This is a genomic window from Rhodococcus sp. AZ1 (assembly GCF_054979605.1).
Window position 1 is genome coordinate 1 of the sequence record NZ_JBUEQF010000004.1, and the last position, 115,343, is coordinate 115,343.

The 115,343-nt window shown below is 68.2% G+C and carries 93 protein-coding genes, 1 tRNA gene and 1 pseudogene (1 of these 95 running past the window's edge); 31 read left to right on the forward strand and 64 right to left on the reverse strand.

Annotated elements, in window-relative coordinates; translation table 11 throughout:
* The first annotated feature begins 271 nt into the window (after positions 1 to 271).
* The 3 genes from ACY48E_RS06140 (at position 272) to ACY48E_RS06150 (ending at position 1,885) form a co-directional block, all read left to right on the forward strand.
* Positions 272 to 832 carry a GrpB family protein gene (locus ACY48E_RS06140; RefSeq protein WP_462871244.1) on the forward strand — a complete coding sequence of 187 codons (561 nt, stop codon included), beginning with the start codon at positions 272 to 274 and terminating at the stop codon, positions 830 to 832.
* Positions 833 to 1,230: 398 nt separating this feature from the next.
* Complete coding sequence (locus tag ACY48E_RS06145; RefSeq protein ID WP_462871245.1) at positions 1,231 to 1,476, forward strand: hypothetical protein; 246 nt, start codon at positions 1,231 to 1,233, stop codon at positions 1,474 to 1,476.
* Positions 1,466 to 1,885: a TA system VapC family ribonuclease toxin gene (locus ACY48E_RS06150; RefSeq protein WP_462871246.1), complete on the forward strand. Its 420-nt coding sequence runs from the start codon at positions 1,466 to 1,468 to the stop codon at positions 1,883 to 1,885. Before ACY48E_RS06145 ends, ACY48E_RS06150 begins: the two co-directional genes overlap by 11 nt.
* Before the next feature lie 50 nt (positions 1,886 to 1,935).
* Here ACY48E_RS06150 and ACY48E_RS06155 read toward each other — a convergent pair whose 3' ends face one another.
* From ACY48E_RS06155 to ACY48E_RS06190, 8 genes are all read right to left on the reverse strand, one after another.
* Positions 1,936 to 3,108 (reverse strand): PucR family transcriptional regulator, encoded by a 1,173-nt coding sequence (locus ACY48E_RS06155; RefSeq protein WP_462871247.1) that lies wholly within the window; start codon positions 3,106 to 3,108, stop codon positions 1,936 to 1,938.
* An 11-nt stretch (positions 3,109 to 3,119) separates the two neighbouring features.
* Positions 3,120 to 3,974 (reverse strand): SDR family NAD(P)-dependent oxidoreductase, encoded by an 855-nt coding sequence (locus tag ACY48E_RS06160; protein WP_462871248.1) that lies wholly within the window; start codon positions 3,972 to 3,974, stop codon positions 3,120 to 3,122.
* Positions 3,971 to 5,734 (reverse strand): alpha/beta fold hydrolase, encoded by a 1,764-nt coding sequence (locus ACY48E_RS06165; RefSeq protein WP_462871249.1) that lies wholly within the window; start codon positions 5,732 to 5,734, stop codon positions 3,971 to 3,973. Before ACY48E_RS06165 ends, ACY48E_RS06160 begins: the two co-directional genes overlap by 4 nt.
* The gene (locus tag ACY48E_RS06170; protein ID WP_462871250.1) at positions 5,731 to 6,588 is read right to left on the reverse strand and encodes a short-chain dehydrogenase/reductase; all 858 of its coding nucleotides are present in this window, start codon (positions 6,586 to 6,588) and stop codon (positions 5,731 to 5,733) included. The genes ACY48E_RS06165 and ACY48E_RS06170 overlap by 4 nt, the downstream gene beginning before the upstream one ends.
* A gap of 5 nt (positions 6,589 to 6,593) precedes the next feature.
* Complete coding sequence (locus ACY48E_RS06175) at positions 6,594 to 8,114, reverse strand: flavin-containing monooxygenase (protein WP_462871251.1); 1,521 nt, start codon at positions 8,112 to 8,114, stop codon at positions 6,594 to 6,596.
* The gene (locus tag ACY48E_RS06180; protein WP_462871252.1) at positions 8,111 to 8,659 is read right to left on the reverse strand and encodes a thioesterase family protein; all 549 of its coding nucleotides are present in this window, start codon (positions 8,657 to 8,659) and stop codon (positions 8,111 to 8,113) included. Before ACY48E_RS06180 ends, ACY48E_RS06175 begins: the two co-directional genes overlap by 4 nt.
* 203 nt (positions 8,660 to 8,862) lie before the next feature.
* Positions 8,863 to 9,552: an ABC transporter ATP-binding protein gene (locus tag ACY48E_RS06185; RefSeq protein ID WP_462871253.1), complete on the reverse strand. Its 690-nt coding sequence runs from the start codon at positions 9,550 to 9,552 to the stop codon at positions 8,863 to 8,865.
* Entirely contained in the window at positions 9,549 to 10,619 is a 1,071-nt protein-coding gene (locus ACY48E_RS06190; RefSeq protein ID WP_462871254.1) for an ABC transporter permease, read from the reverse strand. Before ACY48E_RS06190 ends, ACY48E_RS06185 begins: the two co-directional genes overlap by 4 nt.
* A gap of 172 nt (positions 10,620 to 10,791) precedes the next feature.
* Here ACY48E_RS06190 and ACY48E_RS06195 point away from each other — a divergent pair, with 172 nt between their 5' ends.
* Both ACY48E_RS06195 and ACY48E_RS06200 read left to right on the forward strand, forming a co-directional pair.
* Positions 10,792 to 11,985, forward strand: coding sequence for a sensor histidine kinase (locus ACY48E_RS06195; protein ID WP_462871255.1), 1,194 nt, complete (start codon positions 10,792 to 10,794; stop codon positions 11,983 to 11,985).
* A complete protein-coding gene (locus tag ACY48E_RS06200; RefSeq protein ID WP_462871256.1) occupies positions 11,982 to 12,620 on the forward strand; it encodes a response regulator in 639 nt (212 codons plus the stop codon). The genes ACY48E_RS06195 and ACY48E_RS06200 overlap by 4 nt, the downstream gene beginning before the upstream one ends.
* Before the next feature lie 41 nt (positions 12,621 to 12,661).
* On the opposite strand, the gene ACY48E_RS06205 is transcribed toward ACY48E_RS06200, so the two are convergent.
* Positions 12,662 to 14,248: a DUF2207 family protein gene (locus tag ACY48E_RS06205; RefSeq protein WP_462871257.1), complete on the reverse strand. Its 1,587-nt coding sequence runs from the start codon at positions 14,246 to 14,248 to the stop codon at positions 12,662 to 12,664.
* Positions 14,249 to 14,320: 72 nt separating this feature from the next.
* Between ACY48E_RS06205 and ACY48E_RS06210 the strand changes: the two genes are divergently transcribed.
* Complete coding sequence (locus ACY48E_RS06210; protein WP_462871258.1) at positions 14,321 to 15,487, forward strand: THUMP-like domain-containing protein; 1,167 nt, start codon at positions 14,321 to 14,323, stop codon at positions 15,485 to 15,487.
* A 2-nt stretch (positions 15,488 to 15,489) separates the two neighbouring features.
* Here ACY48E_RS06210 and ACY48E_RS06215 read toward each other — a convergent pair.
* The 3 genes and pseudogenes from ACY48E_RS06215 to ACY48E_RS06225 all read right to left on the reverse strand — a co-directional run.
* Positions 15,490 to 16,401 (reverse strand): annotated as a pseudogene (locus ACY48E_RS06215) (aminotransferase class III-fold pyridoxal phosphate-dependent enzyme); the annotation flags it as partial.
* A 73-nt stretch (positions 16,402 to 16,474) separates the two neighbouring features.
* A complete protein-coding gene (locus ACY48E_RS06220; protein WP_462871259.1) occupies positions 16,475 to 17,905 on the reverse strand; it encodes an aminobutyraldehyde dehydrogenase in 1,431 nt (476 codons plus the stop codon).
* Positions 17,906 to 18,042: 137 nt separating this feature from the next.
* A complete protein-coding gene (locus tag ACY48E_RS06225; protein WP_462871519.1) occupies positions 18,043 to 19,416 on the reverse strand; it encodes a flavin monoamine oxidase family protein in 1,374 nt (457 codons plus the stop codon).
* A 204-nt stretch (positions 19,417 to 19,620) separates the two neighbouring features.
* Here ACY48E_RS06225 and ACY48E_RS06230 point away from each other — a divergent pair, with 204 nt between their 5' ends.
* Both ACY48E_RS06230 and ACY48E_RS06235 read left to right on the forward strand, forming a co-directional pair.
* Entirely contained in the window at positions 19,621 to 20,640 is a 1,020-nt protein-coding gene (locus ACY48E_RS06230; protein WP_462871260.1) for an SDR family NAD(P)-dependent oxidoreductase, read from the forward strand.
* Positions 20,641 to 20,826: 186 nt separating this feature from the next.
* Complete coding sequence (locus ACY48E_RS06235; protein WP_462871261.1) at positions 20,827 to 22,218, forward strand: dicarboxylate/amino acid:cation symporter; 1,392 nt, start codon at positions 20,827 to 20,829, stop codon at positions 22,216 to 22,218.
* Here ACY48E_RS06235 and ACY48E_RS06240 read toward each other — a convergent pair.
* The 3 genes from ACY48E_RS06240 to ACY48E_RS06250 form a co-directional block, all read right to left on the reverse strand.
* A complete protein-coding gene (locus ACY48E_RS06240) occupies positions 22,193 to 22,546 on the reverse strand; it encodes a hypothetical protein (RefSeq protein ID WP_462871262.1) in 354 nt (117 codons plus the stop codon). The two genes, ACY48E_RS06235 and ACY48E_RS06240, sit on opposite strands and share 26 nt — an antisense overlap.
* Positions 22,543 to 22,947, reverse strand: a complete 405-nt coding sequence (locus ACY48E_RS06245) for a helix-turn-helix domain-containing protein (protein ID WP_462871263.1) — start codon at positions 22,945 to 22,947, stop codon at positions 22,543 to 22,545. The genes ACY48E_RS06240 and ACY48E_RS06245 overlap by 4 nt, the downstream gene beginning before the upstream one ends.
* 64 nt (positions 22,948 to 23,011) lie before the next feature.
* Positions 23,012 to 23,341 carry a hypothetical protein gene (locus ACY48E_RS06250; RefSeq protein WP_462871264.1) on the reverse strand — a complete coding sequence of 110 codons (330 nt, stop codon included), beginning with the start codon at positions 23,339 to 23,341 and terminating at the stop codon, positions 23,012 to 23,014.
* A gap of 138 nt (positions 23,342 to 23,479) precedes the next feature.
* On the opposite strand from ACY48E_RS06250, the gene ACY48E_RS06255 reads away from it, so the two are divergent.
* On the forward strand, positions 23,480 to 23,824 hold the full coding sequence (locus ACY48E_RS06255; RefSeq protein WP_462871265.1) for an RNA polymerase-binding protein RbpA: 345 nt from the start codon (positions 23,480 to 23,482) through the stop codon (positions 23,822 to 23,824).
* 31 nt (positions 23,825 to 23,855) lie between these two features.
* Here ACY48E_RS06255 and ACY48E_RS06260 read toward each other — a convergent pair whose 3' ends face one another.
* The 5 genes from ACY48E_RS06260 to ACY48E_RS06280 all read right to left on the reverse strand — a co-directional run bounded on the left by ACY48E_RS06260 (position 23,856) and on the right by ACY48E_RS06280 (position 42,447).
* A complete protein-coding gene (locus ACY48E_RS06260) occupies positions 23,856 to 37,577 on the reverse strand; it encodes a non-ribosomal peptide synthetase (protein WP_462871266.1) in 13,722 nt (4,573 codons plus the stop codon).
* Positions 37,578 to 37,812: 235 nt separating this feature from the next.
* Positions 37,813 to 38,586: a polyprenol monophosphomannose synthase gene (locus ACY48E_RS06265; protein ID WP_462871267.1), complete on the reverse strand. Its 774-nt coding sequence runs from the start codon at positions 38,584 to 38,586 to the stop codon at positions 37,813 to 37,815.
* Complete coding sequence (lnt, locus tag ACY48E_RS06270; RefSeq protein WP_462871268.1) at positions 38,573 to 40,303, reverse strand: apolipoprotein N-acyltransferase; 1,731 nt, start codon at positions 40,301 to 40,303, stop codon at positions 38,573 to 38,575. The genes ACY48E_RS06265 and lnt overlap by 14 nt, the downstream gene beginning before the upstream one ends.
* Positions 40,300 to 41,907, reverse strand: coding sequence for an amidohydrolase (locus tag ACY48E_RS06275; protein ID WP_462871269.1), 1,608 nt, complete (start codon positions 41,905 to 41,907; stop codon positions 40,300 to 40,302). Before ACY48E_RS06275 ends, lnt begins: the two co-directional genes overlap by 4 nt.
* A 54-nt stretch (positions 41,908 to 41,961) precedes the next feature.
* Entirely contained in the window at positions 41,962 to 42,447 is a 486-nt protein-coding gene (locus ACY48E_RS06280; protein WP_462871270.1) for an FxsA family protein, read from the reverse strand.
* A gap of 141 nt (positions 42,448 to 42,588) precedes the next feature.
* Between ACY48E_RS06280 and ACY48E_RS06285 the strand changes: the two genes are divergently transcribed.
* Together ACY48E_RS06285 and ACY48E_RS06290 are read left to right on the forward strand one after the other, a co-directional pair.
* Positions 42,589 to 44,118 carry a TldD/PmbA family protein gene (locus ACY48E_RS06285; protein ID WP_462871271.1) on the forward strand — a complete coding sequence of 510 codons (1,530 nt, stop codon included), beginning with the start codon at positions 42,589 to 42,591 and terminating at the stop codon, positions 44,116 to 44,118.
* Positions 44,115 to 45,485, forward strand: coding sequence for a metallopeptidase TldD-related protein (locus tag ACY48E_RS06290; protein ID WP_462871273.1), 1,371 nt, complete (start codon positions 44,115 to 44,117; stop codon positions 45,483 to 45,485). The genes ACY48E_RS06285 and ACY48E_RS06290 overlap by 4 nt, the downstream gene beginning before the upstream one ends.
* Positions 45,486 to 45,490: 5 nt before the next feature.
* Here the strand turns inward: ACY48E_RS06290 and ACY48E_RS06295 are convergent, their stop codons facing one another.
* The 3 genes from ACY48E_RS06295 to ACY48E_RS06305 are packed head-to-tail and all read right to left on the reverse strand — an operon-like array spanning position 45,491 to position 50,526.
* Complete coding sequence (locus ACY48E_RS06295) at positions 45,491 to 45,871, reverse strand: PPOX class F420-dependent oxidoreductase (RefSeq protein WP_462871274.1); 381 nt, start codon at positions 45,869 to 45,871, stop codon at positions 45,491 to 45,493.
* 39 nt (positions 45,872 to 45,910) lie between these two features.
* Complete coding sequence (gene cobN, locus ACY48E_RS06300; RefSeq protein WP_462871275.1) at positions 45,911 to 49,519, reverse strand: cobaltochelatase subunit CobN; 3,609 nt, start codon at positions 49,517 to 49,519, stop codon at positions 45,911 to 45,913.
* A gap of 23 nt (positions 49,520 to 49,542) precedes the next feature.
* The gene (locus ACY48E_RS06305; RefSeq protein ID WP_462871276.1) at positions 49,543 to 50,526 is read right to left on the reverse strand and encodes an NAD-dependent epimerase/dehydratase family protein; all 984 of its coding nucleotides are present in this window, start codon (positions 50,524 to 50,526) and stop codon (positions 49,543 to 49,545) included.
* Positions 50,527 to 50,590: 64 nt separating this feature from the next.
* On the opposite strand from ACY48E_RS06305, the gene ACY48E_RS06310 reads away from it, so the two are divergent.
* From ACY48E_RS06310 to ACY48E_RS06320, 3 genes are read left to right on the forward strand one after another with little or no spacing between them, the layout of a single operon-like run.
* Positions 50,591 to 51,724 (forward strand): precorrin-3B synthase, encoded by a 1,134-nt coding sequence (locus ACY48E_RS06310; protein ID WP_462871278.1) that lies wholly within the window; start codon positions 50,591 to 50,593, stop codon positions 51,722 to 51,724.
* Between the two features lie 42 nt (positions 51,725 to 51,766).
* Complete coding sequence (locus ACY48E_RS06315; RefSeq protein ID WP_462871520.1) at positions 51,767 to 52,387, forward strand: precorrin-8X methylmutase; 621 nt, start codon at positions 51,767 to 51,769, stop codon at positions 52,385 to 52,387.
* The gene (locus ACY48E_RS06320) at positions 52,384 to 53,868 is read left to right on the forward strand and encodes a precorrin-2 C(20)-methyltransferase (protein WP_462871279.1); all 1,485 of its coding nucleotides are present in this window, start codon (positions 52,384 to 52,386) and stop codon (positions 53,866 to 53,868) included. The genes ACY48E_RS06315 and ACY48E_RS06320 overlap by 4 nt, the downstream gene beginning before the upstream one ends.
* Here ACY48E_RS06320 and ACY48E_RS06325 read toward each other — a convergent pair.
* From ACY48E_RS06325 to ACY48E_RS06340, 4 genes are read right to left on the reverse strand one after another with little or no spacing between them, the layout of a single operon-like run.
* Positions 53,843 to 54,604: a cobalt-precorrin-6A reductase gene (locus tag ACY48E_RS06325; RefSeq protein ID WP_462871280.1), complete on the reverse strand. Its 762-nt coding sequence runs from the start codon at positions 54,602 to 54,604 to the stop codon at positions 53,843 to 53,845. The two genes, ACY48E_RS06320 and ACY48E_RS06325, sit on opposite strands and share 26 nt — an antisense overlap.
* Before the next feature lie 5 nt (positions 54,605 to 54,609).
* Positions 54,610 to 55,359, reverse strand: coding sequence for a precorrin-4 C(11)-methyltransferase (gene cobM, locus ACY48E_RS06330; protein ID WP_462871281.1), 750 nt, complete (start codon positions 55,357 to 55,359; stop codon positions 54,610 to 54,612).
* Positions 55,356 to 56,609 carry a precorrin-6y C5,15-methyltransferase (decarboxylating) subunit CbiE gene (gene cbiE / locus ACY48E_RS06335; RefSeq protein ID WP_462871282.1) on the reverse strand — a complete coding sequence of 418 codons (1,254 nt, stop codon included), beginning with the start codon at positions 56,607 to 56,609 and terminating at the stop codon, positions 55,356 to 55,358. The genes cobM and cbiE overlap by 4 nt, the downstream gene beginning before the upstream one ends.
* Positions 56,606 to 57,367 (reverse strand): SDR family NAD(P)-dependent oxidoreductase, encoded by a 762-nt coding sequence (locus tag ACY48E_RS06340; RefSeq protein ID WP_462871283.1) that lies wholly within the window; start codon positions 57,365 to 57,367, stop codon positions 56,606 to 56,608. The genes cbiE and ACY48E_RS06340 overlap by 4 nt, the downstream gene beginning before the upstream one ends.
* 32 nt (positions 57,368 to 57,399) lie before the next feature.
* On the opposite strand from ACY48E_RS06340, the gene ACY48E_RS06345 reads away from it, so the two are divergent.
* Complete coding sequence (locus tag ACY48E_RS06345; protein ID WP_462871284.1) at positions 57,400 to 57,810, forward strand: PPOX class F420-dependent oxidoreductase; 411 nt, start codon at positions 57,400 to 57,402, stop codon at positions 57,808 to 57,810.
* A 30-nt stretch (positions 57,811 to 57,840) separates the two neighbouring features.
* Here the strand turns inward: ACY48E_RS06345 and ACY48E_RS06350 are convergent, their stop codons facing one another.
* Positions 57,841 to 58,992, reverse strand: coding sequence for a M24 family metallopeptidase (locus tag ACY48E_RS06350; protein ID WP_462871285.1), 1,152 nt, complete (start codon positions 58,990 to 58,992; stop codon positions 57,841 to 57,843).
* An 89-nt stretch (positions 58,993 to 59,081) separates the two neighbouring features.
* On the opposite strand from ACY48E_RS06350, the gene ACY48E_RS06355 reads away from it, so the two are divergent.
* Positions 59,082 to 60,098, forward strand: coding sequence for a 5'-3' exonuclease (locus ACY48E_RS06355; protein ID WP_462871286.1), 1,017 nt, complete (start codon positions 59,082 to 59,084; stop codon positions 60,096 to 60,098).
* Between the two features lie 38 nt (positions 60,099 to 60,136).
* Here the strand turns inward: ACY48E_RS06355 and ACY48E_RS06360 are convergent, their stop codons facing one another.
* From ACY48E_RS06360 to pafA, 7 genes are all read right to left on the reverse strand, one after another.
* Entirely contained in the window at positions 60,137 to 60,904 is a 768-nt protein-coding gene (locus ACY48E_RS06360; RefSeq protein WP_462871287.1) for a DUF4333 domain-containing protein, read from the reverse strand.
* A 36-nt stretch (positions 60,905 to 60,940) separates the two neighbouring features.
* Positions 60,941 to 63,706 carry a DEAD/DEAH box helicase gene (locus ACY48E_RS06365; RefSeq protein WP_462871521.1) on the reverse strand — a complete coding sequence of 922 codons (2,766 nt, stop codon included), beginning with the start codon at positions 63,704 to 63,706 and terminating at the stop codon, positions 60,941 to 60,943.
* Positions 63,707 to 63,792: 86 nt separating this feature from the next.
* Positions 63,793 to 64,776: a twin-arginine translocase subunit TatC gene (gene tatC / locus ACY48E_RS06370; RefSeq protein WP_462871289.1), complete on the reverse strand. Its 984-nt coding sequence runs from the start codon at positions 64,774 to 64,776 to the stop codon at positions 63,793 to 63,795.
* Between the two features lie 21 nt (positions 64,777 to 64,797).
* Positions 64,798 to 65,076, reverse strand: a complete 279-nt coding sequence (gene tatA / locus ACY48E_RS06375) for a Sec-independent protein translocase subunit TatA (protein WP_462871291.1) — start codon at positions 65,074 to 65,076, stop codon at positions 64,798 to 64,800.
* Between the two features lie 33 nt (positions 65,077 to 65,109).
* A complete protein-coding gene (locus tag ACY48E_RS06380; RefSeq protein WP_462871293.1) occupies positions 65,110 to 66,078 on the reverse strand; it encodes a helix-turn-helix transcriptional regulator in 969 nt (322 codons plus the stop codon).
* Complete coding sequence (locus ACY48E_RS06385) at positions 66,075 to 67,079, reverse strand: helix-turn-helix transcriptional regulator (protein WP_462871295.1); 1,005 nt, start codon at positions 67,077 to 67,079, stop codon at positions 66,075 to 66,077. The genes ACY48E_RS06380 and ACY48E_RS06385 overlap by 4 nt, the downstream gene beginning before the upstream one ends.
* Before the next feature lie 58 nt (positions 67,080 to 67,137).
* Positions 67,138 to 68,496: a Pup--protein ligase gene (pafA, locus tag ACY48E_RS06390; protein WP_462871296.1), complete on the reverse strand. Its 1,359-nt coding sequence runs from the start codon at positions 68,494 to 68,496 to the stop codon at positions 67,138 to 67,140.
* A gap of 144 nt (positions 68,497 to 68,640) precedes the next feature.
* Here pafA and ACY48E_RS06395 point away from each other — a divergent pair, with 144 nt between their 5' ends.
* On the forward strand, positions 68,641 to 70,173 hold the full coding sequence (locus ACY48E_RS06395) for a phosphatase PAP2 family protein (protein ID WP_462871297.1): 1,533 nt from the start codon (positions 68,641 to 68,643) through the stop codon (positions 70,171 to 70,173).
* Here the strand turns inward: ACY48E_RS06395 and prcA are convergent.
* The 10 genes from prcA to metH form a co-directional block, all read right to left on the reverse strand.
* A complete protein-coding gene (gene prcA, locus ACY48E_RS06400) occupies positions 70,155 to 70,895 on the reverse strand; it encodes a proteasome subunit alpha (RefSeq protein WP_462871298.1) in 741 nt (246 codons plus the stop codon). The two genes, ACY48E_RS06395 and prcA, sit on opposite strands and share 19 nt — an antisense overlap.
* Positions 70,892 to 71,704, reverse strand: a complete 813-nt coding sequence (gene prcB / locus ACY48E_RS06405; protein WP_462871522.1) for a proteasome subunit beta — start codon at positions 71,702 to 71,704, stop codon at positions 70,892 to 70,894. The genes prcA and prcB overlap by 4 nt, the downstream gene beginning before the upstream one ends.
* A gap of 62 nt (positions 71,705 to 71,766) precedes the next feature.
* Entirely contained in the window at positions 71,767 to 71,958 is a 192-nt protein-coding gene (locus tag ACY48E_RS06410; RefSeq protein ID WP_462871299.1) for a ubiquitin-like protein Pup, read from the reverse strand.
* 105 nt (positions 71,959 to 72,063) lie between these two features.
* The gene (gene dop / locus ACY48E_RS06415) at positions 72,064 to 73,563 is read right to left on the reverse strand and encodes a depupylase/deamidase Dop (RefSeq protein ID WP_462871300.1); all 1,500 of its coding nucleotides are present in this window, start codon (positions 73,561 to 73,563) and stop codon (positions 72,064 to 72,066) included.
* 30 nt (positions 73,564 to 73,593) lie between these two features.
* Complete coding sequence (arc, locus tag ACY48E_RS06420) at positions 73,594 to 75,354, reverse strand: proteasome ATPase (protein ID WP_462871301.1); 1,761 nt, start codon at positions 75,352 to 75,354, stop codon at positions 73,594 to 73,596.
* 231 nt (positions 75,355 to 75,585) lie between these two features.
* Positions 75,586 to 76,467 carry a tRNA (adenine-N1)-methyltransferase gene (locus ACY48E_RS06425; protein ID WP_462871302.1) on the reverse strand — a complete coding sequence of 294 codons (882 nt, stop codon included), beginning with the start codon at positions 76,465 to 76,467 and terminating at the stop codon, positions 75,586 to 75,588.
* Between the two features lie 78 nt (positions 76,468 to 76,545).
* The gene (gene hisG, locus ACY48E_RS06430; RefSeq protein ID WP_462871303.1) at positions 76,546 to 77,394 is read right to left on the reverse strand and encodes an ATP phosphoribosyltransferase; all 849 of its coding nucleotides are present in this window, start codon (positions 77,392 to 77,394) and stop codon (positions 76,546 to 76,548) included.
* A gap of 53 nt (positions 77,395 to 77,447) precedes the next feature.
* The gene (locus tag ACY48E_RS06435; protein WP_462871304.1) at positions 77,448 to 77,729 is read right to left on the reverse strand and encodes a phosphoribosyl-ATP diphosphatase; all 282 of its coding nucleotides are present in this window, start codon (positions 77,727 to 77,729) and stop codon (positions 77,448 to 77,450) included.
* Positions 77,708 to 78,460, reverse strand: coding sequence for an HAD family hydrolase (locus tag ACY48E_RS06440; protein ID WP_462871305.1), 753 nt, complete (start codon positions 78,458 to 78,460; stop codon positions 77,708 to 77,710). The genes ACY48E_RS06435 and ACY48E_RS06440 overlap by 22 nt, the downstream gene beginning before the upstream one ends.
* A gap of 41 nt (positions 78,461 to 78,501) precedes the next feature.
* Positions 78,502 to 82,086 carry a methionine synthase gene (gene metH, locus ACY48E_RS06445; RefSeq protein ID WP_462871307.1) on the reverse strand — a complete coding sequence of 1,195 codons (3,585 nt, stop codon included), beginning with the start codon at positions 82,084 to 82,086 and terminating at the stop codon, positions 78,502 to 78,504.
* 42 nt (positions 82,087 to 82,128) lie between these two features.
* Here metH and ACY48E_RS06450 point away from each other — a divergent pair, with 42 nt between their 5' ends.
* Together ACY48E_RS06450 and ACY48E_RS06455 are read left to right on the forward strand one after the other, a co-directional pair.
* Positions 82,129 to 83,031, forward strand: a complete 903-nt coding sequence (locus tag ACY48E_RS06450; RefSeq protein ID WP_462871309.1) for a PAC2 family protein — start codon at positions 82,129 to 82,131, stop codon at positions 83,029 to 83,031.
* Positions 83,028 to 84,188, forward strand: coding sequence for an MFS transporter (locus ACY48E_RS06455; protein ID WP_462871310.1), 1,161 nt, complete (start codon positions 83,028 to 83,030; stop codon positions 84,186 to 84,188). Before ACY48E_RS06450 ends, ACY48E_RS06455 begins: the two co-directional genes overlap by 4 nt.
* An 11-nt stretch (positions 84,189 to 84,199) precedes the next feature.
* Here ACY48E_RS06455 and mshC read toward each other — a convergent pair whose 3' ends face one another.
* The 5 genes from mshC to ACY48E_RS06480 all read right to left on the reverse strand — a co-directional run bounded on the left by mshC (position 84,200) and on the right by ACY48E_RS06480 (position 88,613).
* Positions 84,200 to 85,453, reverse strand: coding sequence for a cysteine--1-D-myo-inosityl 2-amino-2-deoxy-alpha-D-glucopyranoside ligase (mshC, locus tag ACY48E_RS06460; RefSeq protein WP_462871311.1), 1,254 nt, complete (start codon positions 85,451 to 85,453; stop codon positions 84,200 to 84,202).
* A 37-nt stretch (positions 85,454 to 85,490) separates the two neighbouring features.
* Complete coding sequence (locus ACY48E_RS06465) at positions 85,491 to 86,321, reverse strand: SCO1664 family protein (RefSeq protein WP_462871313.1); 831 nt, start codon at positions 86,319 to 86,321, stop codon at positions 85,491 to 85,493.
* A gap of 10 nt (positions 86,322 to 86,331) precedes the next feature.
* On the reverse strand, positions 86,332 to 86,925 hold the full coding sequence (locus ACY48E_RS06470; protein WP_462871314.1) for a DUF3090 domain-containing protein: 594 nt from the start codon (positions 86,923 to 86,925) through the stop codon (positions 86,332 to 86,334).
* 114 nt (positions 86,926 to 87,039) lie between these two features.
* Positions 87,040 to 87,756 carry a histidine phosphatase family protein gene (locus ACY48E_RS06475; RefSeq protein ID WP_462871315.1) on the reverse strand — a complete coding sequence of 239 codons (717 nt, stop codon included), beginning with the start codon at positions 87,754 to 87,756 and terminating at the stop codon, positions 87,040 to 87,042.
* An 11-nt stretch (positions 87,757 to 87,767) separates the two neighbouring features.
* Positions 87,768 to 88,613 (reverse strand): undecaprenyl-diphosphate phosphatase, encoded by an 846-nt coding sequence (locus tag ACY48E_RS06480; RefSeq protein WP_462871523.1) that lies wholly within the window; start codon positions 88,611 to 88,613, stop codon positions 87,768 to 87,770.
* A gap of 83 nt (positions 88,614 to 88,696) precedes the next feature.
* Between ACY48E_RS06480 and ACY48E_RS06485 the strand changes: the two genes are divergently transcribed.
* From ACY48E_RS06485 to ACY48E_RS06495, 3 genes are read left to right on the forward strand one after another with little or no spacing between them, the layout of a single operon-like run.
* Positions 88,697 to 89,755 (forward strand): YncE family protein, encoded by a 1,059-nt coding sequence (locus ACY48E_RS06485; RefSeq protein ID WP_462871316.1) that lies wholly within the window; start codon positions 88,697 to 88,699, stop codon positions 89,753 to 89,755.
* 54 nt (positions 89,756 to 89,809) lie between these two features.
* On the forward strand, positions 89,810 to 90,067 hold the full coding sequence (locus tag ACY48E_RS06490) for a DUF5703 family protein (RefSeq protein WP_462871317.1): 258 nt from the start codon (positions 89,810 to 89,812) through the stop codon (positions 90,065 to 90,067).
* On the forward strand, positions 90,067 to 91,146 hold the full coding sequence (locus ACY48E_RS06495; protein WP_462871318.1) for a quinone-dependent dihydroorotate dehydrogenase: 1,080 nt from the start codon (positions 90,067 to 90,069) through the stop codon (positions 91,144 to 91,146). Before ACY48E_RS06490 ends, ACY48E_RS06495 begins: the two co-directional genes overlap by 1 nt.
* Positions 91,147 to 91,155: 9 nt before the next feature.
* Here the strand turns inward: ACY48E_RS06495 and ACY48E_RS06500 are convergent, their stop codons facing one another.
* Entirely contained in the window at positions 91,156 to 92,505 is a 1,350-nt protein-coding gene (locus ACY48E_RS06500) for a M20/M25/M40 family metallo-hydrolase (RefSeq protein WP_462871319.1), read from the reverse strand.
* A 129-nt stretch (positions 92,506 to 92,634) separates the two neighbouring features.
* On the opposite strand from ACY48E_RS06500, the gene ACY48E_RS06505 reads away from it, so the two are divergent.
* From ACY48E_RS06505 to ACY48E_RS06525, 5 genes are all read left to right on the forward strand, one after another.
* Positions 92,635 to 92,720: transfer RNA gene (locus ACY48E_RS06505), tRNA-Leu, on the forward strand.
* A gap of 91 nt (positions 92,721 to 92,811) precedes the next feature.
* Entirely contained in the window at positions 92,812 to 94,293 is a 1,482-nt protein-coding gene (locus ACY48E_RS06510; protein ID WP_462871320.1) for an SDR family NAD(P)-dependent oxidoreductase, read from the forward strand.
* Between the two features lie 26 nt (positions 94,294 to 94,319).
* Complete coding sequence (locus ACY48E_RS06515; RefSeq protein WP_462871322.1) at positions 94,320 to 95,603, forward strand: saccharopine dehydrogenase family protein; 1,284 nt, start codon at positions 94,320 to 94,322, stop codon at positions 95,601 to 95,603.
* Positions 95,604 to 95,605: 2 nt separating this feature from the next.
* A complete protein-coding gene (gene heR / locus ACY48E_RS06520; protein WP_462871324.1) occupies positions 95,606 to 96,394 on the forward strand; it encodes a heliorhodopsin HeR in 789 nt (262 codons plus the stop codon).
* A complete protein-coding gene (locus ACY48E_RS06525) occupies positions 96,361 to 97,425 on the forward strand; it encodes a nucleoside hydrolase (RefSeq protein ID WP_462871326.1) in 1,065 nt (354 codons plus the stop codon). Before heR ends, ACY48E_RS06525 begins: the two co-directional genes overlap by 34 nt.
* On the opposite strand, the gene meaB is transcribed toward ACY48E_RS06525, so the two are convergent.
* From meaB to ACY48E_RS06540, 3 genes are read right to left on the reverse strand one after another with little or no spacing between them, the layout of a single operon-like run.
* Positions 97,426 to 98,409: a methylmalonyl Co-A mutase-associated GTPase MeaB gene (gene meaB, locus ACY48E_RS06530; RefSeq protein WP_462871327.1), complete on the reverse strand. Its 984-nt coding sequence runs from the start codon at positions 98,407 to 98,409 to the stop codon at positions 97,426 to 97,428.
* A gap of 2 nt (positions 98,410 to 98,411) precedes the next feature.
* Positions 98,412 to 100,676, reverse strand: coding sequence for a methylmalonyl-CoA mutase (gene scpA, locus ACY48E_RS06535; RefSeq protein ID WP_462871328.1), 2,265 nt, complete (start codon positions 100,674 to 100,676; stop codon positions 98,412 to 98,414).
* Positions 100,673 to 102,559: a methylmalonyl-CoA mutase family protein gene (locus tag ACY48E_RS06540; protein WP_462871524.1), complete on the reverse strand. Its 1,887-nt coding sequence runs from the start codon at positions 102,557 to 102,559 to the stop codon at positions 100,673 to 100,675. The genes scpA and ACY48E_RS06540 overlap by 4 nt, the downstream gene beginning before the upstream one ends.
* 193 nt (positions 102,560 to 102,752) lie before the next feature.
* Between ACY48E_RS06540 and ACY48E_RS06545 the strand changes: the two genes are divergently transcribed.
* The 3 genes from ACY48E_RS06545 (at position 102,753) to ACY48E_RS06555 (ending at position 104,718) form a co-directional block, all read left to right on the forward strand.
* A complete protein-coding gene (locus ACY48E_RS06545; RefSeq protein ID WP_462871329.1) occupies positions 102,753 to 103,463 on the forward strand; it encodes a TVP38/TMEM64 family protein in 711 nt (236 codons plus the stop codon).
* A gap of 101 nt (positions 103,464 to 103,564) precedes the next feature.
* Entirely contained in the window at positions 103,565 to 104,218 is a 654-nt protein-coding gene (locus ACY48E_RS06550) for a hypothetical protein (RefSeq protein WP_462871330.1), read from the forward strand.
* The gene (locus ACY48E_RS06555; RefSeq protein WP_462871331.1) at positions 104,215 to 104,718 is read left to right on the forward strand and encodes a hypothetical protein; all 504 of its coding nucleotides are present in this window, start codon (positions 104,215 to 104,217) and stop codon (positions 104,716 to 104,718) included. Before ACY48E_RS06550 ends, ACY48E_RS06555 begins: the two co-directional genes overlap by 4 nt.
* A 13-nt stretch (positions 104,719 to 104,731) precedes the next feature.
* Here the strand turns inward: ACY48E_RS06555 and ACY48E_RS06560 are convergent, their stop codons facing one another.
* The 3 genes from ACY48E_RS06560 to ACY48E_RS06570 all read right to left on the reverse strand — a co-directional run bounded on the left by ACY48E_RS06560 (position 104,732) and on the right by ACY48E_RS06570 (position 107,232).
* On the reverse strand, positions 104,732 to 105,898 hold the full coding sequence (locus tag ACY48E_RS06560; protein ID WP_462871332.1) for an SPFH domain-containing protein: 1,167 nt from the start codon (positions 105,896 to 105,898) through the stop codon (positions 104,732 to 104,734).
* 1 nt (position 105,899) lies between these two features.
* Positions 105,900 to 106,331 (reverse strand): NfeD family protein, encoded by a 432-nt coding sequence (locus ACY48E_RS06565; protein ID WP_462871333.1) that lies wholly within the window; start codon positions 106,329 to 106,331, stop codon positions 105,900 to 105,902.
* A gap of 61 nt (positions 106,332 to 106,392) precedes the next feature.
* Entirely contained in the window at positions 106,393 to 107,232 is an 840-nt protein-coding gene (locus ACY48E_RS06570) for a DUF3097 domain-containing protein (protein WP_462871525.1), read from the reverse strand.
* Between the two features lie 93 nt (positions 107,233 to 107,325).
* Between ACY48E_RS06570 and ACY48E_RS06575 the strand changes: the two genes are divergently transcribed.
* Positions 107,326 to 108,186 (forward strand): hypothetical protein, encoded by an 861-nt coding sequence (locus ACY48E_RS06575; protein WP_462871334.1) that lies wholly within the window; start codon positions 107,326 to 107,328, stop codon positions 108,184 to 108,186.
* Between the two features lie 7 nt (positions 108,187 to 108,193).
* Here ACY48E_RS06575 and ACY48E_RS06580 read toward each other — a convergent pair whose 3' ends face one another.
* From ACY48E_RS06580 to ACY48E_RS06610, 7 genes are all read right to left on the reverse strand, one after another.
* On the reverse strand, positions 108,194 to 109,258 hold the full coding sequence (locus ACY48E_RS06580) for a ferrochelatase (protein ID WP_462871335.1): 1,065 nt from the start codon (positions 109,256 to 109,258) through the stop codon (positions 108,194 to 108,196).
* A 73-nt stretch (positions 109,259 to 109,331) separates the two neighbouring features.
* Positions 109,332 to 110,156, reverse strand: a complete 825-nt coding sequence (gene inhA, locus ACY48E_RS06585; protein WP_462871336.1) for an NADH-dependent enoyl-ACP reductase InhA — start codon at positions 110,154 to 110,156, stop codon at positions 109,332 to 109,334.
* Positions 110,157 to 110,226: 70 nt separating this feature from the next.
* Complete coding sequence (gene fabG1, locus ACY48E_RS06590; protein ID WP_462871337.1) at positions 110,227 to 110,952, reverse strand: 3-oxoacyl-ACP reductase FabG1; 726 nt, start codon at positions 110,950 to 110,952, stop codon at positions 110,227 to 110,229.
* A gap of 154 nt (positions 110,953 to 111,106) precedes the next feature.
* Positions 111,107 to 112,102: a VWA domain-containing protein gene (locus ACY48E_RS06595; protein WP_462871338.1), complete on the reverse strand. Its 996-nt coding sequence runs from the start codon at positions 112,100 to 112,102 to the stop codon at positions 111,107 to 111,109.
* A complete protein-coding gene (locus ACY48E_RS06600) occupies positions 112,102 to 113,052 on the reverse strand; it encodes a DUF58 domain-containing protein (protein ID WP_462871340.1) in 951 nt (316 codons plus the stop codon). The genes ACY48E_RS06595 and ACY48E_RS06600 overlap by 1 nt, the downstream gene beginning before the upstream one ends.
* A complete protein-coding gene (locus tag ACY48E_RS06605; protein WP_462871341.1) occupies positions 113,049 to 114,209 on the reverse strand; it encodes an AAA family ATPase in 1,161 nt (386 codons plus the stop codon). The genes ACY48E_RS06600 and ACY48E_RS06605 overlap by 4 nt, the downstream gene beginning before the upstream one ends.
* 142 nt (positions 114,210 to 114,351) lie before the next feature.
* On the reverse strand, positions 114,352 to 115,343 hold the 3' portion of the coding sequence (locus tag ACY48E_RS06610; protein WP_462871342.1) for an NlpC/P60 family protein. It continues 508 nt past the right edge of the window; 992 of the gene's 1,500 nt are visible here — the last part of the coding sequence; its start codon lies off the right edge, out of view — the gene reads right to left on this strand; the stop codon is at positions 114,352 to 114,354.

The following is a 115,343-nucleotide window of genomic DNA, read 5'->3' on the forward strand; positions in this document are numbered from 1 at the left end:
GACTGGCGGGTCATCCCAACCGCTTGGCCGATCACCGCCCACGTCGCACCTTGAACCCGCAAGACAATCACCGTCTCGAGACCGTCGAGACCGGCCGCCAACTGCACTCGTAATGAAACCAGCTGCCAGGCAATTGCCCTCTCGTCCGCCCACCGCCCAGACCTCACCGAACGCCAGCGTGGACAGCCCAACAATGAACTTTGGGACTGCCCCCGGTTTGGTTGACATCTGATCTGTGAGGATCTTCCCTCACAGTGGAAGGATGGTTCCCATGCCCGAGAGCACCGATTCACCCTGGCCGAGCTGGGCCACCGAAACCATAGAGATCATCGACGCAGACCCCGACTGGGAGGCGCAAGGACAACGCCTATGCGACACCCTGCAAGCGCTACTCGCGCCATGGCTCGTCGGCCGCATCGAGCACGTTGGCTCCACCGCGATTCCAGGCCTGCCGGCAAAACCAATCATCGACCTCCAAGCCGCAGTGGCTCATCTGGACGCTTCAGACTCGATGGCAGCGGTTCTCTCCGAGCACGATTGGCATTACGTCACCCCGGATCTGGACCGACGACCTTGGCGACGATTCTTCGTAAAAATCAAGGAGGGCTACCGATTTGCTCACCTGCACATCATGACCACCGACAGCGCACACTGGCACCAACAGCTTGCGTTTCGTGACGCCCTTCGAGCGGATCCATCCACGATGGCGAATTACGCAGCGCTCAAACGCGCGCTCGCAGCCGAACATGGCGACGACCGCGAAGCCTACAGCGCGGCCAAGCACCAGTTCATTCAAGCCGTCCTCGACAATCCGACTAACCGCCGGTTGTAAAGCCGTTCAAGCGGGCCGTCGTACGCCCGAAAGAGCAGGAGATTTCGACTAGACCTGATAATGCCGTTATCCAGTGAACCATTGCATAGTGCATTAGGTGCAACTATCTGGCCCTCTCGACCCAGCACACTGAACCCATCAGTGGCCGTGAGAACTGCTTTCGCGCTACATGTCTCAACGGAACATCGGTCTGGAAAATCGTGCGCTTCGCTACCTTCCCCGTATTTCATTGACGCAGAACAGATCTGCTCCAGGCGACAGCTCGACGTAGAGTCACGCACCGCTGTGGTGGCCGCCGCGATCAGCGCGGGCATCATTCGGCGATGACTCGGGAGCCGACTGCCCGGAGTGAAGCCGTGAACCTAGATGCAATGATGCGGTGATGTTATGGTGCATGTATGCGCACGACCCTCGACCTCGACCCGGCGGTTCTCAGCGCCGCACGGGCCAAGGCGACTGCCGAGCGAATCTCGCTGGGTAGAGCCGTCTCCGACCTCGCTCTCGCCGGCCTCGGCGCTGCACGTGCACCGCGGAGCGGACCATCGGGCTTTCCCGTGCTGCCCGGGGTCCCCGGACGTCCCGTGACCGATGAAGTGGTTGCCGCGTACCTCGATGACGAGCCGGACGCAGGCGATGTTGCTTGACGTCAACGTCCTCCTCGCTCTGACCTGGGACCAGCATGTCCATCACGCGCTTGCGCACGAAAGGTTCGCCGAGCTCGACTCCTGGAGCACGTGTCCGTCCACCGAAGCGGGGCTGCTCCGACTGCTGTTGACCGAGCAGGTCGTGGGGCGGAAGGTGAGCGGCGGCGAGGCGCTCGGACAGCTGGAGGCAATACGTCGGGTACCGGGGTGGAGCTTCCTCGCCGACAACGCCTCGCTGGCCGCACCGGTGATCGACACCCGCGTACTGATGGGCCGTCGGCAGGTCACAGATCTTCAGCTCGTCAATCTGGCCGCGTCACACGGCGTACAGCTGGTGACCTTCGACAGCGCGATCGAGGCGGCGCTCATGCCCGAGGATCGACGCTGGATCAACGCCTGGTTCGGCTGACGAGGCCTCATGTGGCCTACCCCTACCCCTGCCCCAAAACCCCGCCACGCTCAGCCGTCTCCCGAATCGAGCTCTCTCCCGAGCATCCACCACGTCAACACCAGATCGTCGGTGACCTCGAGGTCGAGCCCGGTGAGCGCACCGAATCGAGCAACGCGATTGCGCACGGTGTTGCGGTGCAGGAACAGTGCCCGAGCGGTCTCGTCGATCCGCCGGTTGTGAACCAGGAACGCCTTGACGGTCTCCATGATTTCGCGGCCGCCGTCACCTCGTTCGCGCAGCGGTGCCAGACGGGCATCGGCGACCGCCGATGCCGCGTCGTCATCGGCGACGAGAAGTGGAAGTGCGCCCAGATCGGCTGGACTCAACACTCCCCGACGGCCGAAGCGCTGTGCGATCTCGAGTGTCCGCCGGGCCTGTCGATACGAGGCCCCGATGTCCGACGGCGGCGTCGGCGGTCCGACTGCAACGAGTGCACTCACCTCGAGGTCGGCGGGGACCGTCGGCAGGAGTGCGACGACGCACGCGTCGACGACGGCGTCGAACACCGGCGCGCCTGCGAGCCCGCATCGCACTCGCAGGCGCGCCAGGACCTCGGAGGTGAAGTCGGGATCCTCCGCGTCGGCCACTGCGACGTGGTAAGTCCGGTCGGCGTCTATCCCGTTCTCGGCCAACACTGCGGGCAGGGACGAGGACGGGTGGGCTCGCTCGATCAGCCGTCGCATGAAGGTGCTGCGCCGTGCCGCCGTGGACACAGCGTTCTCCTGCAGGACCGAGTTGATCACCGCGGCGTAGGACGTGGCCCAGTGCCACATGATGTCCTGCAGGTCGTCGATCACCGCGCTGGAGAATCCACGCTCGGCCGCCCTGGCTCGGATGACCGTGGCCAGCCTGCGGGCTCCCACCTGAATGCTGTGCGCGACGAACTCCAGTGGAATCTGCTGGGCGGACCACCGGCGGGCCAGCATTGCCAGCTCCGATTCGTTGATCCGTGGGCTGTCGCTGCGGACCTGGCGGACCACGATGTCGAGAACCGCGCGTGTGTTGCGCTCGATGTCGTCACGCGCGACGAGTGCGTAGACCGGTATCCGTTCCCGGTACAGCGACGTAAGATCGGCGGCGAGCGTGTCGATCTCAGCGTCGATACCGTCGAGCAAGGAGGCGATTCGTGTCGCCGCCGTCACCTCCCGCTGCTGCGGGTCGTCATCATCGGTCAGTTTCACGTACCCGGGTGTCACTGTTGCGGTGTCATGGCTGAGGCTCCTGCTTCGCGGCTGCTGAGCCGGCGGATCGTCGGCGCCACCATTCTGCTGCGGCGTGTGAGAAGTCGGGTGGGAAGGGCAGTTCTTGCCAGGAGCAGCACCCATCCGGCTCGAGGGTAGATCATTCGACGCGAGCGAGATTCGAGTGCGCGCGTCAAGTGCGGCACGATGGCGGCCGTGGTGCTGACCGAGCCGAACGGGCCGGGCAGGGACTGCAGGAGTGCGGCGAACGCCTGCTGACCCAGCTTCGAGGTCACCATCGTGGTGTCGATCCACCCGGGATGGTAGGAACCGACCTCCACCCCGGTGCCGGCCAGCTCGGTCCGAAGTGAGTTGGCGAAGGCCTCGAGGCCCGCCTTGGCCGCGGCGTAGGCCGTGTGACCGGGCTGATGCGCGAACGAGGCCCACGAACACGTCATCGCCACGTAGCCGCGGGATTCGATCACGGCCGGCAGCGCTGCCCGAACAATGTTGTGGGCACCGATGAGGTTGACCTCGATCACCTGTTGCCACGCACGGTCGTCCAGGAGATCGACCGGCCCGAACACCGAGACACCGGCATTGGCCCAGACGATGTCGATGCGGCCGAACTCGCCGACCACCCGCGCCACGACGTCGGCGCATGCGCGTTCGTCGGTGACGTCGAGGACGTGGGTGGTGGCAGCAGCACCGATGGTCTCGGCGGCTCGTGCGAGAGCCGCGGCGTCCCGATCGAGCAGCACCACGCGGGCGCCCCTGGCGGCGCACTCGACGGCAGTGGCCGACCCCAGTCCCCCACCACCTCCGGTGATCAGTACGACCTTGCGGTCGAGTGCAGAGGCGGTCATCGCGTGCCTTTCCGAGAGGGGTGATCGAGCACGGCCAGTGCGGACTCGGTGATGCTTCCCAGCACCAGGTGCGAGCCGGTGCTCACCACGGACGTCACCATCGAGAAACTCTCCGAGCTTTCCTGAAGATCGTGGACCACCGTTCCGTCGCGGTCGACGGCCATGACCCAGGTGGTCGCGGTCCATGCCCGCAGCGACGGTGGCACCGAGTAGGCGCGCCGACGCACGAAGGTGGGTAGCCGTGCGGCAACATCGAACAGACGGTCACGAGGGTTGGCCAGCGAGATCCACGTCAGGTCGCCCTCGTCGGAGATGTTGTCGGGGAAGCCCGGCAGGTTGTCCACGAGCGGTGTCGTCGCCACCACGTCCGAACCGTTGACCCGGTACCGCGCCAGGCGGAAGTCGCCGGTCTCGGCCACCGTGATCACGCTCTCGTCCCGCGAGACCGACAGGCCGTTCGCGAACGCTATGCCGTCGACGAGGGTGCGCACAGCACCGTTCGGCTCGAGTGCCAGCACTCGACCGGTGCCGGAGTGCTCGAGCAGATCGGCGAGGTAGTCCTCGAAGTCGAAGCGTGTGGTCGACGCCGTGAAGTAGATCCGCCCCGACTCGCCTCGAACCACGTTGGAGGCGAAGTTCAGGTGGTGCCCGTCGACACTGTCGACCAGGACGGTGACCGCACCGGAATCGATGTCCACCTTCAGCAACCCGCGGCGGCTGTCGCAGACCAGCAGCGTGCGATCGTCGACGATCGCAATGCCCAGGGGTCGACCACCGGTGTCGGCCAGCGTCTCCACCGCCGGAGACGAATCGAGTGACACCCGCAGGATGCGGCCGTCCTCGATTCCGGTGATGATGCGTCCCTGCGAATCGACGCGCACATCCTCCGGCCCCCGTCCGGGGAGTTCGATCCGACGAAGCGATGCCAGTGGCTCACCGCTCGCAGTTCGGTGTGCGCGTTCGGGTATCGGCGGCGGACGCCACGGACGAGGCTCGAGAACCGGGTCGGCGCGGCGGATGGGCGTGATCGCCGAGGTCGGCGGGCGATGCCCGGCCACGATGTCGGCGACGATGCCCGCCGATGTCCACGGTGCGCCGTGACCTTCGTGGGCCAGGGGGAAGGCGCGAACACCGTCACGGGCGGCGCAGCGCGCCATGGCGGCGGCGTCGACGCGCCCGTCCTCGAGTCCGTACACCACGTCGATCGGGCATCGCAGCCCCACCACACGCTCGTCGAGTGGCGCTGCCTCCAGGTAGTGCTCGATGCCGTCGCCGGCGGTGATGAAGTTCCGGTGCCCCGTACGCGCGAGGTCGTCGACCGCGAACTGCGGCACTCGAGGATCCGGCGAGAATGCCGTACCCAACCCGCGACGGAGGGCACCGGTGGGAACCACCCGCCACAGGGCGGGCCCGAGGAGCGGTACCCGCAGCAATCGCTCGGACAGGTTGCGCGCGGTGAGGCGACTGGCGAGGGTGGGCGGTGCAGACACCAGGACCAATCGCTCGACCAGGCCGGGATAGAGTTCGGCCACTGCCGTCGCCACCAGGCCGCCGCGGGAGTGGCCCACCAGAGTGGCCGGCCCCGCGGTGGTGGCGCGGATTTCGCGTGCCACGGTCAGAGCGTCGTCCTCGATCGAGCCGAGACCACAGAGGTCGGGCGTGATCACCGTTGCGGTGGGCTCGAGAAGCGGCTGGACGCGGCTCCAGGTTCGTGGTGATCCCGCCAGGCCATGGATGAGAACGATGCACCTGCCGCTCACGCGGACGCCTCCGCACGCAGGGAGCGGATCTCGCGCTCGAGGGCAGGGACCGTCGCCGATGCCCGCAGGCCCACCACCACGTCCCACAGTCTGCCGGTGAACACGCCGCGAACCTTGTCCACAGCTGCCAGAGCCGCGGGCACGTAGATCTTCCTGCTCCGCGCTTCGATACCCGCGACGAAGGCGTCCGCGCACTCCCCCACATCGGTGACCACGCCGAACGGCCAGGGCAGCTTCTCGATGCCGGCACGGACAGCGTCGATCGAGTTCTGTGCGCTGTACATCGGGGTGCGAACCCACGCAGGGTGGGCAACCCCGACACCGACGCCGCGGTGCGCCAACTCGAGCCGAATGGCACCGCCGAACGCTTCCACACCCGCCTTCGACGCCGCGTACGCCGATCCACCGGGCACGTTCTTCAGTGCTGCCGCGGAGGACACCAGAAGGAAGTAGCCACGCTGCGCGCAGACGTGCTCGAGGGTGGCGTGCACTGTGCGAATCACTCCGGTGAGATTGACCTCGACCGTCCGCGCCAGGGTTTCGACGTCGCTGACCGCGACCGTCCCGGCCTCGGCTGCGCCGGCATTCGCGACGACGACATCGATGCAGCCGTAGTGGTCGATCACGGCCTCAATGGCAAAAAGCAGTGACGCGCTGTCTGTGACATCGGCACGCAGACCGAGGTGCCGACTCCCCGGTGTCGTCGGCAGCGCGGCGGCGACGGCGTGCGGATCCTCCCGGTCGAGGAGGACGACGTGCGCTCCCCTGGCTGCGGCAGCGTGAGCGGTGGCGGCGCCGATCCCGGACGCTCCCCCGGTGATGACGACGACCTTGCCGTTGATGGACGTGCTCATGGTGGTCAGGATTCCTTGACGATACGGGTGCGGTGGTCGGCGGCTCGGAACTTCGAGGCACGCCGCCGATAACCGAAGATGCTGGCGGGCCAGAGGTTGCTGTTTCGCCCGGTGGCGTCGAGATACCAACTCGTGCACCCGCCGCTGGTCCAGACCGTGCCGTCGGTGAGCGCGTCCACCAGCCGGCCGAACTTGGCCTGGGCGTCGACAGTGGGTTCGACGGTGGCCACCGCGCGCTCGGCGCACCACCGCATGGCCTTGTTGATGTAGCGCAGTTGGGACTCGAACATCATGATCACCGACGTGTGCCCGAGTCCGATGTTCGGCCCGTGCATGAGGTAGAGGTTGGGGAACCCCGCTACCGACGTGCCCATGTACGCGCGGGGCGATTTCCCCCAGTGCTCGGCCAGCGATGTGCCGTCGGGTCCGACCACCGAGTCGGTCAACGGTAGGCGTTTGGTTTCGAACCCGGTGCCGAAGATGACCGCGTCGACCTCGTGGGTGACACCGTCCTGGTCCACCAGTCCGGTGCGCGTCGCACGTTCGATCCCGGATGTCCGCACCGATACGTTCGGTTGCGAGAGCGCGGGATAGTAGTTGTCCGACAGCAGAATTCGCTTGCAGCCCATCGAGTGGTCCGGGGTGAGCTTTGCGCGCAGTGCGGGGTCCGAGACCGCCGCCTCGAGATGGTGGCGTCCCTCCTTCTCACCGATGGCCATCAGGGCCGGATGCCGGAACGCGGCGAGCTTGACCTCGCGGGTGGCGAACACCGCGGCGCGTCGCAGTCGCTGAAGCCAGGGCAGCAGAGCGGCGGTCGAGCGCTGCGCGCGCGAGATCGACGCGTCGTGGCGCGGCATGACCCACGGTGCGGTGCGCTGGAACAGCGTCAGTGACCGAACCACGGGCTGGATCTGCGGGACGAACTGGATGGCGGACGCCCCGGTGCCGACGACGGCGACACGTTTGTCGGACAGATCGACGGAATGGTCCCAGCGGGCGGAGTGGAAGACGGGACCGTCGAAGGACTCCAGATCAGCGATGTCCGGAGTCACCGGGTCGGCCAGCGCGCCGGTGGCGAGCACCACGTGGTCTGCGGTGACGACTCCCTTCTCGTGGTGCAGGACCCACCGCAGGTTCGGCACGTCCCAGGTCACCGAGGTCACGGCGCATCTGGTTCGCAGATGCGGGAGGAGCCCGTTGTCGCGAGCGACCCGTTCGAGGTAAGCGCGGATCTCCTCCTGCCGTGCGAACGTGTGCCGCCATCGTGAACTAGGTGCGAACGAGAAGGAGTACAGCGCGCTCTGAACATCGCACGCAGCCCCGGGGTAGGTGTTGTCGCGCCAGACGCCACCGACGGTCTCGGCTCGCTCGAAGATCACCACACTCCCCTCGTGGCGGTCGGCCAACCGGACAGCGGCACCGATGCCGGCGAAACCCGAGCCGACGATCGCCAAACGGTAGTGCTCGGTGTCGGCGACCGGTGGGTTCGAGGCCCCCGGGGTGGGATCTGTCGGTGGAATCGTCATGAGCTGCCTCCGAGGTGGGAATGGGTGGTTATGGGCGCGCCGTCGTTGTTCGCGGTGTCGGCGGCGATGTGCATGGAAGCCACCCATGAGACGACCCACGGCGGCAGGGTGGACGGAACCGAGAAGGTCACCGGAAGGGCGCGGATGAGATCCGGGGTGATCGACGATCCTCGCGAGTCGAGAATTCGAACGGCGACGACGGCGTGGGCGTGAACGGTCGCCTCGACGCGGAACGTCTGTTGGTAGTAGGTGTTTCGCGTGTCGAAGCCGAGCGGCGTGGTGACGACGTCGTATCGCACACCCAGCGTCAGTGGCCGCCGATAACCGATGGTCTGCGCGACGACCACCGGGTGCCACCGGTGGCGTCGAAGGTGCCGCCACAGGCCGGTTCGGGCCATGTAGTCGATGCGAGCGGCGTCCAGTATCGACAGGTACCGGCCGTTGGTCATGTGACGAAGCATGTCGAGGTCGGACAGGCCGACCCGGAAGTGAGCGACCAGGCTGTGGCCGAACGACGATCGGGGACGACGGAACTGCGATCGCATCGCGAGGATCCATCGGATCGTCATCATCTCGCGCGGCCCCTCTCATCCTGCCCGGTCAGGAGAGAATCCTCCGTGGCCGAACCGGCTGCGCCCAGGGCTGGACGAACAGAATCGACTACCCGGCGCAGTGCACCGTGCACACCCGTCCCGGGATCAGGCGGTTGTCAGTTGCTCCCCGCCGGGCCACCTTCGCCGCTGCGCTCTCATGCGTGGAGGGCCTCGGTCGATGGGTGGAGTCGGCTGTCCCGCATCTCGACGTCGGCGTCGGCCGCGGCGAGGTGCGTGGGGTCGTGGGTCACCAGAAGGGTCGAGGTGTTCTGCTCATGGGTCAGCCTGGCGACGAGCTCGATGATCGTGGCGCCCCGTGCGTGGTCGAGTGCGCTGGTGGGTTCGTCGACCAGCAGTACCGACGGGTCGTTCATCAGTGCCCGCGCAATGTTGACCCGCTGGCGCTGTCCGCCGGAGAGTTGGTGAGGTCGGCGATCGGCGCAGTCGAGCATTCCGACGGCGTCGAGGAGGTCCAGTGCTCGGCCGCGGGTGTTGCGTGTTCGACGGCCGCCGATGTAACTCATGGCCTCGAGCTGTTCGCGTGCGGTCAGCGCCGGTAGCAGGTTGGCGTTCTGGAACACGATGCCGATCGTGTTCGCGCGCAGCCGGGTTCGTTCCCGAGGGGTCAGGTCCGTGACCGTCACGTCGTCGATCGTGACCGTTCCCGACTCGGGGGTGATCAGGGTGGCGGCGACCGCGAGCAGGCTCGACTTGCCCGAACCAGAGGGCCCGATCACCGCTGTCATCGACCCGTCGGGCACGTGGAGCGAGACGCGGTCGAGTGCAGTGACCCGTGAGGTTCCGTCCGGGTAGGTGAGGGTGATGTCGGTCAGGGTGAGGCTCATCGTGTGCTCCCGAGTGCAGTGAGGGGGTCGACCGAGGTGACGGTGCGGATGGACAGTGTGGCGCCGAGGGCGCCGAGGGCGACCAGGACCGCGGCGGGCATGACGATCGTCGCCGGTGTCAGGGTGAACGGGATGGTCGTGGCGGACGCCGCCACCGCGCCGAGACCGGCCGTGACCAGCGCTCCCAGGGTGGTTCCACCGACGAGCAGGATCACTGCTTGGCCGACGGCGTCGCGCAGCAGCGACGTAGTGGAGGCACCGAGTGCCTTGAGGACCGCGATGTCGGCGCTGCGCTGCATGGTCCAGACGGTGAAGAACGCCCCGACGACCAGTGCGGAGATGGCGAAGAGCAGTCCCCGCATCAGTTGCAGCGAACCGTTCTCGGAGGTGTACGAGCCGATCGCGGTCACCGATCCGGACACCGTGGTCGTGGTGGTCCCGATGCTGCGGTCGGCCGCGGCGATGTCGACCCCCGGGCGTGTCGTCAGCGCGATGGCGGTGGCGTCGGCACCGGGGGGTGCCAACTGTTGCCAGGTCGTCAGAGTCGTCCACACGACGGGCGTGTGGCTGTACCAGTCGTCGCCGCCGACGTGGTTGACCGTCAGCTGCTGTCCGCCGACGGTGACGGTGTCCCCGACGTCGACGCCCAGTGCGCGGGCGGCGGGACCGGAGACCACGACGTCGGAGTCCCGCACGAGGTCGCGGGCCAGTCCGGAGCCCGGTTCGACACCGAACACCGACACGGCAGTCCGGCTCTGGCCGGCCTGTGCGCGGGTCGTGGCGATGCCGACCGGTTCGGCTCGTTCCACTCCGGGCGTCTGCGCCCACTGGCGCCATTGGCCGGTGGTGACGGTCGATTCCGAGAACGACGTCTTCTCCCCCGGCGGTGGGCTCTGGAGCGCGATGTGGTCCACGGGCAGCCCGGTTATGGCGGACGTGCTCTGGTGGCCCAGTCCCCCGGTCAGCCCCGACAACATCCCGATCAGGACGGTCATCAGGACGATGACCGTGGCCATGAGCGCGAATCTGCCTTTGGCGTGTCGGAGGTCTCGCAGTGCGAAGAACATGACGGCACCTCATTCCTTTCCGGCACCGCGGTGGTGCCGGGATCGACTCTGCTGGGCGCGGCACGCTGTGCCATCCGGCGAACGGTGAGACCTCGCGGGTCGAACGGGGGGTGTGGAATTGCATCTTTCGACAGAGGTGGCAGACGTGTGCGCTGCGTAGTGTTGATCGACTATGAGGTCCGAGAAGTCCGTGCCCGCCTCGCCGGCGGCGTTGGTGTGGTTCCTGCACCTGATGGTCGCCGGGCTGCTCGTGCTGGCTGCCGCGCGCGGCGGCGGTGCGCAGGGTGGTGGCGTCGGGGTGATCGTCGCCGTGGTGGTGTGCGTGGCGGTGTATGCCGTCGGAGTCGTGACGCCGCGGGTGCAGCGGTCGCGAACGGCCGCGCGTGTCTGGCTGGCGACCTTCGCCGCGACCTGGCTGGTGTTGCTCGCGGTGACCCCCGACGCGGTGTGGGTGGCGTTCCCGCTGTACTTCCTCGTGCTCCACCTCCTACCGCGTCGCGCTGGGCTCGTCGCGGTGGTCGTCGTCGCCGTTGCCGCGGTGGGCGGGTTCAGCGCGCACCGGGGATCGTTCGGGGCGGGCGATGTTCTGGGCCCGAGCTTGGGTGCGGCGGTCGCGGTCGCGGTCGTCTGGGGGTATCAGGCGCTGTTCCGGGAGAACGAGCGTCGCCGGGAACTGATCGACGAATTGACGGCGACGCGGGCCGATCTCGCTGCCGCGCAACACAATGCCGGCGTCCTCGCCGAACGCGACCGGCTCGCGCGCGATATCCACGACACCCTTGCGCAGGGACTCACGAGCATTCAGCTGCTGCTCCATGCCGCCGAGCGCTCCCTGCCCGACGCCCCCGACACTGCCGCTGAGCTCGTGGTGCAGGCACGCACTGCCGCCGCGGACGATCTGGCCGAGGCGCGCCGGTTCATCGCGGCGATGACGCCGCCCGCGCTCGACGACCACACCTTGCACGACGCGCTCGACCGGCTCGCCGCTGCCACATCTGCGCGCCACGGAGTCGAGGTTCGGCTCGAGTTCGAGCCGGCCGTCCATATGTCCACCGCGCAGGAGGTTGCGGTACTGCGGATCGTGCAGTCGGCGCTGTCGAACGTGGTGCAACATGCCCAAGCCCGCGTCGCCGACATCGGCGTGCGAGCCGACGGAGACGCCGTGGTGCTCACCGTCACCGACGACGGGATCGGATTCGACGCCGACGCTGCAGTTCCCGCCCAGCAGGGCGGCGACGGATACGGTCTGCCCACGATGCGCGCACGCGCCCGCGACGCCGACGCGACGATGGTCATCGATTCGAAGCCGGGTGGCGGCACCACGGTCACCGCGCGGTTTGCTGTTGCTGCTCGGGCGGGCTCGTGAGTGGCGTTTCGATTCGGATACTGCTGGCGGATGATCACCCGATCGTCCGGGCGGGTCTGCGGGCGGTGCTGCAGACCGAACCCGACCTCGAGATCGTGGCCGAGGCCGCTACCGCGGAGGAGGCGGTCGCGGCGGCGCTGTCAGGAGAGGTCGACGTGGTGCTGATGGATCTGCAGTTCGGCGTGGGCGCGATGGGCGGTGTGGAGGCGACAGCCGCAATCACCGCGGTGCCCGACCCGCCGCGGGTGCTGATCGTGACCACGTTCGATTCCGACGCCGACACCGTGCCCGCGATCGAGGCGGGAGCCGCGGGCTACCTGCTCAAGGACGCTGCGCCCGACACGCTCGCCGCAGCTGTTCGCAACGCCGCGGCGGGGCGCACGACGCTGTCGTCGACGGTGGCCGACCGACTCGTCGAGCGCATGCGCGTTCCGGGTGCCGCGCTCACTCGACGGGAGGTCGAGGTGGTGCAGCTCGTTGCCGACGGGTTGTCCAATCAGGGCATCGCAGCGCGCCTCCACCTCACCGAGGGCACCGTGAAATCCCATCTCGCGCGGACGTTCTCCAAGCTCGGCGTCGACTCACGCACCGCCGCGGTGGCCGCCGCGATCAGCGCGGGCATCATCCGGCGATGACTCGGGAGCCGACTGTCGGCGGAGTCGACAGTCCGCGATGTTCACGTGCTCCCCGCCGCGCCACCCCCGCCGGCGGCGCCGACCCCCGACACCGTCGATGCCGTGGAGCTGGGAGCGACGATCACCGTGGCGAACACTGCCCACGGAACAGCGCCGGAATTGGTACCGGCGAGCGTCCGCAGTGGTGATGGGCTGCCCGGTTCGGTGGCCGATTCCAAGTACGGGCGATACGTGTTCGCGAGTCCGAAGGCCACGATGTCCGGTAGTGCGGCGTCGAGGTCGATGGTCGGCGGCGCCTCGCCCAGTGCATCGGCCTTCAGACCGTCGCGATACGCCTGCCACCGCCGGGCCGCGTCCAGGCCGTCGGTGGTCAGCCGGGAAAACCGGGCGGCAGCAACGATCGCCACGATCACCAGGACGGCGGCGGGGATCACGGTCAGCAGCATCAGTACCGAGCCACCCGACGCCACGACGACACCGGCGATCGCTACCACTACCGCCGCGAGCGCCAGGATCATCAGGGTGATCCGCTTCCGGCGTGCTCCCTCGTTCAACCAGCCCTTCGACCTCCAGTCCGCATCCACCGCCGCGGAGAGCTCCCTCGAACTCCTCATGACCTTCTGAAGCGCGGCACTGTCGACTACTCCGGCGCTCTGATGTCGGTCGAGCAGGTCCCACACCGTGCGCGCCACGTCGCCGCGAACGCGCGTGGCATCGAGAAGAGCAATGCGGATACCGTCGGGCTCGCGCTTCTTCCCGGTCCGCTCGGGCTCGAATCGAAGTGCTCTCTGGGCGGCGAGCGCCAGAAGGGTGCCGGGAAGGCTCGATGCCGGAGAGGTTCCGTGGATCAGGGCGGTGGCGATTGCGGGTTCGGTGCCGTCGGGGCGAATGGTGGTCGGTTCGCCGACGACGACGGTGGGCCGGGCTCTGGTGCGGTAGACGAGCGCAACTCCGACGAACCCCAGCAGGACCACCCCGAGGCCGGTCCACGGCAACCACGACGATCCCGGGCCCGCTGCCAATCGGTTCAGAGCCGACGTCGGCGGCCCGAAGAGGATCGACGAGCGCAGGCGGTCGATTGCAGCTGCAGCGCTGTCGGCCACCCTGCCGTCGCGCAGCGGCGGGATCAGTGCATCGTCGACGATTGCTTTCTGCTCGTCGCGGGGGACGTTGCCCCCGTCGAACGTGCGACCGACGAACACGCCCGCGCGGGCCTCGTCGCCGGTGCCCGGTTCACGGTTGATCAGGATCGCGCCGGCGGTGTCCGCATTGGTGCCGGTGGCGTCGACCCAGGCGTGGTAGAGCGCCTCCACCTGCTTCAAGGTGGTGTCGGGGTCGGCGTCGAGGTCTCGGACGTAGACCACCACGTCCGCTCCCGCGTCGCGTCGCAGGTCGTCGAGTCGGCGTTGCAGGTCGGCGCGCTGCGCTGCGTCGAGGGAACGGTCGGTGGTGTCGTAGACCCGCTGCCCCGCCACGAGGTTGGGGAACGTCGTGTCACCGGCTGCGCTGTCCGAGCACCCGGCGAGGGCTCCGGCGGCGGCGAGGGCCAGCAGCATCGTCATCACGATCGTGACCGCTCGGCTTCGCGCGAGGCTCGTGTCGATGGACGTCCGACTTGCCTGCAACATCGGCCGAGCATATCCACTCGGTGCTCTAACGAACAGGCTTGACCGCACCGACTCGGTGCGACGATGGAGCCCATGGACCCCGAGACGTTCGCCCGACTGCTCACCGACGAGGGGCAGGCACTGCTCGCCGAGGTGCACGCGCGCGCCGGCATCGAGAGCGACGTCGGACTCGGAGAACGTCTGCGCCGCAACCACTCCCCTGATCTCGTCGCGTCGGCGGTGACGCAGAATCATTTGCGGGGCCTGGCGGCGGCGAAATTCGGCGACGACGCCGCTCGCATGTACTTCACTCACGATGCCCGCGAGCAGGCGACCAGAGGGTCGGTGGCCGACCTGCGCGCCCGTCGACTCGCGGACTCGGGTGTCACTGCAGTGCTCGACCTCGGGTGCGGAATCGGCGGCGATCTGATCGCGTTCGCTCGCGCAGGTCTGAGCGTGCGCGGGGTGGAGATCGATCCGACGCGCGCGGCCATCGCTCGCGCGAACCTCGCGGCTCTGGGCTTGGCCGGTGAGGTGATCACCGGGGACGCGGACGCGGTCACCGCCCGGCCCGACGAGATCGTCTTCCTCGATCCCGCCCGTCGTGACGGGCGCGGCCGCATCTTCGACACCGCAGCCATGCGGCCGCCGTGGGCGACGGTGACCGAGCACCTGACCGGCGCCGCGGTGGTCAAGACCCTGCCCGGCATCGACCACTCCGCAATACCTGAAGGTGTCGAGGCGCAGTGGGTCAGCGACGATGGCGACCTGGTGGAAGCGTGCCTGTGGGGTCCTCCCCTGGCCACTGCCGTACGTCGGGCAACGGCTCTCGAGCGCGGGACGGCCACACCCCATCACCTCACCGGTGACGGCGATCCCGGGGATGTGGGTGTGATCGGGACGTGGCTGCACGAACCCGACGACGCCGTGATCCGCGCGGGACTGGTCGGTGAGCTGGCGAGGGTTCTCACCGGTCGCCTCATCGACCCGCGTATCGCCTGGATCACCACCGACTCCGCCGCCCGGCATCCGTTGGCCAGGTCGTTCCGCATCGTCGACCAACTCCCCTTCCGCACCAAGGCGCTCCGCGCGGCGCTGGTGGAACGCGACATCGGGACGCTGACAGTCAAGAAGCGCGGCGTCGAGATCGTTCCCGAACGCCTGGTGCGGTCATTGCAGTTGAGCGGGACCCGGACGGCCACCGTCGTGATGACCCGGGTTGCGGACAAGGGCGCCGCGTTCCTGGTGGAGCCCGTCTGACCTCACGCGCAGGAACGCACGGCCTCCTCGAGCACCGTGAGCGCGTCGTCGAGCAGCTCGTCGGAGATGACCAGGGGCGGCAGCAGTCGAATCACGTTGCCGTAGGTACCGCAGGTCAGCAATACGACCCCCGCCGACACAGGATTGCCGCCGTACGTGCCGCCGAGACCACCCGCGTGCACCCGATCCATCAACTCGGCCCGGCCCGTGATCGCCGACAGGGGCATCCCCGCGGCCATTCCCTTGGCCATGGTGATGATGTCCGGCACGATCGCCTCGTCGTCGCTGGCGAACCACGACCCGGTGCGGCAGAAGCCGGTCTGCACCTCGTCGACGATGAACACGATCCCCTTCTCGCGAGCCCAGTTCGCCAGTGTGGGAAGGAAACCGCGCGCGGGGACGATGAACCCGCCCTCGCCCTGGATCGGCTCGATGATGACGGCGGCAACGGACTGCGCGCCGATCTGCACCTCGATCCGGTCGATCGCACGCGCCGCCGCCTGCTCGCCGGTGAGGCCTGGCTCGTCGCGGTACGGGTACGACATCGGCATCCGGTAGATCTCGGGTGCGAAGGGGCCCATGCCCGTCTTGTACGGCATCGTCTTCGCCGTGAGCGCCATCGTCAGGTTGGTTCGTCCGTGGTAGGCGTGGTCGAACGCGACGACGGCATCACGGCCGGTCGCCAATCGGGCCACCTTCACCGCGTTCTCCACGGCCTCGGCGCCGGAGTTGAACAGCACGGTGCGCTTGTCGTGGTCGCCGGGTGTGAGCGCAGCCAGTTCCTCCGCCACCCGCACGTACCCCTCGTACGGGGTCACCATGAAGCAGGTGTGCGTGAAGTGCCCCACCTGCTCCCGAACCGCCTCCACCACAGCGGGATCCGACGCACCGACACTGGTGACGGCGATACCGGCGGTAGCCGGAAGCTGAGGGGGTCCATGGTCGCTCCCTGTTCGGTGGTCGTGCCCGGGTCGGTGGTGGGTGCGCTCATTCGTGGGAGCTCATGACGTGCTTGATGCGGGTGTAGTCCTCCACGCCGTAGGCGGAGAGGTCCTTGCCGTACCCGGAATACTTGAAGCCGCCGTGCGGCATCTCCGCCACCAGCGGGATGTGGCAGTTGATCCACACGGCTCCGAAATCCAGTGCGGCGCTGACGCGTTGGGTGGTGCCGTGATCGGTGGTCCACACGCTCGACGCCAACCCGAAGCGCACGTCGTTGGCGAGGGCGATGGCCTGCTCCTCGGTGGTGAACTTCTGCACCGTGAGCACCGGGCCGAACGTCTCCTCCTGGATCAGCGGATCCTGCTGATCGAGGCCGGTGATGATGGTGGGAGCGAGGTAGAAGCCCCTCTCCCCCACACGATCGCCACCGGTGACCACCGTGGCGGTGGACGGAACCGCGGCCAACTTCTCGGTGACCGCGGCGAAGTGGCGACTGTTGTTGAGGGGCCCGTAGAACGCGTCGGGATCGTCCGGGGCGCCGGGCCTGATGGTTGCCGCCTTGGCGACGAGCGCGTCGACGAGGGCGTCGTGGATCGACTCGTGCACGATCACTCGCGTCGCCGCAGTGCAGTCCTGACCGGCGTTGAAGAACGCGGCCTCGGCGATACCGCCGGCCGCCTTCTCGACGTCGACATCTGCGAACACCAGAACCGGTGCCTTGCCGCCGAGTTCGAGGTGGGCGCGCTTGAGTTGGGAGGCGGCCGAGACCGCGACGGCGATCCCGGCCCGCACCGAGCCGGTGATGGACACCAGGCCCAATGCGGGATTCTCGACCAGCGTCGCGCCGGTGCCCCCGTCGCCGAGCACCACGTTGAGAACACCGTCGGGCAGGATGCCGCGAGTCAACCGGGCAAGGACGAGCGTGCTCTCGGGAGTGGTGTCGCTCGGCTTGAGCACGATCGTGTTGCCGGCCGCGAGGGCGGGACCGATCTTCCAGATCGCCATCATCAGCGGGTAGTTCCACGGCGTCACCTGCCCGACCACCCCGATCGGTTCGCGGCGGACGTAGGAGGTGAACCCCTCCATGTATTCACCGGCGGCTTTGCCTTCGAGCAGTCGCGCGGCGCCGGCGAAGAACCGCAGCTGATCGGCCCCGACCGCCACCTCCTCGTCGGCGATCAACCCCTTCAGCTGGCCGGTGTTTCTGCTCTGGGCCTCGACGAGTTCGTCGGAGTGCTCGTCGAGCGCATCGGCCAGCTTCAACAGCGCCGCCTGGCGTTCCTTCGGGGTGGTGCGCCCCCACGTGAGGAACGCACGCTGCGCCGCCGCGACGGCGGCCTCGACATCGGCGGCCGTCGAAATCGGTGAGCGACCCACCACCTCTTCCGTGACCGGGCTGATCAGATCGATGGTCTCGGTGGATGCGCTCGCGACGAACTCGCCGTCGATGAAGTTCCGCAGTACCTCGTGCGACATGTGGGTGCCCCTCTTCCCGGCGTGTGGTGGTGGGATCAGTGTGCCCGGCGCGGTGGCTGCGCGCAGATGGATTCGCGTCCGATTGGTCCGGTGTCAGCTCGCCGGCCAGCTCGATGCGAAGACCCCGGCAGTGTGCCTCAGCCGAGCGCGTCCACGATGGCCGCGGCAGTGCGCCGACCCATGCGCAGTGCGCCGTCGACGTGCTGGTACCCCTCCGCCGCGATGTCGGAGCAGGAGAAGTGGATCGGGCCGACCGGTGTGCGCGAATCCTTGCCGTAGCGATGCAGACCGCCGAGGTCGAAGCTCGCGGCATAGGCGCCGCGCGTCCATTCCTGTGAGCCCCAATCGGATTCGTAGTACACCACCGGGTTCAGCGCACGAGGCCCCAGGTACTTCGCGATCGAGGTGAGGATGGTCCGTTTGCGCTCCTGCTCGTCGAGTTCGAACATCGCGTCGGCCTTGACGTCGGAGACGAACCCGACCAGGGTTCCGCGCTGGTCGCCGTGGTTGGTGTTGTCGTAGACCTCCTGCACGATCTCCGACGCACCGAAACCCGTGCCCGCCAGCCCGTCCTCACGCCAGAACGGGGTGTCGTACACCGCATGCACCTTGATCACCAGGCCCAGCGACAGGTGCTGATGCATCTGATGCTGGCGACGCGGGAGCGGCGGGTCGTAGGAGATCCGGCTGTACAGATTCGGCGGCACCGCCACGATCACACGTCGGGCACGGACCTCGATGTCGCGGTCGGCCACCACCGTCACGCCGGCCTCGTCCCATCGGATCGTGCGCACGGGAGCTTCCAGGTGCACGTCGTCGCCGATGCGCGCGGCCATGCGTACCGACACCTCCTGCATTCCGCCCACCACGCGCTTGTCGAGGATGAAGCCGTCGTCGACGAGATTGCTGAAGGATCCCGCCGAGGCCGCCATGAGGACCGCCTGCAGCGCCGAGAACGCGTGCGCGGGCTTGGTGAGCATCCCACCGGCGATGAACATGCCGATGTTCGACCGGGCCTCGGCGTCATCGGAGTGCTGGGCCAGCCAGGTCTCGAACGAGACGGTGTCGAGTTCTCGCGCACGGGGGTGCGCCCACGGTTCCTCGGCGCCGACGTCGGCGGCCAGTGCGTCCAGCATCTCGATCAGACGCTCGATCTCCTGGGCGGTGGACTCGCTCACCGGGAAGAGGTCGCCGCTGTAGCGCGTGGCCGCCCCGTCCGGAGCGATGTAGACGGACTCACCCTCGCGGTACCGGTCGAAGGTGTCGAGCCCGAGATCGTCGAGCAGCGAGAGCAGTTCGGTCTGGTCGGGTGAGACCCACTGACCGCCGACCTCGAGGACTGCGCCGTCGATCACGTCGGTGTGGGTTCGGCCCCCCACCCGGTCGCGTGCTTCGAGTACGGCGACCGTCAGCCCGGCCTCCCTCAGGGCCAGTGCCGCCGCAAGTCCGGACGGACCGGCGCCGACAATCGCGACATCGCGCTCGATGGCGGTCATGAGTGCCTCCTGAATAGTCGATGCTGTTCGGCTGGGTCTGGCGGAGTCAGCGCCACCGACCGCGCGGATGCGGCCCGGTGTACATCCACCATTGTGGGTGCGGTCGATCTCCGATGGGGCGTGGTGTTGCGAGGTGAGCCCACCACGCAGCTCGGTTGTCCGCGCGTCCCAATTTACGTACGATGGACGTACGCAAATAGGCCGTCGAAGGGAACCTCCATGCCACAGTCCGCGAAGCAGCTCACCCTGATCAGCTCGGTCCAGACCTGGCTGAACAGCGCCGATGGTGGGCCGTTGCTCACGCGCGCGTTCGACGCAGCCGAAGGGTTCGACGAGTCCGAGCTCGCCACGATCCGAGACATGCCGTTGCAGCAGCTGGTGACCTACAGCCAGGGACGCATCACGCAGGCCGTGGTCGAGGAACTGGTGCGGGCTGTCAACGGCGGCGCACTCCCGGCAGACGAGTCGTCGGATCAGTGGAACGAGGTGATCACTGCTGATCGCTTCCGCGGGAAGACGATCCTCGTCACGGGTGCGGCGTCCGGTATCGGGCGGGCGACCGCGTCACGAGTGGCGAGGGAAGGCGGCAGGGTGGTTGCGATCGACATCAGCGGAGATCGTCTCGACGACCTGGTCGCCGCGCTGCCCGAGTGCGACATCGTTCCAGCACCCGCGGACATCACCGACCAGGGTGACATCGACCGCTGTGTCGAGCTGGCCGGGCCCCGTATCGACGGCCTGGCCAACGTGGCGGGCATCGTCGACGACTTCTCCCCCGCACACGAGACAACCGACGCCATGTGGGATCGCGTGATCAGCATCAACCTGACGGGCGCGTTCAAGCTGATCCGCGCAGTTCTGCCGACCATGGTGGAGGCCGGCGCCGGATCGATCGTCAACGTGGCATCGGAGGCGGCGCTGCGCGGTAATGCCGCCGGCAACGCCTACACGGTGTCCAAGCACGGCATGCTCGGGCTGACCAAGAGCGCTGCCTTCATGTACGGGCCCCAGGGCATCCGAGTGAACGTGGTGGCACCGGGAGGAGTCGCGACGGGAATTCAGATGCCCGCCAATATTTCCGCCGTAGGATCGGCACGTCTGGGGCTCTATCAGCAGGCGACCCCGAAAATCGCGACCCCGGCCGAGTTGGCAGCATCGATCAGCTTCCTTCTCAGCGATGACGCGGTGAACCTCAACGGGGTCATCCTTCCCTCCGACGGCGGGTGGTCGGTGCAGTAGCAGCGCGCGGGGAAGCGCTGAGGGGGGTGTGCCGACTGTCGGCGAGTGTCGGCCGTTGCCTATGCTCACCGGGTGCTCCTGATGCTGACCAGTCGACGCGTGGTCGATCTGTGCCGGCAGTCCAGCACGCTCTGTCCGTGACGACGGCACCACCGGTCCTCGTCTCGTCCGACAGAAAGCACTCCCATGTCTCAGCGCACCCCCACGCGCGCGTCCCGACTCCCCTCGTGGACGACGTCGTTCAGTACCCAGGTCGTGATCGGCCTGATTGCCGGAATCGTTCTGGGCCTCATCGCCCGCGCCCTACCCGCCGCCGACGACGGCAGTGACAACTGGTTGATCGGCACCGTCGACACCATCGGCTCGAGCTACGTCAAGCTGCTCACCGTCGCCGTGGTGCCGCTGGTGTTCACCGCGATCGTCTCCTCGATCGCCAACCTCAGGCAGGTGGCCAACGCCGCACGGCTGGCGGTACGGACGCTGCTCTGGTTCGCGATCACCGCGCTCATCGCCGTCGTGATCGGAATCGTGATCGGACTCATCGCACAACCGGGTGCCCGAACGGGCGTCGATGCCGCCACTGCCAAGGACCCCTCCTCCGTGGGCAACTGGTGGGCGTTCCTGACCGGGCTCGTACCGAGCAACTTCCTCGGCCTGTCGGTGCGAACGGCGGTCGGCGACGGGAGCGCCACCAGCACGGTGTCGTTCTCGGTTCTCCAGCTGTTGGTGGTGGCCATCGCCGTCGGCATCGCCGCGCTGAAGGTGGGCGCCGCCGCCGAGCCGTTCCTGAACGTGACCGCGTCGGTGCTGGCGATCGTGCAGAAGGTGCTGTGGTGGATCATCCGCCTCGCGCCGATCGGAACCGCAGCGCTCATCGCGAACGCCGTGGCCACCTACGGGTGGTCGGCGCTCGCCTCGCTGAGCGTGTTCGCCATCTCCGTCTACGTGGGCCTGGCCGTGGTCTTCCTGGTGGTCTATCCCGCCCTGATCAAGGCGCACGGGCTGTCGGTGCGACAGTTCTTCACCGGCGTGTGGCCCGCCACCCAACTCGGCTTCGTCACGCGCTCGTCCATCGGCACACTTCCGGTGACGCAACGGGTGACAGAGCGGAATCTCGGTGTGCCACGGGAGTACTCGTCGTTCGCCGTTCCGCTCGGCGCGACGACGAAGATGGACGGGTGCGCCGCGATCTACCCGGCCATCGCCGCGCTGTTCGTCGCCCAGTTCTACGGGATCGACCTGTCGTTCACCGACTACCTGCTGATCGTGATCGTCTCGGTGATCGGCTCCGCGGCGACCGCCGGGACCACCGGCGCCACGGTGATGCTCACCTTGACCCTCTCGACGCTCGGTCTCCCTCTGGCCGGGGCCGGTCTGCTCATCGCCATCGAGCCGATCATCGACATGGGTCGAACCGCACTCAACGTCACCGGTCAGGCTCTTGTCCCGACCATCGTGGCCAAGCGGGAGGGAATCCTGGATCAGGCGCGTTACGACGCTCCGCGGTCGAGTGAGCCGTTCGACGAGGTGTACTCCGACTCCCCGACCGCAGTCACAGCGACGAGCACGCCCGGGTGATCGCGTCGACGACCGCGCGCGGGTTCTCCACGGTCAGGATCAACCGCTGGAATCGGTGATCGGCAAGTTCGATCACCACGGTGTTGCGGGAACCGGTGACGTTCCAGAACACCCTCTCCCCGTCGCGGTGGAACGTGCCGGCGGACTTGCCGGGCACCCGCAGCCCCGGCGCGCGGATGCCTCGGCTCTCGTCGGTGGCGCCGGGATCTGCCGTTGCCCCGCGGACCTGCGTGAGGGGAACGGTGATCCTGCGCGTGAGTGACCACAGTTTGTCGAGTCCGCGCGGCTCGACGATCAGGCTGTCTGCAGTAACGGTCACGGTGTTCACGGCATGGTCTCCTCGGTGGTAGCGGTGATGTCGGCTGCGGCTGTGAGCCCGGCGCGCTCGACGAGTCGTCGGCCCAGGATCGTGGGGCCTTCGTGCGGGGACAGATCGGTGAGCAGGTTCCCGGCGATGTTCCTTACGACGGGGTCGCTCGGGGCGAGTTCGAGCAGCGCGATCAGGATCAGGTCGAGCCGCTCGGTCTCATCGACCCTGGTTGCGCCCTGTTCGAGAACGGCGAGGAAGAGTCCACGTTTGCTCCCGAACGCCTTGTACAGGCTTCCTCGATGGACGCCCGTCGCGGCGACCAGCACATCGATCGACGTGGCCTCGTAGCCGCCGGCCAGGAACTGACGTGCGGAGGCGTCGATGGCCGCGTCGATGTCGAACGTTCGTGAACGACCCATACCCAGACCATAAATTGGTGAGAACGATCGGTCAACAATATTGAGGAACGAGCGGTCAAAAATTTCACCGCAGGCGTTCGGCGTCCTTCGCCAGTTCGACGAGCTCGTCGACCAGTATCGCGAGGTCGGGCGGTGCAGCACCCTCGGCGAGAGCGGTGTGCACGTCCTCTGCCGCGCATCGCACGGCGAACGCCCGATCGGCGAACGCGGCCGCTTCGACGGCGGTGAGCACCACCGAGTCGTCGCCGATCGAGGTGCCGCGGGTGGTGCTCCTCTGCTCGTAGGCACGCTGACGGCAGGACTGTCTGCAATACCTGCGGCGACGCCCTGTCCCCGAGTCCGCAACCGGTCGCGCGCACCACAGGCAGTTCAGGGGACGTCGGCGGCTGGACACGCAGCCAGCTTAGGGCCCTGACCAGCTACCATGGGTAGCCGCCGCGCGCATGCGGACCCGGGAACCTCTCGGGGGGTCTCGAGCGTTCTCATGGAGGCGGCTCGACACGCATTCGGCAGGATCAGGGAGGACTCCACCATGGCAGATCGCGTTCTACGAGGCAGTCGACTCGGAGCGGTGAGCTACGAGACCGATCGTGATCACGACCTTGCGCCCCGCCGCACGGCGCGTTACCGCACGGACAACGGTGAGGAATTCGACGTACCCTTCGCCGACGACGCCGAGATCCCCGGCACCTGGTTGTGCCGCAACGGCCTCGAGGGGTCGCTCATCGAGGGAACGGCTCCCGAGGCGAAGAAGGTCAAGCCCCCCCGGACCCACTGGGACATGCTGCGTGAGCGCCGCTCCATCGAGGAGTTGGACGAGCTGCTCAAGGAGCGCATGGACCTGCTCAAGACCAAGCGCCGCAGCGCTGGTTCCTGAGCGAGAACTCCGCCCCGCGTCTGCGGGTCGATCACCCCGTCGCGTCACCCGCCTGATCGAGGTAGCGCGCGATCACCGGCCCGATCACCGCCAGCGAGCTCGGATCGGTCATCGCCGCATGAGCGCACGCGACCGGGTGATCGTGAATTGCGCCACCGACGTACGGTCGCCACGCCGATGCCGATCGCGTCGAGTCCTGACGATTGGTTTCGTCCTCGGTTGCAGTGAAGAACACCACGTCACCGTCGAAATGATGCGGATTGTGCGTGCGGGCCATGTCGGTGCCCGTCACATAGGCCTGGTACATCGCCGCCAAGGACTGCTCGTCCAACGCCGCCACTGCACCGCCGTGTGACCGTACGAGCGCGGCAGCATCGGCGATGGTCGGCTCGGAGTCGCCCGGCAACGACTGGCCCGTGAACTCCTCGAGCAGCTCCCGCACCGTCGGGGTGGTGGAGGCGTACCGCTCGGAGAGCAGGTGGGCATCGAGCATGGCCACCAGCGTCACCTCCTCCCCCGCAGCGCGCAGCTCGACCGCGATCGAGTGGGCGATCAGCCCACCGAGTGACCAGCCCGCCAGTGCGTACGGGCCGTGTGGGGCCACGGAACGGATCTCACGCACGTGGAAGCGGGCCAGGTCGTCGACGGTGTCGAGGTGCTCTGTCGTCTCGAGCATGGTCAAGGAGGGGTTCTGCAGTCCGTACACGGGCTGATCCGGATGCAAGTGCGGGACCAACCCCGTGTAGCTCCATGACAGTCCGAAGGCGGGGTGCACACAGAACAGCGGGGGGCGAGTTCCGTTCTCCCGCAATGGCAGCAGCGGTGCGAGTGACCGATCGACACTCTCACCCGAATCGACCTCGGGTGCGCGATCGAGGCCGAGCCGCTGATCGATTCGCGCCGCGAGCCGAGCCGGCGTGGGATCGCTGAAGAGCCAGGGCACCGGAACGTCGGTACCGAGTCGGGCGCGGAGATCCGATGCCACGCGCGTGGCGAGCAACGACGTGCCGCCGAGTTCGAAGAAGTTGTCGTCCGCCCCCACCGTGCTCGGCCGACCTTCGTCGGCGGCACCGCGCGGCGTGCTCCGGCCCAGTGTGACGGCGAAGGCTTCGCACACTGCCGTCTCGGTGGGCGTGCGCGGTTCACGATGCGAGACGGCCGAGGTGAACACCGGCGCTGGGAGCGCCCGTCGATCGAGTTTGCCGACGGCGGTCAGCGGGACCTCGTCGAGGACCATGATCGCCAGGGGAACCATGTACGCGGGCAGTCGGCCCGAGACGTGCCGCCGCAGCGACTCGACGTCGAGGGCGCGACCACCACGGCCCCGGACGTAGGAGACGAGGGCGGTGTCCCCGGCGTCGCGTTCGTGGCCGATCGTGACCGAGAACTCGACGTCTGCGAAGGAGTTCAGTGCGGCGTCGATGTCACCGAGTTCGACACGGAAGCCGCGCACCTTCACCTGATGGTCGGATCTGCCGACGTACATCAGTTCGAGGGTGCCCTCGTCGTCGACCTCGGCCCATCGCACGAGATCGCCGGTCCGGTACATGCGGTCCCCGGCCGAACCCGTCGGGTCGGCTACGAACCGCTCGGCCGTCAGGGCGGCGCGACCGTGGTAGCCGCGAGCGAGCGCGTGTCCCGACAGGTACAGCTCGCCGACCACGCCCACCGGAACCGGGTGCAGGCGTTGGTCGAGCACCCGCGCCGCGACGCCACGGATCGGCCCGCCGATGGTGATGGGTGCAGCCGGGGTGGTGGGCCGTCCCATGGTGGTGACGATGGTCGTCTCGGTGGGGCCGTAGATGTTGTGGATCCGACGACCCGGAGCCCAACGTTCGACCAGTTCGGGGGCGCAGGCCTCGCCACCGAAGAGCACGTGCGTGAGCTTGGTCAGGCCGGTTGGGTCCGCGGTGGCCAGCGCGGCGGTGGTGATGAACGAGTGGGTGATCTCGCGCTCGGCGAGCAGCCCGCTGAGCTCCGTGCCGCCGTAGATGCCCGACGGGGCGAGCACGAGCGTCGCGCCCCCGCCGAACGCGAGAAGCATGTCCATGACCGCGGCGTCGAAACTCGGTGTGGCGAAATGCAACACGCGCGAATCCGGTCGCACGTCGAATCTCTCACGCAGTTCGTCCGCGAAGGCGGACAGCCCGGCATGGGTGACCACGACGCCCTTCGGCAGCCCGGTCGATCCGGAGGTGTAGATCATGTACGCGGGGTTCTGCGTGCACAGCCGGGCGCGACGGTCGACGTCGGTGACCGGCGAGGTGGAGGTGAGGATCATCTCCGCGCGAATCTCGTCGTCGTCGAGCACGATCCACTGTGGAACGGTGCCCGGCGCCGCCTCGCTCAGGACCCGATGGTCGGCTGCGGTGGTCAGTCCGAGGAGGACGGTCGAGTCGGTGATCATGTGCGCGAGGCGCTCGGCCGGGTAGGCAGGGTCGATCGGGACGTAGGCGGCGCCCGCCTTGGTCACCGCGAGCACCGCGAGCACCGATTCGTAGGAACGCCCCAGACCGAGTGCCACGTACGATTCCGGACCGACCCCGCGACGCAGCAACATTCGGGCGAGGGCGTTGGACTGGGTATCGAGATCGCGGTAGATCACCGCGGTGTCACCGAACTCGAGCGCCACCCGGTCGGGCACCCGAGCGGCGGTCGACTCGAAGATCTCGGCCAGGGTCCGCGGGGCGCGAGTGCGCGCTCCCCGAACAGGATTCAGGCGCGTGATCTCGGCGGGCGCGAGGAGCTCGATGTCCCCGATCGACTGCGACGGGTCGAGCGCAGCAGCCTCGAACACCCGGATGGTTCGCTCCACGATCTGCTCACCGGTGCCGTGGTCGAACAGGTCGGTCGCGTAGTCGAGGCGAATGCTCAGACCACCGGTGTCCGCGCGTTCGGTCACGGTGAACTGCAGATCGAACTTCGCTGTGCCGGTGTCGATCTCGGCGGCATCGAGGACCAGGCCATCGACCTCGATGCGTGTGGGGGTGTCCTCACGCACGGTGACCATCACCTGGAACAGCGGGTGGCTTCCCGCGCTACGGCTCGGCGCCAGCACGTCGACCAGGCGCTCGAACGCTGTGTCCGGATGGCTGAATGCATCGAGGTCGGTGGCGCGCACGGTGTCGATGGTCTGCGCGATGGATGCGCTCGGCTGCAGGTGAGTGCGCAGCGCGAGCGTGTTGACGAACATCCCGATGAGCTCGTCCAATGCCCGGTCCCCGCGACCGGCCACCACGGTGCCCACGCACACATCCGTGCGCCCGGACAGTCGCGCCAGCGTGATCGCCACCGCAGTGTGCACCACCATGAACATGGTCGCTCCACGCTCTCGGGCCAGGTCGAGCAGAGCGCGGTGGGTCGTCGAGGAGACCTCCCGAACCACGGATCCACCCCGGTACGAGGGCAGTTCGGGCCGAGGACGGTCGGTGGGCAGGTCCACGCTCTCGGGAGCGTCGCGTAGCGCGGCCACCCAGTGCTCGAGGGACTTCGCCGCCACGGACCCGGGGTCGTCCTCGGAACCGAGCCGCTCCTGCTGCCACAGCGAGTAGTCGGCGTACTGGACGTCGAGCGTCGGTCGATGCGATGTTGCGCCCGTCGAGCGCGCCCGGTAGGCGGAGACCAGGTCGGCGGCCAGCGGGGTCAGCGACCAGCCGTCCGCCGCGATGTGGTGAATGGTGATCACGAGCAGATGGTGGTGTGGCGAGGTGCGCAGGATCGCTGCGCGCAGCGGAACGTCCTCGCTCACATCGAATCCGGCCGACGCGAGATCGTGCACCACGGTGGCGGCGTGGTCTCCGTCGACGTCTCGGACGTCGACCTCGACGTCCACCTCGTCCGGCCCGAGAATCAGCTGCACGGGGCCGTCCGGTGTGTCCGGGTACAGCGTCCGCAGGACCTCGTGTCGGCGAACGAGATCGCCGATCGCCACGGTCATCGCCGCAATGTCGAGCGGACCGGTCATGGTGACCACGAACGGCACGTTGTACGCCCCCGACGAGGGGTCGAATCGGTTGAGGAACCACAGGCGCAACTGCGCCGGCGAGAGCCGGATGATCGCGGGCCGTTCGCGGGCGAGAAGTGCCGAGGTCGACGTGGCATCGAGCGTTGCGACATGGTTCGCCAGCTCCGCCACTGACCGGTGATCGAAGAGTGCGCGCACGCCGACGCGAGAGCCGGTCGCGGTGGACAGACGTGCGGCGACCTTGGTCGCCAGCAGCGAGTTGCCGCCGAGAGCGAAGAACTCGTCGCGCCGCCCCACCGTGGTCGGATCGAGTCCGAGCACCTCGGCGAACGTTTCGGCGACCCTGGCCTCCACAGCGGTGGTCACCGGCTCGAACTCGACCGCGGTGGTCGGCAGCGGTGCGGGTAGCGCGCGCCGATCCAGCTTTCCGACCGGTGTGAGGGGAATGCTGTCCAGCACGGTGATCGACGGCGGGATCATGTGTGCGGGCAACGTCGTTGCCAGCTCGCGCGCGAGCGTCGACGGGTCGAGCACGGCGGTCGGGGCACCCACGACGTACGACGCGAGTGCCGGTTGCCCGCCGTCGGGCGTATGGACCAGTGTGTGCGCAAAGCTGACACCGGCGAGTGCTCCGAGCGCGGAGTCGATCTCGCCGAGCTCGATGCGGAATCCGCGCACCTTCACCTGATCGTCGTCGCGTCCGACGTAATCGAGCTGACCGTCGGCGGCCCACCGCACCACGTCCCCGGTGCAGTACATGCGCGCGCCGGGTTCGCCGTGAGGGTCGGCGACGAAACGCATGGACGTGAGCGCGTGGCGTCCCAGGTAGCCGCGGGCGAGGCCGGGGCCGCAAATGTAGAGCACGCCGGTGGTGCCCGCGGGAACCGGGCGAAGTCGGGCGTCGAGCACAGCGATCCGGACGCCGCGGATGGGTCGACCGATACTCACACGGCCGGTCTCGGAGAGGTCGGCGATGCTGGCGACGATGGTTGCTTCGGTGGGCCCGTAGGCGTTGAACATCGATCGTCCGCGAGACCAGCGGGCGAGAAGTTCGGGCGGGCACACGTCGCCACCGACGATCACCGTGCTCAGGTCGGGCAGGGACACACCGGCGTCCACCGTGGCCAGAGCGGCGGGCGTGATGAACGCATGCGTGACCGCATTGTGCGCCAGGAGGTCAGCGAGCTCGGCTCCGCCGTAGACGTCCTCCGGTGCCACGACCATCGTGGCCCCGGGGCGAAGGGCCATGAGCAGTTCGAGGATCGAGGCGTCGAAACTCGGTGAGGCGATCTGCAGCACGCGGGAAGCGGCAGTGACGCCGAAGCGCTCGACCTCCTCGTCGGCGAAGTTCGACAGTCCGAGATGGGTGAGCACGACACCTTTCGGAACGCCTGTCGAACCGGAGGTGTAGATCACGTACGCGGGATGGTCGGCGCGAAGCGGCGCCGATCTCTCCGACGGGTCGATCGGATCTGCGGACTGCACCCCCACGTCGACTCGAACACTGTTGTCGTCCAACACGACCCAGTACGGACCGGTCGGGAGAGTGTCCGCCGCCGAGCTCGAGGTCAGGCCCAGGAGGGCACCGGAGTCGGAGATCATGTGGGCGATGCGATCGCGCGGATACCGCGGATCGATCGGGACCCACGCGGCACCGGTCTTCGCGACGGCCAGCGTGGCCACGACGGCCCGAATCGACCGTGGCAGTGCAACGGCCACCACGGTCTCCGGGCCGGCGCCGGCGCCGAGCAGGTAGCGCGCGAGGCGGTTCGATGCCTCGTCGAGCTCGAGATAGGTCATGGATCGCCCGGCGGCAACCGGCTCGACCAGCGCAATCCCGTGGGGGTTGCGCGCAACGGTTGCATCGAGCAGTTCGGGCAGTGTGAGCGCAGGGGCGGCGTCGGCGCCGCGGCGCGAGAGCAGATCGGTCCACTCGGCGGTACCCATAAGGTCGAGATCGCCCACAGGTCGGTCCGGCGCTGCCGCGATCTCGCCCAGCAGTCGGGCCAAGCGCTCGGCGTAGATCCCCATCGTGTTCTCGTCGTACAGCTCGCGGGAGTACACGAACGAGAACTCCGTGCGGTCGGCCGACTCGACGACGCGCAGCTCCAGGTCGAACTTGGTTCGGGCGAGGGCGATCTCCTCCGCGCGAACGGTCGAGCCCGGAAACTCGATCGTGTGCTCGGCACGGTTCTGGAACGAGAGCACCGTCTGCACCAGTGGGTGCCGACCCGTCGAGCGGCTCGGCGCCACGGACTCGACCACACGCTCGAACGGCAGGTCGGCGTTCTCGAAGGCCTCGAGGTCGACGGCCCGTGCTTCGGCGAGGACCGAGGTGAACGGTGCACGTGCGTCCACCCGGGTGCGCAGAACGAGTGTGTTGACGAACATCCCGACCAGCTCGTCCAGGGCACGGTCCCCTCGACCGGCGACCGGTGTTCCGACAGCGACGTCGTCGGTGTCGGCGAGCCGAGCCAGGAGAACTGCAAGCGCGGTGTGAACCACCATGAACAGGCTCGCACCGCTGCGCGTGGCCAGTGACGCGAGCGCCGCGACGGTGGCCTCGTCCACATCCACCTCGATCGACGCTCCCGCACCGGTGGGCATGGCCGGGCGCGGGCGGTCGGCGGGCAGGATCACCTCGTCCGGCATCGAGTCCAGTTGCTCGGTCCAGTACGCGAGTTGGCGACCGGCGAGCGAGGTCGGGTCCGCCTCGTCGCCGAGCGTTGCCCGCTGCCACAGCGTGAAGTCGGTGTACTGCACCGGTAGTGGTTCCAGCTCGGGTGCGCGGGAGTCGCGGCGCGCGGAGTAGGCGGCCACCACGTCTCGCGTCAGCGGACCCATGGACCACCCGTCCGCTGCGATGTGGTGCAGCACCAACACCAGGGTGCTCTCGAGTTCCCCGGTGATCAGGAGGGCCGCACGCAGTGGCGGCTCGGTGGTGAGATCGAAACCGCCCCGGGCGATGCTCGCGATCTCCGATGTCAGTGCCTCGGGTGCCACGGTGCGCACATCGAGGTCCGGTGCAGCGCTGGGCAACACCAGCTGGAACGGCCCGTCGTCGCTCTCGGGGAAGATCGTTCGCAGACTTTCGTGCCGAGCGAGGACGTCGCCGAGCGCGGCTCCGAGTGCGTCGACATCGACTCCGCCGCGCCCCGCCCCGGCATGGCCTGCCGCGGCATGTCCTATGGCGGCATGTGCTGTTGCGGAACGGAAGTGCACGGCGAAGGAGATGTTGTACGTGTCGACCGAGTTGTCGAAGCGGTTGAGGAACCACAGCCTCTGCTGAGCGAGTGACAGCGGGATGCGCTGTGGGCGTTCGGCTTTAGGAATCGGTGCGAGCGCCCGGCGCCCGCCGCCGTCGTCGGCACGGTCGAGGGTGCGCGCGAGGGCCTCGACGGTGGGGGCGTCGAACACGGCTCGGACAGGAAGGTCGACCCCGAACTCTGCCGACAGTCGCGCTGCGACGCGGGTGGCCATCAGCGAGTTGCCGCCGCCGTCGAAGAAGCTCTCGCCCAGACCCATTCGCTCGCGCCCGAGCACCTCGGCGAAGACCTGTGCCACGATCACCTCCGTCGGGGTGACGGGATCGACGTGTTCGCGGGTGTCGGCGGCGAAGGTCGGCTGCGGCAGTGCTCGCAGATCGATCTTGCGTGACGGTGTCATCGGGATTGCGTCGAGGACGACCACAGCCGCGGGCACCATGTAGCCCGGAAGTCGACCCGCGGCGTGATCGAGCACGTCCTCGACGCTGACGTCGCCCTGCACGTACGACACCGGTCGCCGATCCAGTGCGGGCGATGTGTCGTCGGTCGCACCGGCGCCGCCGCTGTGGACGATGGTGTGGGCGAAGCTCACGCCGGGGTGCTCGAGAAGGACCGCGTCGATCTCGGTGAGTTCGATGCGGTGGCCTCGGATCTTGACCTGTGCGTCTCGGCGTCCGTGGTAGGTCAAGGTGGGGGTCTCGCCCGCGATCGTCACCGAGACGAGGTCGCCGGTGCGGTACATCCGCTCCCCTGCCGACCCGTACGGGTTGGCGACGAAGCGCTCGGCGGTCAGACCGTGGCGATGTTGGTACCCGCGCGCCAGCGCCGCGCCCGCGAGGTAGAGCTCGCCGAGGGATCCGGGCGGGACCGGCCGGAGCCGATCGTCGAGAACAAGGGCGTCGGTGCCGCGCACCGGGCTGCCGATGCCCACCGGGCGGCCCTCGACAGCGTCCGCCATCGTGGCGACGACGGTGGACTCGGTGGGCCCGTAGAGGTTGAGCATGCGGCGGCCGGGAGCCCATCGATCCACGAGGGCGGGGCTGCACAGGTCCCCGCCGACGGCGACGAACTCCAGATCGTCGAGGGCCTCCGGCGAACAGGTTTCGAGCGCCGCCGGCGTGGCGAAGGCGTGGGTGACCCGGTTCGTGCGGAGGAAATCGGTGAGTTCCTTGCCGCCGTAGATGTCGGTTGGCACCACCATCATCGTGGCTCCGGTACCGAGTCCCATCACGATGTCGAGGATGGAGGCGTCGAAGCTCGGGGATGCGAAGTGCAGCGTGCGCGCACCCGGGTAGACCCCGTAGCGGGTGGCCTCCTCGTGGGCGAAGTCGGCCAGTCCGGCATGGGTGACCACCACTGCCTTGGGGCGCCCGGTCGACCCCGACGTGAAGATCAGGTAGGCCGCGTTCGCCGGTGTCGCTCTCGCCGGCACGGGCGAGTCGTGACCGTCGTCGGTGGTTGCCAGGTTCGGGGTGTCCGGATTCAGAGTGTCGAGATCGATCCAGTGCAGGCTCGTCTCGGCCGGTAGCGATGCGCGGGCGAGCGTGGTCGAGATGCCCACGCGTGCAGCGCTGTCGGCCACCATGCCGGCGACCCGTTCGGGTGGGTATGTCGGGTCCACCGGAACGAAGGCTGCGCCCGCTGCCGTCACCGCCCAGATGGCCACGATGCAGTCCAGGGAACGTTCGAGCGCGACGATCACCCGCGATTCCGGGCCGATCCCACGTGCGGCGAGCATCCGAGCGATGGCCTGCGCGCGCGCGTCGAGTTCGCGGTAGGTCAGCGACCGATCGCCGTGGACCACCGCGGTGTTGTCCGGGTACGCCCGCACGGCGGCGTCGAAGATCTCGGCGAGGGTGCGGCTGCCCACCGACGCCAGCCCGGTGATCGGCGCGAGCAACGCCGCCTCGGTGGCGCTGAGCAGGTCGTGATCGCCGATCGGTGCGTGCGGTCGGCGGGTCAGCCCGGTGAGCAGTCGGGAGAAGCGGTCGGCGAAGGCTTCCACCGTCGAGCGATCGAAAAGGTCGGTGGCGTAGACGAATGCCGCGTCGAGCCCGTCGGGTCGCCCGTCTGCTCGCAGGCGTTCGGTGACCTGCAGGTGCAGGTCGAACTTCGCGATATCGGCGACGATCTCGCGGACCGCAACCGTCAGCCCGGGCAACTCGACCTCGACCGGATCGGTGTTCTCGAAGGCGAGCATCACCTGGAACAGCGGCGTGGTGGCCGTCGAACGTGCGGGGGCGACGGTATCGACCACCTGCTCGAACGGAACGTCGGCGTTGGCGAACGCTTCGAGGTCGCTGTCGCGCACCTGCTCGAGGAGGGTGTCGAAGTCGGAATCAGGATCGAGCCGCGTGCGCAGGACCAGTGTGTTGACGAACATTCCGACCACGTCGTCGAGGGCACGTTCGCCACGCCCCGCGATCGGGGTGCCGATCGTGACGTCGGTGGATCCGCCGAGTCGACCCAGGAAGGCGGCCAACGCCGCGTGCACCACCATGAAGACCGTCGCCGACCGCGCCGCGGCCAGCGACGAGAGCGCACCGTGGGTGTGCGAATCGATCTCGAAGGCAACCGATCCGCCGCGGAAGCTCGGTACCGGAGGTCGAGGACGATCGGTGGGGAGATCGAGCGAGCCGTCGGTTCCGTCGAGGTACCGGGACCAGAAGGCGAGTTGACGAGCGGCGCGACTGTCCGGGTCGGTCGCGTCGCCGAGAACCGAACGCTGCCAGATGCTGTAGTCGGCGTACTGAACCGCGAGCGGCTCCCACGCCGGAGGTCGACCGCCGAGACGGGCGGTGTACGCGGCCATCACGTCCACGGCCAGCGGGCGCATGGAGAACCCGTCGGCGGCAATGTGGTGAATGACCATCGCCAGCACCAGCTCGTCCGGTGACGTGCGCACCAGCGCCACTCGTATCGGAAGGTCGACGGTGACGTCGAAGCCGCGGGTTCCGAACTCCCGCAGATGCGCCTCGAGCTCGTCCGGGTCCACCGTGACCACCGCACCGATCGTTCTCGGGCGGGGGCCGTCGAGAGTCTCCACTCCGTGAGCGGGGTGCACGATCTGGTGCGGACCCGCCGGCCCGTCGGGGAACGTCGTGCGCAGGATTTCGTGCCGAGCAAGAACGTCGACGAGCGCCGAGCGGAGCGCACGCTCGTCGACGTCACCGCGCAGACGCAGGACGAACGGCATGTTGTAGGTGGCCGACCCCGGGTCGAAGCGGTTGAGGAACCACAGCCGCTGCTGCGCCGGGGACAGCGGCACGCGTTCCGGACGGGCGAGGGCGATCAGCTGCGGGCGCTCGAGCGCGGGTGACGCGTCGATCCCGTCCAGCCGCTCGGCGAGGGCTGCGACCGTCGGTGCCTCGAACAGCTCGCGAAGCGAGAGCTCTCGTCCCAGTTCGGTGCTCAGTCGTGCGACGACCCGTGTCGCCAGGAGAGAGTTGCCGCCGATGGCGAAGAAGCTGTCGAACACGCCGGGCGAGGGCACGCCGAGCACGTCGGAGACGGTGCGAGCGATGTGGCGCTCGAGATCGGTTCTCGGTGCGACGAATCCGACAGCGGACGCGGGACGCTCCGGTGCGGGCAGCGCTCGGCGATCGACCTTGCCGTTTGCGCTCAGAGGCATCTCCGCCAGCACCATCAGCAGGGTCGGCACCATGTAGTCCGGGAGCACCGCCCCCAGTGAACGGGTCACCGCCTCGACGTCGATCGGCCGGGGCGGTGTCGCGGACGACGCCACGTAGGCGACCAGTTCGGTCTCGCCGCGATCGTCGGTGTGCGCGACGGCCACCGCATGATCGATACCGCTGATCGCGGTGAGCGCGGATTCGACTTCGCCCAACTCGATACGCAGGCCCCGGATCTTGACCTGGAAATCGGTGCGTCCGAGGTACTCGACAGCGCCATCCGGGCGCCAGCGTGCGAGGTCGCCGGTACGGTAGATGCGAGAACCGCTCTCGCCGAACGGATCTGCAACGAAGCGATCGGCTGTGAGCTCCGGGCGCCCCACGTATCCGCGGGCGAGCTGGTCGCCGGCCAGGTAGAGCTCACCCGCGATGCCCACAGGTACCGGTTCGAGCCGACGGTCGAGGATGTACAGCGAGGTGTTCCACACCGGGCGACCGATGGGAACCACCGTGGTGTCGGTGACCGCGAACGCCCAGAAGCTCACGTCCACGGACGCTTCGGTGGGCCCGTAGAGGTTGTGCAGCTCCACGCGTCGATCGCTGCGCGAGGCGAGTTCGACGAACCGCGACGCCGTGTCGGGCAGCAGGGCCTCGCCGCTGCAGAACACCCGCCGCACGCTCGACAGCGCGTCGGCGGTGCGAGGTTCCGCGACGAACACCGCCAGCATCGACGGCACGAAGTGCACTGTGGTGATTCGCTTCTCGGCGATGATGGAGGCAAGGTACCGGGGATCGCGGTGTCCGTCAGGCGCGGCGATCACCAGTCGCGCACCGACCTGCAGAGGCCAGAAGAACTCCCACACCGACACGTCGAACGTCGCGGGCGTCTTCTGAAGGACCGCATCGGACTCGTCGAGCGGGTATTGGTTCTGCATCCACAGCAGTCGGTTCACGATGCCGCGGTGCGGGACTGCGACACCCTTGGGTCGGCCGGTCGAACCGGAGGTGTAGATCACGTACGCGGTGTGCTCGGGGCGGAGCGGCGACAGGCGCTCGGCATCACCGATCGGGCCGTCGTCGATGCCGATCGATGCCAGGGTGTCGACGTCGATGATCGGCACGGTCGTCGAGATGGATACCTCGTCGCGGGCAGCGGTCAGAATGCACACCGGCCTGGCACTGTCGAGGACGTAACCGATGCGTTCGGCCGGATGGTCCGGGTCGATCGGGACGTAGGCGCCGCCGGCCTTGATCACCGCGTACATCGCCACGAGAAGGTCCATCGAGCGCCGGACGGCCAGTCCCACACAGGAATCGGGCCCTACTCCGCGATCGATGAGCACGCGCGCGAGCCGGTTCGAGCGTCGGTCGAGATCCCGGTATGTCAGGCTGCGCCCGTCGAACTCGAGGGCCGGCGCATGTGGGGTTCGGCGAACCTGCTCGGCGAACAGGGCGGGCAGCGTGGTTGCCGGTACCGCGTGTGCGGTCTCGTTCCACTCGGCCACCACCAGGTGCCGCTCCTCGGGTTCGATCACATCCAGCGCGACCACCCGCGCGCGGTGACCACGTTCGATCAGCGCGTCGAAGAACGCGAGGAACCGGCGGTGATGGCCGACGAGCTCGTGCTCGTCGTAGAGGGCCGGGTTCGCCTCGAAGTCGACGGTGAGACGACCACCGTCGGCGTTGTAGATGTTGAAGGTGAGGTCCTCGATGGGTCCGGAGGACAGCAGGTGGAAATCGCCGACGATGTCGCCGAGTGTGATCTTCCACTCGAAGAGCATGATGTTCACCAGCGGCCCGTAGAAGCCGCGGAACGCGTTCGCCGAGGAATGATCGCGGCGGATGTCCTCGTGGCGGTATCGCTGGTGGCGAAGGGCAGACGTCACCTTGTCGGTGACCGCGGCGATCAGGTCGCCGAGATTGGTCTCGTCGGTGACCCGCAGACGGATCGGGACCACGTTCGAGATCATGCCGCCGGAGCGGCGCAACGCAGCCGAGGTTCGCATCGACACGGGCAGCGACAGCACCACGTCCTCGGCGCCGGTTATCCGGTGCAGGTACGCGGCGAACGCCGTGACGATCAGTGCAGCGGTGCTGGTCTCGAAGCGGGCACTCGCCTCGTCCAGACGCCTCACCAGATCCGGATCGAGAACCTTGCTGGCGCGCAGTCGCGTCGGCTGAGCGGGCGCGGTGCGGTCGGCGAGCCCGAACGAATCGGCCAGGCCGACGACCTCCTCCGTCCAGTATCTGCGATCGGTCTCGTACCGGGGCGACGTGCGGTACTTCGCCTCCATGTCGTAGATCTCGGCGATATGGGTGGCCTTCGACGGTGCGGACTCACGACCTGCGATCGCATCGGTGTACAACTCGGCGACGCGGTTCATCGCAGTCATGGCGCCATAGCCGTCGCCGGCGATGTGGTGCATGCGGGTGTACCAGAAGAACCGGGAATCACCAACGCGCAGAACGTAGTTCAGCGTCAGCCGATCGTGATCGAGGTCGATCGGGGCGCGCATGGACGCGTCCATCCACTCGGTTGCGGCGGCCACCGGGTCACCATGGCCGCGGAAGTCGATGGTGTCGGTGGTGATCGCAGTGGCAGGGTCGACCACCTGGTGCGGTTCGCCGTCGACCATCACGAGCCGGATGGCACCGGACTGGAGTTCGGCTCCCGCACGACGGGCCACCCGGTCCAGCAGGTCGACGTCCAGATCCCCGCGGATGTCGACGTACTGCGCGACGGTGAGAGGAACGTCGGGTGCGAGTTTCTGGGCGTACCACATGCCCAGCTGGGCGGGCGAGAGTGGGAACGGGGCGCTCGGATCGAGGGAAGGGTCGATGGGGTCGACGTACTCGGCAGCAGAATCTTCGGTTCCAGCCGTGAACGTCACCGTTGCTCCTTCGCGTCGAGTTCGAACTCATCTCGAGAACACGACACTGGAGCCGGACCGGGCCGGTTCCCAGAAGAGGGTGCGTCTCAGGATCTACCTCCTGGTACGCACGTTCTCGTCAGGTCCCCGACCGTCGTCGCACTCGTGCTTTATTCGCTGATCGCGACCCTGTGGATGGGTCCGATTCGAGCGTTTCGTCGCTACTGGAGCCCGATTCGTTACACGGGCCGCGCCGCTACGTCCGGCTGTCTCGGCCCATCAGTCGACGGGTGCGAGCCCGTAGGCCCCAGACGGTGACCTTCCACAGCGCCTCGCGGACGATCCCGCCGCTCATCTTGGACTCGCCGCGCTCGCGCTCGGTGAACGTGATCGGCACCTCGTCGACTGTGAAGCCCTCGGAGATCGTGCGCCACGCCAAGTCCACCTGGAAGCAGTAGCCGTGCGATTCGATGGCGTCGAGCGGCAGCTTCTGCAGCACCTCTCGGCGGTACGCGCGGAAGCCTCCGGTGATGTCTCGCAGGGAGACCCCCAGGGCCAGCCGTGAATAGACGTTGCCTCCGCGCGAGAGCCACTCACGATGCTTGGGCCAGTTGACCACCGAACCTCCGGGCACGTACCGCGAACCCAGCACCAGGTCGGCGCCGGAGTCGACGCGATCGAGCAGTCGATGAAGCTGCTCGGGGGCATGAGAGCCGTCCGCATCCATCTCCACCAGCACGGAGTAGTCTCGCTCGAGACCCCATCGGAATCCAGCGATGTACGCGCCCCCGAGACCGTTCTTCTCGGTGCGGTGCATCACGTGGATGCGCTGGTCGGCATCGGCCGCCGCGAGACGGTCCGCGAGGGCACCCGTGCCGTCGGGACTGCCGTCGTCGACGACGAGGATGTGCACCTGCGGTAGCGCGGCCAGGACGCGTCCGACGATCGGTTCGAGATTGTCGATCTCGTTGAACGTGGGCACGATCACCAGCGTGTGCCTGCTCGGCCGACCCTGATCAGCTGACGTCATCGAGATCCTCTTCCGCGGCCTTGCGGCCTGTGCCTTCTGCGGCCTCGCGGCCGACTGTGTTTTCGGTGGAACCGGTGGTGCTGTGTGTTCGGCGAGCATGTTCACGACCGCGGCGGGCGGTGAGCACACCGGCAACCGTGGCACCGGCGGCCAGCGCGAGAAGGGCGTACTCCACACTCGCGCCGAGCCGAGTGGCCAGCGTAGTACCCGAGCGCACCACGACGGACGACACCAGGAATTCCGGTGCGAACAACGGGGTGCGATCGACCACCGAACCGTCGGGCGCGATGATGGCGCTCACCCCGCTGGTGGCCGCGACGACGACGGTGCGTGAGTGCTCGACAGCGCGAATCCGCGACATCGCGAGCTGCTGGTAGGTCATCTCGGTGTCACCGAACGTCGCGTTGTTGGTGGGTACGGCGATGAGCTGGGCACCGTTGACCACCGACTCGTGCAGGGCGCGGTCGAATGCCACCTCGTAGCAGGTGGCGACGCCGACGGTCAGGTCGGCCGGACCCGACAGGTCGCGTCGGTCGTCGACTCGGACGACCCCGTTGCCGCTGCCGGGTACGAAGTTGCCCGCAGAATCGGCGTACGACGAGAACAGCCGGAAGAAGCTGCGGAAGGGCAGATACTCGCCGAAGGGCTGGATGATCTTCTTGTCGTGCCGATCCCCGGGACCGGAGTTGCCGGACCAGACGATCACCGAGTTGGTGGTGGTGCGGTCGGAGTTCACCAGCACCGCGCCCACCAGGATCGGCGCCCCGATCCGTTCGCTCGCCGCGCTGATCTCGGCGGCGGCGTCGGCGTTGCGAAGCGGGTCGATGTCGGAGGCGTTCTCCGGCCACACCACGACGTCCGGGGCCGGAACCGAGCCGGAGTCCACTGCGGCCGCAAGGCGAAGTGTCTCCTGGACGTGGTTGTCGAGAACCTGGCGGCGCTGGGCGTTGAAGTCCAGACCCAGCCGAGGCACGCTCCCCTGGATCGCCGCGACCACGATGGTCCTGTCGCCGTCGCGGGCAGATTCGACGCCAGGGTGGACTGCCAGCGCGACGAGCGGCCACACCAGTGTCGCCGCGGCGGCACCGGCGACGGCGCGAACGGCTGGGCTCCGATGACCGGCTCGCGTACCGCGAAGTCGCCACAGGGCGCGCAGCAGGAACGCCGTCGCGCTCCCGATCATCGCCACGGCGAAGCTGAGCAGAGGGGCGCCGCCGAGCGATGCGATACCGATCAGCGGCGATTCGGATTGACCGAAGGCAAGACGCCCCCAGGGGAATCCGCCGAACGGAACTGTGCTGCGCACCCACTCCGCGGCGGACCACGCCACAGCGATCCACAGGGCGCCGCCGCGAACACGGCCGACGATCACCGCCAGGATCCCGAATCCGCCGATGTAGAGCGACTGCACCACTGCCAGTGCAATCCAGGGAAGGGGGCCGACGTACACGCCGATCCAGGGCAGCAGCGGCAGGAAATACCCCAGCCCGAACGTCGTGCCCAGAGCGAACCCGAACTTCTTCGACACTGGTCCGCGTCGGCCGGGGATGAGGGCGAGTACGAGCAGGGCCAGGGCGAACGGGGCGAGCCACCACAGAGTCCGAGGTGGGAACGAAGCCCAGGTCAGCAGCCCTCCACCCAGGGCGAGCGCGAGTCTGCCCAGCGTCAGAGGATCCCTCAGGGAGGACCATCTGCTCGGTGTGGCGCGTGCGGTCACCGGGCGAACACCGTGCGGCCCCGATGCACGGTGCGCAGGCAGACCGGGTCGGGCGAAGCGTCATCCAACCTGGGCAGGGCGGGCACTCGCGACCGGGGGTCGGTGGACCACCGCTGCACGGAGTCCTTCGGTGCGGCCACCACCAGTTCACCGGTCTCCCACACGGCGAAGGATGCGGGGGCGCCGGGCACCAGCGTGCCCGCCATCCCGTCGCGGACTCCCCCGGCGCGCCACGCGCCACGTGTCGCGGCGGCGAAGGCCGCGCGCGGAGAGATGGCCGAGCCCCGGGTGCGGTGACCGACGGCTGCTCGAACACCCGCCCAGGGGGCCAGCGCGGTGACCGGGGAATCGGAACCGAGAGCCAGCGAGACGCCCGCCGAGGCCAAGGCAGCGAAAGGGTTCATCGCGGCAGACCGTTCGGCACCGAGGCGTTCGGCATACATTCCGGCCTCGCCACCCCAGACGTGGTCGAACATCGGCTGCACGCTGGCGATGACGCCGTACGAGGCCAAGACCGCAGCCTCCTGCGCGGTGACCATCTCGAGGTGCTCGAGGCGATGCCCGCGGGCGGCCACCGACGGTCCCCCGCACTCGGCCACCGCCCGCTCGAGTCCGGCGACGAACGCGCCCACCGCAGCGTCGCCGATCGCGTGGAAACCGGCCTGGATGCCGGCTCGCGTGCAGGCGACGAGGTGTTCGGCAATCGCGTCGGCATCGAGATAGGCCCGGCCCGTGCAGCCTGGCTCGTCGGCATAGCTCTCGCGCAGCCAGGCAGTGCGCGAGCCGATGGAGCCGTCGATGCACAGATCGCCGCCGAGGGCGTGCGCGCTCGTCTCGGCGAGCAGCGCGCGGGCCTGTTCGGCGGAGGTGACCTTCTCGCCCCAGTACCCCCGCACTTCGACGCCGTGATCGAGAGCGAGCAGGTCTGCGAAGTCCGCCTGTCCGGAGATGTCGGGCCCGCCGCACTCGTGGACCGCGACCAACCCGCGCGATGCGGCGACATCGAGGGCGCGGCGCTGCGCTGCGCGCCTGGTCTCGGCGCCGAGCAGGCTCCGCGCGACCCCGCGAGCGACGTGGTGGTTCTCGCCCCGAACCGGTGCTTGCGGATCGACATCGTCGCCGAAGCCCGCTGCTGCGCGCAGCACCGTCGAGCAGGCCGCCGAATGCACGTCGACGCGCGTGAGATACACCGCTCGTCCCGGCGCCGCGGCATCGAGGTCGTCCGTGGTGGGTGGGCGCCGATCCGCCCACCTCGACTCGTCCCAGTTCTGGCCCCAGACGACGGGGTCGTCGGGACGCTCGGATGCGAAGCGGCGCAGACGATCCATCGCCTCGGCCAGATCGACCGAACCGGCGAGATCGAGCCCGACGGCATCGGGGCCGTCGATGGACAGTCCGGTCGCCGTGGTGTGGACGTGGGAGTCGACGAACCCGGGGGTGACGAATGCGCCGGCGAGATCGACGATGTCCGCGTCCGGATGCAGCGCCAGTGCCGGTCGATCGTCCCCGACCCACACCACGACACCGTCGGTGACCGCCATGGCTGTCGCGTCCGGAGCGGCGGGGCTGTAGATGCGCCCGTTGAGGAGGAGCTCGGTAGTCACGGTGACCAAGTGTGCCCGGTCGGCGTCCAGCGCGGTTCGCCGGTCCGTCGGGTACTAGGTCCGCAGGTCCGGCGCATCGATCACCAGCGGCTTCGAGGTCGGCCGGTGGGCGGTCGGTGGCACCACGTCCCCGTCGATGATCACAGCCCCCGCCCCGAAGGTCCGGCCCGTGGCGAAGCCGCGGCGCCGAACGGTGCGGGTGGCGGCGGCGGTGACGACCGGGCGCACCAGAGCTCTGGTGGCGGGGATCAGCAGGAGCAGTCCGAGGAGGCTGCACACCAGCCCTGGTACGGCGAGCAGGACGGAGCCGGCCGCGACGAGGGCGCCGTCCGCGACGACCGTTCCGGGCTCGCGCTCGCGGCGAGCAGCCGAGCGGAACTGGGCGATGACCCGGCGTCCCTGGGAGCGCACGAGCATGAGCCCGAGTACGGAGGTGGCGACGAGGAGGGCGAGGGTCCAGAGGATACCGACGGTGCTGGCGAGCCAGATCAGGACACCGATCTCCACGACGAGGTAGGCGACGAACAACAGCAGTGGCACGGGTTGGTCCTCCGATCCGACTAACGATTCGGCGAACGTCCGCCGACACATGATGACAACGTCCGGGTCGACCGATTTTCTCCCGAATCCGAGTGTTTCGTCCCGGACACGATGTGTGGACGTGCACTAACGTTGTCCGGCGTGAGTGAACCCGGCTCCCGCGGCGTCGACGCGGACTTCCTGGACCTGCCACTTCGCGACCTGGCCGAGGTGGGGTTGAGTGTGGCTCGTGCCGCCGGGGCGAGCCACGCCGACGTGCGGGTGCACCGCATGCGTACCCAGTCGATACGTCTGCGCGACGGGTCCGTCCAGTCGTCGGTGGACTCGACCGATCTCGGACTCGCCGTTCGAGTGATCGTGGACGGGACGTGGGGTTTCGCCTCCCACGCGGTGCTCGACGCCGCCACGGTGCGCGAGACCGCGACCCGTGCGGTGGAGGTGGCGCGGGCCCTGCACGAGCTCAACCGTGATCGTGTGGTGCTCGCCGACGAGCCGGTGTACCCCGACGCGACGTGGGTGAGCGACTACGAGGTCGACCCGTTCTCGGTGCCGACGGCGGAGAAGGTGTCGCTGCTGGCCGAGTTCTCCGGCCGGCTCTCGGCCTCGGACGGAGTCGACCACGTCACCGCGTCCGCCTTGATGGTGAAGGAGCAGACGTTCTACGCCGACAGCGCCGGCTCGTCGATCGTCCAGCAGCGCGTACGCATGCACCCGCAACTCGAGGCCACCACCGTGGACTCCGCGGCCGGCACCTTCGAGACCATGCGCACGCTCGCGCCCCCGGTCGGGCGCGGATGGGAGTACATGACCGGCGCACACGCCGGCTGGGACTGGGACGACGAATTGGCACGGATCCCGGAGTGGCTCGCCGAGAAGGTGAAGGCGCCATCGATCACGGCCGGACCCACCGACCTCGTGATCGATCCCAGCAATTTGTGGCTGACCATCCACGAGTCGATCGGGCACGCCACCGAGTACGACCGCGCCATCGGCTACGAGGCCGCCTACGCCGGAACCTCGTTCGCCACCCCCGATCAGTTGGGGACGCTGCGCTACGGCTCGCCGGTGATGCACGTCACCGCCGATCGCACACAGCAGCACGGCCTGGCCAGCATCGGGTGGGACGACGACGGCGTGCAATCGCAACGTTGGGACCTGGTGCGCGAGGGAACCCTCGTCGGATACCAACTCGATCGGGTGTTCGCCCCCAGGTTGGGGCTCGACAGATCCAACGGGTGTTCCTACGCCGACTCCGCCCACCACGTTCCCATCCAGCGAATGGCCAACGTCTCGCTGCAACCGGATCCCGATCGCGACACCACCACGGCGGATCTGATCTCCCGCGTGGAGAACGGGCTCTACATCGTCGGGGACAAGTCCTGGTCGATCGACATGCAGCGCTACAACTTCCAGTTCACCGGTCAGCGATTCTTCCGCATCGTCGACGGGCAGCTGGCCGGCCAGGTGCGCGACGTGGCGTACCAGGCGACGACCACCGACTTCTGGGGGTCGCTCGAGGCCGTCGGTGGCCCGACGACGTGGACTCTGGGCGGTGCCTTCAACTGCGGCAAGGCCCAGCCGGGTCAGGTCGCCGCGGTCAGTCACGGGTGCCCGTCGGCCCTGTTCCGCGGGGTGAGCGTTCTCAACACACGAACGGAGGCGGGACAGTGATCGCCGCGCACGAGGTCATCGAACAGGCATTGCGCGCGGTCACGGTCTCCGAGGCCGTCGTGATCGTCTCCGACATCTCCGACGCGTCACTTCGGTGGGCGGGCAGCTCGATGACCACCAACGGTGTGTCCACAGCGCGCACCTGGGTGGTGGTGGCCTTCGATCGTCGCGATGGCCGAACCCGTGTGGGCACGGTGTCCTCGAGCAGTGTCGATCCTGCCGAGATCGTCGACGTCGTGCGAGCAGCCGAGGAAGCGGCGCGTGCCGCCGAGCCGGCCCCGGACGAAGTCGATCCGGTCGAGTCCGACGGCGTTCCCGCCGACTGGGGTACCGCCGCGCCCGCCACCGGCGTGGACGTCTTCGACCCGATCGCCGGCGCCCTCGGGCACGGTTTCGGTGGTGCCGACGCGCTGTACGGGTTCGCCTCCCACACCGTCACCACGGTGTCGCTCGGCACCACCACCGGCCTGCGGCGACGCTATGTCGATCCCGTCGGATCGATCGAGATCAACGGCAAGCGAGGCGGACTGACCGGGGCCAGCGCCTGGGCAGGGGTGGGCACCCGGGACTTCACCGATGTCTCGGTCGATGCGTTGCTCGCCGAGATCGATCGCCGCCTGGACTGGGCCGCCCGGCGCATCGACCTGCCCGCAGGCCGCTACGAGACGATCATGCCGCCATCGACGGTGGCGGACATGATGATCTACCTCATGTGGACCATGGAGGGTCGCGGTGCGCAGGAAGGTCGCACAGCCCTCTCCGCCCCGGGCGGCACTCGGATAGGCGAGAAGCTGGGGTCACTGCCGCTCACGTTGGCCAGTGATCCCCACGCCCGCGGGATGGAGTACGCACCGTTCGTGGCGACGGCGTCGTCGGGCGACGAGGTGTCGGTGTTCGACAACGGCCTCGAACGCGAGCGTGTGACGTGGGTGCGCGACGGGGTGGTCGACACCCTCGCCTACCCGCGGGCGGCGGCACGCGAGTTCGGTGCACCGGTCGCCCAGATGGGTGAGAACCTCATCCTCACCGGTGGTGCCGACGTCGGCATCGACGAGATGGTTGCGCGCACCGAGCGTGGACTTCTGCTGACCACCCTGTGGTACATCCGCGAGGTCGATCCGGCGACCCTGCTGTTGACGGGGCTCACCCGTGACGGTGTCTACCTGATCGATGACGGCGCTGTGACGGGGGCGGTGAACAACTTCCGGTTCAACGAGAGCCCCCTCGATCTCCTGCGTCGCGCCACCGAAGCGAGCCGCACCGAGCCGACTCTGCCTCGGGAGTGGAAGGACTGGTTCACCCGCACGGCCATGCCCGCGTTGCGAATCCCGGACTTCCACATGTCATCGGTCAGCAAGGCCCAGTAGCGCGGTCAGGCGGGGCGGACGGCGATCCCGATGGTGCTGGACTTACCCTTGAACAGGGAACTGGCGGTGACGCCGATCCAGCCGACCACTCCATACTTCGCTGTGATGGCCTCGCGGGTACGTTCGGTGCCCGCGTCGTCGAGCACGGTCGCGACCGCGTCGACGGCCGGGCCGGCGTTGTTTCCGGCCCGGTCGCACACCGCCACCGTCACCCTCGGCGTGTTCTTGACCCGTCGCACCTTCCAGGACGACGCCTGGGTCCACACCAGCAGTTCACCGGCGTCCAGCGCAGCCCACACGGCCGTCGGCTTCGCCCGCCCATCCTTGGTGAAGGTGGTCAGCAGGACGTACTTGGCAGTTCCGATGTCACCGAACGGGTTCGTCATGCCCGTGATGGTAGCGCCGGCCGCGGACGGTCGGGAGGCTCAGGCGTCCTCGAGGTCGCCTTCGCTCTCGAGGTACGCCGCCCGGAGCTCGGCCAGCACGGTGGGATCGGGCTCGGCCCACAGCCCGCGTTCGACCGCTTCGAGTAGACGCTCCGAGATCCCGTGCAGCGCCCACGGATTCGAGGTCTGCATGAACTTCCGATTCTCCTCGTCCAGGACGTAGGTCTCGGTGATCTTGTCGTACATCCAGTCCTGCACCACCCCGGTGGTGGCGTCGTAGCCGAACAGGTAGTCCACCGTCGCCGCCATCTCGAACGCGCCCTTGTAGCCGTGTCGGCGCATCGCGGCCAACCAACGCGGATTGATCACGCGGGCGCGGAAGACGCGGGCGGTCTCCTCGGCCAGGGTGCGGGTGCGCACCGACTCCGGGCGGGTGCTGTCGCCGATGTACGACTCCGGCGACGTACCCGTCAGGGAGCGGACCGTGGCGATCATGCCGCCGTGGTACTGGAAGTAGTCGTCGGAATCGGCGATGTCGTGCTCGCGGGTGTCGGTGTTCTTGGCGGCCACGGCGATTCGGCGGTACGAGGTGCGCATGTCGTCGGCGGCGGGGACACCGTCGAGGCCGCGCCCATAGGCGTACCCACCCCACGTGGTGTAGACCTGCGCGAGGTCGTCGTCGCTGCGCCAACTCCGGCTGTCCATGAGCTGCAGCAGGCCCGCGCCGTACGTCCCCGGCTTGGAGCCGAAGATCCGCGTGGTGGCCCGCCGTTCGTCGCCGTGGCCGGCGATATCGGCCCGGGCGTGAGCGCGCACGTAGTTCATCTCGGCAGGCTCGTCGAGACCCGCCACCAGGCGTACCGCATCGTCGAGCATCGCCAGCACGTGCGGGAACGCGTCGCGGAAGAACCCACTGATCCGCACGGTCACATCGATGCGGGGCCGCGACAGCTCCTCCAGCGGAATAGGTTCCACACGCACCACCCGGCGCGAGGCCTCGTCCCACACCGGCAGCACACCGAGCAGCGCGAACACCTCGGCGACGTCGTCGCCGGATGTGCGCATCGCGCTGGTCCCCCACACCGACAACCCCACCGATGCCGGGTAGTGACCGTGGTCCGCGACGTAGCGCTCGAGGAGCGAATCGGCCAGCAATCGACCGGTCTCCCACGCCAGCTGGGACGGCACGGCCTTGGGGTCGACCGAGTAGAAGTTACGACCGGTGGGCAGCACGTTGACCAGACCGCGCAGCGGGGAACCACTGGGGCCGGCCGGGATGAACCCGCCCGCGAGGGCGTGCAGGATGCGATCGATCTCGGCGTCGGTTCCCCGCAGCCGCGGGATCACCTCCGACGCCGCGAACTCGAGGATTCGCTCCACCGTGGGCCCGTGGCCCTGTGCGACGCGGGCGGCAGCCGCGGGATCCCACCCGGCTCGGGCCATCCCTACCACCAGGTCGCGGGCGCGTTCCTCGATGGCGTCCACACGCTCGCGACGCTCGTCGCCGTCCTCGCTCAGACCCAGAGCCTCCCGCAGTCCCGGCACGCTGCGTTCGCCGCCCCACATCTGACGCGCCCGCAGCATCGCCAGCACCATGTCGATCTCCGACTCCCCCTGCGGGGCCTGACCGAGCACGTGCAGCCCGTCCCGAATCTGCACATCCTTGATCTCGCACAGCCAGCCGTCGACGTGAAGGAGCATGTCGTCGAAGACGTCCTCGTCGGGGCGCTCGTCGAGCCCGAGGTCGGTGTGCATCTGCGCGGCGGTCATCAGCGTCCAGATCTGCTGCCGGATGGCCGGCAGCTTCACCGGGTCGAGAGTGGTGATGTTGGAGTGCTCGTCGAGCAGTTGCTCGAGGCGAGTGATGTCGCCGTAGCTCTCGGCTCGCGCCATCGGCGGCACCAGGTGATCGACCAGAGTGGCGTGAGCGCGGCGTTTGGCCTGGGTACCCTCACCGGGGTCGTTGACCAGGAAGGGGTAGATCAGCGGGAGATCGCCCAGCGCGGCATCGGTTCCACAGGAGGCCGACATCGCCAGAGTCTTGCCGGGTAGCCACTCGAGGTTGCCGTGCTTGCCCATGTGGACGATCGCGTCCGCTCCGAACCCCCCGCGCTCACGCGGCGCGGCCACCCAGCGGTACGCCGCGAGGTAGTGGTGGCTCGGCGGCAGATTCGGATCGTGGTAGATCGCGATCGGGTTCTCCCCGAACCCCCGCGGCGGCTGCACCATGATCAGCACGTTCTCGAACTGCAGTGCCGCGATGACGATCTCGCCGGCCGGATCGGCGGACCTGTCGACGTAGAGCTCGCCGGGGGCGGGACCCCACGCCTGCTCGACACCGTCTCGGAAATCGCGCGGCAGAGTATCGAACCACTCGCGGTAGAGTGCCGCCGAGATTCGAATCGGGTTGCGCGCCAACGCATCCTCGGTCAACCAGTCCGGATCCTGGCCACCGGCGGCGATGAGCGCATGGATCAGCGCGTCACCGTCCTGCTCGGCCAGGCCGGGGACGGCGCTCTCACCTGCGGGCGGACCCATGCGGTACCCGGCGTCGCGCAGCGCGGAGAGGAGGGCGATGGTGCTGCGCGGTGTGTCCAACCCGACCGCGTTACCGATCCGGGCATGCTTGGTGGGGTACGCGGACAGCATGAGCACCACACGTTTGTCGGCAGCCGGGATGCGCCGCAGACGTGCATGGCGCACCGCGATTCCGGCGACGCGCGCGCACCGCTCGAGGTCGGGTACGTACGTGGCGAGTCCGTCGGCGTCGATCTCCTTGAACGAGAACGGAACCGTGATGATGCGTCCGTCGAACTCCGGGACCGCCACCTGGGTCGCCACGTCCAGCGGGGTCATGCCGTCGTCGCCGTCGGCCCACGCGGCGCGACTGCTGGTCAGGCAGAGCCCCTGCAGGATCGGCACGTCCAGCGCCGCCAGTTCGGCGACGTCCCACGCCTCGTCGTCACCACCGGCACCGACACCCGCCGGCCGGGTTCCCCCGGCGGCGAGAACGGTGACGACCATCGAGTCCGCCTGTCGCAGAGTGTCGAGCAACTCGGGCGGCGCAGCCCGCAGGGAGGCGCAGAAGATCGGTAGTGCCCGCGCCCCGGCCTCCTCGATCGCCTCGCACAGCGCGTGCACGTAGGCGGTGTTGCCCGCCAGATGCTGCGCCCGGTAGTAGAGCACGGCCACCGTCGGTCCGCCGGTTTCGCCACGGCCGGGCCGCTCGAGCTCACCCCACACGGGCAGATGGATCGGCGGCGCGAAGCCGAAGCCGGTGAGCAACACGGTGTCCGAGAGGAACAGCGCCAACTCACGTAGGTTCTCCGCGCCGCCCTCGGCAAGGTAGGTGTGGGCGGTGGCCGCCACGTTGGCGGGCACGGTCGACAGTTCCATGAGCGCCGCGTCGGGCGCCTGTTCGCCGCCGAGCATCACCACCGGTTTGCCGCAGGCGAGAACCGCATCGACCCCTCGCGACCACATCTGCCGCCCACCGAGGATGCGCAGCACCACGACATCTGCCGCGTCGAGGAGTTGGGGGAGCTCGTCGGTGACGCTGATCCTGTTGGGGTTGACGGACCTGAAGTCACCGCCCGAGGCTCGCGCACTGGAGAGGTCGGTGTCGGAGGTCGACATCAGCAAGATCACGCGATGATCCTAACGATCCCGGGTCACCGGTCGAGCAGACCGCGATCCCGCAGCCAGAGTTCGGTGCGACGCATACCCTCGGCGAGATCGACCGAGGGTTCGAAACCGAGGATCCGACGCGCCTTCGCGATCGAGTACGTCCCGCGGCGGGTGAAGTACAGAACGGTGGCCCGATTGGCCTCGGATTCCTGACCGCGCAGTCTCGCCACCCGACCGGCTCCCTCGGCCAGTGCGACGGCCACCGAGGTGGGGACGCACACCGGTGCACGGGTGCCGAGCATGCGTGTGTAGTTCGAGAAGAACTCGAGGCAACTCACCCCGACACCGTCGGAGAGCGTGAACACCTGACCTGCCGCGTCGGGGTGGGCGGCCGCGGCGACCACACCGTCGACCAGGTTGTCCACGTACACCGGGCTGAAGATTCCCCGGCCGCCGTCGGGCAACACGAACTGGCGGGACTTGATCGCCTCCACCGGCAGGATGGTCCACGGCCGCGAGCCCGGGCCGTACACGTCGCCCGGCCGGATCACGGTGACCTCGATCTCCCGCGCGGCGTGGGCTGCGAGCACCACCTGCTCCGCTGCCACCTTGGTGTCGACATAAGGATTGCCGTCGGTGCGTACCGGCCACGTCTCGTCGACACCGTCGGGGAAGTCGAGATCGGAGAATGCTCGGATCGACGAGAAGTGCACGAACCGGGAGGCGCCACCGGCGATTGCCGCGTCGAGCGCCCGTCGGGTGCCCAGGACGTTCATCCGCCACGACAGTTCGGCATCGGCCGCGTTGGAGACCACCGCGGCGGTGTGTATCACCAGGTGCGCCCCGGCGGCATGCGCCTGCCACGGACCGGCCTCACTGACGTCCCCGGCGACCACCCCGCGCTCGGCGTCGCCCACACGGTCGACACCGGTCACGGTTGCTCCCGCAGCGGTGTATCGATCGGCGAGGGTGCGGCCGATGAAGCCGAGGGCGCCGGTGATGAAGACCGTGGGCGGTACTGGGTTCATGGCCGAGAGTATGCCTGGCCCGCCCCGCTCTCGTTCGGCGCGTCTGCCCTCGTACGGTGGAGGGATGAGTCAGCCGAGCGCCCGAACCGGCCCCGACGGGTGTCCCGGCGCGTTGACCGTGCATCACGCGGCGGACGGCGCGCTGGCCAGGATCAGGGTGCCCGGCGGTCTCCTGGCGCCCGAGCAGGTCGATGCTCTGGCCGAGGCAGCACACGATTTCGCCGAACCGCAGATTCATCTCACCGGTCGCGGGAACGTCCAGCTTCGTGCTGTCCGCGACCCGGATGCCCTCGCCGCCCGGCTCGCACTGGCCGGGCTCCTGCCGTCGCACACACACGAGAGGGTGCGCAACATCGTCGCCACCCCCCTCGCCGGACGGGTCGGCGGTAGCGCGGTGCACCACGTGGTCAGCGCTCTCGACACCGCGTTGCTCGCAGATCCGTCGCTGGCGGACCTGCCCGGCCGAATCCTGTTCACGATCGACGACGGGCGTGGCGACGTCTCCGGTCTGGGCGCGGACATCGGCCTGCACGCCGTCGACGGCGCGGCCGGACTGATCCTCGCCGGCCGTGACTCCGGCGTCCGCGTGGCCGATGAGTCCGCGGTGGCCACCGCTCTGGACGCCGCGCGTGCCTTCGCTGCGCTCCGAGACGGTCACTGGCGACTGTCCGAGATCCCCGGTGGGGTGGAATCGGTGCTCTCTCGGCTCGGCGTGGCACCGACGCACAGCCCGATCGACTTCGTCGTCCCCGAGCGACCGCCCATCGGCTGGATCGAGCAGGACGACGGCGCGGTGGCGCTCGGCGCGGCCCTCGAGCACGGCATCGTGCCCGCACGCACCGCGCAGTTCCTGGCCGCCACGGGTCGGCCGCTGCTCCTGACACCCTGGCGCTCGATCGTCCTGGTCGACCTACCCGAGGACGCCGCCGAACAGGTGGTGCGGGTGCTCGCCCCCATGGGGTTGATCTTCGACGCCGAGTCGCCGTGGGCACGGGTCGGTTCGTGTGTGGGTTCGCCCGGGTGCGCGCGGTCACACACCGACGTGCGCGCCGACCTCGTGCAGGCGATCTCCGACGGAACGATTCGCCCGACGGGTCGGGAGTACTGGTCGGGATGCGAGCGCACGTGCGGACGGCCGCGCGGGGCGGTGACAGACGTGATCGCCGGCCCCGACGGCTACACCGTGCGCCCCGGCTGAACGCTCTCCCCTATCGTGGCCACCATGGACGGAAGCCGCGGCGTGTACGACTACGTCCGCGACGGCGCAGAGATCTACCGCCGCTCGTTCGCGACGATTCGCGAGGAGACCGACCTGTCCGCCTTCCCCACCGATGTCGCTCGGGTGGTCGTGCGCATGATCCATGCCTGTGGCGAAACCGACCTGGTGCGCGACATTGCGTTCACCCTGTCGTCGGTCGCGCGAGCGCGAGCAGCGCTGCTGGCAGGAGCGCCGATCCTGTGCGACGCCACCATGGTCGCCGCCGGCATCACACGGCGTCGGCTCCCGGCCGACAATCCGGTGATCTGCACGCTCAACGACCCCGCGATCGCACTGGATGCGCTTCGCCTCGGAACCACGCGCAGTGCCGCGGCCGTCGATCGTTGGGTCGAGCACCTCGACGGCGCCGTCGTCGCCATCGGCAATGCACCCACGGCGCTGTACCGGCTCCTCGAACTGGTGGCGGACGGTGCGCCGCGGCCCGCGGCGATCGTCGGTGGTCCGGTGGGCTTCATCGGGGCGGCCGAGTCGAAGGAGGACGTGATCGCCACAGGGCTCGACCATCTCCTCGTGCGTGGTCGCCGCGGCGGCAGTGCGATCACCGCGGCCGCGGTCAACGCGATCGCGAGCGAGGACGAGTGAGCGGCAAGCTCTGGGGTGTGGGCATCGGGCCCGGCGACAGTGAACTGGTCACGGTCAAGGCCGCACGCATCATCGGTGAGGCGGACGTGGTGGCCTTCCACAGCGCGCAGCACGGTCAGAGCATCTCGCGGGCCACGGCTGCGCCCTACATGCGGGAAGATCAGATCGAGGAGCACCTGATCTACCCGGTGACCACCGGTACCACCGATCATCCCGGCGGCTACGACGGTGCCATCGCGCAGTTCTACACCGAGGCCGCAGAGCGTCTGGCCGTTCATCTCGATGCCGGACGCTCGGTCGCGTTGCTGGCCGCCGGGGACCCGTTGTTCTACTCGAGCTATCAGCACATGCACGTTCGCCTGGCCGATCGGTTCGAGACGGAGATCGTTCCCGGCGTCACGTCGGTGAGTGCGGCGTCGGCCGTGACCTCGGTGCCACTGGTCGAGGGTGAGGAAGCGCTGACCGTGCTACCGGGCACCCTCCCGGTGGCCGAGCTCGAGCGCCGGCTCCGTGGAACCGACTCGGCCGCGATCCTCAAGCTGGGTCGGACGTTTCCCGCCGTGCGCGAGGCGCTCGAAGCGTCGGGTCGACTGGACGAGGCGCTGTATGTCGAGCGTGCCAGCTGGGGTGAGCAGCGCCTGATGCCCGTCGCAGCGGTGGACGAGCTGTCGGTGCCGTACTTCTCGACGATCGTCGTGCCCAGCCCGTCGTACCGATCGGATCCCCCGTCACCGGCACAGGGTTCGGTGGTGGTGATCGGTCTCGGGCCCGGGGACCGCGATTGGGTCACCCCGGAGGCGGCCAGCGAACTGGCCAGGGCCACCGACGTGGTCGGCTACACCACCTATCTCGATCGTGTCCCCCTTCGTGCGGGTCAGCGCCGACATGGCAGTGACAATCGGGTCGAGGCCGAACGCGCGGAGATGGCACTCGATCTCGCGGGTCGGGGCGCTCGGGTGGCCGTGGTGTCGTCCGGCGACCCGGGAGTGTTCGCGATGGCCAGCGCGGTCCTCGAGGTGGCGACGGAGCCGAGGTGGCGCGACGTCGACGTGCGGGTGATTCCCGGGGTGACTGCGGCCAACGCCGTCGCGTCGCGGGTCGGTGCGCCCCTCGGGCACGACTACGCGGTGATCTCCCTGTCGGACCGGTTGAAGCCGTGGGACGTTGTAGCGCAACGTATTTCGGCGATTGCCGGCGCGGACATGGCAATGGCGATCTATAACCCGGCCTCGCGCACACGCACCTGGCAGGTGGCGGCACTGCGCGAGTTGGTGCTCGAACATCGCGCGCCCGAGACCCCGGTGATCGTCGGCCGCGACGTCTCGGGGCCGCAGGAGAGCGTTCGGGTGGTGTCCCTCGCCGATCTCGACCCCGCGAGCATCGATATGCGGTGCTTGCTGATCATCGGTGCCTCCACCACCATCACCAGCAACCACGACGGGGCAACACGGGTGTTCACCTCGCGGCGCTACCACCGCTGAGCAGGCTTGCCACCCGGTCGGCGGCCTCGTCGACGGTGGTCAGCACCGTTCGTCCCGGCGGTGCCGGTGGACGCGAGATCATCACCACGTCGATTCCGAGCCGAGCGGCGGCATCGATCTTGGCGCGAGTCATCGGCCCACCACTGTTCTTGGTCACCAGGATTCGGACGCCTCGCTCGGTGAACAGTTCGATCTCCGACCCGAGATCGAACGGTCCTCTGGCCAACAGGACTTCGCATCGCTGCGGTAGCGGGCCGCTCGGGGGCTCGATGCAGCGCAGCAGCACGGCTGCGGTCAACGATGCGAAGGCGCCGACCGTGGTTCGGCCCACGGTCAACAGCACCGGTCCCTGGCCGAGGTTCTGCACGGCGTCGGCCGCAGCGGCGACCGTCGGCACCTCGATCCACCGGTCGTCGGCGCCGCGAACCCAGGCGGGCCGAACCAGGCACACCATCGGTACGCCGAGCAGTCGGCAGGCCCGGTCGGCATGAGCGCTCATCGTCGTCGCGAACGGATGTGTCGCGTCGACCACGGCGTCGATGTTGTTCTCGCGCAACCACGTTACGAGCCCGTCGACACCACCGAAGCCGCCGATACGCACCCTGCCCGGCGGAAGGCGTGGGTCGCCCACCCTGCCGGCGAGCGAGGAGATCACCTCGAGACCCGCTCTCGCGTCCAGAACACCGGCGAGAGCGCGGCCCTCCGCAGTTCCGCCCAGCACGAGAACGGTGGGCACGGGGGTCAGTGGTCGAGGCGGCGTCGAGCCGCCGAGTAGAGGAAGCTGTCCGGAAATCCCTCGGCGGCCAGAGCAGGGCCCACCACCACCGCCGCGGTCCGGGTGATCCCCGCCTGACGGACCGATGCGGCCAGCGTGCCCACCGTGCAGCGCACCACGATCTGATCCGGCCTGCTGGCGAACGCGACCGCCGCTGCAGGGCAGTCGGATCCGTACGGGGGGAGTAGTTCATCGGCGATCTGGTCGATGCGATGGGCGCCGAGGTGAACAACCATGGTGGCCCCGCTGCGGGCCAGGCTCGGCAGATCCTCACCTTCGGGCATCGCCGTGGAGAGCGTGGAGACTCGCGTCAGGACGACCGTCTGCGAGATCCCCGGCACGGTCAGCTCCCTACCCAGGGCGGCGGCGGCGGCGGCGAACGAGGGAACACCGGGAACCATCTCGTACGGCACGCCCGCGGCGCCCAGTCGGCGAACCTGCTCGGCGACCGCGCTATAGATCGAGACGTCGCCGGAATGCACACGCGCGACGTCCATCCCGGCCCGATGCGCGTCGATCAGTTCGCCGACGATGGCGTCCAGTGTCATTCGAGCGCTGTCGATCACTCTGGCGTCACCACGGACCGAGTCGAGCAGTTCGGTCGGTACCAGGCTGCCCGCGTAGATCACCAGGGGCACGCTGGCGATGATCCGCGCTGCGCGCACGGTCACCAGGTCCGCGGCGCCGGGGCCGGCGCCGATGAAGTGAACGGTCACGGGGTGGGCTCCTCGGCCGTGGTGGTGACCCACTGGGTGACCGGCAGGTGTGGGCGCCAGGTGGTGAACGAACCGAGCGCCTCTCCCCGATAGATCTGGAACTTGCGCAGCAGCCCGCCGTAGCGGTGGTACCACTGCAGGACCAGTGACTCCGACTCCGCGGTCACCGCGTTGACCACAATCCGGCCGCCCGGCCGAACGCTCTGCCAGCACCGCTCGAGCAGCCCCTCGGTGCTCACCCCGCCGCCGACGAACACCGCGTCGGGTCGAGGGCCGTCCGGGAAACTCTCCGGTGCAGATCCGTGAACGCGCAGTCGCGGCACACCCAGGGCGAGGGCGTTCGCCGCGATGGTGCTCCGACGAGCAGCCGACTGCTCGAAAATCTCCGCGCGACAGCTGGGATGAGTGCGCAACCACTCGATGGCCACACTTCCGGACCCACCGCCGACGTCCCAGAGCAACTCGCCCGGTGCGGGTGCGAGAGCCGCGAGCGTCAGCGCTCGTATCTCCGACTTGGTCAGCTGACCGTCGCCGCCGTAGTTGTGGTCCGCCAGTCCCGGTGTCGGCGCCATGTGCTCGTGTGCCGCACTCGGGGCAACCGTTAGTGCGAGGACCGTCAAGTCGTCGGCCGCCGGGCCGGACCATGCCTCGGCGGTCGCTGTGGCGATGCTCTCGTCCCTCGCTCCCAGCCGGCACAGGGCGGCGATGGATGTGCGACCGAGATGGTGGGTGCGCAGAAGGTCCGCAACCTCGACGACGGTCGATCGGTTGCGCGCCAACACCAGGACTCTGCGACCGGGACACAGCATCGGAAGCAGGGTCTCGGCGGGTGCGGTCACCAGGGACACCACCTCCACCTCGTGCAGCGGCCAGCCCAGCCGTGCGGCGGCCAACGACACCGACGACGGGTGTGAATACACCTCGAGTGCCTGCGACCCCAGCAGTGCGGCGAGGGTGGCCCCGATGCCGTGGAACATCGGGTCGCCGCTGGCGAGTACACACCGCAGCCGGTCGGCGTACCTGCCGAGCACCGACTCGAGGTTCGGCATCAGGGGTGTGGGCCACGCGATCCGCTCACCCGAGAAGTGCTCGGCGGCAACGGATGCGAGTTGACGTGCGGATCCGAAGAGAACATCCGACCGCGAGATGGCGTCGAGCGACGCCCGACTCAGACCGGTGGAGCCGTCCGCACCGATGCCCACCACCGTGATGCGCCGTGCACTGTCCTGCTCCGGTGTTCTGTCGGTCATCGGGGCATCCGGCGCCACAGCCACCGCGGAAGCAGCTTCAACACGAAGAAGGTGGGCCGAAGGGCCCATGGCACCCACACCACCGAACGGGATGACCCCAGGGCCCGCACCACTGCGTCGGCAACCTGGCCGGGTGTGCTCGACAGAGGTGCCGGGTCCATCCCCTCGGTCATCCGGCCGATCACGAATCCGGGGCGGACCAGGATCAATCGAACCCCGCTGCCGTGCAACGCATCCGCCAGACCGCTCGCGAACCCGTCCAGACCGGCCTTGGCCGAGCCGTACACGTAGTTGGCCCGACGCACACGCGCCCCGGCCACCGACGAGAACACCACGACGGTCCCGGAGCCCTGCTCGCGCAACGCGGCTGCCAGCACGGTCAGCATGGACACCTGCGCCACGTAGTCGGTGTGCACGATCGCGACGGCGTGCTCGGGGTCGACCTCTGCCCGCGCCTGATCGCCGAGAATCCCGAAGGCCAGCACCACGATGTCGATGGACCCGTGCACGCGTCGCAGATCATGAACCAGACCGGCGTGCGAGGGCAGGTCGTCGGCGTCGAACTCCACGGCGTGCACCGACACCGCACCTGCTCGGGTGACCCGCTCGATCTCGTCGACCAGATCGGAGCTGCGCCGGGCCGCGAGGATCACCCGGTGCCCGGCAGCCGCCCGCTCGGCGATCTCGGTCCCGATGTCGCTGCGCCCGCCGAGCACCAGCAGCGTCGGGACATCGTGGGTACTCGCTGTGCCGCTCACGCCTGACAGTGTCCTCGATTAGGGTTCGGCACATGGTGTCCACCCCCGCCGACCTGACCGCCGAAGCGCAGGAGTTCCTCACCGAACGCCACCTCGCCACCCTCGCGACGCTGCGTTCGGACGGCACACCGCACGTCGTCGCCGTCGGATTCACCTGGGATGCGCAGACATCCACCGCAAGGGTGATCACCTCGGATGGTTCGCAGAAGGTGCGCAATGCCGAGCGGGGCGGCTATGCCGCTCTCACCCAGATCGACGGCGCGCGCTGGCTGACACTCGAGGGCCCCGCCACCGTGGTTCGAGATCGTGACGGCGTCACCGACGGCGAGACGCGCTACGCCGCGCGCTATCGGACACCACGGGAGAACCCCCGGCGGGTGGTGATCACCGTGCAGGTCACCCGCGTCATCGGCTCGGCATCGCTGCGAACCCCCAGCACCTGATTTGCCGTCCCCACGCCCGATCGGCACGCCTCAGGAAGCGGGAAGAACCGTCAGTTCGTGTGGACGCGTGTTCATCGACTCGCAGCCATCGGCGGTGACCACCACGATGTCCTCGATCCGTGCCCCCCATTTGCCGGGGAAGTAGATGCCGGGCTCGATGCTGAACGCCATACCCTCGGTCAACGGCAGATCGTTACCCGCCACGATGTAGGGCTCCTCGTGCACGGACAGTCCGATGCCGTGTCCGGTGCGGTGGACGAAGAACTCGGCGAGATCGGCATCGGCCAGAACACCACGAGCTGCGGCATCGACGTGCTCGGCGGGCACTCCGGGTCGGACGGCCTGCACAGCTGCCCGCTGGGCGAGTTCGAGCACCGCCATCGCCGCGGCCACGTCCGAGGTGGGCTCGCCCAGAACGTAGGTCCGGGTGGAATCGGAATAGTAGCCGGGGTGCACCGGACCGCCGATATCGACCACCACGACGTCCCCGCGAGCGACGACCCGATCGGAGACCTCGTGATGCGGATCCGCACCGTGTGGCCCGGACCCGACGATTACGAACTCCGCGCCCGTGTGTCCCTCCTCGATGATCGCCGCCGTGATGTCCGCCGCGATGGCGGCCTCGGTTCGTCCGACCTCGAGGAACTCCCCCATCCGCGCGTGGACGCGATCGATCGCCGCCCCGGCCGTGCGCAGGGCGGTAACCTCGGCCTCGTCCTTGATCATGCGCAGACGAGCGATGATGGGTGTGGCGAGAATCGGTGCGACGCCGAGTGCGTCGGCAACCGGGAGCAGATGCAGGGCGGGCATGGTGTCGGTGACCGCGGTGCGAGCCCCACGGCCGATCAGGTCTGCGACAACCGCGTGGGGAGTATCGCCGTCGACCCACGCCCGTACCTCTGCACCGACGTCGGCGACCGCCGAATCGCTCAGGCCGGCCAGCTCGAGTCGCGGGACCACGACGGTCGTCCGCGACCCGTCGGCCGGAATCACCAGCGCGGTGAGACGCTCGAACGACTGGGCGGTGGATCCCAGGAGAAATCGCAGGTCTGCGCCGGGAGTGATGATCAGCGCATCCACACCGGCCTGGGCGGCCAGCGCTGCGGCGCGAGCGAGCCGGTCGGCGTACACGGGCGATGCGAATCGGCTGGGCGGGTGGTCTGCGGTCGGTGCTGAGCTCATGCTCTCGACGCTAGCTGTTGCGCCGCTAGTGTGTGGGCCGGACGATCCGCCTCCCGGCGGGTCGAGTCGACCTCGACAGGGTGATGTGCATGGGCAACCACGGCGGCGAAGTCGGTCATGACGACCGGGGCGGCGAAGCCGGTCGCGAGAATGCGGCGGACGGCCGTGGAACCCTCCTGCTGCTCGACGCGGCGAGTTTGTGGTTCCGCGCATTCCACGCCCTTCCCGAATCGATGACGGCTCCGGACGGACGACCGGTCAACGCAGTTCGCGGGTTCGTGGACATGGTGGCGTCGCTGATCACTCGAACCCGCCCGACACGCGTGGTGGTGTGCCTGGATCTCGACTGGCGCCCCCAGTTTCGCGTGGATGCGATCCCCTCCTACAAGGCTCACCGAGTGGCGCAGGTCAACAGTGATGCGCCCGACGCCGAGGAAGCTCCCGATGCCCTCGGCCCCCAGGTGGACCTGATCCTCGAGGTGCTCGACGCAGTCGGAATCGCAACCGGTGGTGCTCCTGGTTTCGAGGCCGACGATGTCCTCGGGACGTTGGCGGCGACCGAACCCCGCGACACGGTCGTGGTGGTCAGTGGTGACCGTGACCTGCTGCAGGTCGTCTCGGACGATCCGATACCCGTTCGCGTGCTCTACGTCGGTCGAGGCCTGGCGAAAGCGGAGTTGTTCGGGCCCGTCGAGGTCGCCGACAAGTACGGCGTTCCGTCGGATCGGCCGGGGCCCGGCTACGCCGAACTTGCCCTGCTGCGCGGAGATTCGTCGGACGGCCTGCCCGGGGTCAAGGGCATCGGCGAGAAGACGGCGTCCAGTCTCATGGTTCGCTACCGCTCACTCGACGCGATCATGGCAGCAGCGCGAGACGGTGCGAGCGACATGGCCGCCTCGGTGCGGGCGAAGTTGCTGGCCGCCGACGACTACGTGCGGGCGGCCGTCCCCGTGGTCCTCGTGGCACGCAACGCTCCGGTCGCTCTGTCGCGACGCGACGAACTACCCGCCGAGCCGGTCGACGCCGCACGGTTGGCGACGATCGCGGCGACCCTGGGGATAGAAGCGTCGATTGCGAGATTGACAGCGGCCCTGCACTCGTCGTGAGCGCAGGGCCGCGGCAGCGTGTTCGAGACGAACAGGAGCTACTGCGGGCGACCCACCTCGTAGGTTCCGTTGTCGTCGGTGAACTTCACCGTGACCTTGCGTGACTGACCGTCGACGGTCAGTGTGCAGGTGAACGTGTCACCGGTCTTGACCTTCGTGTTCGACGGGCACGAGACGTCCTTGACGTTCTTGCCGCCATAGGAGTCGGTGACGATCTTCTCGACGCCCTTCTCGGCCGCCGTTGTATCGAGTGTCTTCGTACCGAGCAACAGTGACGCCGCGACGATCGCACCCGCGATGACCAGGACACCCACGACCCCGCCGATGATCAACGGGGTCTTGGACTTCTTGGGCGCAGGGGCCGCGGAACTCCACTGGTCTGCACCCTGAGGCTGGCCGTACTGGGGTGTTTGGCCGTAGTCGGGTGTCTGCCCGTACTGGGGGCTCTGGCCGTACTGGGGTGTCTGCCCGTACTGCGGGGCCTGTCCGTACTGGGGTGTTTGACCGTAGTCGGGTGTCTGCCCGTACTGCGGGCTCTGGCCGTACTGGGGTGTCTGCCCGTACTGCGGGGCCTGTCCGTACTGGGGCGCCTGTCCGTACTGGGGCGCCTGTCCGTACTGGGGTGTTTGACCGTAGTCGGGTGTCTGCCCGTACTGGGGCGCCTGTCCGTACTGGGGCGCCTGTCCGTACGGCGCGCGTGCAGCGTCCTCGGGTGCCGCTGGTCGGTCCCACGCACGCGTCGGTGTCGGGTCCGCCGGGTCTGCGCCGCCCTGCGCAGGATTCTGAGGATCGTTCGGGCCGGTCATCGTCGCCTCCAGTGGCCGTTGTTGTCGGAACACATCCTAGGCGGTATCGACCGCCACCACACCGCGTCGGATCGCCGAAACGGCCTTGACTGCTGTCGCCGCCACTTCGTCGTCCGGCGACGCCGACCGTATCTGATCGAGCAGATCGATGACCTGCCGACACCATCGAACGAAGTCGCCACCCGAGAGTGGCCGGCCCTGGGTACCGCCCGCCATCAGAACGGACTCGAGCGATTCCTTGCGTACCCACTTGTACACAGCAAGTACGAAGCCAGGATCGGGTTCGCGTGTCGTGGGCAGCTTCAGGCGGATCTCGTCGGATCGCAGGTCTGCCCAGATCTCCACGGTCCGGGCCAGAGCAGCACGACAATTGCCCGTCGGTGCCTGCGTGGGGGCCTCGCCCTCCTGTCGCGACTCGAACACCACCGACGACACGACCGCCGCCAGCTCCGCAGCGCCGAGGCCCTTCCACGCACCTCGTGCGAGGCATTCGGCAACCAGGAGGTCGGACTCGGAGTACACGCGGCCGAGCTTCGATCCGCGTTCTGTGACCGACAGTTCGGTCGCCGAACCGTTGTCCGGCCGACTCACAGAACGCGATCCGGTCCGTTCGAAGTAGCCGCGCTCGGTCAGGAGGGTCAGAATCCGATCGAACGTGCGCGCGAGGGAATGGGTGGTCGAGCCGACCTTCTGCCGCATCGATTCGGTGTCCCGGTTCACTCTCGCGTACTTCTCCGCAAGTCGCGCAAGGTTGTCGCGATCGGGCCAGGTGTGACACCGGTGACCACGGACAGCGCGTCTGAGCGCAGCCACCTCGCGATCGTCAGCGGCCGTCGACCGTCGGCGCCCCTGTCGACCGGGCGCGACGATCCCGGTACTCCGAAGCGCCGAGGCCAGATCCCTGCGAGTGCGTGCGGCTCGATGATCGACGTGTCGTGGGAGCCGCATGCGGCCCAATGCCGCTGCGGGCGTTGGGAAGTCGGCCGACGAAACTCGACCGGCCCACTTGTCCTCGGTGAGAACGAGCGGTCTCGGATCGACGGCGTTCTCATCGGTCTCGAGCACCACGGCCAACCCGGATCGCCGACCGGCGGGAATGGAGATCACGTCGCCTCTGCGCAATTCGACCAGCGCAGCAACGGCATCGTTGCGCCGGTCGGTGCGCCCCTGCCGCTCGAGCGCTCGCTCGCGATCGGTGAGGCGTTGCTTGAGTCCGACGTACTCGAGGTACGGCGAGTCCGGACCACCGAGCTTGGCCAGCAGGTCGGCGCTGGTGCGCTCGTTGCGTTCTATGCCGCGTACCAGTCCAACCACCGAAGCGTCCGCCTGGAATTGCGCGAACGACCGCTCGAGCAGTGCGCGCGAGGCGACGACACCCATCCTCTCGACCAGGTTCACCGCCATGTTGTAGGAGGGCTTGAACGAGCTACGCAACGGAAACGTGCGCGTCGAAGCCAGACCTGCGACCTCGGTGGGTTCGACCCCGGCCTGCCACAGGACCACCGCGTGGCCCTCGACGTCGATGCCGCGGCGGCCTGCGCGTCCGGTGAGTTGGGTGTACTCCCCCGCCGACAGTGCGGCGTGCGATTCGCCGTTGAACTTGACCAACTTCTCGAGGACCACGGTGCGCGCCGGCATGTTGATGCCCAACGCCAGGGTCTCGGTGGCGAACACCGCCTTGACCAGGCCCTTGACGAACAGCTCTTCGACGGTGTGCCGGAAGACGGGCAGCATGCCGGCGTGATGGGCGGCAAGACCTCGCTCGAGGGCGTCGCGCCACTCCCAGAACCCCAGCACGGTCAGGTCCGAACGCGGGATGTCGGCCGTGTGCCGGTCGATGATCGCCGAGATCTCCATCTCCTGCTCGGGCGTGGTCAGGCGCAGACCCGAACGCAGACACTGGTTCAACGCCCCGTCGCAGCCTGCCCGTGAGAACACGAAGGTGATTGCTGGAAGCAGCCCCTGCTCGTCGAGGAGTCGCACCACCTCGGGACGTGGAATCGGTCGGCTCTCCGATCGTCCGCTTCCACCGCGACCGTATCCACCACGCGCACGGCCGCGGGGCTCCCACGAGCTCATTCGATCCGCGGCCACGCGCTCCTTCACGTGCCTGACCAGCGCACGATCAACGATGGTTCCCTGTGGGCCATCGGAGGCGTCGACGTCGAAAAGATCGAACAGGCGCCGCCCGACCAGAATGTGCTGCCACAGCGGCACCGGTCGAGTTTCGTCGACGATCACCGACGTGTGCCCGCGCACCGTTTCCATCCATGCGCCGAACTCCTCGGCGTTGCTCACCGTTGCCGAGAGGCTCACCAGGCGTACATCCTCGGGCAGGTGCAGGATCACCTCTTCCCAGACGGCCCCGCGGAACCGATCGGCGAGATAGTGCACCTCGTCCATCACCACGTGGCTCAGACCTCGCAGGGCGGGTGACCGCGCGTAGAGCATGTTTCGCAGCACCTCGGTGGTCATCACCACCACCGCCGCATCGGAGTTGATGCTTTGGTCCCCCGTGAGCAGCCCGACGTGTTCCTTTCCGTATCGGGCAACGAAATCTGCGTACTTCTGGTTGCTCAATGCCTTGATGGGGGCCGTGTAGAAGCACTTGGTGCCCGCTGTCAACGCCAGATGCACGGCGAACTCGCCGATGACCGTCTTGCCGGCCCCGGTTGGAGCGCAGACCAGAACTCCGCCGCCATCCTCGAGAACTGTGCAGGCGCGGCGTTGGAAGGGATCGAGGGGGAACGAGAGGGTCGCAGCGAAGGCATCCAGTCGAGGCGTGGAATCGGCCTCGATCACCGGTGGGCTCGTCTCGTGGGATGTTGCTTCGGCGACCACGAGACCAGGCTAGCCGTACCGTGCGTGCGGGGAGCGGGTCGTACCGATCAGAGCGTGTCCGAGTAGTCGGTTGCGGGTCCGTGACGCACCGGCGCGGGTGTCGGCAGCGGATCGGACACCGCGACGGAGCCCGCCGCGACGGCTTCGCGTGGTGTCGGGGTGGTGTCCAGTGGCGACGCCTCCTCGTCGGAAATGTCACCGAACGCCTCACCGGACCGCGAGGCGCGACGCTTGTCGGTGATACGCGCTACCTGCACCGCCACCTCGAACAGGAAGGTCAGGGCGAAGGCGAGGGCGAGCATCGAGAACGGATCCTGCCCCGGGGTCGCGATCGCGGCGAACACGAACAGAGCGAAGATCAGGCCGCGTCGCCAAGCCTTGAGACGTTCGTAGCTCAGCACACCGACCGCGTTGAGTGCCACGATCAGCAGCGGGATCTCGAAACTGACGCCGAAGATGATCAGCAAGTTGATGACGAACCCGAAGTACTCGGCGCCGCTGAGTGCCGTGACCTGCACGTTGTCGCCGATGGTGAGCAGAAACTGCAGCGCCTTCGCCACCACCACGTAGGCGAGAACCGCCCCGGCGACGAACAGAACCGCTGCTGCCACGACGAACGCCGTGCCGTACCGGCGCTCCTTCTTGTAGAGGCCGGGGGTGACGAAGGCCCAGATCTGATAGAGCCAGACCGGGCACGCCAGCACGACACCGGCCGTCAAGGCCACCTTGAAGCGGAGCATGAATTGTTCGAACGGGCCGGTCGCCAGCAGCCGGCATGCGCCGTCGGTGGAGAGGTCGGCGCGGGCAGACGACGGAAGTGAGCAGTACGGACCGCGCAGGATGGCGCCCAGACTCTCGATCCCGAAGAGGGTGTGCGAATACCAGAAGAAGCCGACGACGGTTGTCACCAGCACGGCAGCAATCGAGAGGAGCAGACGGGTACGCAGCTCGTAGAGATGTTCGACCAGCGACATGGTGCCGTCTGGATTTACCCTGCGCTTACGTTTGCGGGGGTCGAGGTTGATGCGCACGCCGGTGATGCGGGGTCTGGCTCAGGCGGTCTTCTGCTCGCCGCTGCCCTGAACGGACTGCGGCTGTGACACCGGCGCTGCGGGAGCCTGCGTCGCGCTGGGGGCCTCGATCTGTGTCGGGGCCGGGGCCGGCGTCGGCGTGACGTCCTTGCCGTCGTTCTGCATCTCCTTGATCTCGCTCTTGAAGATGCGCAGCGACCGGCCGAGCCCACGCGCGGCGTCGGGAAGCTTCTTGGAACCGAACAGAACTACGAGGACGACAAGAATGATCGCCCAGTGCCACACGCTCAGTGCGCCCATGACGGAAACCTCTCGGATCGGGTGCTCTCGATGCTACCGGACAGGATCGAGATCGTCGTAGACCTGCACGGCGGCGCGGGCCCGTTCGGCAACCCCATCGCACAGCTCGGGCGGATCGAGAACGCGTACCGCGCTCCCGAAACCGAGAAGCAGTCGTGTCATCCAGGGTGCTGTCGCGTATCTCATGGTCACCTCGATCGCGCCGTCTCCCCCGACCCCCACCCGCGTCATCGGGTAGTACTCCAGGATCCAGGCGTGATCGGGATCGACCAGCAGGCGTGCGAGTGGCAGTGACGGGTCGTCCTGGAAGAGTTCGAGGGCGTCATCGACCGGTGCGTCGGTCGGTGCCGCAGCCGGCTCGTCGAGCACCGCGGCCGCGTCGATCCGATCGAGCCGGAACAGTCGAACCCCCTCGGCCTCACGACACCAGGCCTGCAGGTAGGTCTGATCGTCGACGACGACCAGCCGGATCGGATCGACGGTTCGCTCGGACACCGCGTCGCGCGAGGCCGAGTAATAGGTCAACCGCACCGCCGATCCGTCGCCGACCGCGGCGCGAACCGCGGCAACGCTCGCACTCTCGTCCTCGGGTGGGTTCGTGCCGGTGGCTGCCTGCCCCGCGACCGCACCGGCGGCTTCTTCGATCTTCGCGATGGCCCGGACGGCTGCCCCCTGGTCGATCGTCCCCGGCAAGCCGACCAGAGTGCGCAGGGCGATCAACAGTGTCGTCGCCTCGGTCGAGGTCAGCCGCAGCGGGCGATCGATCCCCGCCGAGAACGTCACCTCGATGCTCTCCTCGGAGAAGGCGAGATCGATCAGATCGCCGGGACCGTACCCGGGGAGCCCGCACACCCACAGCTGATTCAGGTCTTCGAGCACCTCCTCCGTGGTCAGACCCAGCTCCCGTGCGGCGGCGGCGGCGCTGATGCCGGGGTTTGCCTGGAAGTACGGCACCAGATTGATCAGCCGACCCAGTCGGGCGGCGAACCGGGCACTGGTCATCGGCGCCCCTCGACACCGGCGGCAGCTGTCAGCCGCGCGACCACATCGACCCGCAACTCCTCCGGAGCCAGGACCACGGCATCCGGGCCGTGCCCGGTGATCACGCGCGCGATCCAATCCCAGGACCGGACCGAGACGGCCACCACCGTTCCGACGCGACCACCGATCATCGAGCGCTCCCGCTCGACCCCGATTCGCCGGATCTCCTCAGCGCGACCGTCGGCCACCCAGATCGACGCGGTGCCCGACACCTGCGAGGTGGCGGTGGCCTGCTCGACGATCTGCTGGAGGTTCACCCCGGCGGGTTTGTCCACGTGAACGTTCCTGTCCCGCCCCCTGTCGAGAATCGTCACATCGTCGTCTATCCGGGAGATCCGAAAGGTTCGAGTCTCGTCGCGATCGCGGTCGTGACCGACCAGATACCAGCGCCCGGCGTGGGTGACCACCCCCCAGGGTTCGACCCTGCGCAGAGTCGGGGCCGAGGTGGGCGACGACCGATGTGAGAACGTCACCGCCCGACGTGAATCGATTGCCGTCAGCAGTCGGCCCAGCGCCGGTTCGGACCCGCGGGAGCGGGCAGGTATCGCTGTGACGGCAGCGGGCGTCGCGTCCGGTTCGACCTGAACGCCCGCCGCCCGCAGCTTGAGTACCGCGCTCTGCGCAGCCGCGGTCAGCTCGGGTGACTGCCACAGGCGCACTGCCACGGCCACGGCCGCCGCTTCGTCGCGTGCGAGCGAGATCTCCGGGAGTTCGTACTCGGCCCGATTGATGCGGTACCCGTCCACCGTGGAGAACGCCGACGGTTTGCCCGTCTCGAGCGGGACACCGAGATCCCGCAACTCGCCCTTGTCGCGCTCGAACATGCGATTGAAGGCCTCGACCGTCGCGCAACCCTCGTAGCCGGCGACGGAGGTACGGATGCGTTCGGCGGTGACGAACTGCCGGGTGGCCAACAGGCAGATCACCAGGTTCAACAGCCGCTCGACTTTGGAGATCGCCACGCGCCGACCCTATCCGGTGATCGGTCACGACCGCTGGTCGGTCACACCTGCGTGTTTCTCACATGGAGGCGATCAGGCGTTCCACCCGCTCGTCGACGGACCGGAACGGATCCTTGCACAGCACCGTGCGCTGGGCCTGATCGTTGAGTTTGAGATGAACCCAGTCGACGGTGAAGTCGCGCCCGGCTTCCTGAGCGGCCGTGATGAACTCACCGCGCAGCTTCGCGCGCGTGGTCTGCGGCGCAGTGGTGACGGCCGCGTCGATCTGCTCGTCCTCGGTGACGCGCGAGACCAGACCTTTGCGCTGGAGCACATCGAAGACGCCGCGTCCACGCTTGATGTCGTGGTAGGCCAGGTCCAACTGCGCGATCTTCGGATCCGACAGGTCCATGTCGTAGCGGTCGATGTAGCGATCGAAGAGCTTGCGCTTGATCACCCAGTCGATCTCGGTGTCCACCTTGGCGAAGTCCTGCGCCTCGACGGCGTCGAGCATCCGACCCCACAGGTCGACCACGCGGGCGAGGCCGGCGTCGGGTTCGCGAGTCTCGAGATACTCCACGGCGCGACCGTGATACTCGCGTTGAATGTCGAGAGCCGATGCCTGCCGCCCGCCCGCCAGCCGCACCGGTCGCCGTCCGGTGACGTCGTGGCTGACCTCACGGATGGCGCGAATCGGATTGTCGAGCGAGAAGTCGCGGAATGCGACGCCCGCTTCGATCATCTCCAGCACCAGCGCCGCAGAACCGACCTTGAGCAGGGTGGTGGGTTCTGCCATGTTCGAGTCGCCGACGATCACATGCAGGCGTCGGTACTTCTCGGCGTCGGCATGAGGTTCGTCCCGCGTGTTGATGATCGGACGAGAGCGGGTCGTCGCGGAGGAGACGCCCTCCCAGATGTGCTCCGCCCGCTGCGAGAGGCAGAAGGCCGCCGACTTGGGAGTCTGCAGGACCTTTCCCGCGCCGCAGATCAGCTGGCGGGTGACCAGGAAGGGCAGCAGGACGTCGGAGATCCGAGAGAACTCCCCGGCACGCACCACGAGGTAGTTCTCGTGGCAACCGTAGGAGTTGCCCGCCGAGTCCGTGTTGTTCTTGAACAGGTAGATGTCTCCACCGATGCCCTCGTCCGCGAGGCGCTCCTCGGCATCGAGGAGCAACTCCTCGAGCACCCGCTCGCCTGCCCGATCGTGGGCGACGAGCTGCTCTAGGTTGTCACACTCGGCCGTCGCGTACTCCGGGTGCGATCCGACATCGAGGTACAGCCGCGCTCCGTTGCGGAGGAAGACGTTGGAGCTGCGACCCCACGAGACGACCCGGCGGAACAGGTAGCGCGCCACCTCGTCGGGGCTCAGTCGTCGGTGCCCGTGGAAGGTGCACGTGACCCCGAACTCGGTCTCGATGCCCATGATTCGTCGCTGCACGATTCGACAGTACAACGATCGGTTCCCCTGCAGGTGGTGAGGCAATCTCGCGCCGCGCGACCGCAGTGAGAACCCGGAGCCTCGCCGCCCTCGCCGATGGCGGCGACGACGGTGGAGGACGCGGCGTCCTTTACTGTCGATCCGGTGACCGCACCGCGACAGGACCGCCGACCGAGTCGAGGTGGCCCGGTGCGGCTGGTACGCCGCACCGCGCACCGACGAGATGTGAAACTGGCGCAGGCCAGCTACTCGCTCTCCGACCCCACCGTCGACAGGGTCCTGCGGGTGCTGACGCAGTCCGCCGATCACAGCAAGCTCTGGATGGCGATCGCGGCAGTGCTCTCGGTGACCGGCGGACGTCGGCCCCGCGCGGCAGTGCGCGGATTGCTGTCGGTCGCGGTGGCGAGCCTTCTGGCCACCGGCATCCTCAAGCGCGTCTTTCCGCGCAGCAGACCTCCCGAGATGGCCGTCCCGGCGCTGCGTCGACTCCTCGAACCGCCGGTCTCGTCGTCGTTCCCGTCCGGTCATGCAGCCTCTGCTGCTGCCTTCGCGGTCGGTGTCGGGATCGAATCGCCACTGGCGGGGGCCATCGTCGCGCCGGTTGCCGCGGCTGTTGCCTATTCACGAGTTCACGTCGGGGTGCACTGGCCGTCGGACGTGGTGGCCGGCGCCGCCCTGGGGACGGTCGTCGCCTACTCCACGCGCCGGTGGTGGGCGGTCCGTCCGGAGGAGCCACCCGAACTCGGTCGAGGTGGTCGAGCTCCCGCCCTTCCGGGCGGGAAGGGCCTTCTCGTTCTGGTCAACCCCAACGCCGGTGCTCGAAACTCGGCCGTGGTGGATGCGGTCGTCGCCGCTCTGCCGGATGCGGAGATCGTTGCCGCCGAGCCCGGGACCGACTTCGCCGACGCGTTGGCGTCCGCCATCGGACCGTCCACCCGGGCGCTCGGGGTGTGCGGCGGCGACGGAACGGTGGCCACCGCCGTCGGCGTGGCCACCGAGCACGATCTGCCGCTCGCCGTATTCCCCGGCGGCACGCTCAACCACTTCGCTCAGGACACCGCGACGGCCGATCTCGCCGCGACGCTACGTGCCGTCGAAGAAGGACGGTCGGCGTTGGTCGATCTCGGTCGGGTGGACGTCGATGGCCGGTTCGGCAAACTGTTCGTCAACACCGCCAGCCTCGGCGGCTACCCGGAATCGGTACGAATGCGCGAGAAGCTCGAATCGCGGATGGGTAAGTGGCCCGCAGCAGCGTTCGCGATGGCACGCATCTTCTGGCACGCGGAGCCGCTCGATCTGGCGATCGACGGGCGCCCGGAATCGGTATGGATGATCTTCGTGGGAAACGGCCACTACTACCCCTCCGACCAGGTCCCGATGACGAGAATCAGCATGACCAACGGTGCACTCGATGTGCGGTACCTCCGAGCCGATGTACCGCTCTCACGCCTGCGCCTGATCATGGCTGCCTTCAACGGATCCTTGGCGACCTCGCGTACCTATCAGCACCGTCGTGTGTCGTCGATCGTCGTACGCGAACTCGGCGAGCACCGTGCGCTCGCTCTGGACGGCGAGGTCTTCGGCGACGGTCGGCACTTCGTGTTCACCACCTGCCCCTCGGCGCTGACGATCTACAGCTCGGAGGGGCAGGTGCGCGATCAGCTCGACGCCGACTGAGGCAGCAGTTCCTCGAGTTCGGCGCCTGTGATCCGACGAAACGCGCGGCGGGGCCGTGTCTGATCGAGCACGGCCACTTCCAGAGAGGACACCCCGAGGGTCGGGGTGGTGTCGGTGTCCGTGGACCCACCGGCCGTGCCCGGCGAGAGCGAGGCGTGCAGCGAGGTCACCGCCAGTGACACCGCCGCCGCGAGGTCGAGTCCAGCGGCGTAGTTCTCGCGCATCGCCGCGACGATGGGTTCGGTGGTTCCGCCCATCACCACGAACTCGGGCTCGTCGACGATCGATCCGTCGTAGGTGATCCGGTAGAGCTGGGACCGCGAACCTTCGCCGAACCTGCCCACCTCGGCCACACAGATCTCCACCTCGTAGGGCTTGAGCTGCTCGGTGAATATCGTCCCGAGTGTCTGGGCGTAGGCCTTGGCCAGGGAGCGGCCCGTGACATCGTGCCGGTCGTAGGTGTAGCCCTTGGTGTCGGCGTGGACGATGCCGGCCCGCCGAAGGTTCTCGAACTCGTTGTACTTGCCCACCGCCGCGAAGCCGAGCCGGTCGTACAGCTCGCTGACCTTGTGCAGGGCGGACGAGCGATTCTCGGCGACGAACAGCACGCCGTCGGCGTAGGTCAGGACGATGACACTCCGACCACGGGCTATGCCCTTGCGTGCCAACTCCGACCGGTCGCGCATGATCTGTTCGGCCGAGGCGTAGTACGGCATGGTCATCGCGGTTGCCCCCCCTCTGCGGTGCGCTCGGAGACGACCGCGCGGGCCACCGCCTCGAGACGTGAACTGTCGACGAACTGGGCACCGGTGGATCCGACCACCACAGCGGTGGGATAGATCCCGCGGGTGAGGTCGGGTCCACCGGTCGCGGAGTCGTCGTCGGCCGCATCGTAGAGCGCCTCGACGGCTACGCGCAGGGCATCGTCCTCGGACAGACCCTGGTCGTAGAGCTTCTTCATCGACGCCTTGGCGAACAGTGAACCGGAACCCACGGCGTGATAGCCGGCGCGCTCCTCGTATCGACCACCCACCACGTCGTACGAGACGATGCGTCCGGCGGTGGCTGCGTCCGGTGCGTCGAGGTCGTACCCCACGAGCAGCGGAACCACTGCCAGCCCCTGCATTGCCGCTCCCAGATTTCCCCGCACCATCGACGACAGTTTGGTGGCCTTACCGTTGAAGGACAGCGGCATACCCTCGATCTTCTCGTAGTGCTCGAGTTCGACCGCGAACAGTCGCACCATCTCGAGGGCCAGACCGGCGGTTCCGGCGATACCGGCGGCCGAGTATTCGTCGGTGATGTGCACCTTGTCGACGTCTCGGCTCGCGATGACGTTCCCCATCGTGGCGCGCCGATCGCCCGCGAGGATCACTCCCCCGCCGAAGGTCAACGCCACGATGGTGGTGCCGTGGGGCGCGACGTCCGCCTCTCCCGCCCGTGAGCCACCGGCGGCCGACTCCGACGCGAACCGGTTCTCGGGCAGCAGATGCGGCGCATGGTGACGCAGGTGATCGGTGAACGAGGACATGCCGGAGCCGGGTGTGAGCACCGTGTCGTCCTCACGAGGGCCAGGGGTGGAACCGACTGCCGTCACTGGCCGCCCTTCTGCACGTAGGCACGCACGAAGTCCTCGGCGTTCTCCTCGAGAACGTCGTCGATCTCGTCGAGAATGTCGTCGGTCTCCTCGGCGAGCTTCTCGCGACGCTCCTGGCCCGCCGCGCCGTCGCCGGGGGTGTCGTCATCGTCGCCACCGCCGGAACGAGTGGTCTTCTCCTGTGCCATCGCCGAGCCTTTCTCGAGTTCCTGAAACCGTGCTGTTCGTGCTCACCGCTGCATTTCGCCGCCTACATCGATCACCCTACCGACGCGTCGAGCGGGCCCGACGGGTCAGGTGGTGAGCTGGTCGACCAGATCCGCCGCAGAATCGACCGAGTCGAGCAGTGCTCCCACGTGTGCCTTGCTGCCGCGCAACGGCTCCAGCGTGGGAATGCGTACCAACGACTCGCCGCCCAGGTCGAAGATCACCGAGTCCCAACTGGCGGCGGCGACGTCCTCACCGAACCGCCGCAGGCACTCCCCGCGGAAGTAGGCGCGGGTGTCGTGGGGTGGGGTGTTCACTGCGTCGAGCACCTGCGCTTCCGTGACCAGCCGTTGCATGGAGCCGCGCGCGACGAGGCGGTTGTAGAGCCCCTTGTCCAGCCGGACATCGGAGTACTGGAGATCGACCAGGTGCAGCCGCGGCGCGGACCACGTCAGGCCCTCCCGGTCCCGGAAACCTTCGAGCAGCCGGAGCTTCGCGGGCCAGTCGAGCAGGTCTGAGCACTCGAGAGGATCGCGTTCGAGCAGATCGAGAACCATCGACCACTTCTCGACGACATCGCGTGCGCGGGTGTCCGTCGAACCGGTCGAGTCGAGATGGCGCACCACTCGTTCGAGGTAGATCCGCTGCAACGCGAGGGCGGTGACCTCGCGACCGTCGACGAGGGCGACGGTCTGCCGCAGAGTCGGGTCGTGACTGATCAGGTGCACGGCGGTGACCGGTCGTGCCAACTGCAGATCGCTGAGATCGACACCCGCCTCGATCAGGTCGAGGACCAGGGCCGTCGTTCCCACCTTGAGGTAGGTCGACATCTCCGCGAGGTTGGCATCACCGATGATCACGTGCAGGCGCCGGTACTTGTCGGCGTCGGCATGAGGTTCGTCGCGTGTATTGATGATCCCCCGCTTGAGGGTGGTCTCGAGACCGACCTCGACTTCGATGTAGTCGCTGCGCTGAGACAGTTGGAACCCCGGCTCGTCATTGGCCTGTCCGATTCCCACGCGTCCCGAACCGGTGATGACCTGCCGCGACGCGAAGAATGCCGTCAGGCCGGTGATGATCGCCGCGAACGGCGTCTCACGCGACATCAGGTAGTTCTCGTGCGTTCCGTACGACGCACCCTTGCCGTCGACATTGTTCTTGTACAGCTGCAGCCGTGGAGCGCCCGGAACGCTGGAGGCGTGCCGCGCAGCCGCCTCCATCACTCTCTCGCCGGCCTTGTCCCAGATCACGGCGTCGAGGGGATCGGTGACCTCCGGCGCCGAGTACTCCGGGTGGGCATGGTCGACGTAAAGCCGCGCCCCGTTGGTGAGGATCATGTTCGCGGCACCGACCTCGTCCGCGTCGATCACGGGTGCGGGCCCCGAGAAGCGACCGAGGTCGAAACCCCGCGCGTCCCGCAGGGGTGACTCGACCTCGTAGTCCCACCGGGTTCGCTTGGCTCGGGGCACACCTGCCGCTGCGGCGTACGCGAGCACGGCCTGGGTCGACGTGAGGATGGGGTTGGCGGTCGGTTCGGTCGGTGAGGAGATGCCGTACTCGACCTCGATACCGATGATCCTCTTCATACGGTCGACACTAGGTGATCATGATGGCGGTCAGAGGTACTGGCCCGTGTTGGACTCGGTGTCGATGGCCCGGCTGGCACTCGAGTTCTTCCCGGTGACCAGAGTGCGGATGTACACGATGCGCTCGCCCTTCTTGCCCGAGATCCGCGCCCAGTCATCAGGATTGGTGGTGTTGGGCAGGTCCTCGTTCTCCGCGAACTCGTCGACGATGGAATCGAAGAGGTGCTGCACGCTAAGCCCGCGCGAGCCGGTGTCCAACACGGCCTTGATGGCGTACTTCTTCGACCGATCGACGATGTTCTGGATCATCGCGCCCGAGTTGAAGTCCTTGAAGTAGAGAACCTCTTTGTCACCGTTGGCGTAGGTGACCTCGAGGAACCGGTTGTCCTCGCTCTCGGCGTACATCCGCTCGACGACCCGTTCGATCATGGCCGTGATGCAGGCGGCACGGTCGCCCCCGAACTCGGCCAGATCGTCGGCGTGGATGGGCAGCGTCTCGTCGAGGTACTTGGAGAAGATGTCGAGTGCGGACTCCGCATCGGGGCGTTCGATCTTGATCTTCACGTCCAGGCGGCCCGGGCGGAGGATGGCCGGATCGATCATGTCCTCGCGGTTCGAGGCACCGATGACGATCACGTTCTCGAGACCCTCGACACCGTCGATCTCGGCCAGCAGCTGCGGAACCACGGTGGTCTCGACGTCGGAGGAGACGCCCGATCCGCGCGTACGGAAGATCGAGTCCATCTCGTCGAAGAACACGATCACCGGGGTGCCCTCGGACGCCTTCTCCCGAGCACGCTGGAAGATCAGGCGAATGTGGCGTTCGGTCTCCCCGACGAACTTGTTCAGCAGCTCCGGACCCTTGATGTTGAGGAAGAACGACTTCGCCTCGCGAGGGTCGTCACCCTTGGCCTCGGCGATCTTCTTGGCGAGGGAGTTGGCCACAGCCTTGGCGATGAGCGTCTTGCCGCACCCGGGCGGGCCGTAGAGCAGCACACCCTTGGGTGGGCGCAGCGAGTACTCCCGGAAGAGTTCCTTGTGCAGGAAGGGAAGTTCGACGGCGTCTCGAATCTGCTCGATCTGGCGACCGAGGCCACCGATGTCCTCGTACCCCACATCCGGCACCTCTTCGAGCACGAGGTCCTCGACCTCGGCCTTGGGAATCCGCTCGAATGCGTACCCCGCCTTGGTGTCCACCAGGAGGGTGTCACCGGGCCGAAGGCGGCGCGACGGCCCGTCGTAGTCGTCGGGGCTCTCGTCGTCGGCCATCTCCTGCAGCGGCTGGGCCAGCCACACCACCCGCTCCTCGTCGGCATGCCCGGTCACCAGTGCCCGGCGTCCGTCGTCGAGAACCTCGCGAAGCGCGGTGAGCTCGCCGACGCGCTCGTAGTCCATCGCCTCCACGATGGTCAGCGCCTCGTTGAGCCGAACGGTCTGTCCGGGATGCAGTTCGCCGACCTCGATGTTCGGCGATGCGGACAGGCGCATCTTGCGCCCGGAGGTGAACACGTCGACGGTGTCGTCCTCGTACGTCTTGACCAGGATTCCGTAGCCGCTGGGGGGCTGACCCAGGCGATCGACCTCCTCGCGCAGGGCGATCAACTGCTGGCGAGCCTCCTTGAGGGTCTCCATCAGTTTGGTGTTGCGCGTGGACAGCGATTCGATGCGGGACTCGAGTTCGCGAACCGAATCAGGTGAGTCGGCCAGACGGCGGCGGAGCGTAGCGGCCTCCGCGCGAAGGGCGTCCAGTTCTGCTCGCGCAGCAGCATCCGAATTGTCTGTTGGGCTCATGGCGACTCCTCCCGGTGCGAATAACCAACGCTACCGGGCGATCGGCGCACGTGCGTGGTGACCAACGGCACCTCCCGCCCGACGTGTCGTGACCGAGCTGGAATCTCCCGGTGTCCGCCCAGGTGACGGCAGGTGAACAGTGCACCTGTATTCGGCTCGGTCGCGTGATCGGATCGGGTGCGTCGCACGCCACATCTCGGACGTGCGTCGTACGCCGCAGGCGCGCGGTGTTCACGCAGGAGTGCCGCCGACCTTTCCCGCGCGTCGTTGCGGTTTCGGTGTGACGGTGCCCTCGGCGAGGCGACGCGCACTGACCAGGAACGCGGTGTGGCCCTGCATTCGATGTTCCGGCCGCACCGCGAGCCCGACGACGTGCCACCCCCGCACCATCGACTCCCACGACCGGGGTTCGGTCCAGCACTGCTGTTCTCGCAACGCCTCGACCACCTTGGAAAGCTGGGTGACCGTCGCGACGTACACGATGAGAACCCCGCCGGGCACCACCGCGCGACGCGCTGCATCGAGTGCGTCCCACGGCGCGAGCATGTCGAGCACCATGCGGTCGACGAGTCCGCCGCAAGCATCGACGTCGACATCGGCGACGTCTCCGATCACCAGGTCCCAGTTGGCCGGTCGAGCGCCGAAGAACACGTCGACGTTGCGCACCGCGTGTTCGGCGTGATCGTCGCGTACCTCGTACGAGATCACGCGCCCCGTCGGTCCGACGGCACGCAGCAGGGAACAGGTCAGCGCGCCCGAGCCGGCGCCGGCCTCGAGCACCCGCGCTCCGGGGAACACGTCGCCCTCGTGGACGATCTGTGCCGCGTCCTTCGGGTAGATCACCTGAGCGCCCCGCGGCATCGACAACACGTAATCCACCAGCAGCGGACGCAGAGCCAGGTAGGGCGTGCCGTTCGCGGAGGTCACCACACTGCCCTCCTCGGCCCCGATCAGGCTGTCGTGGGCGATTCCACCGCGGTGAGTGTGGAACTCGCGCCCGGGCTCGAGCACCACCGTGTAGTGCCGACCCTTACCGTCGGTGAGCTGCACCCGATCGCCAGGGCGGAACGCACCCGTCGGACGGGTCGACGGGGTGATCTCGCTGGAACTCACTGGGGACCCGATTCTGCTGAGGGGAGGTATCGACAGGAAACGTTGGACGAGCATCACACTCCGGGAGAGCTGGATCGCTCAGAATCGACACGACCTGATGTCCGAGGCCAGGATCGCCTTCGCACCGAGCTCCGCGAGCTGGTCCATGATGAGGTTGTGGCCCTTACGTGGGACGAGGGCGCGCACCGCCATCCAGGCGGGGTCGGCCAACGGTGAAAGAGTCGGGGATTCGATACCCGGGGTGATGCGAACCGCGTCGTCGAGGATCGCGCGGGGGCAGTCGTAGTCGAGCATCAGGTATTGCTGGCCGAACACCACACCCTGAATGCGCGCGACCATCTGGTTACGTGCCTTGTCGTCGCTCGGTGAACCCGCCTGTTCGATCACCACGCCCTCCGAGTCGCACAGTGACTCGCCGAACGCCACCAGATCGTGCTGTCGCAGGGTGCGTCCCGATCCGACGACGTCGGCAATGGCGTCGGCCACTCCGAGCTGGATCGAGATCTCCACGGCGCCGTCGAGGCGGATCACCGAGGCCTCGATGCCGCGGCGCGCGAGGTCGGCGCGGACGAGGTTCGGGTAGGACGTCGCGATACGCAGGCCCGCCAGTCGCTCGGGCGACCACTGCTCGCCCGCGGGCGCCGCGTAGCGGAACGAGGACCGCCCGAACCCCAGGGCCAGGCGCTCGGTCACGGGAGCGCCGGAGTCCCACGCCAGGTCGCGCCCGGTGATCCCCAGATCTAGCTCACCCGATCCCACGTAGATCGCGATGTCCTTCGGTCGCAGGAAGAAGAACTCGACGCGGTTGGCAGGATCGAGAACCGTCAGGTCCTTGGCGTCGGTTCGGCGACGATAGCCGGCCTCGTCGAGGATCTCGGCGGCCGACTCGGACAGGGCGCCCTTGTTGGGTACGGCGACGCGCAGCATGGTGTTCTTCCTCTGGATCGGGTCGTTCGGCACGGCGGGAGGAGCGGACCGATCTACAGGTGTCGGTAGACGTCGTCGAGAGTCAGGCCTCGACCGACCATCAGGACCTGCACCCAGTACAGCAGCTGTGAAATTTCCTCGGCGAGGGCCTCGTCCGATTCGTGCTCGGCGGCGATCCACACCTCCCCGGCCTCCTCGAGGATCTTCTTGCCCTGCGCATGCACCCCCGCATCGAGGGCGGCGACCGTGCCCGACCCGGCCGGTCGCGTGGCCGCGCGCTCGGTGAGTTCGGCGAACAGGGACTCGAAATTCTTCACGGGCGACGATTGTTCCATGCCGCGGCTCCGCCGCTCGTGTTCCGTGCCCCTGCTCCAGCTCCGGCGGCGACGACGGCGAATCCATCGTGCAGGTCGTCGATCGTGAGCCCGTCCAGCGTGGCTCGGTGCAGTCGACGTGGTCCGGCGGGGATGTCGATGTCGGACGGTACGGCCAGGACCACGCATCCCGCAGCGTCCGCGGATTGCGCTCCGGTCGGTGAATCCTCGATCGCGAGCGTGTGGGATGTCTCGATGCCCAGCAGCTGCGCGGCGCGACGGTAGGGCTCGGGCTCGGGCTTGGGGGCGCGTACCTCGTCACCGCAGACGGTGACATGGAATCGGTGACGGCCGAGGGTGTCGAGCGCCAGCTCGGTGAGCGCACGTTCGGTGTTGGTGACCAGAGCCGTACGAAGCCCGGACTCGACGACCCGGTCGAGGGTGTCCTCGGCGCCCGGACGCCACGGCAGGCCTTCGCCGAACAGTTCGGCGACCCTGGTGCGGAGCCGTGCGGCGCTCTCCTCGAGGTGCTCCGGCCCGGTCGGTCGGCCGGCGTGCTCATGGACGATGCGCAACGCTCCCATCATCGAGTTCCCGAGCGTCGAGCGGCGCACCTGCGGGGTCATCTCCGCACCCAGATCGGCCGACAACTCGTAGACCGCGACGTCCCAGAGCTTCTCCGAGTCCAGCAGCGTGCCGTCCATGTCGAACAGCACCCCGCGCAGCTCGGGCCTCGAACCATCAGCACCCATGTGTGTCAGACATCGGCGTGTGTGTCGGACATCGGCGTGCGTCAGACATTGAAGTAGCTCGCCTCGGGATGGTGGAGAACGAAGGCGTCGGTGGACTGCTCGGGGTGCAGCTGAAGTTCCTCGGAGAGCGTCACCCCGATCCGCTCGGGTTCGAGCAGCTTCACCAGCGCGACGCGATCCTCGAGGTTGGGGCACGAGCCGTAGCCGAAGGAGTACCTCGCCCCGCGGTACTCGAGCCGGAAGTACCCGTCCACCTCGCTCGGATCGTCGTCCGCCACATGGCGGCCATCGGGCAACGCGAGTTCCTCGCGCACTCGACGGTGCCAGTACTCGGCGAGAGCCTCGGTCAGCTGAACACCGATACCGTGCACCTCCAGGTAGTCGCGGTAGGAGTCCGACGCGAACAGTTCGTTGGCGAAGTCCGCGATGGGTTGGCCCATCGTCACCAGGTTCATCGGGAACACGTCGACCCGACCGGTGGCGCGCGCCGCCTCCCGGGATCGGACGAAGTCGGCAATGCAGAGGAACCTGCCACGCTGCTGACGGGGGAAGGTGAAGCGGAACCGTTCGGGGGCATCGGGTTCCGGCGACTCGAGCACGATCACATCGTCACCGTCGGACACCGCCGGGAAGTACCCGTAGACGATCGCCGCGTGCGCGAGGACGCCGTCGGTGCTCAGGCGGTCGAGCCAGTACCGTAGTCGGGGGCGCCCCTCGCTCTCGACCAGGTCGTCATACGACGGTCCCTCCCCCGCCCTGGCGCCGCGAAGACCCCACTGGCCCAGGAAGAGTGCGCGCTCGTCGAGCAGACCCGAGTACTCGGCGAGCGAGACACCGCGCACCACGCGCGTACCCCAGAACGGCGGTGTGGGCACCTCGATGTCGGCGGCCACATCCGACCGCGCCGGCACCACGACGTCGTCGTGATCGGCCTTGCGTTGGGCGGCGATTCGCGCCGACCGGGCGTGACGCTCCTTGCGTTCGGCGGCCTTGCGTGCAGCAGTACGTGCCGCCTCGGAGTCCACCTCGGGTGCTCCGCCCCGTTTGGCGGACATGATCTCGTCCATCAGCTGCAGACCCTCGAAGGCGTCGCGCGCGTACCGCACGTCGCCGTCGTAGACCTCACTGAGATCGTTCTCGACGTACGAGCGGGTGAGCGCGGCTCCGCCCAGCATCACGGGGAACTGCTCGGCCACTCCGCGGGAGTTGAGCTCGAGCAGGTTCTCCTTCATCACCACCGTCGACTTCACGAGCAACCCGGACATCCCGATCACGTCGGCACGCTTGTCGACGGCGGCGTCCAAGATCGCCGAGATCGGCTGCTTGATGCCGAGATTGATCACCTCGTACCCGTTGTTGCTGAGGATGATGTCGACGAGGTTCTTGCCGATGTCGTGCACATCGCCCTTCACCGTCGCCAGCACGATTCGACCCTTGCCGTCCTCGTCACTGGCCTCCATGTGGGGCTCGAGATGTGCCACAGCGGCCTTCATCACCTCGGCCGACTGCAGCACGAACGGCAGTTGCATCTGCCCCGAACCGAACAGCTCGCCCACGGTCTTCATCCCCGACAACAGCGTGTCGTTGATGATCGTCAAGGGCGGGGTGGTGGTCATGGCCTCGTCGAGATCGTCGGCGAGCCCGGCGCGCTCGCCGTCGACGATGCGCCTCTCGAGTCGCTCGAACAGCGGGAGTGCGGCGAGCTCCTGGGCCCGCGACTCGCGTGCCGACGCCGCGGAGACCCCCTCGAACAGCTCCATCAGTCGCTGCAGCGGGTCGTAGCCCTCGCGCCGACGGTCGTAGACCAGATCCAGCGCCACCTCGCGCTGCTCGTCCGGGATTCTCGCCATCGGCAGGATCTTCGAGGCGTGCACGATGGCCGTGTCGAGGCCCGCCTCGGTGCACTCGTGTAGGAACACCGAGTTCAGAACCTGTCGAGCAGCCGGATTGAGACCGAACGAGATGTTCGAGATGCCCAGTGTGAAGTGCACCTCGGGGTGATCGCGGTGGAGCCGGCGAATGGCCTCGATGGTCTCGATACCGTCGCGGCGCACCTCCTCCTGCCCGGTCGAGATCGGGAAGGTGAGCGTGTCGATGATGATGTCGTTCTCGGGAATACCCCAGTTCTGCGTGATGTCGGCGATCAGGCGTTCGGCGATGCGGACCTTCCAGTCCGCGGTACGGGCCTGGCCCTCCTCGTCGATCGTCAACGCGACCACAGCGGCCCCGTGGCGCTTGACCAGGCGCATGATCTTCTGGAAGCGCGAGTCGGGCCCATCGCCGTCCTCGTAGTTCACCGAGTTCACGGCGCTGCGGCCACCGAGGTGCTCGAGCCCCGCCTCGAGTACGGCCGGTTCGGTGGAGTCGAGCATGATCGGCAGTGTCGACCCGGTGGCCAGGCGGCTCGCCAGCGCGGCCATGTCGGCCGCGCCGTCGCGGCCGACGTAGTCGACGTTGAGGTCGAGCATGTGCGCGCCGTCGCGGGTCTGGTCCTTGGCGATGTCGAGGCACCGCTGATGATCGCCGGCGAGCATCGCCTCGCGGAAAGCCTTGGAGCCGTTGGAGTTCGTCCGCTCGCCGATCATCAGGATCGACGAGTCCTGCTCGAACGGCACCGAGACGTAGAGCGACGAGACGCCGTTCTCCGGGGCCGGCGAACGGCGGGCGCGCTCGGTGGCGCGGACGGCGGAGACCATCTGCCGAATGTGTTCGGGCGTGGTGCCACAGCAACCACCGACGAATGCCAGCCCGTACTCGGCGACGAACGTGCTCATCGCCTCGGCCAGTTCTTCGGGTGTCAGCGGATACACCGCGCCGTTCGGCCCCAGAACCGGCAGCCCGGCGTTGGGCATGACCGATACCGGAAGGGTCGAGTGCCGCGACAGGTGCCGCAGGTGCTCGCTCATCTCGGCCGGACCCGTCGCGCAGTTCAGACCGATCACGTCGACACCGAGCGGTTCGACCGCGGCCAGCGCCGCGCCGATCTCCGATCCGAGCAGCATGGTGCCCGTGGTCTCCACGGTCACGTGGGTGATGATCGGCACGGTGCGACCGGTGGATTCCATCGCGTCCTGAGTACCGAGCACAGCGGCCTTGACCTGCAGAAGGTCCTGGCAGGTCTCGATGAGGACGGCGTCGGCGCCGCCCTCGATCATGCCCAGTGCGCACTCGCGGTAGGCCTGGCTCAGTGCGCGGAACGGTGCATGGCCCAGTGACGGCAGCTTGGTGCCCGGTCCCACCGAACCCAGCACGAAGCGCGGCATCCCGTCGTGCCCGGGACCCATCTCGTCGGCCACCGCACGGGCGATGGCAGTGCCCTTCTCCGAGAGCTCCCTGATTCGGTCGGAGATGTCGTAGTCGGCCAGATTGGGCAGGTTGCATCCGAAGGTGTTGGTCTCGACCGCGTCGGCGCCGGCCTCGAAGTAGGCCCGGTGAATGTCGGCGAGGACGTCCGGACGGGTGTCGTTGAGGATCTCGTTGCATCCCTCGAGACCCAGGAAGTCCTGCAGGCTCAGCTCCGCAGCCTGGAGCATCGTTCCCATCGCCCCGTCGCCGACCACCACCCGCCGTGCGAGTGCGTCGAGGAAACCGGTGCCGACACGGTCGTTCCGGGGGGCGATTGGCATGTGTCCAGAGTAGTGGGAAGGGTGTGGTCGTAGTCTGTGCGGGTGAGTGATCCGCAGAGCCCCACGGCCGAGACCGACGATGACGCGCTGGTTCCCACCCTGCGTCGTCCGGTTCTCGTGGCGGCGTTCGAGGGCTGGAACGATGCCGGGGACGCTGCCAGCGGAGCAATCGAGCACCTGGAGATGACCTGGGACGCGAATCCGCTGGCCGAACTCGACTCGGAGGACTACTACGACTACCAGGTCAATCGACCGACCGTGCGGCAGGTCGACGGTGTGGCTCGCGAGATCGAGTGGCCCGCGACCCGTCTGTCGGTGTGCTCACCCCCCGGTAGCACCCGTGATGTGGTTCTCCTGCGCGGCATCGAGCCGAACATGCGGTGGCGCAGCTTCTGCGACGACCTGCTCGAGTTCATGGAGCAACTGGGGGTCGACACCGTGGTCATTCTCGGTGCGCTCCTGGCCGACACTCCGCACACCCGACCTGTCCCGGTCACCGGCACGGCCTACAGCGTCGAGGCTGCCCAGCAATTCAACCTCGAGCAGACACGCTACGAAGGACCGACCGGGATCACCGGGGTTCTGCAGGACGAGTGCGTACGGGCCGGGATCCCCGCGGTGTCCCTGTGGGCCGCGGTCCCCCACTACGTCTCCCAGCCGCCGAATCCGAAGGCCACCGCCGCGCTCCTGCAGCGCGTGGAGGATGTACTCGATATCGAGGTGCCACTCGGTGACCTGACCGCGCGCGCCGAGGAGTGGGAACTCGGCGTCACCGAGATGACCAAGGACGACGAGGAGATCTCGGACTACGTGCGTTCCCTCGAGGAACGCGGCGACGCCGAGGTCGACATGTCCGACGCCGTCGCCAAGGTCGACGGAGACGCGCTCGCAGCGGAGTTCGAGCGCTATCTGCGTCGACGAGGTCCCGGCAGCTTCGGCTTGTGACGGCCCCGAACCGGGCACACGGCCTTCGCGTCGTCGCCCTCTACGTGGGCGGTTTCCTCGGACCGTTCGGCGGGGGCGTGGTCTCGTCGATGCTCCCGGAGATGGGCGCGGACCTCGGTGTCACCGCCCAGACCGCGTCGATCACACTCACCGCGTACCTGCTGCCCTTCGCCGCGATGATGCTCGTCTCGGGAACTCTCGGGACACGCTGGGGTCGGATGCGCACCGTGCGGATCGCGTACGGGCTCTACCTTGTCGCGTCCGCGGTGTGCGCTCTCGGCCCGAATCTCGAGACCGTACTGGTGGGCCGGGTGATGCAGGGTTGTGCGAACGCGTTCACCTCGCCGCTGCTGCTGGCCTCCCTTGCCCTGATCACCCCGCGTGAGAAGCTCGGACGGGTGCTCGGCACCTTCGGTGCCCTGCAGGCCGCGGGGACCACCGTTGCACCCCTGGTGGGCGGAATCGCGGCGGAATTCGACTGGCGGCTGGCGTTCTGGATTCTCGCGGCCGCCTCGGCGGTACTCGGCGCGGCCGGCTTGCCGAGGATCACCACAACCCCCTCGACCGGGGAGTCGGCACCTCGCCTGCGCGACGCACTGACCACGCGTGTGTTTCGGATCGGCATGGTCGCACTGTTGGGGTGGGGTGCGCTGGGTGGTCTGGGATTCCTGGTGGCCTATCGGGCGCAGGACTACTTCGCCCTCTCCCCCGGGGCGCGTGGGTTGCTCCTGACCGGGTTCGGTGTCGCCGGGGTCTTGGCAGCACGTCCGGTGGGGTCACTCATCGACCGGATCGGTGCGAGACGCACGGTGATCGTCGGCGCCGTGTGCGGAGCAGCGCTGGTGGCCGCTGCAGGAACGGTGAACATCCTGGTCGTGGTGGCCGCGGCCTGGATGCTCGCCGGTGTTGCGTCACAGTTCGTCCTGGTCGGCGTCAATGCTGCGGTGCTCGCAGGTGGTTCCACCAACTCCGGTGGCTCGGTCTCGGTGGTTCAGGCGTTCCGGTTCGGCGGCGCCGCACTCTCACCGCTGGCACTGACTCCTCTGTACGGGGTTCACCCAGCCGTTGCGTTCCTGGCGCCTGCGCTGGCTCTGGCGCTGCTCGCCCCGGCTCTCATGCCGCACACGTCCCGCTCGGGCGAGCGGGCCGACGCCTGACACGCGCCCGGTCAGAGGGCCACGCCGAGAAGAGCGTCGACCAGGGTGGACACCGCTCTCGGTGCGGAGGGGTCCGATCCGCCGACGTTGCCGTCGCCGACCGCGAGCGCGTCGCGCGCCCACGCGTCGACGGCGTCGAGAGCACGCGGGGAGTTCAAGTCGTCGGCCATGTGGCGGCGGACGCGGGCAATGGTGTCGACGGCGGACGGCCCGGCCTCGAGGCCCACTGCCCTGCGCCACAGGTCCAACCGCGCCTGCGCGTCCTCGAGGACCTGCGGCGACCAGGGCCGGTCCTCGCGGTAGTGCCCGGCCAGGATCCCCAGTCGAACGGCCCCGGCCTCCACGCCGTCGGCGAGCAGTGTCGAGACGAACACCAGGTTGCCCAAACTCTTCGACATCTTGACCCCGTCCAGCGAGATCATGCCCGTGTGAACGTAGTGCCGAGCGAAGCGATCACCGCTGGTCACGGCCTCGGCGTGAGCGGCCGAGAACTCGTGGTGCGGGAAGATCAGATCGCTCCCGCCGCCTTGGACGTCGAACCCGAAACCGATGCGGTTGAGGGCAATTGCCGCGCACTCGACGTGCCAGCCCGGTCGACCGTCGCCGAAAGGTGCGGGCCACGACGGCTCGTTCGGTCGACGGGCACGCCACAGCAGAGCGTCGAGACGATCACGCTTGCCGGCCCGGTCGGGGTCGCCGCCACGTTCGGCGAAGAAGGCCTCCATTGTTGCCTGGTCGTAGTTGGACTCGTAGCCGAACTGCTCGGTGGCGTCGACACGGAAGTAGACGTCGGGGAACTGCGGATCGTCCACGACATACGCGTGCCCGGACTCGAGCAGCCGGCCGACCAACTCGACCACCTCGCCCACCGATTCCACCGCGCCCACGTAGTCACGCGGAGGGATCACGCGCAGTGCCGTCATGTCGGAGCGGAACAGGTCGGTCTCGCGCTGCCCCAGATCACGCCAGTCGACACCGTCGCGGGCCGCGCGTTCGAACAGCGGGTCGTCGACATCGGTGACGTTCTGGACGTAGTGGACGTCATGGCCGAGGTCGCGCAGCACCCGATTCACCGAGTCGAATGCGACGTAGGTGGCGGCGTGGCCGAGATGTGTTGCGTCGTATGGAGTGATCCCGCACACGTACATCGTGGCGACGTCGCCCGGGGTCAGCGGTCGGACCGCGCCGTCGGCAGTGTCGTGGAGCCGCAAGGACGGGCCTGCTCCGGGAACCGTGGGAACGTCGATCTCGGGCCACGCCTTCATGCAGGCGAGCGTACACAGCGCGCTGGAGGGGTCCGCGTCAGAACGCAGGCCACGGAATCGGTCGCCCATGGTCGGGACCGGGCATCACCGGCCTGGCGAGAAGATCGCCGATACGTTCGGCCAACGCGCGAACCTCGGCTCGGGTGATCAGCTCGGCCAGGCGCTCGCCGAGTTCACCGTCCAGTAGCGCGGAGAGATCTGCCACGTCGGCCATCAGTGCGTCGTCTATGGCCCGCCCGGCCCAACCCCACAGCACTGTGCGCAGCTTGTTCTCCCCGTGCAGACAAATCCCGTGATCGACCCCGTAGACGGACCCGTCGAGACCCTCGAGGACGTGGCCACCCTTTCGATCGGCGTTGTTGATGATCACGTCCAGGACCGCCATTCGCATCAGCCGAGGGTCGTCGGCGTGCACCAGCGTCACCTCGTCGCCGCGCTCGTCGTACGCACGCAGGATGGGCAGCCAGCCGGTCGGCAGAAGGTCCGGTCGGCACAGGTCCACGAGATCGAGCGCGGTGCCTTCCTCGGGATGCCGCTCTACGGTGTAGATCCACCTCTGCACCATTCCCGGGCCGAGGGGACCATCGCGCAGCACGGTCGTGGGGATCACATCCCAGCCCAGCGCGTCGGAGACGAGGTAGGAGGCGACCTCGCGGCCGGCGAGCGTGCCGTCGGGGAAGTCCCACAGCGGCCGCTCACCCCGAATCGGCTTGTACACGCACCTCAGCGGCCCCTCGGCACCCACGTCACCCTCGCTGCCGCGCTCGCGTGCGATGTCGCAGACCAGGGTGGCGTTGCTCGCCACGGCTACACGTCCGACGATGTCGAGCTCTCCGTGCGTGAGCAGGTCCGTGTCGTCGTCGATCACGCGCGTGCCCTCACGTGTCGTCGCCGAACTCGGGCTCGGCGGTCGGCAGAGATCGGCGACGGTATCCGTTCGTCCGCACGCAGACGTGGCCGGAGGCTGCGATCGGCTCCTGGCACAGAGGGCACGGTCGACGCCCTGCGGCGATCACTCGCTCGCTCCGGGCGGTGAACCCGCGCGCCTGATCGGGGGTGAGGAACACGCGAACTGCATCGGGACCGTCGTCGGTGTCGTCCAGCACCACCGACTCGTCCACTTCCGTCTCGGTGATCGCGAGCAGCTCCACCACCACGGCGCCGGCCTCGGCGTCCCACCCCAGGCCCATGGTCCCGACGTGGAACTCTGCTTCGATGGGCATGATCAGCGGGTCGACGTCGACGTCGGCGGTGGGAGCGCCGGGCACGTCGGCTCCGAAACGGCGCGCCACTTCGTCGAGAAGTAGGCCCACGCGGTCGGCGAGGACCTGGACCTGCTGCTTCTCGAGCGCAACGCTGACCACCCGTGCCTGGTGCACGACCTGGAGGTAGAACGAGCGCTCGCCGGGCTCTCCGACCGTTCCTGCCACGAAGCGGTCGGGAGTGCGGAAGACATGGATGGCTCGGGGCACGCTCACCTCCCTGGCGCTGTAATGATCTGGGACCGGCACCGGAGCGCGATGCGGGGCGTGGACCCCATTATTCGCGCATCCTGGAGACCTCGAGGCTCGTCCGGGCGGGCACCGTCACGTCCCGCCACCCGGAACGGCATCGGAGGAGGACTGTTCTCCCTGATCAGAGGACTCTTCAGATGTCGTTGCGGGTGCAGTTTCGCTGGGAACGAACGCGGACAGGTCACCGCCGGTGTCGCCGACCCGATGGACGAACGCGCGTGTTTCGGTGTACCGCACGATGCTGATGGACGCGGGTTCGACGACGATCGACTGGAACGAGTCCAGGTGCGCGCCGAGCGCATCGGATACGACCGACTTGATCACGTCGCCGTGCGAGCACGCGACCCAGAGCACGTCTTTCCCGTGCTGCTCCGCAAGGCGCCGATCATGCTCACGAACGGCACGCACCGCCCGTCGCTGCACGTCGGCCAGCCCTTCCCCGCCCGGGAACACGGCGGCGGATGCATGCTGCTGCACCACTTTCCACAGTGGTTCGGCCACCAGGTCCTTGATCGCGCGCCCCGTCCACTCGCCGTAGTCGACCTCGACGATGGAGTCCTCCACGACCGGTTCCAGGTTGCGGCTGACCGCCAGGGGCGACACCGTCTGTGCGCATCGCAGCAGAGGGGACCGGACGATCTCCACGATGGGCAGTGGGGCGAGTCGATCCACCAGCGTCTGCGCCTGGATCAGACCGGTCGGATCGAGTTCCACACCCTCCGATCGCCCGGCGAGTGTGTGGGCGGTGTTCGACGTCGAACGGCCGTGTCGAAGCAGGATCACCGTCATACCGGCCGACCCTACGTGGCCGAGACCGTGCCGGTCGCCAGCAGGACCATCACCGCGACACCGACCACGATGCGGTAGCCCACGAACCAGTTCAGTGAGTTCGACGCCACGAACCTGAGCAGCCAGGCGATCGATGCGTAGCCGAGTACGAAGGCGACCACCGTGGCCACCAGAAGCTGCGGTCCCGATGCAGTGAGACCTTCACCCGCAGGCGCGAACGCATCCGGCAGGGAGAACAGGCCTGAGGCGGTCACCGCCGGGATGGCGAGCAGGAACGAAAATCGCACGGCAGCCTGGCGTTCGAGACCGAGGAACAGGCCGGCGCTGGACGTGGCTCCCGAGCGGGACACCCCGGGGATCAGCGCCAGGCACTGCGCGAAACCCATGGCCAGGCCGTCGCGAGTGGTGATCTGCTCGATGGGCCTGTCCTGGCGACCGACCTTTTCTGCCAGCGCGATCACCAGGGCGAAGATGATCAGCATCGACGAGATCAGCCACAGGTTGCGGGCACCCGTGCGGATCTCGTCCTTGAACAGAAACCCGAGCACTCCGATCGGCACCGTCGCAATGATCACGTACCACCCGATGCGGTAGTCGAGCTCGCCCCGTTTGCTCCGGTCGAACAGGCCGCCGACCCAGGCTCGGACGATGCGCGCGATGTCGCGCGCGAAGTACAGCAGCACCGCGAGTTCGGTACCGAGCTGTGTCACGGCGGTGAAGGACGCGCCGGCATCGGAGCCGAAGAACACCTGCGAGACGATGCGCAGGTGTGCCGACGACGAGACGGGCAGGAACTCCGTGAGACCCTGGACTGCACCGAGAACGAGCGCCTGCGCCCACGACATCGATTCGACGATCACGTGCGCAGACGGTACTAGGGATCGGTCGCAGGCAGTCCGGTAGTGGGTCGCGTGACCCGCGGAGAGGTCGTGTGGTGCAGGTGCATCGGTCCAGGCGGTTCGAGCAGTCCCTTCGAGTGGCGTCGGCGCGTCGACGGTCGGCGTGGTGGAAGTCGGCCGCTGCGACCATCACAGCGCTGGCCCTGACCGCGGGGTGTTCGTCGTCGCCGGACCCGTCGTCCCTGCCGACCCGCGATCCTCAGACACCGGTGGCCTCGCCACCCACGGCCGCTCCGGCGGCGGGGAGCGTCGTCCTGCCGGGTGTGAGTGTCTCGGCGGTGGTGGTCGACCAGTCGACGCGCACAGTGGCCGCGCTCGACGCGCGCGGTACCTCGCTCTACCTGCTCGGGGCAGCACCGACCGGTGGGCCCGCACGCACGGTGACCCTCGACCCACCCGGTACCTCTCTGTCGGCCGGGCGCGATGGAACGGTGCTGGTGACCACGTCCGCGGGAGTGAGCACGATCGATGTGCGCACCGCGAGGGCCGCCTCGACGCCGGTCGCCTCCGGGGCGGTGTCGGCCGTGCCGTTCGGTGACGGACTGGCCGTGGGAACGGTCGCCGGCCCGGTGGAGCTTCTCGACGGGTCCGGAGCTGTGCGCTCGACGATCCGCGGACTGGTGACCGCGGACGTGCTGACGGCCGTCGACGGCGCCCTGACCGCGCTCGATCGGCGGCAGACGTCGGTGACCTCGCTGAACACCGACCGCAGTGCTCTCGGGCCGGCTCTACGGGCCGGGGAGGGCGCAACCACGATGAGTGCGGCACGCGACGGCCGACTCGCGGTCGCCGACACCGCCGACGACGAGTTGCTGATCTTCACCGACAACGATCTGATTCTGCGCCAGCGGTTCCCGGTGTCCGGCTCACCGTTCGGCGTCACCGTCGACAACGCCACATCCCTGGTCTGGGTGACCCTCACCGGCGTCAACCAACTCGTCGCGTTCGACATCTCCACCGGGATCCCGGTGGAGAAACAGCGGGTGGCCACGGTGGCCCAGCCCAACTCGGTGGCGGTCGACGAGGTCGGCGGGAGAGTCTACGTGGGCTCCGCTGCAGGTGGAGGCATCGTCGCGGTACCGTCACAACCGACCGCGTGAGTGGGAGCAGCCAGTGGAACGAATCGACTGCCTATAACCGAGCGGAGGATGAGGATGAGCGAGCGACGCCGCGGACCGCGATCACGCGCACTGCCCGAGGGGTGGGCAGCCGAGTCCGACGACTGGGAGTACGTGCCGCTGCGCCTACCACCGGACGTCACTCGAGTGACGGCATCGATGCGCCTGGCCATCACGGCCGAATTCGGCGGGTGGGAACTCTCGCGCGTTCGCCTCTACACCGATGGCAGCCGTCGGGTGCTGCTGCGGCGGCGCAAGTCCGCTGCCGCGGTTCCACCGGCGGGAATCGGCTGATGCGTCCGTACGATCTTCTGTTGCGTGTGATGTTCCTCATCACGCCGGAGCGGATCCACCACCTCGCGTTCGCAGCGATGCGGCTGGTCACCAAGCCCCGACCGCTGGCCGGCCTGGTGCGTCGACTTCTCTGCACCGACGATGCGATCCTCGGGTCCACGGTGTTCGGAGTGCGGTTTCCCTACCCGGTCGGCCTGGCCGCGGGGTTCGACAAGGATGCCGCCGGCGTCGACACATGGGGTCCCCTGGGTTTCGGGTTCGCCGAGATCGGAACCGTCACCGCGCAGGCCCAGCCGGGCAATCCCGCGCCCCGGCTCTTCCGCCTTCCCGCCGATCGTGCGCTGATTAATCGGATGGGCTTCAACAATCACGGCGCTGTCGCCGCAGCCGCCCGCCTGGCCCGTCGACGGCCGGATGTGCCGATCGGTGCGAACATCGGCAAGACCAAGGTGGTCGAACCCGAGTTCGCGGCCGCCGACTACGCGAGCAGCGCCAGGGCCCTGGGGTCGGTGTGCGATTTCGTGGTGGTCAACGTCAGCTCACCGAACACCCCGGGTCTGCGGGATCTGCAGGCGGTGCAGTCGCTGCGCCCGATCCTCTCGGCGGTGATGGCGCAAGTACAGGTGCCCGTCCTGGTGAAGATCGCTCCCGATCTCTCCGACGAGGATGTCGATGCCGTCGCCGATCTGGCGGTGGAGCTCTCGCTCGCGGGAATCGTCGCCACGAACACCACCCTCTCGCGTGCGTCCCTGGCCACCCCCGCAGGGACCGTCGAGGCGATCGGGGCCGGCGGACTGTCCGGGCCGCCGGTGGCGGAGCGCTCCCTCGCGGTTCTACGACGGCTGTACTCCCGGGTGGGCGGACGCCTGGCCCTGATATCGGTGGGCGGGATCGAGTCCGCCGACGACGCGTGGGAGCGGATCGTGGCCGGTGCCGATCTGGTGCAGGGCTATACCGGCTTCATCTACGGGGGCCCGTTCTGGGCCCGACGGATCAATCGGGGCATCGCCGAGCGACTGCGGAGATCGGGAATGACCACCCTGGCGCAGGCCGTCGGCAGCGGGGTCACCCACACCTGAGCCCCACGCTCAGCTGTGCAGGAGAAAGTGCTCGAACACGCGGGTGCCGAAGACCAGCGATTCGACGGGAACACGCTCGTCGACACCGTGGAAGAGCGCAGCGAAGTCCAACTCCGGTGGAAGGCGCAGCGGCGCGAAGCCGAAGCACCGAATCCCCAACTTGGCGAAGGCCTTTGCGTCCGTGCCACCGGAGAGCATGTAGGGAACGGTGCGGCCCTCGGGATCGTGCGCGAGGATCGCCGCGCCCATCGCGGCCACGAGGTCACCGTCGAAGGTGGTCTCGTACGGCTCGAGGTCGGTGATCCACTCACGAGTCACGTCGGGTCCGAGCAGGGCGTCGAGTTCGCGCTCGAACGCCGGCCGTCGTCCCGGAAGGATCCGGCAGTCCACCACAGCCGTCGCGGTCTGCGGGATCACGTTGGCCTTGTACCCGGCAGCGAGCATGGTCGGATTCGCAGTATCACGCATGGTGGCGCCGACGATGCGGGCCAGGTTGCCCAGTTTGGCGAGTATCCCGTCGAGGTCGGGTGAGTCGGGGTCGATCTCGACACCGGTCTCCTCGGAGAGGGCGGCCAGGAACTCCCGGACGGAGTCGGTCATCACGAGGGGGAACGTATGTCGGCCGATTCGCGCGACGGCCTCGGCCAGGTGGGTCACCGCGTTCTCCTCGTGCAGGAACGAGCCGTGGCCGGCGCGCGCCGAAGCCGTCAGCCGCATCCACCCCAGCCCCTTCTCCGCCGTCTCGACCAGATAGAGCCGCCGACTGTCGCCGTCGGGGTTGGTCACGGTGAGTGAGAACCCGCCCACTTCGCCCACCGCCTCGGTGACACCGTCGAACAGATCCGGTCGGTGCTCGACCAGCCAGTGCGATCCCAGCGCCCCGCCCGCCTCCTCGTCGGCGAGGAAGGCGAACACCAGATCGCGCGGGGGGACGGTTCCCGCCGACCGGAACTGGCGCGCGAGAGCGAGAGCCATACCGACGGTTCCCTTCATGTCGACCGCACCGCGGCCCCACAGGTAACCGTCCTCGATCGCACCGGAGAACGGGTGCACGCTCCAGTCCGCCGCCTGCGCCGGGACGACGTCGAGGTGGCCGTGAACCAGAAGCGCCCCGCGGGAGGGATCCGAACCGGCCAGGCGCGCGAAGACGTTGCCGCGGCCGGGCGCCCCGGACTCCACGTAGACGGTCTCGTACCCGACGGCCTCGAGCTGTGCGGCCACCCAGCGGGCGCATTCCGCTTCGCCCGCCGTGGTCTCCGGCTCACCGGTGTTGGAGGTGTCGAAGCGGATGAGAGATGCCACGAGGTCGACCACTTCGTCGGTGGCGATGGTCGGCGAGTGGGGCTGCGCGGTGCTCACGGCTCCCTTACTACCACCGGGCCCGACGGACCACGACGAACCCGGCCTCGACGCGGCATTTTGGATCGCGGCGAGCTATCGACTAACCTTGGCCCTCGCGCCGGGAAGCCTGGCGAGCGGTACCAGAATGTCCGAGTGGCGGAATGGCAGACGCGCTAGCTTGAGGTGCTAGTGTCCTATTAACGGACGTGGGGGTTCAAGTCCCCCCTCGGACACAACGAGCCCCGATTCCCACCGAATCGGGGCTCTTCTGGTTCATCCCCCGCACTTCCTCCGAGTGCCCAGTCCGTCCGAGAGCGAGTATCGATGGCCACCGAGTTCGGTGACGAGCACGCTTCCCGGCGTACCGAGCCCATTTCGCCGCAGGATCTCGCCACCGCACTCGACGTTCTCGCCCGCGCCGCCGACCTCGCCGAGGACCACCCGGATTCCGTTGCGCTGCGGCTCGCGACAGCGGGGCTGTTCAAGGCCGTCAAGAAGCAGCGGCGGCGGGCGCGGCGCGACGAGGTCGCCGCCGCCGACCGCGCCGTCATCGCCGCGACGGCCACCGGCTCGCCCGAACGCATCGACGACGAGACCTCCGGGATAGCTCTGACCTCCCGGGCGCCGGGTGACCACGCCGGGACGCTTATGCGCGCTCGGCCCTGTTACGTCTGCAAACAGCGCTACACCCACGTCGACGCCTTCTACCACCAGCTGTGCCCGTCGTGTGCGGCCGTGCATCACGCCAAGCGTGCGGCCCACACCGACCTGCGGGGGCGGCGCGCCCTGTTGACCGGCGGTCGCGCCAAGATCGGTATGTACATTGCGCTGCGATTGCTGCGCGACGGGGCCCACACCACGATCACCACGCGGTTTCCCCGCGACGCGGTGCGGCGTTTCGCGGCCATGCCCGACAGCGATCAGTGGTTGCACAGGCTGCGAGTGGTCGGCATCGATCTCCGTGACCCGGCGCAGGTGGTCGCGCTGGCCGATTCGGTGGCCGAGCAGGGTCCGCTCGACATCCTGATCAACAACGCCGCTCAGACCGTCAAACGCTCGGCGGGCTCGTATTCGGCTCTGGCGCGGGCAGAGTCGCAGCCGCTCGAGATCACCCCGGTGGAGATCGTCTCGCTCGGAGTCACCAGCGACGCCCATCCTGCGGCTCTCGCGGGGCCCCTGGAATCGGTGCCCGCCTCGGTTGTCCCCACCGGGCCGAGCCCGTCCGATGTCGCCGCGCTCGCTCGAATCGCGGGATCGGCCTCGCGGCAACGGCTCCGCGACGGCGTGGCGATAGACGCCGGTGGTCTGGTGCCCGACCTCGCTGCGACCAACAGTTGGATCCACACGGTCGACCAGGTGGACCCGCTGGAGTTGCTCGAGGTGCAGCTGTGCAACTCCGTGGCACCGTTCATCCTGGTGTCGCGTCTGCGACCCGCACTCGCCGCCTCGGCGGCGCGACGAAAGTACGTCGTCAACGTCTCGGCGATGGAAGGGCAGTTCGCCCGTGGATACAAGGGATCCGGCCATCCGCACACGAACATGGCGAAGGCGGCGCTGAACATGCTCACACGCACGTCGGCCGCGGACCTCGCCACCGACGGCATCCTCATGACCGCCGTCGACACCGGGTGGATCACCGACGAACGTCCGCACCCGACGAAGATGCGATTGGCGGAGGAGGGATTCCACGCACCCCTCGACCTCGTCGACGGGGCGGCCCGCGTGTACGACCCCATCGTTCAGGGCGAGGCGGGTATCGACATCGTCGGCAAGTTCCTCAAGGATTACGTGCCGTCGCCCTGGTGATCGCGCGTTCGTTCTAGGGTCTAGGTATGCCTGCATCGTCGTCCACCGCGCCCGAACCCGACCCCGAGGAGATCTCGGACCTCGACCACGACATCGTCGTGTTCGGGGCCACCGGATACGTCGGCGAACTGACCGCAGCGCACCTGGCGTCCACCGCGCCGGAGGGCACCCGTATTGCCCTCGCGGGACGCTCGCGCACCAAACTCGAGACCGTACGGGCCCGAATCCCCGGCGCGGGTTCCTGGCCGCTGATCGTCGCGGACGCCGACGATGCCGATGCTCTCGCGCAGCTGGTCGGCTCGACCCGTGTCGTGGTCACCACCGTGGGCCCGTACGCCAAGTACGGTCACCTGCTCGCCCACGCCTGCGCGGCGGCGGGCACCGACTACGTCGACCTGACGGGCGAAGTGCTCTTCGCGCGGGAGAGCGCCGACCGCAACCACGATCTCGCCCACGCCACCGGCGCCCGCATCGTTCACTCGTGTGGGTTCGATTCCGTCCCTTCCGATATCGGTGTCCACGTGCTGTTCTCGGCCGTCCACGCGGCCGGCGACGGGGAGCTGACCGACACCACCCTGATCCTGACCTCGGCCAGCGGCGGTGTCAGCGGCGGCACGATCGATTCGCTCCGCGAGCAGGTCGACGTGATGGTCGGCGACCCGGCGGCGCGTCGGGTCGCGTCCAGTCCGTACTCCCTCACGCCCGACCGCGACGCCGAACCGGACCTCGGCCGCCAGAGCGACAGCGCCACGGTCAAGGGTTCGGACATCCACCCGTCGCTGGAGGGGTGGAAGGCACCGTTCTTCATGGGCTCGTACAACACTCGCGTCGTCCGGCGCACCAATGCCGTGCTCGGGTACCCCTACGGCAAGTCCTTCCGGTATGGCGAGGCGATGAACGTCGGGTCTTCGGCGCTGAGCCGTGTGGTGGCACCGCTGGTCGGCGGCGCCGTGACAGCAGTGGTCGCCGGGATGGCCTTCGGCCCCACCCGCTGGGTCCTCGACCGCATCCTGCCCTCGCCCGGCGAGGGGCCGAGCGAGAAGACGCGGCGCAGCGGGTACTTCATCTGCGACATCTACACCCTCACCACCACGGGTACCCGATGGAGAACGCGGGTGAAGGCCTCCGGCGATCCCGGATACGCCGCGACGGCGGTGATGCTCGGTGAAGCCGCACTGGCCCTGGTGCACAACCGCGACGAGCTGCCCAGCTTCGGCGGCGGGGTACTGACGCCCGCCTCGGGGATCGGTGATGCGTTCGTCACCCGACTGCGCGGAGCCGGCGTCGAGCTCACGGCTGAGCGGGTGTGACCATGTCGAGAGCGTCTTCTTCTCCGGCGGTCGCCGAGGGTGTCACCGAGTCCGCACTGACGTCGTTGTTCCGATGGAATGTCGCACTGACGGTGCTGCACGCGGTCCAGGCCGTTGCCGTGATCGCGCTTGCCAACGGGTTTGCCATCACGGTCACCTCCTCGTATCCCGTCGGCCCACCCGGAACTCCGGTGCCGGCACCGTCGGACCTGTTCTCGGTCTCGGTGGCCGGCGCCGTGGCGGTGTTCCTCGCGCTCGCCGCGATCGACCACCTCCTCACCGCATCGGTGGGCCGGTCGGTCTACGAGCGGGACCTGCGCGCCGGGATCAACCGTTTCCGCTGGGCCGAGTACTCGATCAGCGCAACGATCATGGTGGTGCTCATCGGCTTCTACTTCGGGCTCACCGGCATCTCGACAGTGGTCACCGTGATCGGGTCGAACGTGGCGATGATCTTCTTCGGCTGGTTGCAGGAGCGGCTCAATCCACCCGGCCGCACGTCGACGACCATGCTGCCCTTCTGGTTCGGCACCGTCGCCGGATCGGCGCCGTGGGTGGCGATCGTCATCAACTTCGTCGGCGTCGGCAGCAACCTGCCCACGTTCGTGGTGTGGATCTTCATCTCGCTCCTGATCTTCTTCGCGAGCTTCGCGGTGAACCAGTGGCTGCAGTATCGGCGGATCGGCCCGTGGCGGAGTTACGCGTTCGGCGAGCGGTCGTATCTCGTGCTGAGCCTGGTGGCCAAGTCTGCGCTGGCATGGCAGATCTTCGCGGGGTCGCTCGCGCAGTGAGTTCGCGAACCACCCTCGTGGTCGACGTCGACACCGGGATCGACGACTCGCTAGCGCTGCTCTATCTCCTCGCCCGCCAGGACGTCGCCGAGATCGCGGTGCTGGCCTGCACAGCAGGAAATGTGCCCACCGAGCAGGTCCTCGAGAACAATCTGCGCTGGCTCGATGTCTGCGGGGCCCCGCCCATCGAGGTCGCGCGCGGCGCGGAGGGTCCCCTCGTGGCCCCGTTGATGACCACCGAGGACACCCACGGTCCGCGCGGCGTCGGATACGCCGAACTGCCGCCGTCGCGCCGGACGGCGTCGTCGCGCAGTGCGGCACGTGCCTGGGCGGAGACCGTGCGGGCCGCTCCCGGTGAAGTGGTCGGGCTGGTCACCGGACCCCTGACCAATCTGGCGCTGGCGATCCGGGAGGACCCCGAGCTGCCGTCGCTGCTGCGACGTCTGGTGGTGATGGGGGGATCCTTCGATCACCCGGGCAACACGACACCGACCTCGGAGTGGAACGTCGCGGTCGATCCCGAGGCCGCGCAGGAGGTGTTCGCGGCTTTCGACGGCGCGGACCCGGATCGACTACCGATCCTGTGCTCGCTGGGATTGACCGAGACCATCGAAATGCACCCCCGGCACCTGGCGAAGCTGGCCGAGATCGCAGGTAGCGAACCGATCGAGCACCTGTCCGCCGCCGACGAGCCCGGCACCCGCTCGACCGCGTCGAAGCCGATCGTGCGGCACCTGACCGACGCTGTTCGCTTCTACATGGAGTTTCATCTCGCGCAGGGTGAGGGCTATCTCGCGCACATGCACGATCCGTTCGCCGCTGCGGTGGCTCTGAACCCGACCATCGCCCGCTACGAGACGGCGACCGTCGACGTCGAACTGACGGGAACGCTCACCCGCGGAACCACGGTCGCCGATCGACGCGGGTTCTGGGGACGCTCCCCCAATGCGGCGATCGCGGTGTCGACGCAGCCGGACGCGTTCTTCGATCATCTTCTCGACACGGTCGGCACCTACGCGTCCGAGCTCTGATCAGCGGTCGAACGCGGCAAGAATCTCCTGTGCGCCGAGCGCCGCGGTGAGTTCTCCGTCGGCGACGCGCTTCTCGACATCGGCGCGCACCGCGGCGACCGCGGCATTGCCGGCCAGGCGCCGCAGGAGCTGGTCGTGGACCATCGACCACGTCCACTGCACCTGCTGTCGTCGTCGACCGGCCTCGAACTCGCCGGCCTCGGTGAGGACTCGACGATGCTCGCAGACCGCATCCCAGAACGAATCGAGCCCGGAGCCCTCCAGGGCGCTCATCGTCAGCACCCGCGGGGTCCACAGCGCATCGTGCGGGTAGATCAGTCGCAGCGCCCCCGCGAGTTCGCGGGCAGCACCCTTGGCCTCGGTGAGATGTTTGCCGTCGGCCTTGTTCACCGCCACCACGTCGGCGAGCTCGAGCACGCCCTTCTTGATCCCCTGCAGCTGATCGCCGGTGCGGGCGAGGGTGAGGAAGCAGAAGCAGTCGACCATGCCGGCCACGGTCACCTCCGACTGTCCCACCCCGACCGTCTCGACGAGGATGACGTCGTATCCCGCCGCCTCGAGCAGCACGATGGTCTCGCGCGTGGCCTTGGCGACGCCGCCCAGAGTGCCCGAGGTGGGCGACGGCCTGATGTAGGCGTTCGGGGCGACCGAGAGGCGCGCCATGCGTGTCTTGTCGCCCAGGATGGAACCACCCGTTCGAGTCGACGACGGGTCGACCGCGAGCACCGCCACACGATGGCCCTGCTCGATGAGCATCGATCCCAGAGCGTCGATGAACGTGGACTTGCCGACACCCGGAACCCCGGTGATACCGACTCGATGGGCCCCACCGGCGAACGGCAGCAGGTGCAGCAGCAGTTCCTGCGCGCGGTCACGATGATCGGCGCGGGTGGATTCGACGAGCGTGATCGCGCGAGCAAGAGCCGAGCGGTCCCGGTTTCGGATCGAGGTTGCCAGGGCCGCGACGTCGGGGGCTGTCGCCATACTTAGGCGTCGACCCCGGTCGACGCGGTCGCGTGGTGACCGAGCGATGCGGCGAGTTTACGCACCAGGTCGACGGCAGCGTCGGAGATCACCGTTCCCGGTGGGAAGATCGCCGCCGCGCCCGCCTGGTAGAGCTCGTCGAAGTCACCGGGCGGGATCACTCCGCCGACAACCACCATGATGTCCGGTCGACCCACCGCTGCCAGGGCATCACGCAGCGCGGGGACCAGCGTGAGGTGGCCCGCAGCCAGGGACGAGACACCGACCACATGCACGTCGTTGTCGGCGGCCTGCTGCGCCACCTCCTCGGGGGTCTGGAACAGAGGACCCACGTCCACGTCGAAACCGATGTCGGCGAAGGCCGTCGCAATAACCTTCTGGCCGCGGTCGTGCCCGTCCTGGCCCATCTTCGCCACCAGGATGCGGGGGCGGCGACCCTCGTCCTCGGCGAACGCAGCGACCAGCTCACTGGCCTGAACCATGTTGTGGGCCTTCCCTGCCTCGTCGCGATACACACCGCTGATGGTGCGGATCTCGGCCTGGTGCCGACCGTAGACCTTCTCGAGGGCGTCGGAGATCTCACCCACGGTGGCCATCGCACGGGCCGCATCGACGGCGAGCGCGAGCAGGTTGTTCTCCACCCCTCCCGCGGTGGACGCGGCGGCCCGGGTCAGTTCGGCGAGCGCGGCCTCGACGCGAGCCGGATCCCGCTCGGCGCGCAGACGCTCCAGTTTGGCGATCTGCTCGGCTCTGACCTTCGAGTTCTCGACCTTGAGGACCTCGATGCTGTCCTTCTCGTCCGGGACGTACTTGTTGACCCCGATCAGCGGCTGGGTACCGGAGTCGATACGGGCCTGTGTGCGCGCCGCGGCCTCCTCGATACGCAGCTTGGGGATGCCCTCCCCGATCGCCTGCGCCATCCCGCCGGCGGCCTCGACCTCGGCGATGTGAGCTCGGGCGCGATCGGCCAGCTGCGCGGTGAGCCATTCGACGTAGTACGAGCCTCCCCACGGATCGATCGGTCGCGTGGTTCCGGACTCCTGCTGCAGCAGTAGCTGGGTGTTGCGGGCGATGCGTGCCGAGAAGTCGGTGGGCAGTGCCAGCGCCTCGTCGAGCGCGTTGGTGTGCAGTGACTGCGTGTGGCCCTGGGTGGCGGCCATGGCCTCGATGCACGTTCGGGAGACGTTGTTGAACACGTCCTGTGCGGTCAGCGACCACCCGGAGGTCTGTGAATGTGTGCGCAGGGACAGCGACTTCGAACTCTTCGGCTCGAACTCACGGACCAGTTCCGCCCACAGCAGACGACCGGCTCGCAGCTTGGCCACCTCCATGAAGAAGTTCATCCCGATCGCCCAGAAGAACGACAGCCGCGGAGCGAAGGTGTCGATGTCCATGCCTGCGTCGAGTCCGGCGCGGATGTACTCGACACCGTCGGCGAGGGTGTAGGCGAGCTCGAGGTCGGCTGTGGCCCCGGCCTCCTGGATGTGGTAGCCGGAGATGGAGATGGAGTTGAACTTCGGCATGTTCGCCGAGGTGTACTCGAAGATGTTGGAGATGATCCTCATCGACGGTGTGGGTGGGTAGATGTAGGTGTTGCGCACCATGAACTCTTTGAGGATGTCGTTCTGGATGGTGCCGGCCAGTTTCTCCGGACCCACACCCTGTTCCTCGGCGGCGACGATGTACAGGGCGAGAATCGGCAGCACGGCGCCGTTCATCGTCATCGACACCGACACCGATCCCAGGTCGATACCGTCGAACAGTTGGCGCATGTCGTAGATCGAGTCGATGGCGACCCCGGCCATACCGACGTCGCCCTGCACACGCGGGTGATCGGAGTCGTATCCGCGGTGGGTGGCCAGGTCGAAGGCGACCGAGAGGCCCTTCTGGCCGGCCGCGAGATTGCGACGGTAGAACGCGTTCGACTCCGACGCTGTGGAGAACCCCGCGTACTGGCGAATGGTCCAGGGCTGGTTGACGTACATGGTGGGATACGGACCCCGCAGGAAGGGCACCGAACCCGGGTACGTGGCGTCGGGATGTCCGGCAGCCTCCACCCGCGCCCGGTCTGCGCCGGTATAGACAGGGTCGACGTCGATCCCCTCCGGCGTGCTCCAGGCGATCTGCTCTGGGGTGTAGCCGTTCGCACGCGCTCCGGCAGAGACGAACGCCGTGACGTCGTCGCTGGTCGGGGGTGCGGACGGTGATCGGGTGGGGTCGACGAGGGTTATGTCGGCGAAGCTGCCGATCGGGTCTGTGCTGCTCATGCTCGGCTCCCGTCGAGAGTGGTCAGTCGGTCGAGGAGGTCGCCCAGAACGGTGACGGCGTCGATCGTCAGGGTGAGGTGGTCGCTGGGCTCGGACTGTCCCTCGGCACCCTCGAAGGGCCGCGGCGGGCCCGCCACGAGGACATGGTCGATCCCCGCCTGCCGAATCAAGGCCACCGCTGCGGGCCCCTCGTCGGTGTAGCGGCGGTCGGTTCCGCAGAGGACGGCCACCGAGGCACCCGAGGCGCGGACCGTCTGTGCGATGTCGGTCACCTCCGGTGTGTAGACGGCCTCGATACCGCCGGAGGCGAGCAGATTCGACACGAAGGTGGTGCGCGCGTTGTGTTCGGCGACCGATCCGAGCGGTACCAGGACGACGGCCGGCCGTGCCCCCGTCCGCGCCAGGTGGGCGTCGCTCAGATCGCGGAGTCGTTCGAAGTCCTGTGCGTACCGAATGGTTCCGGGGGCGGGCGGTGTGGGTGCCGGCAGTGGCTTCTCGGACAGATTGGGGAATTCGTTGACTCCGGTGATCGAGGTTCGTCGGTGGGCGATGTCGTCGGCGCGGGCGTCGCGGGTGGCGGCGACGTCGTGAGCGATCCGACCGTCGGCGAGCGCCGCGCGGTATCCGCCCGCGCTCTCGATGCCGGTGAAGACCGCCCAGGCATGCTCGGCAAGTCGGTCGGTGAGGTCCTCGACGTACCAGGAGCCTGCAGCCGGGTCGATCACGCGTCCGAGGTGGGACTCCTCGAGCAGCAGAAGCTGAGTGTTCCGGGCGATCCGATCCGAGAACGACGGCGAGATGTCCAGTGCGCCATCGGGTAGGGAGACATCGAAGGGAAGGACGGTGACCGAGTCCGCGCCCCCCACACCGGCCCCGAATGCGGCGAGGGTGGTCCGCAGCATGTTCACCCAGGGATCTCGCTGGGCCATCATCGCGGACGAGCTGACCGCATGCTGAGGTGCACCGCCGTTCTCCGGTGCACCCAGGACCTCGGCCACGCGGGCCCACACACGCCGCGCGGCACGGAACTTGGCGATCGTCTCGAATTGGGCGTCGGTGGCGGCGAGGCGGAACTCGATCTGGTCGAGCGCCGCGGGGATCGACAGCCCGGCCTCGGTGAGCAGACGTACGTACTCGAGCCCGGCCGCCGCGGCCAGGCCGACCTCCTGAGCGTCGGCGGCACCCGCGTTGTGGAATGCGGTGCCGTCGACCGTGATGGCCCGCACCTGTTCGGGCCGGTCACCGATCTCGGACACCAGTGCCAGGGTCTGGTCGATGCTCGCCCCGGCGGCGCCGGTGAACTGGTCGGTGAGGGGGGCGGCGCCGAACCGGATGTCGACGGTGGATCGATCGTGCACGGTCGCGGCGTCCAGGTGCGCCAACAGCGCTCGTGCGGTGGTCGCGGTGGCGCTGCCGGCGGCGAGGGTGATGGGCGCGAGGTCGAGGAGGACTCCTTCGAGAGCGCGACCGATGTCGGCCGCGTCGAGTGCGTCGGCGACGAGCCAGACGGAGCTGACCCCGTTCTCGAGTCCGGCCAGTACGGCCGTGTTGATGGCAGCCGGATCGGCGACACCGTGACCTATGCGCGCACTGACGTGCCATCCGCGCGAGACGTCACGATCGGCGGCGCGTCCTCGGACGTAGGGGAATTCGCCGGGGAGCGGATGTTCCGGTCGGTGGTCGAGCGGTCCGTAGAGGGGTTTGATCGTGATGCCGTCGTAGGTGTGTGAATTCAGCATCGACTCGGGTCGATCCCCGAGAGTGGCGGCCTCGACTCGTCGGGACTTGGCGATCACACCTGCCACGGCCCTGCGCCAGGCGTCGAACGCATCCTGGTCCTGAGTGTCCTCACCGGTCGCGCCCCGCGGTGCAGAGCCGGACATGGCTGAGTCAGACATCGTTGCCCTTCGTCACTCGACGCCCCTGTCGGGCCGCGAACCCTCATGTACTCGGAGTGCCTACTATCGACCCTCCAACAATGCTGTGATCGTAGCGGCCTCGTCGTGCGATGCTCGCGGCAACCGGCCCCTGTCGACGAGTGTGCTCCACTCGCCGCGCGGTCGGTACGTTGGTCGTGTGTCAACACCTTCGTCCGGAGACGCCGGTGATGCGGTTGCATCGCGGTCGGTCAAGCACCGCGCACTCCGGCTCGTCGCCCTGGTGGCGCTGGTGGTGGGCCTGGTCGTCATCGTGATCGTGCTCCCCCTGCCGTCCGTGGCCGATCTGCGGCGGGTGTCGCTGTCCTTGGGGCCGTGGTTCCCGATCGTGTTCTTCGCCGTGCACGTGGTGGTCACGATCGCGCCGTTCCCGCGCACGGTCTTCACCGTCAGCGCAGGTGTCCTGTTCGGATCCGCGCTCGGGGTGGGTATCACCCTGGCCGCCACCACGGTCAGCGCCGTCCTGGCGTTTCTGCTCGTCCGAGCCCTGGGACGCGATCTCGTGGCGTCGTGGGCCGACAGGCCCGCAGTGGCGGCCGTCGAGACCAGGCTGGCGCGGCGGGGGTGGTTGGCCGTGGGGTCGCTGCGAATGATCGGACCCGTCCCCTTCTCCGTGGTCAACTACCTGGCCGGGGTGTCGGCGGTGCGGTTGGTGCCGTTCACCGTGGCCACGGCCATCGGGATCATTCCGGGGACGGTGGGCGTGGTGGTGCTGGGGGACGCTCTGACCGGTCATACCGATCCGGCGTTGCTGGTGATCTCCGGTTTGTGCATTGCGATCGGTGTGGTCGGTCTGGTGGTCGATGCCCGCGTTCCCGCCGCACCTGACACATCCCGCACACCCGTGTGATCAGGCTTACAATCTTGATATGGCCGAATCAAGATTCAAAACTTGATCTTAATCAAGTGTCCGGACTTTATTTTCAACTATAAAGTCTCTATGCTTGACCGGTGTTCGTCATCACAGCAGACCAGCGACGTAGTCGCCGCGACGTCGACCGAGTTCCCGACCTCCTCGAGGCCTACCGCGATCGTCAGTTCGAGCGCCCGTTCGACCGAACCGCAGGGGACGAGGTCCAGGCTGTCACCGACGACGCGTCCCTGGTGGTCGACGTTGCGCTGGGGCTCGTCGCAACGGGCCACTGGAGTGTCGGAATCGGTGTCGGAACGATCGACGAACCGCTCCCCGCGATCACCCGAGCCGGCCGCGGACGCGCATTCGAAGCAGCTCGGGACGCGGTCACCCGGGCCAAGAACGCGGCCGGCTCGCTGGCCGTCTCGACCACACCCGCCGTCTCGACGAGCGCGTCCACCGAAGTCTCGACCGCCGCGGCCGACGCCGAGGCAGTACTGACCCTCCTCGCGCTACTCGTCGCTCGCCGTTCGGCGGAAGGTCGTGCGGCAGTGGCGGCGATGGGCCGCCATCGCACGCAGACCGAGGCGGCTCGGGACCTCGGCATCACCGCCCAGGCAATGTCCCAGCGCCTCGCCGTCGCGGGATGGCAACCGGAACTCGCTGCCAGGGTCACCGTCACCCGACTCCTCGAACACGCCGACCGCCCACCCACAGCGAGCCCCCGCGGCTCGGAGATACTCGCACGATGATCGCCCTTGCCATCGGCGCCCTGATCGTTGCTGCGCTCGTTCCGCTGATTCCGGCCAGATGGGTTCCGGCGCCGGTCGTCTCCATCTCGGCCGCAGCCGCACTCGCCGTCGCCGGCGCCGTCGCGGCCACGCTCCCGTCCCCCGTCTCGGGTGCACCCCTGGCTGTTGCGCTCGCAGCGGCGGTACTCGCCGCTGCAACCGGCGGCGTCCCGCTCGTACCCGTCGTGTTCACCCTTGCCCGCCGCGGAGACGACGAGGGGCCGACCCCCGGTGTCCTGCACGGAGGGCTGGTGATCGGGGTACTCGAACGAATTGCGGTCGCGGTGGCGGTGGTATCGGGGTGGCCCGAAGGAATCGCCGTCGTTCTGGCTGTCAAGGGACTCGCGCGCTACCCCGAACTCCGCGAAGCGCACGCATCCGAGCACTTCATCATCGGAACCTTCGCAAGCGTTCTCTGGGCACTGGCAGCCGGCGGCGTCGGCGCCGGTATCACGCGCTGACCTCGCGAAGCTCTCAGATCGTCGGCTCGCCGCCGATCGCCTGCTGATCCTGCGCCGCGTCGAGAGCGTGAGCACCACCGGACTCGCCGATCTGCTGGCGAGCAATGGCCTCTGCCGCTGCGACCGCCTGAGCAACCGCAGGATCGGACGCGCTCTCGAACCACCCGGCCACCTCGGCGGAGTCGTCCTCGGGCTTGGACATCGCCTGCGGTGCCGGGCTGGGCTCGAACCGGAACACCCCGTCGTCGCCGGGCGAGCCGAGCTGACGGGCAAAACCCTTCAGGGACTCCCCGAGATCACTCGGAATGATCCACGTCTTGTTCGCGGACCCTTCCGCAATCTTCGGTAGCGTCTGAATGTACTGGTAGGCAAGCAGTTCCGGCGTCGGCTGCCCGGACTTGATCGCGTCGAACACCTTCTCGATCGCCTTGGCCTCGCCCTGGGCCTGGAGATAGCGTGCCGCCCGCTCGCCCTGCGCACGCAGGATCCGCGACTGCCGCTCACCTTCGGCGGTGAGAATGGCGGCCTGCTTCGCGCCCTCGGCGGCCAGGATCTGGCTCTGCTTCTCACCCTCGGCGGTCTTGATCGACGATTCACGCCGACCCTCCGCGGTGAGGATCGTCGCCCTCTTCTCGCGATCGGCCTTCATCTGCTTCTCCATCGACTCCTGGATCGACGGCGGCGGATCGATGCTCTTGAGTTCGACTCGCGCGACCCGGAGCCCCCATCTGCCGGTGGCTTCGTCGAGCACGCCTCGCAGCTGGCCGTTGATCGAGTCGCGAGAGGTCAGCGTCTCCTCGAGCGTCATACCGCCGACCACGTTGCGCAGGGTGGTCGTGGTCAACTGCTCGACACCGATGATGTAGTTGTTGATCTCGTAGACCGCGGCCTGTGGTGAGGTGACCTGGAAGTAGACGACCGTGTCGATGGATACGGTGAGGTTGTCCTGGGTGATCACCGGTTGAGGGGGGAACGAGACCACTCGCTCGCGCAGGTCGACCTTCGCGCGGACGCGGTCGACGAACGGGATCAGGAACGTCAGCTGCCCCGAGACCGTCTTCGAGTAGCGACCGAGACGCTCGATCACCGCGGCTTCGGCCTGCGGCACCAGGGTCACCGATCTGGCCACGATCACCACCACCAACAGCACGATGACACCGAGCACGATCAGAGCGACCATCTCACACGCCTTTCCATACGACGGCAGTGGCGCCGTCGATACTCATGACCGTGACGGTCGTCCCGGCCGTGTAGCTCTCGTGTCCGTCCAGTGATCGGGCCGTCCACACGTCGCCGGCGAGCGAGATCCGCCCACCATGCTCACCGACGGTCTCGACCACGAGCGCAGGACGACCGATGAGCGCTGCGGTTCCGGTGGTCAGCTCCGGTGCGGCAGTGAACCGACGCGAGAGGGGACGGCGCACCCCGAGCAGGAGGCCGGCCGACAAACCGGCGAAGACGAGGGCGTCGGCCCACAGCGGGAGGTCGGTCAGCGCCGATACGCCTGCAGTCCCCAGAGCGGCGATGCCGAGCATGAGTAGGAACAGTTCACCGGAGACCACCTCGGCAGCGGCCAGCACCACACCGCCGATGAACCACGCGAGCGCGACCACGACACCAGCGTACTGCGACGGCGATCGGGGGCGGCGGTCGGCCGACAGAGCGGGCGCCGCGTCAGAGGTCGGAACCGGTGACGAAGTCGACCAACTGTTCGACTGCGCCGATGAGCGGGGCCTCGAGGTCACGGAAGGAGTCGACCGCGGAGAAGACTCGCCGCCATCCGTCGGCCGGCGACCCCCACCCGAGCCGCGCGCACACTCCGCTCTTCCAGTCCTCGCCCCGGGGAACACGCGGCCACGCGTCGATACCCACCGATGCCGGGCGCACCGCCTCCCAGATGTCGATGAAGGGGTGACCGGTCACCGCGACATGTGGACCCAGTCCTCGGGTGGCCCGATCCTCCTTGGTGTCGGTCAGCAGATGGTCGACCAGCACACCCACCCGCCGTCCCGGACCTGGCCGGAAGTCGACCAGCCGGTCGCCGAGATTGTCCAGCCCATCCAGATACTCCACGACCACTCCCTCGACGCGCAGGTCGTGACCCCACACGCGTTCGACGATCGCTGCGTCGTGGACGCCCTCGACCCAGATCCGCGACGGCAGCGCCACCCGTGCCCGTGCGCCGACCACCGCCGTCGAACCCGACGCCGATCTGCCCGTCGAACCCGACGCCGATCTGCCCGGCGAGTTCGAGCCGCCGACCGCCGGCCGCACGAGTGTCACCGGTGATCCGTCGATGAGGAATGCCGCGGGGTGCAGGGTGAACAGGCGTACGCACCCTGCCGCGTCCTCGAGTCGCACCACCCCCGGGTCCGCCGCGCGCTCGAACCCGAGAACCGCCCCACAGAACCCGCTGGCGGCGTCCTCGACCACCAGCCCGATCTCCGCGACCACAGTGGGAGCTAAGCGGGCTGACCTGCGGGAATGACCGGACAAGATGTCCGTGGAATACATGTCGCGACTGCTCACGGTCGGTCACGATAATCCGACTGCGGCCCAGCTGCCGCGACGGCACGCGCACGGCCGATCGATCTATGCTCGTCGGCAATGTCCTCCGCGAGCTTCTCCCCTGCCGTCAGGTCCTCCCTCAGCACCGATCTTGCGTTGTGGCTCGCCTCGTGGCTGTGCGGCGCATCCGCAACCGACGACGTGATCGACGCCCTGGCCGAACACGCGCCGCTGTCCCTGGTGGTGGCATCCGACCCCGTCACGGCCGACAGGTTCGGGTTGTCCTGGCCGACACCGGATCCAACCGGACTGGTGACACTTCTGGCGGTGGTACGCGATCGCTGGCGCACATCCGGGCCTTCGGCAACGCTGCGACTGGTGCTCCCGGTACCCGGCGATACTCGCGGGCTCGGTACGGCGACACCGTTCGTCGCCGCGGCGCTCGACACCGGGCAGGCCGTGGTGATCGGCTCCGAGGCCGGCGACGGAATCGGCATAGTGCCTACCGCCGAGGGCCCGGATGTGGTGCGCTGGACGGTCTTCGGCCTCGAGTCGCTGGTCCCGGAGGCCCCGGAATCGTTGCGGCAGTCCGAATACCTGGTTCGGGAGAGTGTGCGAGGGGCTGCTCAGGCCCTGACCCACATTGCGAGCGTCGACGCGGCGCCGGGTACACGAACCGACCCCCGCGCGCGTGTGGCGGATCTGCTCGCGCACGCGCGCCGCCTGCCCCGACTACCCGACCGTGTGTGGCGGGTACTGGACACCGCGGACCACGTATCCGCGATCCTCGACGTGGCTGGGGAGCTCTCGACTGCGCAGGACGGTGCGCAACCGCTGACAGCGGCGGCTGCAGCCGATCGCGAGGCCGTGTTGGCGCCGCTGCGGGCAGCCGTGCGAACAGCCCGCAGAAGTGCGGTCGACGCGTGCGTGGCGCAGTGGCTGACCAACCGGCCGTCGTGATCGCAGATCAGCTCGAGGGGCGCGCCGGACGGGCGGGGAGAGCGCAGCAGCCGACGTTGCACGGTGTGCCGTCCACCGCACTCCCGTACGCGGGCACGGTTCCCAGCCTCTGGGCGGGCTCGGAATGGAGAACCTCGCGTACGAGGGTGAGCACCAGTCCGGCGAATCGGGGATCGCTTCCCGGCGTCGCGGCACGTGCGAAACTCATGCCCAACTCGGCAGCCTTCTCCGCGCCCTCGGTATCGAGGTCCCAGACCACCTCGAGGTGGTCGGAGACGAAACCGATCGGGCACACGATGACCGCCGTCACACCGGACGAGTGCAGGCTCTCGAGGTGGTCGACGATGTCGGGTTCGAGCCACGGCACCTGCGGCGGACCCGACCTCGACTGCCAGACGACGTCGAAGTCGCCCACGCCGGAGGCCTGCGCCACGAGCGTCGAGGCCTCGGTGACCTGCCGACTGTAGAGACGACCGCCATCGCCGGGAGGGCCCGCGGCGAGATCGGCGGACTCGGGGATCGAGTGTGCAGTGAACACCAGGCGCGCACCGGCGCGGCGGTCGGCGGGAAGAGTCGATCGCGCCGCGGCCACCGCTTCGGCGAACGCGTCGATCATCAGGGGGTGGTCGTAGTACTGGCGCAGCTTTCGCAACGCCGGCGCTCGTTCGCCGACGGCGTCACGGGCGCGGGCCAGATCCTCGTGGTACTGGCGGCACCCCGAGTAACCACCCCACGCCGAGGTGGGAAAGACGAGGGCGGACCGTACGCCGTCGTCGGCCATGGTTGCGAGTGTGTCCTCGACCATGGGGTGCCAGTTTCGGTTACCGAAGTAGACCGGTAGATCCACACCGGCGAGTGCGAACTCGGTCTCGACCCCGGCGATGATCTCGCGATTGAGGCGGTTGATGGGCGAGACCCCGCCGAAGTGGTAGTAGTGCTCGGCCACGCTCGCCAGTCTTTCGGGAGGTATGCCGCGGCCGCGGGTGACGTTCTCGAGGAAGGGCATCACCTCGTCGGGACCTTCCGGCCCGCCGAAGGAGAGGAACAGAAGCGCGTCGTACCGGGGGTTCATCTCTCCATTGTGCAGGGTGCACCGGAGCGAGTTTCGGCACTTCCGTACTCAGGCGTGGTTCGCGGGCGGAAGGTCAGATGTTCTCGGGCAGCCAGGTGTTGTGGCTCGCGCCGCCGTCGACATAGATGATCGAGCCGGTGGTACCAGGGAGCCAGTCCGAGAGCAGGGCACAGATCGACTTCGCCACCACGGTGGGATCCTCCACATCCCATCCGATGGGCGAGGCGCCGTCCCAGTAGTCGTTGAGCTGCATCATCTTCGCGGCGTCGTCTGTGGCGGTCCCGGCAATCGCCTTGGCTGCGAGTGTCTTGATCGGCCCCGCCGCGATGAGGTTCGAGCGGATCTTCTTCGCCTCGCCGACCTCGCGGGCGACATACCTGTTCACCGACTCGAGCGCCGCCTTCGCCACACCCATCCAGTTGTAGTAGGGCATGGCCGTGCGGGGATCGAAGTCCATCCCGACGATCGACCCGCCCTCGTTCATCACGGGCAGAACAGCGCGAGCGAGCGAGGCGTAGCTCCAGGCCGAGATCTGGAACGCCGCGGCGGCGTCGGGACCGGGGCCTTCGAGGAACGGCTTGGCTCCCGGCCCCATGATCGACCGGGGCGCGAACGCGATCGAGTGCAGAACGCCATCGATACCCTCCGGGGCAAGTTCGCGCACGCGGTCCGCGAGGGCATCGAGGTGCTCCTCGTTGGTGGCGTCGAGCTCGATTGCCGGTGGCACCTCCTGGGGCAGACGCTTGGCGATCCGGTCGATCAGACGCAACCGGTCGAACCCGGTGATGATGACCCTCGCACCCTGTTCCTGCGCCATGGCGGCGGCGTGGAATGCGATCGAGGCGTCGGTGATGATGCCGGTGACGAGGATCGTCTTCCCGTCGAGAATCCCGCTCATGATGGAGGTGCCTTCCTTGGGTGGTTGTCGGTGCGGCCGGTGCCCGGGCGCGGTCGTGGGCGTCGGCGGTTCAGTGACCCATGCCCATGCCACCGTCGACCGGGATGATGGCGCCCGAGACGTAGGCGGAGTCCTCCGACGCCAGAAAGCTCACAACGGCCGCGACATCCTCCGGCTGACCGAGTCGCTTGAGCGGAATGTACTTCTTGGCCATGTCGCGCAACTCGTCGTCGAGGTCGGCCGTCATGTCGGTCTCGATGAAGCCCGGAGCCACCACGTTGGCCGTGATCGAGCGCGATCCGAGCTCGCGGGTGACCGATCGAGCGAGGCCCACCACGCCGGCCTTCGAGGATGCGTAGTTGATCTGACCCGGTCCGCCGCCCATTCCCACCACCGAGCCGAGGAAGATCATGCGCCCCCAGCGTGCTCGCAGCATGGCGCGGTTCGCACGCTTGGCGACGCGGAACGCACCGGTGAGGTTGGCATCGATGACCCTGGTGAACTGTTCCTCGGTCATGCGCATCAGGAGCGTGTCGTCGGTGATCCCGGCGTTCGCCACGAGCACCTCCACCGGGCCCTGGTGGTTCTCCACCTCGCCGAAGGCGGTATCGACCGACTCGGAGTCGGTCACATCGCACACGACGCCGAACAGGCCCTCCGGCGCGCCCGACCCGCGGTGGGTCACAGCCACCTTGTGGCCGTCTGCGGACAGTCGCCGGGCAACGGCCAGGCCGATACCGCGGTTACCGCCGGTGACCAGGACGGATCGGGATACGAAGGGTGAGGCGTCGGGCATCGAGTGGGGACCTTTGTTCGGGTGGGTCGAGGGTTCGGGTGGGTCGAGGGTTCGGGTGGGTCGAGGGTTCGGGTGGGTCGAGGGTTCGGGTGGGTCGAGGGTTCGGGTGGGTCGAGGGCCGCGCACATGGTAGCGGCCGGGCACCGGCGAACGGTCAGGGCACCCGCTGCCGAAGGACCAGCGCGGACCCGACACCGGCGGCGATGAACAGCACCCCCGCGATCAGCCACGGCCTGCTGGCGTCACCACGGGTCACTTCGAAACCGATCTGCTGCTCGAGGGTGTCGTAGACACTCTTGAGCTCGGCCAGCGACGACGCGGTGAAGAAGGTGCCGCCGGACAGGCTCGCGATCTCCTTCAGGGAGGGGTCGTCGACGGGGACGGGCACCCGCTGGGTGTTTCCGTCCGGGTCCTTGATGTCCACGGTGCCGAAGGATGTCCCGAAGGAGATCGTGGAGATCGGCACAGCCTTGCTCTTGGCCTCGCGCGCTGCGGTGTAGCCGCCGCGGGGGTCGTCGGGACTCTCGGGAACCGTTTGCTTGCCGTCCGAGAGCAGCACGATGCGAGCGGGTGGCGCCGCGTCACCGCCACCGAGAACCGCACCGAGCGTGTCGATCGACTGCAGCGCCGTGAAGATCGCCTCCCCCGTGGCGGTGCGCTCGGCCAGTTGCAACTTGTCGATGGCGGTCTTGACCGAGTCGCGATTGGTGGTCGGCGACACCAGCACGGATGCGGTCCCCGCGAACGCCACGAGCCCGAGGTTGATCCCCTTGGTCAGGCCGTCGGCGAACTCCTTGCCGGCCACCTGTGCTGCGGCGAGTCGGCTCGGATCGACGTCGGTCGAGCGCATCGACAGGGACACGTCGACGACCAGGATCACCGTGGCACGGTTACGCGGAACCTTCTGATCCGAGGTGGGCCCGGCCAGGGCCACCGACAGCAGGACGAGACCGACCAGGATCAGTGCGGTCGGAACGTGCCGTGTGGCGCCCACGCGGTTCGGTGCCACCTTCTCGAGCAGGTCGAGGTTGGTGAACCGCATGGTGTTTCGACGGCGCCGCCGCTGAACCAGCACGTAGCCGACGGCCAGCGCGACCACGACGGCGATGAACAGTAGCCACCAGGGAGAGGAGAAGTCCGAGAGCGCCATCAGCGCACCCCGAGACTGTGACGACGACGCGAGACGAAGCGCACGACGTCGGCGATCCAGTCGCCATCGGTGCGCAGGGTCATGCGAGGAGCGCTGCACTGGCGTAGTGCCCGGTCGACATCGGCGCGGTGCGCTGCCGCAGCGGCGGCGAAGTCCGCGCGAAGTGTTGCCGTCGTGCGGAACTCCCGTGTGCGCCCGGACTCCGGATCGTGCAGGACGACGTCGCCGACGTCGGGCAACTCGACGTCACGAGGGTCGAGGGTCTCGATGGCGAGGATCTCGTGGCGCCCGGCTATGGCACGCAGAGGCCGCTGCCAGTCCAGCGGGCCGAGGAAATCGCTGATCACCACGGCGAGGCCACGTCGGCGCTCGGGACGACGCAACGCCTCGATGGCGTCACCGAGGTTCCCCCGCACCCCGTCGGCGGCGTGCGGGGTGGTGGCGATGGTGCGCAGCATCGAGTGCACGTGCGGTCTGCCGCCGCGGGCCGGGACGCGGACGACTTTCTCGCCGTTGGTGATGACCGCGCCGATCCTGTTGCCGCCGCCACTGGTCAGATGAGCGACCGCCGCCGCGCCCGCCACCACGAGATCTCTCTTCTCGCATCCCGCGGTACCGAAATCCAGGCTCGCCGAGAGGTCGATCACCAGCCATGTCTCGAGCTCACGGTCGGCGACCGACTGGCGCACATGGGGATTGGTGGTGCGCGCGGTGACCGACCAGTCCATCTGGCGCACGTCGTCACCGGGCTGGTACTCGCGGGCATCGCCGGGTTCCGAACCCGGACCCGGGATCAGTCCCAGGTGGTCACCGTGTAGAACGCCGTCCAGACGTCGACGGACGGTCAACTCCAGCGTCCGTAGGGCGCTGGTCAGCTGGGGATCCTCGAGCGTCCCGGCCGCGAACGACGGGGGTGAGTGGGCCGGGCCCGTCGGTGTGGGAACACTCACCGCGGCTGGTGGGCCGCGGGAGCGGGCTTCGCCAGGGTCGGCCCGGCCGTGTTCGGGTCCGCCGCACCGGGGACCGGGACCGCCGGGGCAGGTGCGCCCGGCATCGGTGCACCCGGGATGGGCGCCCCTGCGCCCGGCGCCGTCGGGTATCCGACGGGCTGGGCGCCGACCTGCGGCAGGCCGACCGTCTGCAGGATTCGACCGATGACCTGGTCCGGCGAGACGTCGTCGGCGAGGGCGTCGTAGGACAGCACCAAACGGTGTCGCAGCACGTCCGGAATCACCTCGAGGATGTCCTGTGGGACCACGTAGTCGCGCCCACGCAGCAGCGCCAACGCGCGCGAGGCGGCGATGATGCCCAGCGTGGCACGCGGCGACGCTCCGTAAGACACCCACCCGGCAACATCGGTGAGCCCGATCTCCGCGGGCGTGCGGGTGGCGGCGATCACCCGGACCACGTAGTCCACCAGGGCGTGATGGACGAACACCGTGGCGGCCAACTTCTGAAGGCGGATCAGCTGCTCCGGGTCGAGCACCTGTTCGGCCTTCGGCGGCGTGACACCCATGCGGTAGACGATTTCCCGCTCCTCCTCGACCGTCGGGTAATCGACGACGATCTTGAACAGGAACCTGTCGCGCTGCGCCTCGGGTAGCGGGTAGACACCTTCGTTCTCGATGGGGTTCTGTGTTGCCATCACCAGGAACGGGTCGGGCATCGGGTACGTGGTGCCACCGATGGAGACGTGCCGCTCGGCCATGACCTCGAGCAGTGCCGACTGCACCTTGGCGGGGGCCCGGTTGATCTCGTCGGCGAGAACGAAGTTGGCGACCACCGGCCCCAGTTCGGTGTCGAACTCCTCCTTGCCCTGACGGTAGATCCGCGTACCGATCAGGTCGGTGGGCACCAGGTCCGGAGTGAACTGCACACGGGAGAAGCTTCCCCCGACCACGGTGGCGAAGGTTTCCACAGCCAATGTCTTGGCCACACCCGGAACACCCTCGAGCAGGACGTGGCCACGCGCGAGCAGCCCGACGAGGATCCGCTCGACGAGTCGATCCTGGCCGACGATCACCCGCTTGACCTCGTAGACCGTCTTCTCCAGCGTCTTCACATCGGCGGAGATGTCCGCCGCTTCGCCGTCCCGTGACGTCGTCAAGGATCCACCGCTTTCCTACGTTCGGCGGGCTGAGCGCCCGTGTCCGACTCCACTATTGCAGGTCCGCGGCGCGCGTGGTGTCGACGCAGGTCTGCGGGCGTCGACGCCGTCCTTGCCGGTCTCGTCGTCGATCCGCGGAAACTCAGTCGACCAGTCGCACGACGTACGGGGTCATCCCGCTCTGTCGCAGCGGCGAGATCTTGACGACGTCGCCGGACTGGGGGGCCTCGAGCATCTTGCCGTCACCGAGGTAGAGCGCGACGTGTTGGCTGGCATTGGGTCCGTAGAACACCATGTCGCCCCGCTTCATCTGGGACGACGGGACCTGCCGCCCGGTCGTGTACTGGTATCCGGTGTAGTGGGGAAGCGAGATCCCGATGCCGGCGAAGGCGTAGATCATCAGCCCCGAGCAGTCGAAGCCGACCTTGTTGTAGTCGCCGTAACTGTCGGCCACTCCCCCGTCCCGGATTCCCTTGGTCGGGCCCTTCTCGTTGCCACCTCCCCACGAGTAGGGCACTCCGAGTTGCGACATCGCTCGGTCGATCACGGTCTCCACCGCTGCTGATCCGGTCACGGTGGGAGCCGGTGTGGTCGCCGTGGTGGACCCGGTCTTCTTCGGTGTGCTCGTCAGGGCGGGCGCCGAGTCCAGGTCGGTGTGGCTGCGATCGCCGTCCGCGAGGTAGGCGGCGAGTTGGTTCGCGGCCGCGTTTGCGGCCACCCGGGTCGCGGCGGCTGCCGCGGCATCGCGTGCCGCCGCCGCGGCAGCATCGGCCGCCGCCTGCTCGGATCGGCGCTGCTGATCCCACTGCTCGTACGCGGTGCGCTGACCGGCCAGACCGGCGGCGACGCCGCGAGCCTGGTCGAGTGCGTTCTGGGCCGCGTCGCGCTGGGCGATGATGGTGGCAGCGCGCTGTTGCTGGGCCTGCTGTTCGGAGACAGCGGTGTCGATGGCGTTCTGTGCGTCGGCCTTGCGCGCCTCTGCGTCGGCCCGGGCGGCCTCGGCGCTCTGCTGGGACTGGCGCGCCAACGAGTCCTTGTTGGCCTGGTCGGCCCGTGCTCGCTGGAGGCCGTCGAGGGTCGCGTTCTGCTGGGCGGTGATCTGACGGAGCAGCTGGGCGCGGTCGAGCATCTCCT

What these genes read in the sequence shown, in the direction of transcription:
- ACY48E_RS06140 (WP_462871244.1), top strand. Translation starts at nt 272, where the DNA reads ATGCCCGAGAGCACCGATTCACCCTGGCCGAGCTGGGCCACCGAAACC.
- ACY48E_RS06145 (WP_462871245.1), top strand. Translation starts at nt 1,231, where the DNA reads ATGCGCACGACCCTCGACCTCGACCCGGCGGTTCTCAGCGCCGCACGG.
- ACY48E_RS06150 (WP_462871246.1), top strand. Translation starts at nt 1,466, where the DNA reads ATGTTGCTTGACGTCAACGTCCTCCTCGCTCTGACCTGGGACCAGCAT.
- ACY48E_RS06160 (WP_462871248.1), bottom strand. Translation starts at nt 3,974, where the DNA reads ATGACCGCCTCTGCACTCGACCGCAAGGTCGTACTGATCACCGGAGGT.
- ACY48E_RS06170 (WP_462871250.1), bottom strand. Translation starts at nt 6,588, where the DNA reads ATGAGCACGTCCATCAACGGCAAGGTCGTCGTCATCACCGGGGGAGCG.
- ACY48E_RS06175 (WP_462871251.1), bottom strand. Translation starts at nt 8,114, where the DNA reads ATGACGATTCCACCGACAGATCCCACCCCGGGGGCCTCGAACCCACCG.
- ACY48E_RS06180 (WP_462871252.1), bottom strand. Translation starts at nt 8,659, where the DNA reads ATGCGATCGCAGTTCCGTCGTCCCCGATCGTCGTTCGGCCACAGCCTG.
- ACY48E_RS06185 (WP_462871253.1), bottom strand. Translation starts at nt 9,552, where the DNA reads ATGAGCCTCACCCTGACCGACATCACCCTCACCTACCCGGACGGAACC.
- ACY48E_RS06190 (WP_462871254.1), bottom strand. Translation starts at nt 10,619, where the DNA reads ATGTTCTTCGCACTGCGAGACCTCCGACACGCCAAAGGCAGATTCGCG.
- ACY48E_RS06195 (WP_462871255.1), top strand. Translation starts at nt 10,792, where the DNA reads ATGAGGTCCGAGAAGTCCGTGCCCGCCTCGCCGGCGGCGTTGGTGTGG.
- ACY48E_RS06205 (WP_462871257.1), bottom strand. Translation starts at nt 14,248, where the DNA reads ATGTTGCAGGCAAGTCGGACGTCCATCGACACGAGCCTCGCGCGAAGC.
- ACY48E_RS06210 (WP_462871258.1), top strand. Translation starts at nt 14,321, where the DNA reads ATGGACCCCGAGACGTTCGCCCGACTGCTCACCGACGAGGGGCAGGCA.
- ACY48E_RS06220 (WP_462871259.1), bottom strand. Translation starts at nt 17,905, where the DNA reads ATGTCGCACGAGGTACTGCGGAACTTCATCGACGGCGAGTTCGTCGCG.
- ACY48E_RS06230 (WP_462871260.1), top strand. Translation starts at nt 19,621, where the DNA reads ATGCCACAGTCCGCGAAGCAGCTCACCCTGATCAGCTCGGTCCAGACC.
- ACY48E_RS06235 (WP_462871261.1), top strand. Translation starts at nt 20,827, where the DNA reads ATGTCTCAGCGCACCCCCACGCGCGCGTCCCGACTCCCCTCGTGGACG.
- ACY48E_RS06245 (WP_462871263.1), bottom strand. Translation starts at nt 22,947, where the DNA reads ATGGGTCGTTCACGAACGTTCGACATCGACGCGGCCATCGACGCCTCC.
- ACY48E_RS06255 (WP_462871265.1), top strand. Translation starts at nt 23,480, where the DNA reads ATGGCAGATCGCGTTCTACGAGGCAGTCGACTCGGAGCGGTGAGCTAC.
- ACY48E_RS06265 (WP_462871267.1), bottom strand. Translation starts at nt 38,586, where the DNA reads ATGACGTCAGCTGATCAGGGTCGGCCGAGCAGGCACACGCTGGTGATC.
- ACY48E_RS06295 (WP_462871274.1), bottom strand. Translation starts at nt 45,871, where the DNA reads ATGACGAACCCGTTCGGTGACATCGGAACTGCCAAGTACGTCCTGCTG.
- ACY48E_RS06305 (WP_462871276.1), bottom strand. Translation starts at nt 50,526, where the DNA reads ATGAACCCAGTACCGCCCACGGTCTTCATCACCGGCGCCCTCGGCTTC.
- ACY48E_RS06310 (WP_462871278.1), top strand. Translation starts at nt 50,591, where the DNA reads ATGAGTCAGCCGAGCGCCCGAACCGGCCCCGACGGGTGTCCCGGCGCG.
- cbiE (WP_462871282.1), bottom strand. Translation starts at nt 56,609, where the DNA reads ATGACCGACAGAACACCGGAGCAGGACAGTGCACGGCGCATCACGGTG.
- ACY48E_RS06345 (WP_462871284.1), top strand. Translation starts at nt 57,400, where the DNA reads ATGGTGTCCACCCCCGCCGACCTGACCGCCGAAGCGCAGGAGTTCCTC.
- ACY48E_RS06350 (WP_462871285.1), bottom strand. Translation starts at nt 58,992, where the DNA reads ATGAGCTCAGCACCGACCGCAGACCACCCGCCCAGCCGATTCGCATCG.
- ACY48E_RS06355 (WP_462871286.1), top strand. Translation starts at nt 59,082, where the DNA reads ATGGGCAACCACGGCGGCGAAGTCGGTCATGACGACCGGGGCGGCGAA.
- ACY48E_RS06360 (WP_462871287.1), bottom strand. Translation starts at nt 60,904, where the DNA reads ATGACCGGCCCGAACGATCCTCAGAATCCTGCGCAGGGCGGCGCAGAC.
- tatA (WP_462871291.1), bottom strand. Translation starts at nt 65,076, where the DNA reads ATGGGCGCACTGAGCGTGTGGCACTGGGCGATCATTCTTGTCGTCCTC.
- ACY48E_RS06380 (WP_462871293.1), bottom strand. Translation starts at nt 66,078, where the DNA reads ATGACCAGTGCCCGGTTCGCCGCCCGACTGGGTCGGCTGATCAATCTG.
- prcA (WP_462871298.1), bottom strand. Translation starts at nt 70,895, where the DNA reads ATGACCATGCCGTACTACGCCTCGGCCGAACAGATCATGCGCGACCGG.
- prcB (WP_462871522.1), bottom strand. Translation starts at nt 71,704, where the DNA reads ATGTCCTCGTTCACCGATCACCTGCGTCACCATGCGCCGCATCTGCTG.
- ACY48E_RS06410 (WP_462871299.1), bottom strand. Translation starts at nt 71,958, where the DNA reads ATGGCACAGGAGAAGACCACTCGTTCCGGCGGTGGCGACGATGACGAC.
- dop (WP_462871300.1), bottom strand. Translation starts at nt 73,563, where the DNA reads ATGAAGAGGATCATCGGTATCGAGGTCGAGTACGGCATCTCCTCACCG.
- arc (WP_462871301.1), bottom strand. Translation starts at nt 75,354, where the DNA reads ATGAGCCCAACAGACAATTCGGATGCTGCTGCGCGAGCAGAACTGGAC.
- hisG (WP_462871303.1), bottom strand. Translation starts at nt 77,394, where the DNA reads ATGCTGCGCGTCGCCGTACCCAACAAGGGCGCCCTGTCCGAGTCGGCC.
- ACY48E_RS06435 (WP_462871304.1), bottom strand. Translation starts at nt 77,729, where the DNA reads ATGGAACAATCGTCGCCCGTGAAGAATTTCGAGTCCCTGTTCGCCGAA.
- ACY48E_RS06440 (WP_462871305.1), bottom strand. Translation starts at nt 78,460, where the DNA reads ATGGGTGCTGATGGTTCGAGGCCCGAGCTGCGCGGGGTGCTGTTCGAC.
- metH (WP_462871307.1), bottom strand. Translation starts at nt 82,086, where the DNA reads ATGCCAATCGCCCCCCGGAACGACCGTGTCGGCACCGGTTTCCTCGAC.
- mshC (WP_462871311.1), bottom strand. Translation starts at nt 85,453, where the DNA reads ATGAAGGCGTGGCCCGAGATCGACGTTCCCACGGTTCCCGGAGCAGGC.
- ACY48E_RS06475 (WP_462871315.1), bottom strand. Translation starts at nt 87,756, where the DNA reads ATGACGGTGATCCTGCTTCGACACGGCCGTTCGACGTCGAACACCGCC.
- ACY48E_RS06490 (WP_462871317.1), top strand. Translation starts at nt 89,810, where the DNA reads ATGAGCGAGCGACGCCGCGGACCGCGATCACGCGCACTGCCCGAGGGG.
- ACY48E_RS06495 (WP_462871318.1), top strand. Translation starts at nt 90,067, where the DNA reads ATGCGTCCGTACGATCTTCTGTTGCGTGTGATGTTCCTCATCACGCCG.
- ACY48E_RS06510 (WP_462871320.1), top strand. Translation starts at nt 92,812, where the DNA reads ATGGCCACCGAGTTCGGTGACGAGCACGCTTCCCGGCGTACCGAGCCC.
- ACY48E_RS06515 (WP_462871322.1), top strand. Translation starts at nt 94,320, where the DNA reads ATGCCTGCATCGTCGTCCACCGCGCCCGAACCCGACCCCGAGGAGATC.
- heR (WP_462871324.1), top strand. Translation starts at nt 95,606, where the DNA reads ATGTCGAGAGCGTCTTCTTCTCCGGCGGTCGCCGAGGGTGTCACCGAG.
- ACY48E_RS06525 (WP_462871326.1), top strand. Translation starts at nt 96,361, where the DNA reads ATGGCAGATCTTCGCGGGGTCGCTCGCGCAGTGAGTTCGCGAACCACC.
- meaB (WP_462871327.1), bottom strand. Translation starts at nt 98,409, where the DNA reads ATGGCGACAGCCCCCGACGTCGCGGCCCTGGCAACCTCGATCCGAAAC.
- scpA (WP_462871328.1), bottom strand. Translation starts at nt 100,676, where the DNA reads ATGAGCAGCACAGACCCGATCGGCAGCTTCGCCGACATAACCCTCGTC.
- ACY48E_RS06540 (WP_462871524.1), bottom strand. Translation starts at nt 102,559, where the DNA reads ATGTCCGGCTCTGCACCGCGGGGCGCGACCGGTGAGGACACTCAGGAC.
- ACY48E_RS06555 (WP_462871331.1), top strand. Translation starts at nt 104,215, where the DNA reads ATGATCGCCCTTGCCATCGGCGCCCTGATCGTTGCTGCGCTCGTTCCG.
- ACY48E_RS06560 (WP_462871332.1), bottom strand. Translation starts at nt 105,898, where the DNA reads ATGGTCGCTCTGATCGTGCTCGGTGTCATCGTGCTGTTGGTGGTGGTG.
- ACY48E_RS06570 (WP_462871525.1), bottom strand. Translation starts at nt 107,232, where the DNA reads ATGTATTCCACGGACATCTTGTCCGGTCATTCCCGCAGGTCAGCCCGC.
- ACY48E_RS06575 (WP_462871334.1), top strand. Translation starts at nt 107,326, where the DNA reads ATGTCCTCCGCGAGCTTCTCCCCTGCCGTCAGGTCCTCCCTCAGCACC.
- ACY48E_RS06580 (WP_462871335.1), bottom strand. Translation starts at nt 109,258, where the DNA reads ATGAACCCCCGGTACGACGCGCTTCTGTTCCTCTCCTTCGGCGGGCCG.
- inhA (WP_462871336.1), bottom strand. Translation starts at nt 110,156, where the DNA reads ATGAGCGGGATTCTCGACGGGAAGACGATCCTCGTCACCGGCATCATC.
- fabG1 (WP_462871337.1), bottom strand. Translation starts at nt 110,952, where the DNA reads ATGCCCGACGCCTCACCCTTCGTATCCCGATCCGTCCTGGTCACCGGC.
- ACY48E_RS06595 (WP_462871338.1), bottom strand. Translation starts at nt 112,102, where the DNA reads ATGGCGCTCTCGGACTTCTCCTCTCCCTGGTGGCTACTGTTCATCGCC.